Source organism: Luteimonas sp. 100069 (genome assembly GCF_003813845.1).
GTDB classification, from domain to species: domain Bacteria; phylum Pseudomonadota; class Gammaproteobacteria; order Xanthomonadales; family Xanthomonadaceae; genus Luteimonas; species Luteimonas chenhongjianii.
This window is the reverse complement of record NZ_RPFN01000001.1, coordinates 286711-402053: the sequence shown is the minus strand read 5'-3', so window position 1 is coordinate 402053 and position 115343 is coordinate 286711. Positions and strand designations below refer to the sequence as shown.

Sequence of the window (115343 nt, the reverse complement as noted above, 5' to 3'; positions counted from 1 at the left end):
AGCGGCACGCCGGATCCGCCCTCTTCCACGCCCAGTGCGTTGCGCAGCATCGTGATCGGGGCCATCGGAATCTCCGCCGGTTCCATCGTGTACAGGCAGCCGACGATGCCCCAGTCGCCCTCGATCGGCGTGCCTTCCTTGTCCAGCTGCTGGCGGCTGTAGAGGATCGGAATGAGGAAGCGCGCCACCGGCGCTTCGACGCCCTCGAACCAGCGCACGAGCACCGGCAGTTCGGCCGGGTTGCGGGCTTCGTAGCCGGAGCGCAGCAGATGACGGTTGGCCTCGGTGACCGGAACGGTGAGGCAGCGGGTCGAGGTCCAGTTGCGATGCACGTGCAGCTTGCAGAAGGGCGCGTAGCCGTCGAGAACGGCGAACGGCGCCTCGTCGTTGAGACGCTGCTGGAACTGCGCAGGCGTGCAGTCCTGGATGGCGTTGGCGCGTCCACCGCGGGGAAACAGGCGGGCGCGGGCGAAGGGGGTCATGACGATGGACATGGGGCAATCATTGGAGGATGAAGGAAATTCCGGCCTTGCCGCGCGCGGCAAGGCGCGACGGTATCGCAGTGGGGAGCGCCATGTCGGATCGGATCGCCCGCAGCCTGGGAACCGGAGTGCACCGCGACCGCCGCAGTGGCCGCAACCGCGATTGCCGCAAGCGGACATCCGCGGCTCGTCTGCCATCCCTCGCAGCGACCAGACGCGGTGGCTCGGCACGCCTCCAGTCGGCGATCACGGCGTCGGCGATCGCCCGGCCGGGATGGGGACCGCATCCACAGCGCGCGGATACCAGTCGTGCACCCCTTGTGCAGGATCGTCAGTGGCAAATTAAAATGAATCCATCGCGATAAAGAGATATGATCTCTCCAGATCCGCCAGCGGCGCCGCGCATGATCCCGATCAGTTTCGAGTTCTACCCGCCCAAGACCGACGACCAGCGCACGCAGCTGGATCGCACCGTGAGGAAGCTGGCAGCGCACGCGCCCGAATACGTGACGTGCACGTTCGGCGCCGGCGGCTCCACGCTCAGCCACACGCCCGTGACTGTGCGCCGGCTCAATCAAGAGCATCGTCTCGACGCCGCGCCGCACCTGTCGTGCGTGGGCGGCAGTCGCGAGGAGATCCGCGAGCTGCTCGAGCTCTATCGTGCGATGGGCTGCAACCGGATCGTGGCGCTGCGTGGCGACCTGCCTTCCGGCATGGGCCATCCGGGCGACCTGCGTTATGCCTCGGAACTCGTGGCCTTCATCCGCAGCGAGTTCGGCGATCGGTTCCGCATCGAGGTGGGGTGCTACCCGGAGATCCATCCCCAGGCCGATGATGCGCGCGCGGACCTGGGTCATTTCAAGGCCAAGGTCGATGCCGGCGCCGATGCCGCCATCACCCAGTATTTCTATAACGCGGATGCGTATTTCCACTTCGTCGACAGCGCGCGCCGCGCAGGCGTGGAGGTGCCGATCATTCCGGGGGTCATGCCGATTTCGAACTTCAGCCAACTGCGCCGTTTCTCGGAAGGCTGCGGGGCCGAGATCCCACGCTGGATGCTCCGGCAGATGAGCGCTTACGGTGACGATGTCGATGCGATCCGCGAGCTGGCCGTCGACATCGTGACCCGGCTGTGCGAACGCCTGATCGCCGGCGGTGCGCCGGCACTTCACTTCTACACGCTCAACCTCGCCCGCCCGACCCAGGCAGTGCTGGCGCGCCTGTCCTGAGGCGCGCGTGCCACTGTCGCAGCAGCCGCCCAGCCGCTAGTCTGCACCGATGCCCCACCGATTCCTGACCGCCGTCCTGCTGGCCATCGTGGCCTTGCCGGCGTTGCAGGTGCCGCTCGTCGCCGCGCAGGTCCGACGTTGCACCGGACCCGACGGCGGCACGATCTACACCGACCGCAGTTGCCAGGCCGTCGGCGCGAGCGAGAGTACGCCCCGTCCCGGTGCCGCCACGTCGCATACGCCCCGGTTCAGCTGCCAGCGCCACCTGCGCGGCCTGATCCAGGAACTGGGCTTCGCGATCCACCAGCGCGACACCAATCGCCTGATCGGCCTCTACCACTGGCAGGGCCTGAGCCAGAGCGGCGGTTACCGGATCCTCGACCGCCTGGACGGGATCGCCCAGCGACCGCTGATCGACATCACCGCCCAGCGCCCGGCCCAGCCGGTGTTGGCACAACAGCAGCTCGGGTTCTCGGGCTGGGTCAGCGCGCGCGACATTCCCACCGCAGCGCCCGAGCGCGCGCCCACATCCCTGCGCGTGGACCAGAGCGGCAACGACGGCGGCACCGTACACACGGTGTTCGGCCTGCGCCGCCATCTGGGCTGCTGGTGGCTGAGCCTCTAGCGCGCGCTTCGGGCAGAATCTCCGCTCCATCCTTTGCGAGCGTACCGATGCACTATCCCGAATGGATCTGGCAGAACGGCAGCATCAAGCCGTGGGCCGAGGCCACGACCCATGTCATGTCGCACGCGCTGCACTACGGCTCGTCGGTGTTCGAAGGCATCCGCTGCTACGACACGCCGAGCGGCCCGGCGATCTTCCGCCTGACCGAACACAATCGCCGCCTCTACGCCTCGGCGCGAATCCACGAGATCGAGATTCCCTATGATCTGGACACGCTCAACGCGGCATCGCGCGAGGTGATCCTCAGGAACGGCTTCCGCTCGGCATATCTGCGTCCGGTCGCCTATCGCGGCCTCGGCGGGTTCGGACTGTCGGCCGACACGCCGGTCGATGTCGCCGTCGCGACCTGGCAGATGGGTGCTTATCTCGGCGACGACGTGCTTGAGAACGGCATCGACGCCTGCGTGTCGAGCTGGCAGCGCTTCGCGCCGAACACGATTCCGGCCGGCGCCAAGGCCGGCGGCAATTACCTCTCCGGCCAGCTGGTCGCGCGCGAGGCCCGGCGCCTGGGTTTCGGCGAGGGCATCGCGCTTGCGTCGACGGGCCTGCTCAGCGAAGGCGCGGGTGAGAACCTGTTCCTGGTCTTCGAGGGCGTCCTGCACACCACGCCGGTCAGCGCGGCGCTGCTCAACGGCATCACCCGGCACACGATCATCACCCTCGCCCGCGCCAACGGCATCGAGGTGATCGAGCGCGACCTGCCGCGCGAATATCTGTACCTGTGCGACGAGCTCTTCATGTGCGGCACGGCGGCGGAGATCACCCCGATCCGCTCGGTCGACGGGCGCCAGGTCGGCACCGGCCGCGCGGGCGACGTGACCCGGCGCCTGCAGGACCTGTTCTTCGGCCTGTTCAAGGGCACCACGCCCGACGTACACGGCTGGCTGGAACCGCTGGAGCCGTGAAGGCTTGCCTCGATGCCGGCGTCAGTCCGCCGGCATCGATGGCGCCGGGGGCCGGAACGACAGTGTCGCCACCACGCCGCGGGTCGGACCCGGCACCACGCGCACCTGCCACCCGTACAGGGCGCACAGGCGGCGCACGATCGACAGGCCGATGCCGCCGCCCTGCGAATGCTCGGCATGGGTGCCGCGATAGCCACGTTCGAACAGGCGCGCGGCATCCTCGGCGCTGAGGCCGGGCCCGGAATCGGCCACCTCCACGGCGTGATCGCCCAGGCGCACGACCACTTCGCCCTCGAGGGTGTATTTGATCGCGTTGCCCACCAGGTTGCCGACGGCGACGGTGACCGCCGACTCCGGGGCATCGACGATCAGCGGCCGCGGGCCTGCCTCCAGCCGCAGCGTGAGCGGCTTGCCGCCGAGCTGCCCTCGGTGCGCGTCGAACAACTGCTCGACGACGCGGCCGACATCGGTCGCCCCGTGGCCGCGTTCGTTGCGCGACAGCAACAGCAGTGCACTGATCAGGTCGGTGCACTGCTGCTCGGCGCGCTGGATGCGCAGCAGCCGGGTACGGGTCTTGTCGTCGAGGTCGGGCCGCGACAGCAGCAGCTCCACCGCGCCGCGTATCACCGCCAGCGGTGTGCGCAGTTCATGGCTGACATCGGCGTTGAACTCGCGGTCGCGCTGGACAACTTCGGTCAGCCGGAACGCATAGTCGTCGAGTGCGCTGGCCAGCTGGCCGACCTCGTCGTCCGGGAAATGCGGCGCCAGCGCCTCGGGCATGGAGCTGTCGCCGGATCGGCTCAGGCGTGCCGCCAGCGCCGACACCGGGCTCATGACCCGGGCCGCCGACCACCAGCCGATCAGCAGCGACAGCAGCGACACCAGCACCACCGACCCGAAGATCGCCCGCTGGAACTGCGTCGCGCCGCGCATCGTCTCGCTCATGTCATAGGCGAGGAAGAACCACTCATCGGGCGTCTTGCGCACGGCGAGCTTGTACATGAAGGGCGTGCCATCCTCGTCGATGCCACTGAGGTTGTGGATGCCGTCACCGAGTTCGTACCAGTCGGGCTGCTCACGACGCAGCTCCTCGAAGCGCTCGCGCTTGACCACGCGCGCGCGGATCTGCTCGACGGGAACTGCCGGATTGCGCGCCGGATCCACGTAGTAGCGTCGCGCGTACTCGTCGATGTTGCGGTTCATCAGGTCTTCGACCAGCGTGTTCTCGACGCGGTCGCGCGCTTCCTGGGTCAGGAACGCGAAGATCGTCGTGAGCCCGAGACCGAGCAGCACGAACGACAGGATGATGCGGCTGCGCAGCCGCCTGCGGAAACGGCGGCGACCGCGGGTCCGGGCCGGTCGGCCCGGACTCGATTCAGCTGGCCGCATCGGGAACCGCGATGCGGTAGCCGATCCCGTGGCGGGTCTGGATGTAGGGAACGTCGAAGGGCTTGTCGATCACCGCACGCAGCCCATGGATGTGCACGCGCAGGGAATCGGAATCGGGCAATTCCTCACCCCAGACCCGGGTTTCCAGCTCCTGGCGGGTCACCACGGCCGGGGATGCTTCCATCAGTGACTGCAGGATCTTCAGGGCGGTCGGATTGAGCTGCAGCAGCTTGCCGCCGCGGCGCACCTCCAGGGTGTCGAGGTTGTACTCGACATCCCCCACATCGAGCACGCGCGTGTGGGTGCCCTTGCCCCGCCGCGAAAGCGCGTTGAGGCGCACTTCCACTTCCTGCAGCGCGAACGGCTTGACCAGATAGTCGTCGGCGCCGGAGTCGAAGCCGGCCAGCTTGTTGTCGAGGCTGTCGCGCGCGGTGAGCATCAATACCGGCGTCTGCTTGCGCGCGTCGTTGCGCAGCTTGCGGCAGACCTCGAGACCATCCATGCCAGGCAGGTTGAGGTCGAGCACGATCGCGTCGAAGTCGTGGACTACAGCCAGGTGGAGGCCGGTCACGCCGTCGGCAGCAAAATCGACCGTATGCCCGCGGTCTTCGAGGTAATCCCCGAGATTGGCGGCAATGTCCTGGTTGTCTTCGATAACGAGAATGTGCATTGAAACCTCTTAACGTACATTTATTAGTTCTTCGGATTTTTTCTGGTTCCGCATGAGGTCCTGCGCGTTGTCGCGCTCGCGGTTGCGCTCGGCAACCGTCATGCACCGATTGATGGAACGGTTGGAACCGACCGGCTTTTCGCGCCTGCAGACCAGACGGCTGTCCGCGTGGGCACGGGTCAGCAGGGCGTTGACCCGGCCCTGCTCGTTGAATATCTCGACCCTCGTCAGCTCAGGCAAACGTCCCACGTCCTGCACGTCGCCAAGCAGCCCCGACATCCGGGCGAGCGAGTCTCGCACGATCTGCATATCTTCCGGAGAAATCTCCTTGTAGACCTCTCCGTCGGCCAAGGCCTGGAGGATCGCCTGACGCTGCGCCTCGAACGATCGGCCCAGGTCCACGCCCTTGTCCAGCGCGACTGCATCGTTCGCAGTGACGTTCGCACTCACCGGGCCCAGCGGAAGAAACGCGAGAAGAACCGGAAGCATCCACTTGCACATGCGACAACTCCTGTAATCGAACGACGTTCGCACACCGCGGCCGCGTTGCAATCCTCCCGATTCTGCCTGTAGGGCCTGGACGGGACAATGATTGCCGCTGCGTCCACAAAAAGACCCGGGCGAAGGATCGCCCGGGTCGAAGGTGTTGCCCCGATTGCCGTCATCCGCTAAGTCCCCGGCGAACCGGGGTGGAGAGAGCGCTAGCGCATTCCGGACATGCAGGCTACGCGCGCCACCGTCGAAATAAGGTAAGAAATCGTTCAACTTCCGTTGGCCGGAGGCTGCCGGCCGCGGCGGCCGCCTGCGCGGCCCCGGACATGAGCCGCGAGGTGATCGACGATGCCACCGGCGATGTCGTCACAGGTGGCCGCCTCGATGCCCTCGAGACCTGGGGAGGCGTTGACCTCGAGCACCAGCGGGCCACGCTCGGAGCGGATGAGATCCACCCCGGCGATACCCAGACCGATCACCTGGGCCGCGCGCACGGCGACCGCACGCTCCTCGGGCGTGGTGTCGACCGGCGTCGCAGTCCCGCCGCGATGGAGGTTGGAGCGGAAGTCGCCCGGCGGCGCCTGCCGCTGCATCGCTCCGATCACACGGTCACCGACCACGAAACAACGCAGGTCGGCGCCCTGCGCCTCGGCGATGAACTCCTGCACCACGAAGCTCGCATACAGCCCCCGCAGTGCTTCAACGACGCCGCGCGAGGCCGAGGGCTTTTCGGTGAGCATCACGCCCGCACCCTGGCTGCCCTCGTTGAGCTTGATCACGTGCGGCGGCGGGCCCAGCATCGCCAGCAGGTCGTCGGTGTCGTCCGGGTTGTCGCCGAACACCGTGACCGGCAGGCCGAGGCCCTCGGCGGCGAGCAGTTGCTGGCAGCGCAGCTTGTCGCGCGCGCGCGCGAACGCCGCCGAGGGATTCGGCGCGAAGGTGCCCATCAGTTCGAACTGGTGCAGCACCGCGCAGCCGTAGCGCGTCACCGACGCTGCAAAGCGGGGAATCACGGCGTCGTAGTCGACGATCGGCTTGCCCTTGTAGCGCATCGAGACGCCCTCGCTGCCGATGCGCATGTAGCAGCGCAACGGATCGAGCACGCGCACCGAATGCCCGCGCGCGCGCGCCGCCTCGACCAGGCGCCGCGTGGAATAGAGCCTGGTGTTGCGGGAGAGGATCGCGAGCTTCATCGAATCACCGGTAGGGCGCATGCCCGAGGACAGCCGCCAACGAAAAGCGGCGACACCAGTTTCATTGGTGTCGCCGCCGGATGCAGCTGGAACGTGGAGCGGGTGATGGGAATCGAACCCACGCTAGCAGCTTGGGAAGCTGCAGTTCTACCATTGAACTACACCCGCGCGAGATGCCCAGTCTATGCTGCGGCCGCGCGCGTTGGCAACGCCGCCGAAGTGACGGCGGCGTTGCGCGCCCGGATCAGAAGCCCGCGCCGATCGTCGCGAAGAAGGTCGTGTTGCTGCCGGCCTTCTGCCCCACCGTCAGACTCGCGCCGACGTTGGCATCCAGCCCGAACAGACGGGCCTGGGTGCCCAGCGTCGCGGTCGCGTAGCTGTCGTCATAGCCGCGTGCCGGCACGGCATAGGGCAGCGTCGACGGCAGCGACTGGGCCTGCGCGAAGGCCTCGGCCGGGGCGTCCTCGAATTCGCGGTCGACGGTGAGACGCGCGTAGGGGCGGAGCGCATCGCTGGCGGCATACGCGATCTGCCAGCCGGCGCTGCCGACCAGCGAGTCGATGTCCTGTGCCGGATAGGCCAGCGAGCTCGACAGCGTGGGCTCGCTCTCGGCGAACCCGTCGAGCTTGATGCGCTGGCCAACCAGCGACAGCACCGGGCCGTGCTGCAGCGCGCCCTCGCCGAAGTTCCATCCTGCGGCGATCGCTGCCGTCGTGTTGCTGCCGTCGGCCTGGCCACGATGCAGACGGGTGACCGGACCGATCTGCACGGTGCGGTCGGAGTCGACGTCCAGCCAGGTGTAGCTGAGCTGGGCATTGACCCACGCGCCGCCGTCGACGCGCCAGCCGATGAAGGCGCCGGCCGTGGTCTCGGCCTGATCCCAGCTGCCGCGGCGCATGCCCCAGTCGTTACCCTGCTTGCCGTAGCCGATGAAGCCGCCGAACGTCGTGGCGCCCGGCGTCCAGTCGAGCCCCGCGGTCACCGCCGGGCCGACACCGTCATAGGCATCGCCATGATCGTAGCGCTGCATGTCGGCGCGCACGTCCGTCCACCAGCTGCGGCCCTCGCCACGGGCCGGCGCCAGGCTCAGGCGGCTGTTGATCCGGTCCGCCCGGGCGCGGCCGGTCATCGCCGCCGACTGCGGCAGGACCGCGATCTGCTGCGGGCCATCGATCATGGCAATTGCAAGGTCGGCGATCATCTCGTTGGCGCGCGCCGCCGGATGCACGCCATCGGCGAACAGGTACGAATCCGCAGCGGACGGCGTCACATAGGAATTGGGATTACAGAAAAGCGAGGAATCCCCGGCAGGCGCAGGCTGGGTGCGGCATGCCGGCGAGGTCACGTTGGCGAAGCCGTACAGCGCCGGCGCGGCCGAGACTTCCTGCAGGAAGCGGAAGGCGTCCACCGGGATCACCCGCAGCCCCTGGCTTGCGAGCCCGCCGTAGAGGGCAGCGTTATAGGTGCTCGCGAGCTGGGTGCCGGCCGCCATCGCCGCGGCGCCGCCGGCGCGCGACTGCGGGGTGAGGCCCAGATCGGGGATCGCCGGCACGACGACGTAGCGCGCGCCTGCGTTCTGCAACGCAGCGACCAGACCGACCTGCGCGGTCACCGCCGCGCCGATGATCTGCTGGGCCTGGGCGGGGGCCGCGGAGACTGCGAACAGATCGTTTGCGCCGCCCCAGACGCTGTAGAGCGCGTCGGCATCCGCGCGCCCGCCGTTGGCGGCCAGATAGCGGCTCACCTGGGTCCGCAGCGATGGCACGCTGCCCAGCGCAGTCGCGGTATCGACCGCAATGCGCGCACCGCCGACCGCGTAGTTGTCGCCGCTCTGACCGTTGCCGTTGGGGGTTGCCCGCGTGCCGTAGCGGTCGGCGACGTATTCGGCCCAGGTCAGGCCCGGATTGGTGGTGAAACGTCCGAGGATCGCGCCTTGCGGGCCGAGCAGCTGAGGTTGCGTCAGCACCGGCCGGAAGTAGCCCGAATCGGTCAGGCTGTCGCCGAAGAACACGGTGCGGGAGAACGTCTCGGCAGCGAAAGCAGGACCGGCGGCAGCAGCAACGATTGCCACGGCAAGGGCGGCACGGATGGGCCTGAACGACATCGGGGGAGCTCTCCTGGAAATTCCGGCCGGGGACGATCCACCGGGCCGGGCGCGGCGCGGACCACGGCCGCGTCGGGCGCGGATGATCCCACGCGTATTCACCCGCGGCACGCCGCACTGCCGCACGGATGCGCCGAACAAGCGAAGCGGCGACAATTGCCCCATGGACATCCGACTCAACGGCGAGGAACTCGCCATCGAAGCCGGCAGCACGGTCTCCGCGCTGCTCGAGCAGCAGGGCCTGACGGGCCGCCGCGTCGCCGTGGAGGTCAACGGCGAGATCGTGCCGCGCGGGCGCCATGACACCCATGTAATCACCGAAGGGGATGCGGTCGAGATCGTCCACGCCCTGGGTGGCGGCTGAGCGGAACGCGCGACGCGACGCTCAGCAGGTCTTTGCGCCCCTGAGGCAGTTGCCCTGCCGAGGCGCCAGGCGCTGCCTGGCGCACGCCACCCTGCCAACCGCTCTCGCCTGGCCCCAATGGGCTGCCGACCGCAGCCGGCCAGCCTCTTCGTGGGCGAAGCGATCGGCCCGCGGTTGCGCCATCGCACGGCCGCCTGTTCACGTGCTCCGCGCGCAGCCGTGTCCGCATCGGCGATAATCCCCCAATGACCACCGCTCCCAATGCAGATGCCGGCCTCGTCATCGCCGGCAAGACCTATTCCTCCCGCCTGCTCACCGGCACCGGCAAGTTCAAGGATCTCGACGAGACGCGCCTGGCCACCGAGGCTGCGGGCGCACAGATCGTCACCGTCGCGATCCGGCGCACGAACATCGGCCAGAACCCGGGCGAGCCCAATCTGCTCGACGTGCTGCCGCCGGACCGCTACACCATCCTGCCCAACACTGCAGGCTGCTATACCGCCGAAGACGCGGTACGCACCTGCCGCCTGGCACGCGAGCTGCTCGACGGCCACAACCTGACCAAGCTCGAAGTGCTGGGCGACCAGCGCACGCTGTTCCCCGACGTCGTGCAGACGCTCAAGGCCGCCGAGCAGCTGGTCAGGGACGGCTTCGACGTCATGGTCTATACCTCCGACGATCCGATCCTGGCCAAGCGGCTGGAGGAGATCGGCTGCGCCGCGGTGATGCCGCTGGCCGCACCGATCGGCTCGGGCCTCGGCATCCAGAACAAGTACAACCTCATCGAGATCGTCGAAAACGCCAAGGTGCCGATTATTGTCGACGCCGGCGTGGGCACCGCGTCCGACGCCGCGATCGCGATGGAACTGGGCTGCGACGGCGTGCTGATGAATACCGCGATCGCCGGCGCGCGCAATCCCGTGCTGATGGCCAGCGCGATGCGCAAGGCGGTCGAGGCCGGTCGCGAGGCGTTCCTTGCCGGTCGCATTCCGCGCAAGCGCTTCGCCAGCGCGTCCTCGCCGGTCGACGGCCTGGTCGGCTGATCGCGGCGCGATGACCAACCCGTTTTCCAGCGAAGGCGCCAAGGCCCCGCCCAAGCCGTTCACGGCTGTCGAAGGCCGGCGCGAAATCCGCAGCTTCGTGCTGCGCCAGGGGCGGTTCACGCCCGCGCAGCAGCGCGCATTCGATGACGCCTGGCCGAAGTTCGGGCTGGACTACCAGGGAACGCCGCGTGATTTCGATGCCGCCTTCGGCCGCAGCGCGCCGCGTATCGTCGAGATCGGCTTCGGCAACGGCGCGGCGCTGCGGCACTCGGTGCGGATGGATCCCGCGCGTGACCACATCGGTATCGAGGTGCATGCGCCCGGCGTGGGGCGGGTGCTGAATGCACTTGCCGAGGACGGCAACGACAACGTCCGCGTGTACCACCACGACGCGGTCGAAGTGCTGGAGCACGAGATCGGCGACGGCGCGCTCGACGAGATCCGCATCTACTTCCCCGATCCCTGGCACAAGAAGCGGCACAACAAGCGTCGGCTGGTGAAGCCCGAGTTCGCGGCGCTGCTGGTGCGCAAGCTCGCGCCCGAAGGACGCCTGCATCTGGCGACCGACTGGGCCGACTACGCCGAACAGATGTGGGATGTGCTCGACGCGGCGCCGGGACTGCGCAACCGCGCCGGCTCGCGTGGCCATGTGCCGCGTCCTCCGTGGCGGCCACAGACCCATTTCGAGACGCGCGGACAGAAGCTCGGACACGGCGTCTGGGACCTGCTCTACGACCGCGTCGCAGACGGCGCCAGCGGACAGTAGTGTCGTGATACGGGCCCCTGGACGCCGGGTTCGACATCCGCTGCACGCGGCGCCGCGCAGTCTGTTGCCGATGGCCTGCGCCCGGAACGCCTCACGCTCCGCTCTCCGCCCGCACGGTGCGCGACGCTGATGGACACCGCGCTCGCGCTCACCACGGACATGAAGATCGTACTGGCCCTCGTCGGTCTGACGATGGTGCTGTTCGTATTCCAGCGCGTACGCGCCGACCTGGTCGCACTGGTGGTGCTGGTGATGCTGGGGCTGACCGGGCTGGTGGCGCCCGAGGACGTGTTCAACGGCTTCTCCTCGAACGCGACGATCAGCGTGATCGCGACGATGATCCTCGGCATGGGTCTGGACCGGACCGGCGCGCTCAACCGGCTCGCGGGCTGGCTGCTGCGCCGCTCCAAGGGCATGGAGCAGCGCCTGCTCCTGCTGACCGCCGGCATTGCCGGCCTGAACTCGTCCGTGATGCAGAATCCCTCCGTCATGGCCTTGTACATGCCGGTCGCCGCGCGACTCGCCTCGCGCTCGGGCCTGCGGCTGGCGCAGATGCTGCTGCCGATCTGCGTGGCGATCGTCATGGGCGGCACCCTGACGATGGTGGGCAGCTCGCCGCTGATCCTGCTCAACGACCTGCTGACCGCGGCCAATGCCAACCTGCCTTCGGGCGCGGCGACGCTGGAATCGCTGAACATGTTCGCGCCGCTGCCGATCGGTCTGGTGCTGCTGGCCTCGGGCCTGGCGTATTTCCACTTCCGGGGCCACGACCAGCTGCGAGAGCTCGAGGATGGCAGCGAAGGCAACGTGACTCCCGCACGGACGCAGAGCTATTTCGCCAGCGCCTACGGGATCGAGGGCGACGTCTACGAACTGGTGGTCACCGCGGAAAGCCCGATGGTCGGCATGACCTTCGGCGAGGCCGAGGCGATCCATGATGCGCCGGTGCTGCTGGCGCTCAAATCCGAGAACGAGTCGCGGCTGGCGCCGCCGGCGGATGCGCGCATCTGGGTGGGCAGCGTGATCGGCGCGATGGGCCAGCGCCAGCAGGTCGCCGACTTCGCCCAGAACCAGTTCCTGCGCATGAGCACGCGGCTGCGCAATTTCGGAGATCTGTTCAATCCCAGCCGCGCCGGGATCGCCGAGGCCGTGGTGCCGCCGACCTCCAAGTTCATCGGCAAGTCGGCGACGGAGCTGAACCTGCGCAAGGAATACGGCGTGCGCCTGCTGGCGATCAACCGCGACAAGGAAGTGATCCGCGACAACGTGCGGACCATGCCGCTGCGCGCCGGCGACATGCTGGTGCTGCACAGCATCTGGCAGGACCTCGCCAAGACCGCGAAGTCGCTCGACTTCATCATCGTCACCGACTACCCCAAGGGCGAGCAGCGCCCGCACAAGTTCAAGGTCGCGATGGCGATCTTCGCGGTGACCCTGCTGATCGCGCTGTCGTCACGGGTACCGACCTCGGTCGCCCTGATGACCGGCGTGGCCGGCATGCTGGTATTCGGCGTGCTGAAGATGGACGAGGCCTACAGCGCGATCAACTGGAAGACGGTGTTCCTGATGGCCTGCCTGATCCCGCTGGGCTGGGCGATGGATTCCAGCGGCGCGGCGGCGTGGGTCGCCGGCCACACGATCGAGCGCCTGCCCAGCGGCCTGCCGATCTGGGTGCTGGAAATCGCCGTCGCACTGCTGACCGCGGCGTTCTCGATGGTGATCAGCCACGTGGGCGCGACGATCGTCGTGGTGCCGCTGGCGATCAACCTCGCGCTGGCGGTGGGCGGCAACCCGACCGCGTTCGCGCTGATCGTCGCGCTGTCGGCCTCGAACAATTTCGTCACCCAGTCCAATCCGGTGATGTCGATGATCATCGGTCCAGCCGGCTACAAGGCGCGCGAGCTGTGGAAGATCGGTGTGCCGATCTCGCTGATCTACACCGCGATCGTCGTGACGATGGTCAATCTGCTGTTCTGATCCGGTGCGCTCAGGCGAGCACGACCTGCCCGTCGACCACCGCCACTGCGACGCCGCGCAGCGAGGCTCCCTTGCAGGGGCCGGCCACGCACAGTCCATCGTCCACCGAGAAGCTGGCGCCGTGGGCCGCGCAGATCACGTCGCCGGATTTCGATCGCAGGAACTGTCCGGGCGCCCAGTCCAGGCGACGCCCGGCGTGGGGACAGATGTTCAGCCACGCCCGCACCTGCTGTCCCTGCCGGAACAGCATCAGCGATTCCGCGTCGCCGTCGACCAGTGCCTCCACCTCCGTAAATCCGCCATCGGCAATTGCGTCGAGGGCGAGCAGGGGCGCCGCCCTGTCACGTGGCTTTAACGAATGCATTACAACTCCGGGGCGATGTCGACCGATACTGGACACCGGCCAATCGGCCTCATTGTGTCACGACGCTTCTGGAACCCATGTCAAACGCCTTCTTCCGCGACCTGCATGCCCGATTCGACGCCTCCGGCGTGCGCGCGATGTTCGCGCCGCGCAAGCCACGTCACCCGCTGCTGCGAATCGCGCTCGGCCTGGTCGGCGTCGCGATGCTGGCCATGCTGTTGGTGGCCGGCCTGTTCGTCGGCGCAGCGATGATCCTGTTCGGGGTCACCCGTCGTCTGCTTGTACGCCGGCCGGCGGCGCGTCCCGAGACCCGCATCGTGGACGCCGAATACCGCGTCGTCCGCGAGCGCACCCAGGTCGTGCTGCGCTGAATCCCCTGCGCGGCCACGCCGCGCCCGCTGTTGACCCCAACACCCCATTGCGCCGCACGGCGCGAAAGGATTTCGCGATGACAGTCTCCGTGCGTGATGTCGTGCCCGCCATCGAACCCGTCCGCCTGCCGGTGCGCGGCGGCGGTGTTTTCCCGGTGCGTCGCGTGTACTGCGTGGGTCGCAATTTCGCCGACCATGCCAGGGAAATGGGCGCGCAGGCCCCGACATCGAAGGCCGCCCGCGGCACACCGGTGTTCTTCGCCAAGCCCGCGGATGCGGTGGTGACCGCCGCTGCAGTGCCCTACCCGACTGCGACGCAGGATCTGCACCACGAAGTGGAGCTGGTCGTCGCGCTCGGCGCCGACGCGCCGCCCGGTGAGCTTGCGGTCGACGCCGCGCAGGCGCTGGTGTTCGGCTACACCGTCGGGCTCGACCTCACCCGGCGCGATCTGCAGGCCGCGGCCAAGGCCAAGGGTCTGCCATGGGACGTCGCCAAGGGCTTCGATGCATCGGCGCCGGTCGGCGAGCTGGTGCCCGCCGAGGATGTCGGTCCCCTCGCACCGCGCACCCTCTCGCTCGAGGTGAATGGCGAACGCCGGCAGGCATCGACGCTTGACCAGCTGATCTGGGACGTGCCCGAGATCCTGCACGAGCTGTCGAAGCTCTTCGCGCTGCGTGCCGGCGATCTGGTCTTCATGGGAACGCCTGCGGGTGTGGCCGCCTTGCAGCCCGGCGACCGCTGCGTGGCGCGGCTCGACGATGTGATCGAACTGCATCTGGAGATCACTCCGCCGTCGATATAGTCGGCACCGTGTCTCCCCCCAAGTGCAGGAGTGATCCATGGGCATCCTCGCCGAGTTCAAGGAATTCGCGGTCCGCGGCAACGTGATCGATCTTGCGGTGGGCGTGGTCATCGGCGCTTCGTTCGGCAAGATCGTCACCACCCTGGTCGACCAGATCATCATGCCGCCGGTCGGCTGGCTGATCGGCGGCATCGATTTCGCGGACCTTGCCATCACGCTGCGCGGGGCCACGATCGACGCCGCGACCGGCGAGGAGATCCCCGCGATCACGATCGGCTACGGCATCTTCATCAACACCGTCATCCAGTTCATCATCGTCGCCTTCGCGATCTTCATCGCGGTGAAGTTCATCAATCGCCTCAGGCGCAAGCAGGCGGATGCACCGGAAGCCGACAAACCCGCCGAGCCCAGCGAGGAAGTGCAGCTGTTGCGCGAGATCCGCGATTCGCTGCGCAGCCAGCCCTGACTTCTTCGACAGCTTCGCAATTCCACGGGCCGCGCGCACAATGCCGCGGCCCGTTTTCTTTCCGCTGGAGTGTCCGCTTGCGCATCCCGTCCCTCAGGCCGTTGGCCGTTTCCCTGCTGTCGTCCGCGTTGCTCTCCGCAGCGCCCCTGCTTGCGCAGCCGCGCGGGGATGCACCGATGTCCCGGGCATCGATCGAGCTGGCCACGCAGTTGCGCGAGCGCGCGGTGGCCGACGGCACCGCCTATGCGCTGATCGAATCGCTGACCACCGAGGTCGGCCCGCGCCTGCCGGGCAGCGAAGCGGATGCGCGCGCGGTGGCCTGGGCCAAGGCGCGCTTCGAGGCGCTCGGCTACGACAAGGTCTGGACCGAACCGGTGACGTTTCCCAAGTGGGAACGCCGCAGCGAGCGGGCTGCGGTCGTGGGCGCGCATGCGCAGCCGCTGGTGATCACCGCACTGGGCGGCAGCCCGGCCGGCGATGTCACCGCAGAGCTCGTGCGCTTCGACAGCATCGCTGCCCTGGAAGCCGCCGATCCCGCGACGCTGCGCGGCAAGCTCGCCTTCGTCGACGTGCCGATGGCGCGCTCGCGCGACGGCAGCGGCTACGGCGCCGCCGGCCCCGTGCGCAGCCGCGGACCGTCCATCGCCGCCCGCAAGGGCGCGGCTGGCTATCTGATGCGCTCCATCAGCACCAGCCCGCACCGCGTCGCCAATACCGGTATCACCCGCTTCGACGCCGATGTCACGCCGATTCCATCGGCGGCGCTGTCGTCGCCCGATGCCGACCAGCTCACCCGCCTGCTGCAGCGCGGGCCGGTGCAGGTGCACCTGGCGCTGGATGTGGGCTGGAATGGCGAATACACCTCACAGAACGTGATCGCCGAACTCACCGGTCGGGAAGCGCCGGAGGAGATCGTGCTGATCGGCGGGCACCTCGATTCATGGGACCTGGGCACTGGCGCGGTCGACGACGCCTCCGGCGTCGGCATCTCGATGGCCGCCGGCCATCTGATCGCGCAGCTGCCGCAGCGCCCGCGTCGAACCGTGCGCGTGGTGGCGTTCGCCAACGAAGAACAGGGCCTGCTCGGCGCTCGCGCCTACGCCGAAGCGCATGGCGGCGCGGGCGTCATCGCCAGGCACATCATCGGTGCGGAAAGCGACTTCGGTGCGGGCCGCATCTATGGCTTCAACACCAGCGCGCCGGCCGACCAGCGCGCGACCAGCGACGCGATCGCCGAGGTGCTGCGCCCGCTCGGCATCGACTATCTGCAGGACCAGGGCAGTCCCGGCCCCGATATCTCGCCGCTGGCGGCCAAGGGCGGCGCCTGGGGCTGGCTCGGCCAGGACGGTTCGGATTACTTCGATCTGCACCACAACGCCGACGACACACTCGACAAGGTCGATCCAGACGCGGTCGCGCAAAACACCGCCGCGTACGCCGTGTTCGCTTGGCTTGCAGCGGAATCCGAAGGCGGATTCGGCAGCGCGCCCAAAACCGCGCCCTGAGCGGTCAGCGCCGCGCCGCCAGCACCCAGATGCCGCGCGGCAGACCGCACGCGGCATCGCGGACGTAATGCATCCGGGCATGCGCAAAGCCTGCCCGGATCAGCAATGCTGGCAAGTCCCAGCCGAAGTGGTGGAAACACAGCACGCCGCCACCGAGCGGATCGCCATGGAATTCGGCCGGCCCGTGGTGGACCACCTCGCCGCCCTGGCCGAGGCTCGCGATGCGTTTGCTGTGTGCGGCGTCCTGGTAGAACGGCACGGTGGCGATCAGATGACCGCCCGGCCGGAGCACTCGCGCGAACTCGCGGAACGCGGCCTCGGCGTCGGGCACATGCTCGAGCACATCGAGACTCAGGGCCGCGTCGAGGGTGGCGTCCGCAAACAAGAGCCGGGTGACATCGCCCTGGCGTACTTGCTGGTAGACCCCGCGGCGCCACAACCACAGCATGAGCCGCAACCGCCGCAGCGGTGCATGGACGTACTCGGAGCCGATGAGCATCGGGAACCGTGTCCGTAACGCGACATACAGCGGGCTGGCCTGCTCGGTCAGATAGGCGCGCGCCCCCGGATCCAGGCCGGCAGACGCCAGTACCCGCGCCACCGCCCGTTGGCGCGCCATGCACCCACAGGCAGCACAGTGCATGCCCTCGCGGGTATCGGCGGGCTGCATCGGCGGCAGGAACCCGCGTCCCGCGCCACAGGCATCGCAGCGTCCTGCCACGGCCTGGCCTGCGGCCGGTTCGGCGTCTCCCAGGAGCACATCCGGCGCCGCCGCCTGCCAGGCGGCGTAGTCGGACCAGCCTGGATCCACGCTCAGCGCAACCGGGCCGACCATTGCGCCAGCAGCACCGCGGTGGCCGCCGACACGTTGAGGCTTTCGACCTTGCCGCTGCCGGGGATGCACAGGCGCAGGTCACAGGCCTTCGCGAGCTCGGCGTCCATGCCCTCGCCCTCGGCGCCGAGCACGAAGACCAGACGTTCCGGCAGCTCTGCCGCGAACACGTCGTCGCCGCCGCGGACCACCGTGGCCGCGAGCTTGAAGCCGGCGCTGCGCAACTGTGCAAGCGCGTTGTCCTCACGCCCCAGGCGCACGAACGGGACCGCTTCCGCGCCGCCCTCGGCGACGCGCGCGGCCGCGCCCGACAACGCCAGCGGCGAGGTCTTGGGCAGCAGCACCGCGGAGACGCCGAAGTGCGCCGCCGAGCGCAGGATCGCACCGAGGTTGTGTGGATTGCCCACGCCGTCGAGCCACAGCGCGCATGCCGGTCCTGCAGGCAGGGCCTGCAGCCACGTCCCCAGCGACTGCGGCGCCTCACGCAGCACGTCGGCGACGACGCCTTCGTGGTGTGAGCTGGCGGCGAGCTTGCGCAGATCGTCCTCGGCGACCACGCGATAGCCGACCCGGTTCGCCGCGCACCACTTCAGCAGCGGCTGCAACTGCGGAATGCGCGCCTCGAGCAGGTAAAGCTTGCGGATCGCCTCGGGCCGACGCGCGAACACCGCGTCGATCGCATTGCGCCCGTAGAGGCGCATCTCGCGCCTGTCTTCAGCCTCGCCGGCGGCAGCGACGTCGTCGGCACGCGCATCGGGCCGCGGTGCGGCAGCGCGCGGCGGCTCGGGGTTCGGTCGCGCTCGTGCGCCCCACGGGCTGTCGCGTCCCGGCGCGGGCGCTGGAGTTCGGGGTGTGTCCTGGCCGCCACCGGGCCAACGTGATTTCGTCATGTCAGGGAGCCTTGCGCCAGAAATCGGCATTGCGGATCCCGAGCCTGTCGGGATCGAAAACCGGGTCGAGACCCTGCTTCTTCTGCGTCTCGTAATCGCGCAGCGCGAGCATCGCGGGCTTCTGCAGGATCAGGATCGCGACGATGTTGAGCCAGGCCATCAGGCCCACGCCGATGTCGCCCAGCATCCACGCCATCTCCGCGCTGCGCACGGCGCCGAAGATCACCATGCCCAGGATCGCGATGCGGAGCAGCAGCGTACGGCCCGGACGTACGACGTGGTTGTTCAGGTAGGTCAGGTTGGTTTCGGCCATGTAGTAATAGGCCATGATGGTGGTGAACGCAAAGAAGAACAGCGCCGCCGCGACCAGGCCCGCGCCCCAGCCCGGCAGGATCGATTCGATGCCCGCCTGGGCGAAACCCGAGCCTGCTTCGACGCCGGGCAGTGCCTGCTGCAGCACGGTGCCGTCGGGCAGGATCACGTTGTACATGCCGGTCGCCAGGATCAGGAACGCGGTCGCAGTGCACACCAGCATCGTGTCGAAGTAGATCGCCCACGCCTGCACGTAACCCTGTTTGGCCGGATGCGACACCTCGGCCGCGGCGGCGGCGTGAGGCGCGGTGCCCTGGCCGGCTTCGTTGGCGTAGATGCCACGCTTGACGCCCCACTCGATCGCCAGGCCCAGCATCGCGCCGAAGCCGGCGTGCACACCGAACGCGCTCTCGAAGATGATGCGGAACATCGTCGGCACGAAATCGTAGTTGATGATCATCACCGCGACGGCGATGAAGATGTACGCCAACGCCATCACCGGCACGACCAGTTCGGCGAACGCGGCGATGCGCTTCACGCCGCCGAAGATGATCACCGCCAGCATCAGCGCGACGGCGATGCCGATACCGGCCTTGAGCGCGACGCGTGCGTCCATGCCCATCCACTGGCCGCTCAGATCACCGCAGACCGAGGTACCCACGCACGCATTGGCGATGCTGTCGGCGATCGCGTTGGCCTGCACGCCGGGCATCAGCAGACCGGCGGCGATCAGCGTTGCGAAGGCGAAGGCCAACGCGTACCACTTCAGGCCCATGGCCTTTTCGATGTAGTACGCCGGGCCGCCGCGATAGCGGCCTTCGTTGTCCTTTTCCTTGTAGATCTGCGCCAGCGTGCACTCGACGAACGACGTCGAGGCGCCGAGGAAGCCCATCACCCACATCCAGAACACCGCGCCGGGACCACCGAAGGCGATCGCGGTGGCGACGCCGGCGATGTTGCCGATGCCGATACGACCGGCCATCGACATCGCCAGCGCCTGGAACGAAGACACGCCCGCATTCGAGCTCTTGCCGCTGAAGGTCAGCCGGGTCATCTCGACAAAACCGCGAACCTGCATGAAACGGGTCCGGAACGAGAACCAGAGGCCCGCGCCCAGGCACAGCGCGATCAGCGCCTTGCTCCAGATCAGCCCGTTCAATGCACTGAAAAATGTATCCACGATGCGCGATGCTCCCGTCGGGTGGCTGTCGCGATCCCCGCCGCGACTGGCCGACACGATACCCGCATTTCCGCGCTGCGTGCCCCCGCGCCGTGACCTTTTGTCCCGCCCGATCAGCTGCCGGCAGCGCCGCGCAGCAGGCCGAACACGCGCAGATCGTGCAGGCCATCGGCCTTGCGGATCGCGCCACGCAAACGCCCTTCCTCGACGAAGCCGTTGAGCTGCAGGACGCGAGCCGAGGCCGGGTTGCTGTCGAGCACCTGCGCCTGCAGGCGCACGAGCGCCAGGGCCTCCATCACCCATGGCACGTACCGGGCGACAACCTGGCGCATCACCCCGCGGTTCCAGTGCGCGCGGCCGAGCCAGTAGCCGAGTTCCGCCGAATGTGCGCGTTCGCCGGACGGGTCGTGACGCACGCCGATGCTGCCGCAGGCGACACCGTCGATCTCGATCGCCAGTACCGGCTGGATCAGGTCGACGACACGACCGGCGAGAAAGCGCGCGCCGTCGGCGCGCGTGTAGGGGTACGGAAAGCGCTCGCTCAGACCGCGAACAAGCAGTGGATCGTCCGCATGGTGCAGCAGCGCGTCGAGATCATCGGCGCGCCATCGACGGAGCACGAAGCCCGGCCCGACGAGGCGCACCGCATCCCAGCGCGGGGCATCAGGCATGGCCACTGACCACGGGCGTTTCCGCCTCCAGCCGCTCGAGTTCCTGCGCGAGCGCATCGGGCGAGCGCGTGAACGGCGCAAGCAGCGCATAGAAGGCCGGCACCACGAACAACGACAGCAGCGTCGAGAACGCGACACCGAAGATGATCACCACGCCGATCGTCGCCCGGCTGGCCGAGCCCGGCCCGCCCGCGACCACCAGCGGAACCGCACCGACGATCGTCGCCGCGGCAGTCATCAGGATCGGGCGCAGGCGCACCGCCGAGGCCTCGGCGATCGCCTCGCGCACGCTGCGGCCGTCGTCGCGCAACTGGTTGGCGAACTCGACGATCAGGATGCCGTTCTTCGCTGCCAGGCCGATCAGCATCACGATGCCGATCTGGCTGAAGAGGTTGAGCGTGCCGCCGGTTGCCCACAGCCCGAGCAACGCGCCGAGCACCGCGAGCGGCACCGTGAGCATGATCGACAGCGGATGCACGAAGCTCTCGAACTGCGCGGCCAGCACCAGATACACGATCAGCAGCGCCATCGAGAAGGTCAGCAGGACCGCCCCGCCGGCCTCCTGGAATTCCCGGCTCTCGCCCTTCCAGTCGATCTGCGCGTAATCGGGCAGTTCCTCGGCCGCCACCTGCCGGGTCCATTCGATCGCCTCGCCCATCGTGTAACCGGGCGCGAGGCCTGCGGAGATGGTGATCGCACGGAGACGGTTGAAGCGGTTGAAACTGCCCGGCTCGGCGATCTCGCTCAGCGTGACCAGGTTAGACAATGGCACCAGCGCGTTGTCGCGGCCGCGCACGAACGTGTCCGACAGGTCGGACGGTGTCATCCGGCGGTCGCGGTCGGCTTGGAGCAGCACGTCGTATTCCTCGCCGTTGTCGACGAAGGTCGTGACCTGGCGCGAGCCCATCATCGTCTCGAGCGTGCGGCCGATCTCCTGCACCGACACGCCCAGATCGGCGGCGCGGGCGCGGTCGATGTCGACGCGCATCTGCGGACGCGTTTCCTTGTAGTCGGAATCGGGATCCTGGATACCGGGGTTGTCGCGCATGCGCGCCAGGATGCGATCACGCCACTGCGCGATCTCGGCGTAGTCGGGCCCGCCGAGCACCAGCTGGTAGCGCTGTCCACGGCTGCCGATCAGGCCCCCGGGCACGTTGGCGCGCACCTGCACACCCGGCAGCTCGGCAAATTGCGCGCGCAGCGTCTCCACCACGTCGCGCGTGGGCACATCGCGCTCGCGCCAGTCCTGGAGGAACACGATGACCTGGCCGTTGTGCATCTCCTCGCTGCCGCCCCAGCCGCGCGGCACGCGCGAGTTGGCGCGTTCGATCGGCTGGTCCGGGCCGACCAGCGGTTCGAAGATCGCTTCCACCTGCTGCATCTGGGCCACGGTGTAATCGAAGCCCGCACCTTCCGGCCCGTCGACCGTGACGAAGAAGCGGCCCCGGTCCTCGGCCGGCGACAACTCGCTGGGCACCCGCCAGAACAGCAGCAATGCGGCGACCAGGCATGCACCGATCGACAGTGCCAGCAGCAGGATCAGCTTCGGGCCCCGCAGGGAGACCAGCGCATCCACCCGCCGGCCATAGCCGGTGCTGAGACGATTGAGGTGGCGGTTGGTCCAGGCATTGAAGCCGGTCGGCTTGCCGTGCTTGCGCACCAGCTTCGAGCACATCATCGGCGTCAGCGTCAGCGCGATGAAGGCCGACAGCGCGACCGCGCCCGCCAGCGTCACCGACAGCTCGCGGAACAGGCGCCCCGAGTTGCCCTCCATGAAGCCGACCGGCAGGAACACCGCCACCAGCACGGCCGTCGTCGCGATGACCGCGAACGCGACCTGCGCGGTACCGCGCCGCGCCGCGACCAGTGGAGGCTCGCCGAGATCGGCACGGCGCTGCACGTTCTCCAGCACGATGATCGCGTCGTCGACGACCAGACCGATGCACAGCACCAGCGCCAGCAGGGTCAGCAGATTGATCGAGAAGCCGAACATGTACAGCGCGGTGAACGCCGCCACCAGGCAGACCGGCGCGGTGACGGCGGGAATGATCGCCGCGCGCAGGCTGCCCAGGAACAGCCAGATCACCACGAACACCAGCGCCATCGCCTCGAACAACGTCCAGTAGACGCGGGTGATTGCAGAGTCGATGAACACCGTGTTGTCGGCGGCGACGAAGATCTCGGTGCCCTCGGGCAGCGAGGCCTGGATGCGCTCGGCCTCGGCGCGCGCGGCGCGGGCAACGTCGAGCGCATTCGCGGTGGACGTGCGCACGATGCCGAGGCCCACATTGGGCACCGAATTGCTGCGCATGTAGGAACGACGCTCGGCGGTGCCAAGCTCGATGCGGGCGACATCGCCCATGCGCACCACGTAGCCGTCGTCACCGCGGCGGACCGGAATCTGCGCGAACTGGGAGGGCTCGCGGTACCCGCGCTCGACGCGCAGGGTGAAGTCGCGTGTCGCCGATTCGATGCGGCCTGCTGGCAGCTCGACGTTCTCGTTGCGCAGCGCCGCCTCCACGTCCGCTGCCGCCACCTTGCGGGCGGCCATCGCATCGCGGTCGAGCCAGATGCGCATCGCGTAGCGCTGGCTGCCGCTCAGCTGCACGCGCGCGACGCCGTCGAGCGATGACAGGCGGTCGAGCACGTAGCGGTCGGTGTAGTCGGTCAGCTCGAGGGTGTCCATCGTGCTCGAGCGCAGGTTGAGCCACATGATCGCGTCGGCGTCGGCTTCCACCTTGGAGATCTGCGGGGCATCGGCTTCGATCGGCAACCGGTCCACGACCCGGCTGATCGCATCGCGCACATCGTTGGCGGCGGCCTCGATATCACGGGAGAGGTTGAACTCGATGGTGACGTCGGCGCGGCCGTTGCGGCTGCGCGACTCGATCGTGCGGATGCCTTCGATGCCCGCCAGCGCGTCCTCGAGGATCTGGGTGATGCGGGTTTCCACGACCGCGGCCGAGGCGCCCGGGTAGGACACGTCCACCGAGACGATCGGCGGATCGATATTGGGCATCTCGCGCAGCGTCAGGCGGGTGAACGCCATGATGCCGAGGACGACCAGCAGCAGGCTGATAACGACGGCGAAGACCGGCCGCCGGATCGAGATGTCCGAGATGATCATGGCGCGGCCCCGCCGGCCGCCTCGCCTTCATCGACCGGTTGAGATTTCGCTTCCTGCACCGTGCCTTCGACGATCGTCATGCCCGGGCGCAACTTGCCGGTGCCATCGACGACGATACGCGTACCCGGCTCGAGGCCGTTGACGATCTCGGCCAGCCCCTCGCGCCGCACACCGATGGTCACCGGCGTCTGCTCGACGGTTTCATCCTCGAGCACTCGATAGACGAACGTATCCCGGCCCACCTGGATGACCGCGATCTCCGGAATCATCAGGGCCTGGCGCTGTTGCTGCTCGAGCCGGACCTGGATCAGCATGCCCGGGCGCAGGCGCATCTGCGGGTTGTCGAACTTCGCACGCACGGTGACCGCGCGTGTGTCGGGATCGATGCGGGAATCGACGATCTGGACCTCGCCCTCGATGTCGGCGCCCGGATAGGCGGCGCTGCGTCCGAACACCCGTTGCCCGGGCGCGATCGAGGCCAGGCGGACCTCGGGCAGCGGGAAGTCGACATAGACGCTAGCGATGTCGTCGAGCGTCGCGATCGCCGTGCCCGGCGTGACCAGTGCCCCGGGGCTGACCTGGCGCAGGCCCAGCACACCGGCGAACGGTGCGCGGATCGTCCGGTCGCCGATGTTGGCGCGCATCTCGGCCACCTGGGCGCGTGCCGACTCGCGGTTCGCACGCAGGGTATCGATCGAGGCGCGGGCGATCAGCTGCTGGCCCACCAGTTCATTGCCGCGGACGTACTGCTGCTCGGCCTCGCGCGCGGCGGCTTCGGCCGCGCGCAGCGTCGCCTGCTGCTGGTTGCCCGACAGGGTCACCAGCACGTCGCCGGCGGCGACCCGGTCGCCACTTTCGAAATGCACGCGCTGCACCGTCTCGCTGACCTTTGCGGTGATGGTCACCGACTCGCGCGCATTCACCGTGCCCAGCGCCGCGAGCGTGTCGTTCCACTGGCGCGACTCGACGACCGTAGTCGTCACCGGTACCGCGCCCGGCGCCGCCGGACCGCGCGATGGCCCCTGCGCGCTCCCGCCACATGCGGACAGCACGCAGGCGAAGGCAATGCCTAAGAGCCGCAACGACAGGGCGGGATGGGCGAAGTCATGCTTGGACAAGGGAAAACCTGCGGGGGGATACGGAAAAACCGCCCGATCTTAACCGTTGGCCGGTGAGGCCGACCGTGCCATCAGATGGTCGCGAAAAAACAGCGTTCCACGTCAACCGCTGGCTGCGGCGTGCGTTATGGCCCAATCTGCGGTGACCGCGCGCCCGCGCTTCGTCTAAGGCACCCCCATGGCCCTCTACGACAGCATCCTGCAGACCATCGGCAATACGCCGGTCGTCCGCCTGCACCGCCTCGCCCCACCCAACGTCGAACTCTACGCCAAGGTGGAATCCTTCAATCCGGGCGGCTCGGTCAAGGACCGGCTGGCGCTGGCGATCATCCTCGACGCCGAGGCGCGCGGGGTGCTCAAGCCCGGCGGCACCGTGGTCGAGGCGACATCCGGCAATTCCGGCGTGGCGCTCGCAATGGTCTGCGCGGCGCGCGGCTACAAGTTCGTCGCCACGATGGTCGAGACGTTCTCGATCGAACGCCGCAAGCTGATGCGCGCCTATGGCGCCAAAGTCATCCTCACACCGGCTGCCGAACGCGGCAGCGGCATGGTGCGCCGGGCGAAGGAGCTGTCCGAGCAGCACGGCTGGTTCTGGGCCAGCCAGTTCGAGAACCCGGCGAACCCGGCCTACCACCGACAGACGACCGCGGCCGAGATCCTGCGCGACTTCGCCGGCCGCCGGCTGGATCACTTCGTCACGGGCTGGGGCACCGGCGGCACGCTGACCGGTGTGGGCGAGGTGCTGCGGGTCGCGCGGCCGGAAGTAAGGATCACCGCCTGCGAACCTGCCGGCGCCGCCCTGCTGCAGGGCAAGGACTGGGCACCGCACAAGATCCAGGGCTGGACGCCCGATTTCATCCCCGCCGTGCTCAACCGCGACGTCGCCGCCCAGGTACTGTCGATCGACGACGCACTGGCGATCGAGACCGCGCGCAGGCTGGCGACCGAGGAAGGCATCTTCGTCGGCATCTCCGCCGGCGCCACCGCCGCTGCCGCGCTCGAAGTGGCCCGCACCGCGAACGATGGCGACGTGATCCTGACGATGCTGCCCGATACCGGCGAGCGTTACTTCTCGACGCCGCTGTTCGCCGATGTCAGCGAGGGCTCGGACGACGACTGGCTGGCCGGCCTGCCCTGACTCACGTGCCCGATGGCCCGCACGCCGGTGCGGGCCAGGCATTCACCCGCCCGAGGCTAGCCAAGCCACGCCGGTCCGCCACCGACGACCACCACGGCAAGCACCCAGCCCAGCCGGCCGAAGTTGCCGCTGTCGCCGCGCACGACCGTTTCCTGCCGCCTCGCTCAGCAGCGGCGAGCAGTGCCTGACGACCGCTTCGCGCGCCGCGTCCTCGCTCATGCCCGGCTTGACGTCGCGCAGGACGCCTGGCCGCATTTGCCGGTGGCGATCCTGGCGGCCACCTCGCTCGGCAGGGTGCCGGTCGGTTGCGGGGCCGAGCCCCCGGCAGGCTGAATGGGTCGACAGGATCCAGCGCGCCCGAGGGATGCTCGGCCAGCCGCTGCACCGCCGTCCGCGCATCGACGGCCCCGAGCCCGGGATTGGCGTCGTGCAGATGCGGGATGGCTTCGCTGACGCAGCCCCGTCGCAAGGCATCATGGACCGCGAGCGGCACATGCAGACGGCTGGATCTGGAAACAGCATTCATGACGCTTCGAATCGGGCGCCGACAGCCTGGTTGGCGGATCCCGGCGCAGTACTCACCCCGCCTCGACATCCACGCCAGGACGCTGCCGCTCATGCCGATCCTCGAGGCCCGCCTGGCCGACATCACCCGCGTCGAGGCCGACGCGATCGTCAATGCCGCCAACGAAGCCCTGCTGGGCGGGGGCGGCGTGGATGGCGCCATCCACCGCGCAGCGGGCGCTGACCTGCTGGAAGCCTGCCGAGGGATCGCGCAGGTGCGCCCGGGCGTCCGTTGCCCGACCGGCGAGGCCCGCATGACGCCGGGCTTCGCCCTGCCGGCGCGATATGTGATCCACACCGTCGGGCCGGTCTGGCGGGGCGGCGGCGCGGGCGAAGCCGAGGCGCTTGCGGCCTGCTACCGCAACAGTCTCGCGCTGGCGGCCTCGCACGGGCTCCAACGCATCGCATTCCCGGCGATCAGCTGCGGCGTGTACGGCTATCCGCCAGACGCCGCCGTCGCGCTCGCAGTCCAAGCCGTGCGAGCCTTCGAAGGCCCGACTCCGGCGCAGGTACTGTTCTGCTGCCACGACCGCGCGATGCTGGCGCGCTACGAAGCTGCGCTGCGTTCGTGACCGCCTGCGCCGGCTCCACACACAAAGACGCCGGCCCTGGGCCGGCGTCTGCGCAACGCATCGCGGCGGCAATCAGCCGGCGAACTTGCCCTGCGCCGCCAGCCCGTTGTCGCGGGCGCGGGCGTAGACCGTGTCCTGGGCCTTGCGCACGTTGCCGGTGAGGTCCTGCGACCACAGCTTCAGCGCCGCCTGCTGCATCGCGCGCCCATAGGAGAACGAAAGCGGCCAGGGGTTCGGGCCCAGGCGGTTCATGGCGTCGAGATGCGCGGTTGCGCGCTCGTCGGACTGCCCGCCGGACAGGAACACGATGCCCGGCAGGATCGCCGGCACCGAGGACTTCAGGCACATCAGCGTCGCCTCAGCCACTTCCTCGACGTCGGCCTCCTCGTCGCAGTCGCTGCCGGGCAGCACCATCGAGGTCTTGAGGATCGTGCCTTCGAGCATGACGCTCTGGCTGTAGAGCGCATCGAACAGGCCACGCAGCACGATCTCGGTGACTTCGTAGCTGGTCTCGATGTCGTGGTCGCCATCGATCAGCACTTCCGGCTCGACCATCGGTACCAGGCCCTGCTCCTGGCACAGCGCGGCGTAGCGTGCGAGCGCGTGCATGTTGACGTCGATGCAGGTGCCCGACGGCATGTCCTCGCCGATCCGGATCACCGCGCGCCACTTGGCGAAGCGCGCGCCGAGCTTGTAATACTCCTCGAGCCGCGCGCGCAGGCCGTCGAGACCCTCGGTCACCAGCTCGCCGGGGAAACCGGCCAGCGCATGGGTGCCCTTGTCGACCTTGATGCCCGGGATCATCCCCTGCTGGGTCATGTACTTCGCGAACGGCACGCCGTCCCGGGTGGACTGGCGGATCGTCTCGTCGAACAGGATCGCGCCGCTGATGTGCTCCGACAGTTTCGGCGTGGTCAGCAGCAGCTCGCGGTAGGCGCGACGGTTCTCTTCGTTGTTGGCGATCCCCACCTGCTCGAAACGCTTGCCGATGGTGCTCGTCGATTCGTCGATCGCGATGATGCCCTTGCCCTTGGCGACCATGGCCTGGGCGGTTTCGGCAAGCTGTTCGATGCTCATGGGACGGGGAAATCCGGTGCGGGAAGCCGCCGATTATAGCCCGCGGCCACCGGCGCCCCCTGAGCGAAGGCCGGGGTATGGGCTCGCCGGGCTCCGCGTGGAAAACGGACTGGCGGCACGTCCTCTTCGAAGGCCGTGCAGCCCTATTCACCGATCAGCCGCGAACTGCGCAGTGCCGAAGCCCGCTGCGGCCGCGGGCCGACGGAGCAGCCAGCAGATCGCGGCTGGCCTGGACCATCACCCGGCCAGCAGGACTGCCGCCGGGGGTACGCCCCCCGCGCGGCATCGCCACGCCCGCCGGCGACGTCAGAGTTCGCCCAAGCCCTCGGCGCGGCCGTCTGCACCGACCTGCAGCAGACGCAACGTGTTCGTCGCGCCGTGGGTTTCCATGTGCTCACCGCTGGTGAATACGACGCGCTTGCCTTCGCCCAGCAGCCCGGCCTCGACCAGCAGGCGAATGCTGCCGCGCGCGGCTTCGCGCGGGGTCTGACCGCGGCTGTCGTAATTGAACGGGAACACGTCCCGCATCAGCGACATGCGCCGGCGTGCGCCGTCGTGCCGCGAGAACGCATAGATGGATACGCCGCCGCGGAATCGCGACAGATACCGCGCGGTACCGCCGGACTCGGTCATCGCCACGATCGCCGCCACGCCGATGTGCTCGGACAGGAACATCGCGGCCATCGCGATCGCCTGGTCGGCGCGCTCGAGGTTGCGTTGCGCCTTCTCGAAATCGGTGTCCTGCGCGAACTGGCGCTCGGCGCCCACGCAGATGCGCGCCATCGCCTCGACCGCGCGCACCGGGTACGCGCCGGCCGCCGTTTCCGCCGACAGCATCACCGCGTCGGTGCCGTCGATCACCGAGTTCGCGACGTCGAGCACTTCGGCGCGCGTGGGCATCGGGCTTTCGACCATCGACTGCAGCATCTGCGTCGCAGTGATCACCACCTTGTTGCGTGCCAGCGACTCACGAATGATCTTCTTCTGCAGACCCGGCAGTTCGGCATCGCCGATCTCCACGCCCAGGTCGCCGCGCGCGACCATGACCACATCGCTGGCATCGATGATCTCGGCCAGGTTGTCGATCGCTTCGGTACGCTCGATCTTCGAGACCAGGGCCGCGTCGCTGCCATGGCTGCGTGCGATCGAGCGCGCTTCTTCCATGTCTGCGGCATTGCGGCAGAACGACACCGCAATGAAATCGACTCCGATGTCCGCGGCCACCTTGATGAGCTGGCGGTCGTGATCGGTCAAGGCACCGAGCGACAGGCCACCGCCCTGCTTGTTCAGGCCCTTGCGGTTGGACAGCACGCCGTCATTGAGGACGGTCGTGATGATGCGTGCGCCTTCGACGGCGGTGACCTGCAGCTGCATCAGGCCATCGTCGAGCAGCAGGACGTCGCCAGCCTCCACGTCGTCGGGCAGGCCCAGATAGCTGACACCGACCTCGTGGACAGTGCCGAGCGGCGCGTCGGGATCGGCGACGAGATCGAAACGCGCGCCCGCCTGCAGCTGGATCTTGCCCTCGGCGAACTTTTCGATGCGGATCTTCGGGCCCGGCAGGTCGGCGAGGATGCCGATCTCGACGCCGGCCCGATCAGCGGCCGCACGGACGGCCTCGGCGCGCACCCGCTGCGACTCCGGATCGCCATGCGAGAAGTTCAGGCGAACGGCGTTGACGCCGGCATTGATCAGCGCGTCGAGGACGCCGGGGGCATCGGTAGCGGGGCCCAGCGTCGCCAGGATGCGGGTCCGGCGGCGATGCGCCGGAACGGAAGGCAGGTCTTTGGAATTCATAGCGGGATTGTAATGTCCACCGGTGGCCAAGGGCACGTTGCGAGGCAACATGTGCGTCTGACCTGCAAGAGCAGGAGTCCGGAGCTTAACCGGCCCATGGGCAGCTGGGCCAACGCGTTCGCGACGGAAGAACACGTCGCCCGGGCTGCCTTGCCCACACCCGACAGCGCGCGAGCGCGCCGGGCATCGCTGAGCGCAGGCGGGAGTGGCTGACCACGCGCCGCGGGGCGCCGCAACGACTCGGCTTGCAGCGCGCTGCAGTACGCGGGAAGAGGGTGGCCGTGATCGAGACGGAGGTGATCGCGGGCTCTCGGCGCGCGCCCGGCCGGAAAGGGTCGACTGACGGGACGCTCCGGCGCCGGCTCAGCCGAGCGCGGCGACCAGGGCGGCGGGCGAATCGACCAGGGCCTGCGCCCGGCAGCACGCAACTCGTCCGCGTCACCGAATCCCCACAGCACTCCCACCGCGCGCATGCCGTGCTGGGCTGCGCCTTCCATGTCGTAGCGACGGTCGCCGATCATCGTCGCGTCCGCGGCCGCGAGCCCAAGTCGCGACAGTGCCTCGCTGATCAGTTCGCGCTTGTAGCGGCGCGCGCCATGGTCGCTAACCCCGACAACGGTCGAGAACGCGCTGCCGATGAAACGCCTCGGCGAGATGCCGGACGCGGAGGTGTCGACCTGCTGGCGAGCGACTGGTCTGGCGCCCGCCGCCACCATAGCGACCGGGGCCCACAGGCCCCGGCGCCATGTCGAATCAGCTTGAGACGCGACAGCCCTGCACGAAACGGCGATTCTCGGTGGTCTCGCCCCAGCGGCCATCGGCTTCCCCGCAACCGGCGGTCCAGCCACCGACCAGCGCGCCTTCCTCACTGTAGTAATAGAACGTGCCCTGCCAGTTTGCCGATGCGCCCTGGGACAACGCGGACGACGCGACGATCGCCAATACAACCAGTCCTCTGCGAATCATGGTGGAGCTCCTTGGAAGTGGGTGCCGGTCCCCCGCCACTACCATAGACACTCGCCTTGCGCCGGACGTAAAGCCCGCGTCAAGGCCACCATGTCCTGCGTCCCATTTCAGGATGCCTGTGCGCGCGCCTCCAGCGCGGCGACGGCCGGCAGGGTCTTGCCTTCGAGGAATTCCAGGAACGCACCGCCGCCGGTCGAGATGTAGGACACGTCGTCGGCGATGCCGTACTTGTCCACCGCAGCCAGCGTGTCGCCGCCACCGGCGATCGAGAACGCCTTCGACGCCGCGATCGCGCGTGCCAGCGCCTCGGTGCCGGCGCCGAACGCCTCGAACTCGAACACGCCGACCGGGCCGTTCCAGACCACCGTGCCCGCACTTTCGATCAGCGCGCAATAGCGCTTCGCGGTTTCCGGGCCGATGTCGAGGATCATGTCGTCCCCGCCCACCGCGTCGACAGCCTTGACCGTGGCCGGCGCATCGGCCGCGAACGCAGGCGCGACAACGACGTCGGTCGGCACCGGGATCTCGGCGCCGCGGGCCTTGGCGTCGGCCATGATCTGCTTGGCGGTGTCGAGCAGGTCGGGTTCGACCAGGGACTTGCCGACGTCATGGCCGAGCGCCGCGATGAAGGTGTTGGCGATGCCGCCGCCGACGATCAGCTGGTCCACCTTGCCCACCAGCGACGACAGCAACTCCAGCTTGGTCGAGACCTTGCTGCCGGCCACGATCGCCAGCAGCGGCCGCGCCGGCGCGTCGAGCGCCTTGGCCAGCGCGTCGAGCTCGGCCATCAGCAGCGGACCACCCGCGGCGATCTTCGCGAACCGGATCACGCCATGGGTGGAGGCCTGCGCGCGATGCGCGGTACCGAAGGCGTCCATGACGAACACGTCGCACAGCGCTGCGTACTTCTTCGACAGCCCTTCGTCGTCGGCCTTCTCGCCGACGTTCATGCGGCAGTTCTCGAGGAGCACCAGCTGACCGGGCGCCACGTCCACGCCGTCCACCCAGTCGCGTACCAGCGGCACGTCGATACCCAGCAGCTCCGACAGGCGCGCCGCGACCGGCGCCAGCGAATCGGCCTCGCTCCAGCTGCCCTCCTTGGGCCGACCCAGGTGCGAGGTGACCATCACGGCCGCGCCCTGTTCCAGCGCGCGGCGGAGGGTGGGCAACGACGCGGTGATGCGCTGGTCGGACGTGACCCTGCCGGCGTCGACGGGCACGTTGAGATCCTGACGGATCAGCACGCGCTTGCCGGAGAGGTCGAGATCGGTCATGCGGATGATGGTCATGGTTCTGGACTCGCTGGAATGGTTGAAGAGGTCTGCGCCATGCGATGGCGCTGGACGCGCGGCGCAGCCGGCCAGCCTTCAGGCACGGCGCAGGGCTTGCGGCACAGAGTGAAGAGCAGAAGCCAAGGCGGAGTTCGACCGCGTGCCGGCGGCTACCCCGATACAGGAAACCCCGCCTGCGCGGGGCTTCCCGGTCCTGCGGATGACGCGGCGATTACTTCGCCGCGACCACGCGCACCATTTCCAGGCACTTGTTCGAATAGCCCCACTCGTTGTCGTACCAGCCGACCAGCTTGACGAAGGTCGGATCCAGGGCGATGCCGGCGTCGGCATCGAACACGGAGGTGCAGGTCTCGCCGCGGAAATCGGTGGCGACCACCTTGTCCTCGGTGTAGCCCAGCACGCCCTTCAGCGCGCCTTCGCTCTGCGCCTTCATCTCGGCGCAGATCTCCTCGTAGCTCGCCGGCTTCTCGAGCTCCACGGTCAGGTCGATGACCGACACGTCCGAGGTCGGCACGCGGAAGCTCATGCCGGTGAGCTTCTTGTTGAGCTCGGGGATCACCACGCCCACGGCCTTGGCCGCGCCGGTGCTGGAGGGAATGATGTTCTCGAGAATGCCGCGGCCGCCGCGCCAGTCCTTGTTGCTCGGCCCGTCGACGGTCTTCTGGGTTGCGGTTGCCGCGTGCACGGTGGTCATCAGGCCGCGCTTGATGCCCCACTTGTCGTGCATGACCTTGGCGATCGGCGCCAGGCAGTTGGTGGTGCACGAGGCATTGGAGATGATCGCCTCGCCCTTGTAGGTCGAATCGTTGACGCCGAAGACGAACATCGGCGTGTCGTCCTTCGACGGCGCCGAGAGGATCACCTTCTTCGCGCCGGCGTCGATGTGCTTCTGCGCGGTCTCCTTGGTCAGGAACAGGCCGGTGGATTCGATCACCACCTCGGCGCCCACCTCGTCCCACTTCAGGTTGGCGGGGTCGCGCTCCTGGGTCAGGCGGATCCTCTTGCCGTTGACCAGCAGGGTGTCGCCATCCACCGATACCTCGCCCTTGAAGCGGCCGTGCACCGAGTCGTAGGACAGCATGTAGGCCAGGTAGTCGGGCTCGAGCAGGTCGTTGATCGCGACGATCTCGATGTCGTCCTCGAAGTTCTCAACCGCAGAACGCAGCACGTTGCGGCCGATGCGGCCGAAGCCGTTGATGCCAACCTTGATCGCCATGAATCCGAACTCCTGCAACCGCGCGTACGCGGCAAAAGTGGAAGGAAACGCGACCGCGCGGCGCCTCGGCGCCAGCCCGGACTGCGATGCGCAGTCTAACAGCCGGGCCCCCAACCCCGACGCACCCGGGATCGGCGTGCTGCGCAATGATCGTGATCAAGGCGGCCAGGACGCGCGGCCTCGAAACTGGTCGCATTCACCCAGACCGGAACCTCCAATGCGTCCCATGCCGCTCGCCCTGCTGGCCCTCGCCTGCGCCCTGCCGACCCTGCCCGCCGCCGCCCAGTCCGCCGGTGACTGGACCGTCGCACTCGGCGTCCACCAGGTCGCGCCGAAATCCGACAACGGACGGCTCGCCGACGGCGCCCTGCCCCTCTCGGTCGGCAACAGCACACGGCCCACCATCGCCGTCGAATACTTCGTGCGCGACCGTGTCGGCATCGAGCTGCTCGCCGCCACCCCGTTCCGCCACGACCTCGATATCGAAGGCCTCGGCCGCATCGGCAGCACCAAGCACCTGCCCCCGACGCTGAGCCTGCAGTACCACTTCAGCCCGCAGTCGCGTATCGCTCCGTTCCTCGGCGCCGGCATCAACTACACGACGTTCTTCGAAGAGGAAACGCGCGGCGCCCTGGCGGGCTCGAGGCTGGCTCTCGGCGATTCCTGGGGCCTGGCACTGCATGCGGGCCTGGACATGAAGGCCGGACCCGGCAAGCTGCGCGTGGACGTGCGCTGGATGGATATCGACAGCGAGGTGCGGGTCGATGGGACAAAGCTAGGGAGAGCGCAAATCGATCCAATCGCATATGGCGCGGCATATGTGATCGGTCTCTGACAGCTGCTTTCAGCACGTCTGATAAGCAATGGCGCAGTCACTTCCTCCGCCGAACTTACGGCAATTTTGCAACGCAAGTTTATCGGCATTTCGCTGGCGGGATCTCGATGCACTGCCCCAATGCCCACCCCCGCTTGCAAGGGCAAAACAGGCATTGCGAAAAGTCATTCGCGGCTCACAATCCTTACCCCCGAGATTGCGGCACATTTCCAGGGCTTCCTGCCTTGCGGATTGTTCATCAATGCCATCCACAGCAACGGCAAAAACCTGGAACGGGCGACTGATTGCCAATGCGCCCCAACCTCCGCCCCGATCATGCCGCGGAATCGTATCGCCGTAGCCGAGCGCGGGCAGCACGACGGTGTCCCGATAATGCTGGGACGTAGGATCCTGCGCATACGTAAAGCCCGCAATCGCTATCAGCAAAAAAAACAAAGATGGAGAACACTGAAGCCTATTCTTCATAGCTCACTCCCTTGAGCGTAACGCTGCGGTTTAACCACCATCGGTGGTTCTCGTCACAGGTGGCCGATGTGCGATGCGTTGCTCGTAGTCGGTTTGCTGCCCCGAACTGTTCCGACCCAGCGTACCAAAGCTCGAATGTGCCGCGAACTGGCCCAGCGTGCCGTTGAAGAACATGGCCGCCATCGGCGGCGCCATGACCATCAAGACCGACATCAACAGACCGATACCCCCTTGCTGCATTGCCGCCGCATTGAGCCCTCCCGCGTTCAGACCGAGCGCGTCGAGGGCCGGGGAGGCGATGAGGACGTACTGCGCAAGCAGCGCCGCGGACGTGATGCCCACGAGTTTCGTCGCGACCGCAACCATGAAAGACAGGACGCCAAGGCTGAACATGGTGCCCAGTCCATAGAGCAGCCAGCGTTTGAACAGGTCCTTCGTCTGATCGAACATCAGGCTCATGATGAACAACGGTCCGAAGCCTACGAACAGGACCAATGCGATCTTGTAGAGCAACAGCATCGCGCCGCCCACCACTGACGGGCCCGCGATACCGATACCCAGCAGGGTAATGGTGCGCGTCTGGTTCTCCTGGTTCTGGGAATCGTCGGCGCCGACGCCGATGGTGTCGATCAGGGCGAAGATCAGCCCCATCTTCTTGAGGTTCTTGTCGATCGAGTCCTCGGGCTTTTCGTCGCTGCCGCTGACGATGGTGTTGATGGACCGCGGCAATCCGTCGGCGAGGAATTTGGTCAGGTCCGTGCCGGCGAACGACATCGCGGTGGCGGCCGACAGGATGAGGAAGACCCGCAGCGAGCCCACGACCAGGCCCATCATCGATTCCCGGCTGCGGCCGGTGACGATGAGGAAGCCTTGCATCAGCACCCACAGCGTGCACAACGTCAGCGCCAGCCCGCTGACGAACTGGGTACCGCGGGCGATCAGCCCGCTCTGGAATCCTTCGATCTGATTGTTCACGAACTCGAAGATCAGGGCGAAGAACGCCCACTGCGCGAGACTGGCCAGACCGTCCATGTCGGAGCTCCCGATGCCTACATCGATGGCGTGGGAAGGTCCACGCTGCCCCCGCCTTTGAACAGGTTGCGCGTGAGCGCGACCTGCGTATGCCGGATGTGCGCGATCCGGGCCTCGTAGGCACGCATGTACGTCTGGTAGCGATCGCGGTCGTTGTCCATCAGCGCCGTCAGCGCCAGCAGCTCGTTGGAGTTGGACTGCAGATCGGCGTAGTCCTCCGGGCCGAGTGCGCGGCGCCGCTGCTCGATCTCCGTCAGGCGCGCGTGATGCGCCGCAGCCCGCTCGAACATCTGCAAAGAGAACGCATACTGCGCCCGCTCGGTCTGCACGAGCTCACGGCAGAGCTGCTGCTGTTGCTGGCCCAGGATACTGAGCACGCCAGCCGGGCACATCCTGCTGATCGTGGTCTGCGCTGCGCTCAACGCCGCAACATCCAGCCTCGCGCCACCGACGGGTTCGGCGACGAGCGCCGTCGTTGGTTCGCTCGGCGCATGGTCCACGCGCAGCCGTACGGCCACCTTCTGCAGCTCGCCGACAACCGTGTTGTTGGCACTCCCACCAACGCGGTCGCGAAGCTCGCGCACCTGCTGATGGGTGTCGCGATCGTGGACCTGCCACGCCGCGGCTGCGGCGCCGGTCGCGAGCACGGCGAGTCCGGCGAGCGCGTAAACGAGTCCGGGCCGCACACGGGGCCAGGCGGGGCGCAAACCGAACACGTGCCCGAGTCCGGCTGTGAAACCGCGCGGGCCTTGCGTGGTCCTGGAGGTCATCGATCCATCTCCTCTGGTCATGATCGTCACGCATCGGACGTGCGGGACGACGCGGGATCCTGCTGGCGGCCGGCCCGGGTACCGGAAGCCCCCTCGGGGGCACGCCCGGTGCCTTTGCGCTGCGCATAGAAGTCCGGCAACCAGCCGTCGGGGGTGAGCTCGGCCGGGTCGACGCCGAGGGCCCTGGCGCGCTCGGCTACAAGGCGGTGCATCAACTCGATGTTGTCGGTACTGGCGGAGATGACCGCCAGCGCATCGTCCATGCCGCGCAGATTCAGCTGGCAGACCGTAGAGGCATGGCCCTGCTTGACGAGGAAACAGCGTGATCGCTCGTCGAGCGACCGGACGACCTCGAATTCCGCGTCGGTCAACTTCAGGCCGTCCACGTAGTCCGTCCGGGCTGCATTCGGATTGGGCAACAGGATCAGCGTCGCGGTCTGTTCCACGAGCGCCGCGGAGATATCGCTCGACAGGGCGTCCTCTGGGCTCTGGGTCGCGAAGATCCCGAGGCCATTCTGCTTGCGGATCGTCTTCTGCTTGTTCTTGGCGAATTCCTTCAGCGCGCCTCCGCCGTCGAGGATCTTCCAGAACTCGTCCATGACATAGATCAGTGGGCGTCCGTCGATCAGGGCTTCCAGCCGATGCAGCAGGTAAGCCATCACCGGCACCCGCACCTCGGCGTTGTCGATGACATCCGTGTAATCGAATCCGATGATGCTGGCACGGTGCATGTCGATGACATCGACAGGATTGTCGAAGACCCAGCCGAGCGCATTGCCGGCCGTCCACTTGCGCAGCCTGGCATAAAGCCCGTCGTCGCCCATATTGGGCAGGCTCTTGTGGAAATTTCCCATCGACCGCAACGGAAGTGGCATGTCGAGCAGGCTTTCCACCGCACGGTGGATGTCTTCGTCCTCGCGTGCGGTGTAGTGCTGCTTGCCCGCGAGCGTCCTTACCAGCCCTGCGAGGAACTGCGCGTTTGCATCATTGCGTTCGCACTGGAACGGATTGAAGCCTGTGGGCGCGCCGTTTTCCAGCGCGAGGTAGGCGCCACCGCAGGCGCGGACGAAGATCTCGGCGCCCCGGTCCTTGTCGAAGAAGAAGATTGTCGGCACCGGATCGAACTTCTGCGCCTGACTCAGCAGAAAGTTGATCAGCGCGGTCTTCCCGGTGCCGGACTTGCCGATCACCATAGTATTGCCGATGGCTTTCTCCCCGACCGAGTCCTCGGCCGGGTGAGTGGCGTGGAAGTTGAAGTGGTAGGGCTGGCCGTTCGTGGTCTGCAGGGTGGTGACCGCATCGCCCCATGGATTCCGGTCTGGTTTGCCTGTCGCAAAATTATGCAGCGGCGAAAGCCCGAGGAAATTCAGCGAGCTGACATTGGCCAGCCGGGTCCGGAACTTCCAGTTGGCTGGCAACTGCGAATAGAACGAAGCGCTGACGGCCAGATCCTCCTTGACCGAGACGAAGCCGGCATTCGAAAGCTCGGCCCGGGCACTCGCGATCTGCTGGGACAGCGTCGCCTGGTCGGGGGCATACAGCGCCATGATGAAGTGATACTCGCCGAGCACGAAGTTGCCCGATGCAATCTCGTCCATCGCCTGGTCGAGCTCCACGATCTGGCTGACCGCCTTGTCCCCGGACGAGATCATCATGCCCTTGGTCCGGTCGAGCACCTTGAGGGCGTCCTGCCGGCCCATCGGACTGAAGGAATGCGTGATCACGTACTCGAAGTCGAGATATTTCAGGGCATTGAGAATTCCCGGATAGGTCGCATCGGTGTATTCCTTGATATTGAGGATCGCGCCGAACTGGTGCCCGCCACCGGGGACACCGATGACGAAATCGCCGGTCCGGGCTGAGAAGGTGTGCCGGCTGACCGCGAGGTAGTCACACACTGGCGCGCGCAGGACCGGCACAGGCTCGTCGATCCGGTTCAACAGATAGGCGAGCAACTCCAGCGCCTCGGAGAACACCACGCCATTGGCACCCTCGTACATGCCCAGCCGACGCGGTGCGTAATCCTTCAGTACTGCCTCCACGTTGTCCGCAAGTTCGGCAAGCGCGGAGACGCACCGCTCCTGCGTGGCCTGGAGACGCTTGAGATCCGCGGACTTCTCGGCGAACGACTTGCCGGTGACGATTGGCCGGTAGATCAGTGTCAGATACAGCTCGTTCTGCATGATCTTCTGCCCCGACAGCGCGGCGAAGTACCCGTCCGACAGGGTCTGGTTGAAAGCCTGTGCGAAGCGGGCGGTCGTAGCGATGCGACCTCGCCTGCGCACGTCGTGCACCCAGAACGCGACGTTGACGAAGTCGGGCGCACGCAGCGTCTGCAGCATGCGGTTGAAGGTGCCGTGCCTGTGCTCGAGCTCCCAGGCTTCGCGGCCCACGAAGGGCAGACCAGAGAGGCGCCAGATCAGCAGATAGTCCCCGCCGGTGGTCTTCACCGCATGCGGCGACACGTGCGCTGAATAGGGCACGAATTCGGAGATTGCGGTCGCGGGCGCACGCATGGCTCAGGGCTCTCCATCAAGATCCGAAGGCAGGGGACGACAGGCCAGTGGAGTGAAGACCCAGGCGCCGTCATGCGAGCGGCCGGCGCGCGCCTTGAGCCAGAAACGCCAGCGCAACCCCAGCAGGCGGAAGATCATCTCGTCGCGGCGGGCCATCTGGCGCATGACCATGACCACGAATGGCAGCAGCGCCAGAAAGAACATGTCGATATAGAACGTCAGCAGCAGGCACGCGCCGGCACCGATGGCGAACGGCACATAAGGCACGCCCATGAACATCGGTGGGCGCGTGCAGCCGCGAAAGAGCACGTTCCTACGCATGGACGGGCAGAAGATCGAGCATGAGCATCGCAGCCGAAGTAACGTCCGACGGCAACAGCATCTTTGCGATCTGCGCCGCGGCGCCGATCAGGAAACCGCCGATCAGTACGGGTGCGACATCACCGATCCGCTTGTGATTGAACGCGATCTGATATCCGGCAAAGATGATCGCGATTGTCACTACCGCAATCGATGCAACGTTGAGCAGGGCGTTGATGTTGCCGAAGAACGTCTGCACGCGCGAGGTTGCCCCCGCGACATCCTGCGCCCACCCGAGCGACGGCAGGAACGCGACTGCGATTGCCGCGGCGAAGGCACGAACCCTACGGCGCTGCAGATCAGTGGATTGGATCGATTTGATGGATTGCATCGTGTATCCCCTCTGGTTGCGGAGCGAAGAGTGGCGATGCCCGGCCTGCGCTGGGCACCCGACTGGTCAGAACACGAACGCACCGTCCCGCGACGGCGTGGACACCGCGGTGCCGGCGGCCGCGGTGGGTGCCGACGTGGGGGCGCTGGCCTGGACGGTGACGGGACCATCGCCGGCGTCGCCGCGTTGGACAGCGGTTGCCTGCATGGGCGCGGAGGCCGCAGCGGGTTCGCCGACCGGCATCGCTTCCTGGGGCAAACGCATTTCCGGAGCACTCGGCTGACCCTTGGACTGCGCCTCCTGCACGCGGCGCGCCAGTCGCGAAGCCAGCGCCGGCGACTCTTTGGACGCGCTTCGAGTGACCGTTCCCGACACCACGGGAATCGCCGGCGATTGCGTGCCTGCCCGCCACGACGCCAGCACTTTCTGCACGTAGCCATGCTCGAAGCCGGTCACGAAATTCCCCGAGTAATAGCAACTCAGGGCCTTGCCCCAGTCGCCTCCGGCCCGTGCATGGCATTCAGCGAGGATCTTTGCGCCCGCGCGCAGATTCGGGCAGGTTTCGAATGCCTTCTCGTGGCTGTCGAGGCCATGGCGCGCGAGGTTGTGGCGATTGACCTGTGCCAGTCCCACCGAGAAGTTGTAGCCCTCGCGTTCGAGCATCCGGGTGGTGGACACAGCTTCGGCCAGCGTCCTCGGTTGACGTGCCAGGCGGCCACCGACGACACCGATCGCGAACGGGTTGTACGACGACTCCACCCCGACCACGTGGCGCATGACCTCTGCGGGCACCGCCAGGTCCGTGCACCCCATCAGCTCCATGCCAGGCAACATCAGCGCATTCCTCCTGCGCCGAGGGCGCAGCCACCCGCACTGTCGCCGAGCGCCTCGGCACGGAATTGGACAGACGTATGCGCAAGGTGGTTCATGCGGCGAGCGCCCGCTCCGGGTCGAAGTCGATCCCGGTGATGTAGCGACGACCGGCATGCGCCTTGATGTGCACCACGACCTCGATCGTCATCCGCAGCAGGCGCTTGATGACATCGAACTCCAGCCCCGCCCCCTCGGACGAGGCCTTGACCATCAGCGCGAGCTGGTCCCAGGTCTGCGCGGTGCTGCCCGCGTGGCAGCTGGTGATCGAACCCGGATGGCCTGACGCGCAGTTGCGGATGAAGTAGAAGGATTCGTCGCCGCGCAGCTCGGCGAGGATGATCCGGTCGGGCTTCATGCGTAGACAGGCCTCCATGCAGCTCTTGGCAGTGACGTTGCCGGTGCTTTGCCCGCCCTTGGAGTACAGCAGGTGCACCACATTGGGCTGGCGCAGGAACAACTCTCGTGCATCCTCGATGGTGACCAGCCGCTCCTGGTCGGAGATGTGGTCGACGAGGGATTTCATGAAGGTCGTCTTGCCGCTGCCCGTCGCGCCGGCCACGACGATGTTCTTGCGATAACGCACCGCCATACGGAAGAACTGGGCGTAATCGCGCGCGCGGCGCAGTTCGAGCAGCTCGAGATCCTGCTCGCCGATACCGCCGGCCTGTTCCGGAATCTGGGCGAAAAAGCCCTCACGCTCGTACTCGTCCAGACTCCTGCCCACCCGCGACGGCAGCCGGATGGTGATCGACACGCGTCCCGCGTCGCACGCGGGCGGAATCACGAACTGGGCACGTTGCCCTGTCGGGAAGGTCAGCGACACCATTGGATCGGCGTCCGTGATGCGCTGCCCCGTGTTGCTCTCATTGACGATCGAAGTGCAGAACTGGCGCGCGCGCTCGAACGTGAGCGAAGGCACCTCGTCGCGGCGCCAGCCTTCGCGGGTCTCCAGATAGAGTTCGCCAGGCCGGTTGATGCAGATTTCGGTGACATCCAGCGACTGGATGTGATCGCCGATGCCGAGCACCGCGTACTGGTATTCGAGGAACCGGTTGGACAAGGCGGTCGCGGTGGCTGCAGGAATGTCCATGCCAGGCCTCAACGCACGACCGCGGAGAAGTCGACGTCACGCGCGACGTACACGTTGACCACCGTCCCCTGGTTGATCGTCACCGTCGGCGGCCGGGCCATGTTGCGCTCGAGCGCCGTCTGGGCCAGGCGCTCCAGCGTGCGCGCCGTGTTGCTTTCGAACGGGCTCTGCACGACGAAGCCGTTGCCGAAGGTGGTCTGCTCGGGTCCGTACTCGGCCCCTGCGTACTTGAAGGCGTCGCTGAGCATGCTGATCAGCAGCGCCGAGGTGATCCGCTGCCCCCAGTGCGCGGTGTAATGACCGGGATTGCCAGCGGCGCCCAGGTTGTCGACGCCGGGGCTGCGCATGCTGACATCCAGCCCGGTGGGCGTGGTGATGCGGTCCCAGACGATTGCCGCGCGATCGCCGATCACGCTGTCGGAGTTGTAGAAGCCCATGACCCGCGAGCCACGCGGCAGCAACAGACGCCGTCCGTTCACCGAGTAGACCGGCTCCGTCACGACGCAGGAGGTGTAACCCGGGAAATCGCTGATGACACGAGACTGCAGCACGCAGCGGATATAGGTGCCCCGAAGCAGCAGCGTGTCGGGGCTGTAGAGCACACGCGCGCTGGTGGGTCCATCAGCGGGCGCCTGCATCACGGAGGACGAGGTTGCATCGCTCCCGTATCCGGCGCTGCCCATGGGGCCTGCCGCCGCCATGGCCGTCAAGCCGCCCGGGTCCCGACCGGTCGCCACGTCCTGCATGCGGCGCTCCAGCAGTGATGGGACCGGCGCGCTGGAATACGCGCCGATTCCGGACAGCGACTCCGACATGCGGCGATCCGAAGCAGGCGCGGTGTCCTCGATCACCGGTAGCGGAGGAAGCGCAGGCACTGGCATCTCCTCGCGCGCGACGGGAAGCTCCGGCAGGTCGCGGGGCGCTGCGGGGATGACCACCTGCTCGACCGGCCCGGCACCCGGACGATCGGCCTCCTCGCCCGCCCCACCACCCGAGAACGCCCAGAACGCCAGTGCGCCGAGCAGGACCACGATTCCGGCGAGGAACAGCAAGGCACGCCGATTGAGGCGCTGCACCTCGGCCGACTCCAGTACCGGAGCCCCAGCATCGAGATCCACGTCGCCGCGGCCGGCCCGTGCCTCATAGGGATTCGCGGCCCGGTTCGCAGGCTGCGACGGGTGGCCGCCGCCGGAAGCGTGGCCGCTCACGGCCCGGCGCTCCTGCGCAGGCCGACCACGTACGCGCCATGCCGGACGACCAGGTAGGGGTAGGTTCCATGAACCACGATCACGTCACCTTCGACAGTGGAGTTGACCACGAACTCCTCGCCGTCTTCGTTGTCCCTGGCGAACACTGCGGGAAAGTTTCCACTCGGAAAACGGGTGCGATCCCCCATCCGGATATAGGTGAAACGGCGGTCGTCATAGACCGTCGTGGGCACGAGCCAATGGGGTGTGCGCCGGTGCTGGGTGTAGTCGTAACCGAAGTGGTAATCGCGACTGGCGTGCACGCCGGTTTCGAGTTCACTCGACGCTTCGGGCGCGGCGCCACCCTCGGGCACGAACCGCGCGTCACTCGGATAACTGAATCGGATCTTGTACTGCACACCGGCGGCGCGGGCCTGATCCAGCGAGCGCCAGTCGGTGGCGACCACCTTCATTTCGAAGATGTAGGCGTGCGCTGCGGTTCGGACCAGCAGATTGGTATCGACGTCGATATTCCGCGGCTTGACGTAGAAGACGTTGTCGCGGCGGCTGATGTCCCAGCCCCCGCTGAAACCACTGCTGTAGTCGAGGATCTGCTCGTGTGCGCTCAGTTCGATCTGGGTGGTGATGCCCAGACCGGTACGCACCTGATAGACCGCGTCGGGCTGATATCGGTACTCCTCCACCACCTGTGCCGTGGCGGACGAGGCCGCCAGCAGGCTCGATGCGACGAAGCACCAGGCGGGTGAGGATATCGGCAGCCTCATGGAACGTTTTCCATGACGGGTGCGGAAGCCCCGAGCCCGGCGGCAGATTCTCCGGCAGGCCATTCCGGCGTCTCGTCGAGCGGCTGCGATGCGGTCGCGCGGGGGAGCGGGAACTCGCGCTCGGGCAGCGGCGATGCGGCGAAATCGTTGTCGACCCGGTAATTGGTGACCCGGAACCCCAGTGGATTGAGCAGCCGGTCCTCATCGCTGAGACGCAGATCGGCGTTGTAGGTGAACTCCAGCGTGGCGATCCTCGCGTCGAGAGGCTCGACGCGGCCGTTGGATTTGTCGAAGAGACTGCGCTGGAAGCGGACCGTCGCCCCCGAGGGTCGCTGCCCTTCGCCGCTGCCGATCAGCACGATGCTCAGCACGCGGGCACGGAGCGAACGGCCACTGCCGTAAAGGCGGAACGGGCGTTCGGGATTGTGTTCGGCATGCAGCGCGATATATGCCGGCGCGACTGCGGGCCCCGCCATCGACAGGGTGGTGCGCCAGTTGCGCTGGCCGATGAGCCCGGAATCGTAGGATTCGCGCGCAAGCACGAACTGGGCGACGTTGCTCTTGTTGATCGCCTCTTCCATGGTCACGTCCCGATCGTTGAAGTTCCCGGCCAGCCGGGCCACGCTCGCCGTCCCGGTATAGGGATCAGCCATCACCAGGTAAGGAACGCGTTCCTTGAGCGGCAGGAACAACAGATAACCGCATGCCAACAGCACGGACATCGCCACTGCGCTCCACGCCACGCGCCACGCCCGGCGCTCGCTCCTGCGCAACTGCTCGCTCAGCGTCAGCTCGAAGCTGACGCCCTGTGCGACGGCGCGCTCGACTGCAGGCGATGCGGTTTGCTTGCCGGACATGGCGCCCTCTCAGTCCTGCCCACCGGACAACGCCTGCGGGCCAGCGACCTGGCTGACCACGAGCAACCCGCGCTCCGCTGCGATCTGGACGCCCTGCCCTGCATAGGCCTCCGACAGCGCCGCCGCGGCCTGCTCGACACTTGTGGTCCGAAGCCGTGCGACCGGCGCGTGCAGGGTGTAGTCGTTGGGATGCAGATAGGACAGACCGATGCCGGCGTCGGCGGACCAGCGCGTGAGCAGGGTCTTGAGGGTCTGGTCGGACGGAAACGCCTGGAAGACATAGGCGCGCTGCAACGGTATGGCCTCGGGCGCTTCCGCGAACTGATGCACCGGACGCCACTTGCCGCGCAGGTCCGCGGCCTCGGGCGTGGCGCACCCACCCAGGCCGATCGAGCTGGCGCAGGCCATGGCCAGCAGAATCGTCCGTGCGTGTGTCGCACTCCCGTCCATGACGTCCGTCCCCAGGTGTCCATTCCATCGGACCGCGCGTTTCCGCGGGTATATGCGTCGCGACCTGCCCCGCCCCTGCCATGGTCCATACGGGCCGTGGCACTTCGACGGGAGCGACGCTATCGACGCGAAAATTCCGCGTCAACGCGCTGCCATTGAACGCATGCCGTGGGTTCCAGGGGGACCGCAAGGGGCACAGAACCTCGGCAGACACAGGGAATCATGCGTATTTCCGTGCGTTTGACGTCCGGCACATGAGCAATCGCGAGGTGTCTACGCGCCTTCCACCGACCCGCGATGACGCGTACTCCACATGTCGCTTGGTGGTTCCCTGACCCCTTGATCCGGCAAATCCACGCCGGATTCTGCTCGCGCTGCACGCATCCTCATGTCCGGGGAACATCGATGGACGGGACGATGGATCGCTCGCAGATGGAAGACTTCATCGCGAATGCCGCGCTGCTGGCAGCGCATCTGACCCAGCAGTGCGAACGCGCCGCAGCAGAGCAGCGCGACGCTGCGGGCGCGCTGCATGGCGCCGCGATGGACATCGAGCAGCGTCTGGCAGCCGGTCGCGAGGCAATGCTGCACGCGACCGGCGCCGCGGTCCGCGACGCGCTGACACGTCAGCTCGACGCGACCACCACGCGCACGGATGCGGCCGCCACGCGCCTCGAGCGCGCGACCGAGAGTCTCGGCCACCTCCACGCAGGGCTCCATGCGCGTACACGGCTGCTGGGCGGCGGCGCCCTGCTGGCGTTGGCGCTCGCTGCAGTGGGCATCATCGGTGCAACCGCCCATCTGGCGGAACTGAATCTCGAACGTGCGGAGCGCGCCTCGGTCCGCGCAGACGTGCTCGAGGCGCTGCAACGCGTGGCCATCGCCTCATGCGACAGCCGGCCCTGCATCAAGCTCGAGGCCGGGCTTGAGCGCTGGCCATCGAACGAAGACTACGTGTACGTCGATACCCGGGGCAGCGCGCAATGAGCGACCTGCAGGCAGGGCGCCGCCGGGTCGCCAGGGGAGCTGGCGCATGAGCCGTGGGCGCTTGATCGCCGCAGCGCTCGCCACCGCAGCGGCGACGATGGCGGGTCTGTACCTGGCCGGCTACTTCGTCCTGCGGTTGCTCGGGCTCGACACCGCATCCGCCAGCGCGGGGACCTGGCTTGCCTATGCCCGCGTCGCGGAGCATCCCGAGGTGGCGCGGTATGCGTGGCGGATCTGGACGGCCGGCGCGATCGCGTTCGGACTGGTGGGCCTTGCGTGGCTCGCGGTGATGGTCATGCTGTTCAAGCTGCGCAGCCACCGCAATCTCCACGGCCGGGCGCGCTTTGCCGGCCTGCTCGATCTGGTGCGCGCGGGCTTCCTGGGCCGCAGCGACGACGGCATCGTCATCGGACGCCGCCACGGTCGCCTCTTGCGGCTCGCCGGTCAGCAGTTCGTCGTCCTGGCGGCGCCGACGCGATCGGGCAAAGGTGTGGGCGTCGTCATTCCCAACCTGCTCGACTACCGCGAGTCGGCGGTGGTGCTCGACATCAAGCAGGAGAATTTCGACCTGACTTCCGGCTGGCGGGCCTCGATCGGCCACGAGATCCATCTGTTCAACCCCTTCGCCGAGGACCGCCGCACGCATCGCTGGAATCCGCTGACCTACGTCTCCGACGACCCGGCGTTCCGCGTCTCCGATCTCCAGGCGATCGCCGCCATGCTGTACCCGGACGGCGACGAGAAGGATCGCTTCTGGGTCGGCCAGGCGCGCAATGCCTTCCTGGCCTTCACGCTGTACCTGTTCGAGCGTGCCGATGCCGAGGCGAGCGGTGCACGACCTACGCTTGGCGCCGTACTGCGCCTGGTGTCGGGCAACGGCGGCGAGCTCAAGCCCTATCTGCAGGGACTGGCCGCTGCTCCGTTTCTCGGCGCCCAGGCCAGGACCGCCTTCTCCGGCCTGCTCTCCCAGGCCGACGTGACCTTCGCCTCGATCATCGGCGCGTTCCGCGAGCCCCTGAATCCCTGGCTCAACCCGGTACTCGACGCGGCCACCAGCGCCGACGATTTCGATCTGCGCAACGTGCGGCGCAAGCGGATGACCATCTATGTCGGCATCCAGCCGGCCAAGCTCGCCGAAAGCCGGCTGATCGTGAACCTGTTCTTCAGCCAGTTGATCAACGTCAACACCAAGGTGCTGCCGCAGAACGATCCGACGCTCAAGCACCAGTGCCTGCTGCTGATGGACGAGTTCACTTCGATCGGTCGCGTCGACATCATTGCGCGTTCGGTCGCCTACATGGCCGGCTACAACCTGCGCCTGCTGCCGATCGTGCAATCGATGGCGCAACTCGACGCGGTCTACGGCAAGGAGCTCTCGCGCACCATCCTCACCAACCATGCCCTGCAGATCGTCTATGCGCCGCGCGAACAGCAGGACGCCAACGACTATTCCGAGATGCTCGGCTTCACCACCGTGCGACGCCGTGCGCGTACCCGTTCGCATGGCCGCGGTCGCGGCGTATCGGACAACGAGGTGCTGGAGAAGCGCGCCCTCATGCTGCCGCAGGAACTCAAGGCAATGGGTCCGCAGACCCAGATCGTGCTCTACGAGGGACTCGCCTGCCCGGTGCGTTGCCGCAAGATCCGTTACTACCGGGACCGTTACTTCACGCGGCGCCTGCTGCCGCGGGTTCCGATCGCGCACCTCGAGATCGCGGTCGCGCCGTCGCCGGCACCGTGCGGGCCGGAGGCACAGAAGCCGCATGCACACCCGAGCCATCCTGCGCCCGCGCTGAACTGAGCAGGCTCGGCAATGTGGGAACGGGCCGGGCAGGGTTCGTCGCGGGTTAAACTTACGTGATGATGCGTCCAATCCTTCTGTGCGGCGGCCTGCTGGCCGCCCTTGTCATGTCCGCTCCCGTCCACGCCTGGGGCCAGCTGGGCCACCGTGTGGTGGCACAGCTCGCCGAGCGCGATCTCACCCCCGCCGCGCGCGACGAAGTGGCCCGTCTGCTGGCCGAGGAGCCCGATCCGACCCTGGCTGGCGTCGCCACCTGGGCCGATGAGCTGCGCGGGCAGGATCCGGACCTGGGCCGGCGCTCGGCGTCCTGGCATTACGTCAATATCGCCGAGTCCAACTGCCGTTATTCGGCGCCGCGCGACTGTCCCGGCGGGAACTGCGTGGTCGAAGCCATCCGAACGCAAACCGCGATCCTGGCCGATCCGCGCCGGTCGCAGGCCGAACGCGCGCAGGCACTGAAGTTCGTCGTGCATTTCGTCGGCGATGCGCACCAACCGATGCATGCCGGCTATGCCCACGACCGGGGCGGCAACGACAAGCAGCTCAATTTCCGCGGGCGCGGCACCAACCTGCACGCGTTCTGGGACAGCGGCATGTTCAACAGCCAGCAGCTGTCGGGTGATGCGTGGCTGACGCGGATCGCCGCGCGCGCGCCGTCGGCCGACGCGCGGAAGCCGGCGTCGGCGCAACCGGCTGCAGCGCAATGGGTCGAGGCGGCCTGCCGCATCGCCGTGGCGCCGGGCGTGTATCCGACCCGTGCGCGGATCGCACAGAGCTACGTGGACACGCAGCTGCCGCTGATCGAGCAGCAGGTCCGCGACGCCGGCGCGCGCCTGGCCACGGTCCTCAACGCCGCGCTGGCGGCGCCCTGAGCGGACCGGATCCCCACCGCCTGCGCAGCCGCGTGGACTAGCATCAGGCCTCCGCCAAACGGCAGGCGCGATGTCGAATGCGTACCTCATACCGATGGAGCACCTGCGACGGCATCGGGCCGGTGATCACGATGCCGACTCGCGCGCACCGTCGCGCGTCACCAGCGTGGTCGGCAGTCGACCAGGTGCCGCCGGTGATGCCGACGCATCGGCCGCTGCACCGCGCCCGTCCCAGCGCAGGCCCCTGGCCGCAGAACCGCGAGGACCACGCACGCTGCCTGCAACCGCGGGGCGACACGCCTTGAGCGGACGCCGCGCGCATCACGGGGATCCGATCGCGGGACGCCTCGGGCGTTGCGGACGCGGGGCGCTCGGTCACCTGCTGATCGCGCTGTGCCTGCAAGCTATGGCCAGCGCCCACGCCCAGCCTCCGGACCCGGTCACCGCGCACCAGCACGCGAGCGGTCCGGTGTCACCGTCGCCGATCGTTGTCCCGCTGGACGCCGCAGCGCGCGCGTCACTGACCCGCCACCGCGTGGAAGCCTTCGCGGGCGACGCCCATCAGCACTGCGAGGGCGTCTCGCTGACGGCGCTGCTGCGGGCGCATGGCGCCATGTCCGAGGCTGCCCTGCAGGACGACGAGCTCGATCGCTACGTGCGCATCGACAGTCGCGATGGCACGCGCGTGCTGTTCTCGCTGGCCGAACTCGACCCGACGCTCGGCGGCCGCGCGGTCTATCTGGTGGACCGCTGCGATGGCGCGCCGCTCGATTCGGCCGTCGGTCCACTGCGCCTGCTGGTGCCGGCCGATGCGCGGCCGACACGCAGCCTGCGCCAGGTGGACCGCATCATTGTCGTCGCCGCGCCCTGAGCGGCCCACCTTCGAACCGGTTCCACCATGACCTCCAACCCCTTCCGATTCCGCGTCCTGCGCCATGCCGCCGCCCTGCTGCTGGGCGCGCTCGGCCTGCCGGCGGCGGTGGCGGCACAGGAGCGCGCGCCGGTCACCGTGTTCGCCGCAGCCAGCCTCAAGGAATCGATGGACGCCGCGGCGGCGCGTTACCAGCGCGAAACCGGCACTCCGGTGCGCGTCTCGTACGCGGCAAGCTCAGCACTGGCCCGGCAGATCGAACAGCGCGCGCCCGCGGATGTCTTCATCTCCGCCGATCTGGAATGGATGGACTGGCTGCAGCAGCGGCGCCTGGTCGATGCGGCGACGCGCCGCGAAGTGCTCGGCAATTCGCTGGTCCTCATTGCCCCGGCCGGCAGCGCGGCGCAGCCGATGGCCCTGGACGCGGATGCCGAGCTGCTGCCGCTGCTGGGCCCGCGCGGGCGCCTGTCACTGGCGCTCACCACGAGCGTGCCGGCGGGCCGGTATGCCCGCGCCGCGCTGGAATCCATGGGCCAGTGGCAGTCGCTGAAGTCGCGCACGGCCGAGTCCGACAGCGTGCGCGGCGCGCTGACCCTCGTCGCACGCGGTGAAGCGCCGCTGGGCGTGGTCTATGCCAGCGACGCAATGGCCGAACCGCGGGTCCGGGTGCTGGCGACGTTCCCGGCCGGCAGCCATCCCGACATCGTCTATGCCGCAGCGCGCGTGAGCGCGAGCCGCAATCCGCAGGCGGCGGCCTTCGTGCGCTGGCTCGATGGCGAGGCCGCGTCGGCGATCTTCCGCGCGCACGGTTTCGTGGTGCGCTGAGCGATGGACCTGCCGGCGGCGCTCCACTTCGCGCCCGAGGAACTGGAAGCGATCCGCCTGAGCCTCAAGGTGGCCACGGCCGCCGCGCTGTGCAGCCTGCCCTTCGGCATCGCCACGGCATGGCTGCTCGCGCGTCGCCGCTTCTTCGGCAGTTCGCTGCTCGATGCACTGGTGCATCTGCCGCTGGTCCTGCCCCCGGTGGTCGTGGGGTATGCGCTGCTGGTGATGCTTGGCGGAAACGGGGTCATCGGCCGTTGGCTGGAGGACACCCTGGGCATCAGTGTCGCGTTCCGCTGGACCGGCGCCGCGCTGGCCAGCGCGATCATGGGGTTCCCGCTGATGGTGCGTGCGATCCGCCTCTCGATCGAGAACGTCGACCGTCGCCTGGAGCAGGCCGCGGCCACGCTGGGTGCGAGCCCGTGGCGGGTGTTCCGCACCATCACCCTGCCGCTGGCCTGGCCGGGCGTGGTTGCAGGGGCGGTGCTGGCCTTCGCCAAGGCACTGGGCGAGTTCGGCGCGACGATCACCTTCGTGTCCAATATTCCCGGCGAAACCCAGACCATCTCCTCGGCGATCTACAGCCTGATGCAGGTGCCCGGCGGCGAGGCCGGCATCTGGCGCCTGGCGGCGGTGTCGGTGGCGATCTCGCTGGCCGCGTTGCTCGCATCGGAGTGGCTGGTGCGCCGCCAGCGCGGCGAGGCGCACGACTGATGCTGCATCTCGACATCGATCTGCGCCGCGGCAGTTTTGCCCGCCATGTGCGCATCGACGCCACGCAGCGCGTCGTCGCGTTGACCGGTCCGTCCGGCGCCGGCAAGACCAGCGTGCTCAATGCCATCGCCGGCCTCGTGCGTCCGCGCGCCGGACGCATCGAGATCGACGGCCGCGTGCTGTTCGACAGCGCGGTGCGCATCGACGTGCCGGCGCACCGGCGCCGCGTGGGCTATGTATTCCAGGACGCGCGGCTGTTTCCGCACCTCGATGTCGCACGCAACCTCGTCTACGGCGGTCACCACAATGGCGCCCGGACCTTCGCGCTGGACCATGTGGTCGAGCTGCTGGGCATCGCGCCGCTGCTGCAGCGACGGCCGGCGAATCTCTCCGGCGGCGAGGCGCAGCGCGTGGCGATCGGGCGCGCGTTGCTTTCGCAGCCGGCGGTGCTGCTGTTCGACGAGCCTCTTTCGGCACTGGACGAGGCGCGCCGCGAGGAACTGATCCCGTGGCTGCAGCGGGTCCGCGACGAGGTGCGCCTGCCGATGCTCTACGTCAGCCACACCAGCGACGACGTGCGCCGCCTGGCCGACGCGGTGCACACCCTGGACTGAGCGAACGTAGCGTTCACGCCGGCAATGACGCAATGCACGCACCCCCGCTGGGACCGCGCCATGCCTCGCACACATCCGGTTTCCGTCGAAGACACCCGCCGCTACCTGGAGCCAGGCCCGGTCGTGCTGCTGTCGAGCGCGCACAAGGGCGAGCGCGGCATCATGACCCTGGGCTGGCACATGATGCTCGGCTACGACCTGGTCGGCACCTACATCTGGTCGGCCAATCGCAGCCACGCACTGGCGCTGGGCAGCCGCCAATGCGTGATCAATCTGCCCGCCGCCGACATGCTCGACACCGTGGCGCGCATCGGCAACTGCAGCAGCGCGGATGGAGACAAGTTCGAGCGTTTCGGCCTGACCGCCGTCGACGGCAGCGAGGTCGATGCCCCCGGCATCGGCGAATGCCATGCCCGTTTCGAATGCCGCCTGCACGAGACCAGATTGACCGCGGACTATCCGCTGTTCGTCTGGCGCGTGGTTGCGGCGCATGCCGCCAAGCGCCCGCGCTGGCCGGTGACCGTGCACTACCGCGGCGGCGGGGCGTTCATGGTGGCGGGCCGGACCGTATCGCGCCGGCGCCTGTTCCGCCCGGACATGCTCGAGTCGTGAATCGCCGTGCATTGCCTCGCCCACCGTACGCGCGGTCTTCATTGCGGATCCCCGACAAGGCCCTGATGTCGCGCCTTCCCCTCCTGCTGCTGTATCTCTGCCTGGCCGCATGTGCCCCGTATCCGCGGGATGCGCACGACAGCAGCGAGCGCGCGCGCGAGGCGTTCCGGGTCGGGCTGAGCCACGACCCGCCGCATGTCATCGCCTCGGACGCGCGCCCGCGCGGCAACGAGGTCGAACTGATCGAAGCGCTGGCCGCCGATCGGGAGCTGCGCGTGGAATGGGTCGTGGGCAACCACGACGCCCTGATGCAGGCCCTGCTCGACCATCGCCTGCACCTGGTCGCGGGCGGTCACACGGACGCGTCGCCATGGCGCGATGTCAGCTGGTCGCGCACCTATCGGCTGCCCGATGCGCGTGGCCGGCCCGCGAACCGGCGCCTCGCCCTGCCGCCGGGCGAGAACGCCTGGCAGCTCAGCGTCGACCGCTTCCTGCACGAACGGACTGCGCCGCAATGACGCCGCCCGTCGATCTGCAGAGGCGCCGCGTGCCGCGGCCGATCGGCCCGGCGCAGCAGCGCGACCTGCAGCGCGCCGCTCGCCTGTGCTGGTGGTCGATCGGCCTGCTCGGCGCGGTCACGGTGTTGATGTATGCCTCGATGGGCGGCTCGCAGGCCATGCTGACCGCGCTGGTCGAGGACGTGCTGAGCCTGCTGCCGCCGATCGCGTTCCTGATCGCGCTGCGGTTCCGCGCCCGCGGCGTGGACGCCACCTACATCGACGGACGCGAGCGTGCATTCGACATCACCTTCCTCGCTTCGGCGGTCGCGCTGACGGCGGTCGGCGCGCTGCTGGTGTTCGATGGCCTGCACGTGCTGGTCACGCGCACACATCCGGTCGTGGGGTCGGTGGTCATTGGCGACAGGGTGATCTGGCAGGGCTGGGTGATGATCGCGGCGCTGGCGGTATCGTGCGTGCCGCCGGTGATCCTCGGCCGACTGAAACTCAAACTGGCGCGCGCGCTCGATTCCAAGCCGCTGCATGCCGACGCCGACATGAACAAGGCCGACTGGATGACCGCGGTCGCCGGCATCGTCGGCATCGCCGGGATCGGCTACGGCCTGTGGTGGGCGGACGCCGCCTCGGCCGTCGTCATCGCGGGCGCGGTGCTTCACGATGGCGTGCGCAACCTGCGCAATGCGGTGCGCGACATGCACGATGCACGCCCCCAGCGTGTCGACCGCAGTGATCACGACCCGTTGCCCGATGCGGTGGCGGCCGCGGTGGCCGCGCACCCGGATGTCATCGCATGCCGGGTGCGCTTCCATGAAGAAGGCATGCGCCTGTCGGGCGTGGTTTTCGTTACCACCCGCGATGGCATGCTCGACAGTGCGATGACGGATGCGATCCGCGACGCTGCGCGGGCCGTGCACTGGCGCATCGACGAAGTCCTGGTGATGGTCGACGCGGCGCCCGGCGCGCAGCGCGTCACCGGCGGGGACACGCCTGCGCAGCGCGGTTAGGCTGTCGGGATGACTCTGTATCTCGACAATCTCGATGCGGCGGCGGCGCATGTGCGCGAGCACGTCAGCGGCGCACTGCGTGTCTGCGCGCCTCTCGGCATCGGCAAGCCGCACCGCCTGCTCAATGCGCTCTACGACGCCGCGCTCACCGACCCCGCGCGCCCGTTCTCGCTCTATACCGCCCTGTCGCTGGACCCGCCACGCGGCGGAGACGACCTGCAAGGCCGCTTCATCGGCCCGTTCGCCAAGCGGCATTTCGGCGAGGACTTCGTCCGCCTGAAGTATGTCGATGCGCTGCGCCGCAATGCGCTGCCGCCGCACATGGAGATCGAGGAGTTCTACATGCAGTCCGGCGCGATGCTGGGCTCGGTGCAGGCCCAGCGCCGATACGCCAGCCTCAACTACACGCATGTCGCCCGCACCCTCGTTGGGCGCGGTGTCAACGTCGTGGTGCAGAAGGTCGCCGCCAACGACGACGGCTCGCGTTTCTCGCTGTCCTCGAACACCGATCTGACCTTCGACGTGCTCGATGCCTTGCAGGCGGCAGGCCAGGCCAGGCCGCTCGTCGTCGGAGAGATCGATCCCGCGCTGCCGTGGCTTGGTGGCGCCGCTTCCGTGGACGCCGCATTCTTCGATGTCGTCGTCGCCCCGCCGCCGCCGTCGCCGCGGCTGTTCGGCCTGCCGCGCGAGGCGGTGTCCGATGCCGACTATGCGATCGGCTTCTACGCCAGTGCGCTGGTGCGCGATGGCGGCACGCTGCAGATCGGTATCGGCGCGCTGGCCGATGCACTGTGCCACGCGCTGGCACTGCGCCACACCGACAACGCCGCCTACAGGCGCGTACTTCATGCGCTCGACCCGGATCTCGCCACGCATCCTGCGGTGCTTGCGCATGGTGGACTCGAGCCTTTCGCCACCGGCCTCTACGGCTGCAGCGAGATGATCAACGAAGGGTTCAAACGCCTGGTCGAGGCCGGCGTCATCAAGCGCCGCGTGGTCGACAAGGCCGCGCTGATGCGACGTGCGAACGCCGGCACCACCAGCGCGCTGGACGACGAACTCATCGAGCGCAACGGCGAGTTCCTGCATGGCGCCTTCTACCTGGGTTCGCCGGACTTCTACGCCTGGCTGCGCGGCCTCGACGAGGAGACGCGACGCGGCATCGGCATGAAGCGGGTCGGCGAGGTCAACGAGCTCTACGGCCTCGATGAAGGCCTGGAGCGCCTGCAGCGCCGCGACGCGCGCTTCTTCAACAGCTGCATGATGGCCACCGCGCTGGGCGCGGCGGTCTCCGATGCCCTGGACGACGGGCGCGTGGTGTCGGGCGTCGGTGGACAGTACAACTTCGTGGCGATGGGCCACGCCCTGCCCGACGCACGCTCGGTGCTGTTGCTGCGCGCCGCCCGTGACGCCGACGGCGGACGCGTGAGCAACATCCGCTGGAACTACGGGCATACGACGATTCCACGGCACCTGCGCGACATCTACATCACCGAGTACGGAATTGCCGACCTGCGTGGCGCGACCGACGAGGACTGCGTACGTGCGATGGCGCGGATCGCCGAGGCGCCGTGCCAGGACGTCCTCATTGCGCGCGCGCAGGCGGTCGGCAAGCTCGATGCGCGCTTCACGGTGCCGCCGTCGTGGCGGCGCAACACACCGGCCGCCCTGCAGGCCGCACTGGCGCCGCTGCGCGAGGACGGCAGCCTGCCGGACTATCCGCTGGGCAGCGATTTCGACATCGTCGAGCAGCGGCTGGTGCGGGCGCTTGGCTGGCTTCGCGCACGTACCGCAAGCCGACGCGACAAGTTCGCGACACTGCTTGCCGCGCTGCGGGACGGGGTGGGAACGGACGCCGAAGCCCTGGCGCGCATGCGGCTTGATCGGCCCGGCAGCTTGAACGAACACCTGATGGCGCGACTGGTGTCGCTGGGATTGCGCCGCACCGCGCGCGCCGGTGCGCGCGAGGAACCGGCCGCACCGACGGCCGGCGCATAAGACGCGCAGGCGTGGCCGCTTGCGATCGCGCAGTGCGCCTCCATCTCGTTCGACGACCGCCGTGCAGGATCCGACCATGACCACCCGAGCCGACCAGCTCCGCGATGCGCTCACCGCGCTGCAACCCACGTACCTCGATGTCGAGGACGAGAGCCATATGCACAGCCGGGGGCTGGAAACGCATTACAAGGCGGTGGTGGTCAGCGCTGCGTTCGAGGGCAAGCGGGCGTTGCAGCGTCACCAGATGGTGTATCGCGCGCTCGGTCCGCAGATGCAGCAGATCCATGCGCTGGCACTGCACACCTTCACGCCCCAGGAGTGGGCCGCAGAAGTGCAGGTACCCGATTCCCCGCACTGCCGCAGCGGCAGCAGACACGACAAGCCCGCGGGGTAGCTCGCGGGGCAGGTCAACCCGTTGCGGGCGTGCGGATTCGCCGTGGCGGGATCTGGCAGGCGTTAGCCCTTGCTCCATCTCCGCCGGAGAGGGGACCGACGCAGCGGCCATGGGATCGGGGCGTGAGTCTGATCGGTCGCCGAGATGACGCCGCTTCTCCTTCGGGCGGATTCGCGACAGGCCGCCCTCACCCCAACCCCTCTCCCGGGGGGAGAGGGGCCGAAAGATAACGGAACGCGCGCGCGCCATATCGACGAGCGGGACGCTGCCGACCTCGGGCATCCGCACAGGAGCGGGCCGGCCGTACCCCGGCAGGAAAAAGCCCGCTTTCGCGGGCTTCTCCAATCTACGTCGATCCTCGTCTGCGGGCCGGTCAGAGCGCCCGCGCCGCCTCGACGATCTTCTCGACCGTGATGCCGAAATAGGCGTAGAGCTTGTCGGCCGGCGCCGAGGCGCCGAAGCTGTCGATGCCGATCACCGCGCCGTCGAGACCGACGTAGGCGCGCCAGAACGGGGTGACGCCCGCTTCGATCGCGACGCGCTTGCGCACTGCGGTGGGGAGTACGGATTCGCGGTAGGCCGCGTCCTGCCGGTCGAACACGTCGGTCGAGGGCATCGACACCACGCGCACCCCGTCGCCGAGCTGCTCGGCGGCCTCCGTGGCCAGGCCGACTTCCGAACCGGTCGCGATGAGGATGATCTCCGGCGTGCCAACCGAGTCCTTGAGCACGTAGCCACCGCGCGCGATGGCCGCCACCTGGGCCGCGGCGCGCGGCTGGTGGGTCAGGTTCTGGCGCGAGAACACCAGGCAGCTCGGGCCGTCCTGGCGGAGGATCGCCGCCTTCCACGCCACCGCCGATTCCACCGCGTCGCAAGGCCGCCACACATCGTTGTTCGGGATGTAGCGCAGCGACGCGAGGTGCTCGACCGGCTGGTGGGTCGGGCCGTCTTCGCCGAGGCCGATCGAATCATGCGTGTACACGTGGATCGCATGCGCCGGGATCAGCGCACTCATCCGCACCGCGTTGCGCGCGTAGTCGCTGAAGACCAGGAACGTGGCGTCGAACGGAATGAAGCCGCCATGCAGCGCCAGGCCGTTGGCGATGGCGGACATGCCGAACTCGCGCACGCCGTAATAGATGTAGTTCGCATCCGCGTCGGTGCTGGCTGCCGACTTGCTGCCCTTCCACAGGGTGAGGTTGGAATGCGCGAGGTCGGCCGAGCCGCCGATCAGCTCCGGCAACAGCGGCGCGAAGGCTTCGATCGACATCTGCGAGGCCTTGCGCGACGCGATCGTCGGGCCTTCGGCCTGCAGCTTTTCGATGAAGGCATCGGCCTGCGCCTCGAAGCCCTCGGGCAGCGTGCCGTGCGAGCGGCGCAGGAATTCGGCGGCCAGGTCGGGATAGCGGGCCTGGTAGGCCTCGAACATCTGGGTCCACGCAGCCTCGCGCGCCTTGCCCGCTTCGACGGCATTCCAGCCGTCGCGGATCGCCTGTGGCACCTCGAACGGGCCATAGGTCCAGCCGAGCGCGGCGCGGGTCGCGTCGGACTCTTCCTTGCCCAGCGGGGCGCCGTGCGAGGACTCCTTGCCGGCGCGGTTGGGCGAACCGAAGCCGATCGTCGTGCGACAGCACACCAGCACCGGCTTGTCGTCCTGGGCGATGGCGGCCTGGATCGCGCGCGAGATCGCGTCGGCGTCATGGCCGTCGACATCACGGATCACGTGCCAACCATAGGCTTCGAAGCGCGCCGGGGTGTCGTCGGTGAACCAGCCGTCGGTATTGCCGTCGATCGAGATGTGATTGTTGTCCCAGAACGCCACCAGCTTGCCCAGGCCGAGCGTGCCCGCCAGCGATGCGGCCTCGTGCGAAATGCCCTCCATCAGGCAGCCGTCGCCCATGAACACCCAGGTGCGGTGGTCGACGACCGCGAACTCCGGGCGGTTGTAGCGCTGCGCGAGCAGGCGCTCGGCCAGCGCGAAACCGACCGCATTGGCGAAGCCCTGGCCGAGCGGGCCGGTTGTGGTCTCCACGCCGGGCGTTTCGTGACGCTCCGGATGGCCGGCCGTCTTGCTGTGCAGCTGGCGGAAGTGCTTCAGCTCGTCCAGCGGCAGGTCGTAGCCCGACAGATGCAGCAGCGCGTAGTGCAGCATCGAGCCATGGCCGTTCGACAGCACGAAGCGATCGCGGTTGAGCCACTGCGGATTCGCCGGGTTGTGGCTGAGGTGGTCGTTCCACAGCACTTCGGCGATGTCGGCCATGCCCATCGGCATGCCGGGATGACCGGACTTGGCGGCATCGACGGCATCGATGGCGAGGAAACGGATGGCGTTGGCGAGTTCGCGACGGGTCGGCGTGGTCATGGGCGAAGGGCAGGCGGCAGCGGACGGGATCCGCTGATTGTCCCATGCCTGTCCCTCGGCTGCCGGGTCTACGCCCGATCCGGGCTCAGACCGGGTCGGTGTGCGTCTCCGCCAGCGCGGCGTCGAGCGCCGGGTCCGGTGCCTCGGCCGGCTCGGAACGCCCGATCACCACCGAACCCGCCATGTCGCCGCCGATGTTGACCACCGTGCGGCACATGTCGAGCAGGCGGTCCACGCCGAGAATCAGGCCGATGCCCTCGGGCGGAATCCCGAACATCACCAGGATCATCGCGATCACCGGCAACGAGCCGCCCGGCACGCCCGCGGCGCCGATACCACCAAGAATGCACAGCACCAGCACCAGGCCCTGCTGGCCCATGCCCAGCTCGATCCCGAAGAACTGCGCCAGGAACAGCACCGTGATGCCCTCGAACAGCGCCGTTCCGTTCATGTTGGCGGTGGCGCCGAGGGTGCAGACGAAGCGTGCCACCCGCGGCTGCACGCCGAGGTTCTCCACGGTGACCTTGAGTGTGGTCGGCAGCGTGGCGCTCGAGGATGACGTGGAAAACGCCGTCAGCAACGCCGGCTGCGCACCACGGAAGAACGCCAGCGGCGTCATGCGGCCGAAGATCCACAGCAGGATCGGGATGACGATGAAGAAGTGGACGCCCAGCGCCGCGATGACGGTGCCCACGAACCGCGCCAGTTGCACGAGTACGTCCACGCCCAGGCGCGCGGTGATCGAGAACAGCAGCGCGGCCACGGCATACGGCGCCAGCGCGATCACCCAGCCGATCAGCTTCAGGCAGATGTCGTACACGCCCTGCACCGCGGCGACGAAGCTGCGCGTGCCCGGCGTACGCAACGCAGTGGCGGCAATGCCGAACATCAGCGCGAAGAACATGATCGCGATCAGGTCACCGCGGGCGGCGGCATCCACCGGATTGCGCGGCACGATGTCGAGCAGGATCTGGATACCGGACACGCCTTCGCGCGCATTGGCGATCTCGGTTGCCCGATCGGAACTGGCCGCCAACAGCGATTGCGCGACCACCGGATCGATGCCGCGGCCCGGCTGGAACACATTCACTGCCACCAGTCCGATCAGCACCGCGACCGCAGTCACCGCCAGGATCCACACCAGGGTCTTGAGTCCGATGCGCCCGAGCGAGGCGGGATCTCCGATCTCGACCACGCCCAGCACCAGCGCCGAGAACACCAGCGGAATGACCAGCATGAACAGCAGGCGCAGGAACAGCTGGCCGATGGGGTCGGTGACATAGGTGATCAGGCCATTGAGCCAGCCGGCATCGGCGACGAAGAAGTTCGCGGCGAGTCCGGCCAGGGTACCGATGAGAAAGCCGATCAGCATCTTGGTGTGCATCGGCATGCCGCCGGAGCCGGTGGTCGAGTTCATCGGTGGGTCCTGTCGAGAAGGCGGGAAGCTTAGCAAAGCATCGGGGCTCTCCCGACAGGTCGGCGAGGCGCCGGACCGATCCACCAGCCGGTATCCTTGTCCCATGTCTTCGCTTCCCCCTGCCGGCATCGCCGGCGACGCGCTCGCCACCCTGCAGCGCGTGTTCGGCCATGCCGCCTTCCGCGGCGAACAGGCCGCCATCGTCGAACACGTGGCCGCGGGCCACGATGCCCTCGTGCTGATGCCCACCGGCGGCGGCAAGTCGATGTGCTTCCAGGTGCCGGCGCTGCTGCGCGATGGCGTGGCGATCGTCATCTCGCCACTGATTGCACTGATGCAGGACCAGGTGGACGCCCTGCTGCAGTCGGGCGTGCGCGCGGCCTACCTCAATTCCACGCTCGACGGCGAGGCCGCGCAGCGGGTGGAGCGCGACCTGCTGGCCGGCGAACTCGATCTGCTCTACGTGGCGCCCGAGCGGCTGCTCACCCCGCGCTTCCTGTCGCTGCTCGACCGCGCGCCGCTCGCCCTGTTCGCCATCGACGAGGCGCACTGCGTGTCGCAGTGGGGCCATGACTTCCGCCGGGAATACCGCGAGCTGACGATCCTGCACGAGCGCTGGCCGGCCGTGCCGCGCATCGCGCTGACCGCGACCGCCGATCCGCCGACCCAGCGCGAGATCGCCGAGCGCCTGCAGCTGGAAGACGCGCGCCGCTTCGTCAGTTCGTTCGACCGGCCCAACATCCGCTACACCGTTGTCCAGAAGGACAACGCGAAGCGCCAGCTGCTCGATTTCGTGCAGGGCCATCGCGGTTCGGCGGGCATCGTCTATTGCCTGTCGCGGCGCACGGTGGAGGAAACCGCCGAATACCTCGCCGGCCAGGGCATCGACGCGATCCCCTATCACGCGGGCATGGATGCCAACCTGCGCGCGGCCAACCAGCGCCGCTTCCTGCGCAGCGATGGCGTGGTGGTGGTGGCGACGATCGCCTTCGGCATGGGCATCGACAAGCCGGACGTGCGTTTCGTCGCGCACGTGGACCTGCCCAAATCGATCGAGGGCTATTACCAGGAAACCGGTCGCGCCGGACGCGATGGCGAGCCGGCCGACGCCTGGATGTGCTTCGGCCTGGGGGATCTGGTGCTGCTGCGGCAGATGATCGAGCAGTCCGAATCGGGCGACGAGCGCAAGCGCCTCGAGCACCGCAAGCTCGACGCGCTGGTCGGCTATTGCGAGACGATGCGCTGCCGCCGCCAAGTGCTGCTGGCGAACTTCGGCGAAGACTATGCCGCCAGGGGCCCGGGCGAACCCTGCGGCAACTGCGACAACTGCCTCGACCCCCCCGACGCCTGGGATGCGACCGTGCCAGCGCAGAAGGCGCTGAGCTGCGTCTACCGCAGCGGCCAGCGCTTCGGCGCCGCGCACATCATCGACATCCTGCGCGGCAGCGACAGCGAACGCATCCGCCAGTTCGGCCACAACCAGCTGAGCACCTATGGCGTCGGCACCGATGTCGACGCGCGCGTCTGGAAGAGCGTGCTGCGCCAGCTCGTCGCCCACGGCCTGCTCGATGTCGACGCCGAAGGCTACGGCGGACTGCGCCTGACCGAAGCCAGCCGCGCCGTGCTCAAGGGCGAAGCCCAGGTGATGTTGCGCAAGCCCACCGACGCCCGCGAACGCGCACGCACCTCACGCGCCGCCACCGGCGCCGACATCGACCTGGCACCAGCCGACCGTCCCCTGTTCGAAGCGCTGCGCGCCCTGCGCGGACGCCTCGCGCGCGAACAGAACGTGCCCGCCTACGTGATCTTCCACGACGCCACCCTGCGCGAGATCGCTCGGCTCCGCCCGATCAGCCACGGACAACTCGGTGGCATCGGCGGCGTCGGCGCCGGCAAGCTGGAACGCTATGGCGACGCGGTGCTGGAGACGGTGCTGGACGCGGACTGAGCGGACAAAGCACAGCGCAACTTCGTAGAGTCATGGCCGCATGCGCCCCGACCGGACGCGGGCCCTCAATCGTTGATCGCGCGCGAAAGAGCTTGGCACGGGTATCGGCGCCTGACAGATGCTCGCGGCTATCGGCCCTGCAGCTGGTCGCGGAACAAGCGGCGGTCTCCTGGGGCCCGAGGATCGCCGGCTGGTCGTGTTGAGCCGCCGGCGCTGGCCAAGTCCGGGATGGACAGCGCTTGGCAGCGGACTGACGAAGTCGGCAGTCCCACGGGCACGAGCGCAAAGACGTGTGATTCGCCCTGCACGGGCTCAAGCATCGGGGTATCGCGGACAGCGCCAGACATCGAGCGGGCACAGCGGGGAGGTAAAGCGTCAGCCGCATGACCGCCTTGCCACCCGTGGAACCAGTGCGCGCCGCGGGATCTTCCGGAGAATTTTCAGGAGCGGCCAAGTCCGGCGCCGCTACTGACTGATTCGAATGGTGGGTCGTGATGGATTCGAACCATCGACCAGCGGATTAAAAGTCCGATGCTCTACCGACTGAGCTAACGACCCATCGAGACTGTCGCCGCAGCGCGGCGCAGGGGGCGCATTCTAGCGCAATGTGAGCCGCGCGTCGGCCCTCAGGCCTGGGCGATGTAGCGGGTGGGATCGGGCACGCCGGCGGCGGCGAATCCGTCCGCGCGCAGGCGGCAGGCATCGCAGTGCCCGCAGGCGCGACCGTCGGCATCGGCGCGATAGCACGAGACGGTCAACCCGAAGTCCACGCCGAGCCGCACGCCTTCGCGGACGATCGCGTCCTTGCCCATGTGCTGCAAAGGCGCGTGCACGCGGATGCCCGCGCCTTCGACGCCCGCCTTCGTCGCGAGGTTGGCCAGGCGTTCGAACGCCTCGACGAACTCGGGACGGCAATCGGGATAGCCGGAATAGTCGACGGCGTTGACGCCGCAGAAGATGTCGGCTGCGCCCAGCACTTCTGCCCAACCGAGCGCCAGCGACAGCATGATGGTGTTGCGCGCCGGCACGTAGGTGACCGGGATGCCCGCCCCGCCCGCTTCCGGCACGTCGATGTCATCGGTGAGCGCGGAGCCGCCGATGCTGCGCAGGTCGACGTCGACCGTCTTGTGCACGCGCACACCCATCGCCGCGGCGACGCGCGCGGCAGCCTCGAGCTCGGACGTGTGGCGCTGGCCGTAGCGCACGCTGAGCGCATGCACATCGAAGCCCTGTTCCCGGGCGATGGCGATAACCGCGGCGGAGTCCATGCCTCCGGACAACAGGACGACAGCTTTCTTCATTGGGATCTGATGCGGAACGAAAATTCGGTGGGCGCGTGACAGGCTAGCGCAGCCGGGCAGCGGATGCAGGCTCAGCGGCCCGGTTCGTCGTCCCACAGCAGCTTGTGCAACTGCATCTGGAACTTCACCGGCAGCCGATCAGCGACGATCCAGTCGGCCAGTTCGCGGCCGGTGATCTCGCCCTTGCTGGGCGAGAACAACACGTCGCAGCGGTGCTGGAGACCCTTGGTCAACACGATGTCGCGCGACCATTCGTAATCGGCGCGCGAACACACCACGAACTTGATCTGGTCGTGCGCGGTCAGCAATGCCAGGTTTTCCCAGCGATTGCGATGCGCTTCACCCGATGCCGGCGTCTTGATGTCGAGCACGCGGCTCACGCGCGGATCGACTGCGCCGATGTCGAGTGCGCCTGAGGTCTCCAGCGAGACCTGGTAGCCCGCGTCGCACAGCCTCCGCAGCAGGCCGATGCAACGTTTCTGCGCCAGCGGTTCACCGCCGGTCACGCATACATGGCGGACGCGGTGCGAGGCGACCTCGGCGAGGATCGCATCGACCGTCCACCAGTCGCCGCCATGGAAGGCGTAGGCGGTGTCGCAATAGCTGCAGCGCAGCGGGCAGCCGGTCAGGCGAACGAAAACCGTTGGCCAGCCCGCATCGCGGGCCTCTCCCTGCAGGGACAGGAAGATTTCGGTGAGCTTGAGCCGGTCGGCCGCGGATGCGGCGACCGCATCGGAGGCGATGGCGGTCATGGAATCAGCGCAGGCGCGAGAGCTGGATCGCGCGGAGCCTGTCGGCAGCGGTGCGCGCCGCATCGGTGCCGGGATACTGCTTGCCGACATCGGCCAGCGTCGCTTCGGCGCCATCGAGGTCTTTCAGTCCGTACTGGGACAGGCCGACCTTGAGCATCGCGCCCGGCGCCTTGTCGCTCTGCGGATAGCGCTGCAGCAGCGAGAGAAACTGCTCCTGCGAACGCGCGTAATTCTGGGTGACGTAGTAGCTCTCGCCAAGCCAGTAAAGGGCATTGGGCGCGTAGCTCCCCTGCGGATACGTCTGCAGGAAGGCCTGGAAAAGCCTGGCCGAATCGGTGTACTGGCCGTTCTTCAGCGCATTGAACGCCTGTTCGTAGGCGGCGCGCTCGTCGGCCGGTGCCGCTGCCACCGGCGCTGCGGCCGCCGGTGCATCACGACCGCCACGCGCGGCCTGCGCATTCGCGCCTGCCGCGGGTGCCGGGGCACTGCTGAGATCGGGGAGTTCCAGTCCGCCACCGCCGCCCTGCCCGCTCTCGAGCCGGTTGAGCCGGCCGTCGATATCGAGGTACTGGCTGCGGTTGCTGGACTTGAGCTGCTCGTTCTGCTGCTGGAGCTCCTCGACCTGGGACCGCAGCGCCAGGATCTCCTGACGCAGCTGGTTGACCTGGTTGAGCATGTCGACGTTCGCGCTGGTGTCGCCCGCCCGCGCTTCGAGTGCGGCCACGCGGTCGGCGAGGCTCACGCGTTGCGCCCATGCGGGCGCGGCGACCACGAGGGTCGCCGCGAACGCGACTGGGAGCACCAGCCAATGACGCATCGAACGCATCAGCGCGCCGTGTAGATGATCTCGACGCGACGATTGCGGGCCCAGCAATCTTCGTTCGAGTCATTGCAGACCGGACGCTCTTCGCCGTAGCTGACCACTGCGATCTGCGCAGCCGAGCCACCGTTGGCCTGGAGAGCCGAGGACACGCCATTGCCGCGGCGCTCGCCCAGGCCCTGGTTGTATTCGCGGCTGCCGCGCTCGTCGGCGTGGCCTTCCAGCGAAACGCGTGCTGCGTTGCGGTCACGCAGGTACTTGGCGTGGCAAGCCATCACGGCCTGGAACTCCGGACGCAGGGTGTCCTGGTCGAGATCGAAGTAGACGACGCGCTGACGCAGGCAAGCGTCGCTGTCGAGGTCAGCCGGGGTGTAGGCACCCGCGGTCGACGGCGAAGTCGCCACGGTACCGGTCGACGGACCGGTGTCGACCGGCGCCTCTTCCTTCACCTTCTTGGAACACGCAACGGCAGCGGTGCAAAGCATCGCGGCCAGCAACACACGGGTGGTCGTCTTCATCTCGTCAGTCCTTGGTTTATTTCTATGAACAACAGGGCAATTGTTAATTAACAGGACGTGCAGGTAGCGTCAGCGCTGTTCCCGGAACGGACCCCATGCCGGCTCGCGCACATCACCATCGGCGAGGACCAGGCGCTGACGCACCCGGCCATCCGAAGACACCGCGTACAGCACACCCCTGCGCCCCTCGCGCGCCGCGTACAGGACCATGCCGGCGTTCGGGGCGAAGCTCGGCGATTCGTCGAGCGACCCTGGCGACAGCGTGGACCAGCGGGGCGACCCCAGGCTGCGATCCAGCAGTGCAATACGGTACACGTTGCCTGAACCTTGCGCCACGGCGATTTTCTTGCCATCGAACGCAACCGAGGGATCGGCGTTGTAGCTTCCTTCGAAGGTCACGCGCGTGGCGTTGCCGCCGGAGGCCGGCGCCTGGTAGACCTGCGGCCTGCCGCCGCGGTCGGAGATGAAGTAGATGCTGCTGCCGTCGGGGGCCCACGAGGGCGAGGTGTCGATCGCGAAGTGGTTGGTCACCTGGGTCAGCGCCTTGCTGCCGAGATCCATCACATAGATCTCGGGATTGCCGCTGCGCGAGAGCGACAGCGCCAGGCGGCGGCCATCGGGCGAGAACGCCGGAGCGCCGTTGATGCCGCGGAAGCTCGAGACCAGCTCGCGACCACCACTGGTGATGTCCTGGATGTAGATCGCCGAATTGCCGCTTTCGAAGCTGACGTAGGCGACGCGGCGCCCGTCGGGACTCCAGGCCGGCGACATCAGCGGCTCGTTCGAGCGCACCACCGTCTGCGGGTTGTGGCCATCGGAATCGGCCACGATCAGCGCATAGCGCGCGTTCTGACCCACGCCGGTCTGGGTGATATAGGCGATGCGGGTCCAGAACGCGCCACGCACGCCGGTGATCTTCTCGTAGATCGCATCGGCCATCTGGTGGGCGACATCGCGCATGGCGTTCGGACGCGCGGTCATCGCCAGGCCGAGCACGCGCTCCTGCTTGGCGACGTCGAACAGTTCGTATTCGACGCGGTAGCTGCCACCGCCTGCATCGACGACCCGGCCGACGACCAGGAAGTCCTGCCGCAGCGCACGCCAGGTGGGGTACTGGACCTCGCTGCCGCGGGTCGGCCGCTCGACGATGTCGCGCTCGGGCAGCGTACGGAACTGGCCGGAGCGGTCGAGGTCGGCGCGCACTACGGCGGCGACGTCGGTATCGGGGGGGGTACCGCTGCCCTGATAGGGCATCGGGATGACCGCGATCGGCATCGCCTGGGCGCTGCCGCCGGTGATGTCGATTTCGAGACCCTGCTGCTGGGCGCTGGCGAGCATGGGCAGGCCGAGGACGAACAGGGCCAACAGGCATCGGATCAGGATGGGTTTCATCGGTTTACCGGTCGTGGAGAAAGTGAGCCCGCGCAGCTTGGCCGCTTGCGCGGGTGGCAGGATGAATAGCAGCGCAATCATGGCCCCTGGCGGGTGAACGTGATGAAGACGCTGCACACGCCAGCGGTGCATACGCCCTTACGGCACCACGCAGCCCGGATTCGACGGCTGGCGGCGCGCGTGCGGAACTCTGGGTCGCGCTGCCGGCGCGGTCGGGTCACGTCAGTAATTCGGGACCTCGCAAACCATGGACGCACCCCGGCAAACCATGGGCGCACCCCGATGCGCCGCGATTCGACGCCCTGCGAGCATCGACTTGCGAGCTCGCCCACGCGCCGGTAAACCCGGTCGCTGCGCCAGCGGCCGGTAATCGGATCGGAAAGGAAATGCGCCGGCGCTACGGCGACGGGCACACGGCCGGCACCCGCGGCATCAATCCTGCGCGCGGAAGTTGAAATTCAGGCGGCGATTGAACACCGATTCGAAGCCGGCATAGGGCAACGGCTCGGCCGCGCGCACCGCCGCTTCCACCGAGCGCCGACCCTGCGCGTCGTAGGGGCAGGAGGCATCGAACTCGACGCTCATCACTTCGCCGCCGGGCAGCTGCGTGATGTACATCCGGCAGACCTGCCCGAGCGGAATGTTGTCGGGCCTGCGCCAGTTGCGCCGCACCGCCTCCTGGATCGCCGCCGCGTACTTCGCCGCCAACCCACTGTCGCCGTCCGGACGGCCCGGCGGCGGGCTGGCGGCGGACGCGGCGGCGCGCTGCTCGGATGCCTGCTGGGCGTTGCGTTCGGCGATCTGCTTGAGGCGCTGTTCGGCCTGCTGGGCGTCGCGCTGGGCCTTCTCGCGTTCCGCGCGCAGCTTCTCGAGTTCCTGGCGCGCGAGGCGGCGCTTCTCCTCGGCCTCCTGCTGCTTCTGCTGCTCGGCGAGCTCGATCTGCGCCTGGCGGCGCTTCTCTTCCTGTTCCTTCTCGCGCTGCTCGGCGGCGAGCGCATCGCGGCGCACCGCAGCCTGGGAGACGGTGTCGGGCTGCGGCACCACCTCCTGGAGCTGCGGCTGGCGCGGCGCCACGGCGTCTTCCGGCCGCGGTTCGGGCAGGGGCTGCGGCGTCGCAGCGGCGGGTTCTTCGACCGGTTCGGGCAAAGGCTCGGGCACGGGATCAGGCACCGGCTCGGGGGTAGGCTCGGGCACGGGATCGGGCACGGGATCCGGACGGCTGGCCAGCGCGCGCCGGTCCGCCGCGCTCAGCGCGTTGGGATCGATGATGTCGGCCGAGACCGGCGAGCCCATCGCGGATTCCGGACGGGAGGATGCGCTCCACAGCGCGCCCAGGAAAATCAGCCCGAACAGCAGGATGTGGACCAGCAGCGCCAGCCCGATCGAGACCACGTTGTCGGAACGCGACTCGCGCATCTCAGTTCGCGCTGTCCGCCGGCCGGCTGATCAGGCTGACCTTGCTGATGCCGGCCTCGTTGATGAGGTCGATGGCATTCATGATCCGCTGGTAGCTGGCCGCGCCATCGCCGCTGACCAGAATGGTCGCGTCGGGGTTCTGGGTATGGATGCCGCGCAGCCGCGCGACCAGATCCTCGCGGGTGACCGCGGTGTTCTGCTGCTCGACCATCAGCGCGAGCTGACCGTCCGGGTAGACGCTGACCACGACCGGATCCTGCGGCGAGCCCAGCGACATCGCGCGCGAATCGGGGAGATTGATGTCGGTGCCCAGGTTCATCAGCGGCGTCGTGACCATGAAGATGATCAGCAGCACCAGCATCACGTCGATGTAGGGCACGACGTTGATTTCGTTCTTGAGCTTGCGCCGCTTGGAACGGCGAAGGGAGATCGACGACATGGCGGTTTCCGGGTACGAGGACGATCCAGCGGCCGCGGGGGCGGCCGAAGGGGTTCAGTCGGTGCCGCTCTGGCGTTCGAGGATCGAGGAGAACTCGTCGGAGAAGGCCTCGTAGCGCGTAGCGACGCGCTCGACCTTGGTCGCGAAGCGGTTGTAGGCCCAGACGGCGGGAATCGCTGCGAACAGGCCCATCGCGGTCGCGATCAGCGCCTCGGAAATGCCCGGCGCGACGGTGGCGATGGTCGCCTCCTTGACGCTGGCCAGACCGTGGAAGGAGATCATGATGCCCCACACGGTGCCCAGCAGGCCCACGTACGGGGCGATCGAGCCGACGTTGGCAAGGTATTCGAGGTTGGCTTCGAGCCCGTCGAGCTCACGCGCGCCGGCCACCCGCATGCCGCGCTGCGCACCTTCCAGATGCGTGCGTGCATCCACCCCGCGCCGCTGCCGCTGGCGAGAGTACTCGCGGTAGCCGGCTTCGAAGATCGCCTCGAGACCTTCGATCTCGCGGTTACGCTCGGTGGCCGAGGCATACAGCTTGCTGATCTCGGCGCCGGACCAGAACCGCTCCTCGAAGCGGTCCGCTTCCTTCTCGGCGCGGTCGAGCATGCGCTTCTTGCGGAAGATGATGACCCACGACGAGATCGACGCGAACAGCAGCAGCAGCATCACCAGCTGCACCGGGATGGAGGCGTGCAGGATCAGTTCGAGGATGCTCAGGTCGTTGGGCAGCGGCGCCGTCGCCGCAGCGGCGGCGCCAGTGGCCGACAGCTCGGTGGCGCTGGCAGCGGCCTCTTCTGGCAACGCCTGCACCTGGGCGGCGGCGGACTGCAACAACACGGGCATTGGGCTCATCCAGGATTACTCCGCTGACGTTTCGAGTGACTTGAGTTGTGTGTAGAGCGCATCGGGAATCGCCTGCGGCCGGAAATCGGCTGCCGACAATGCCGCTACGCGGACTTCCGCATCCAGCAGCAGCACGCCATCGCGGCGCACCTCCTGCACGAACACCGCGCTGGCGCGTCGACAGTGGCGCAGGGCCACGCTGACGCTCAGCACGTCGTCGAGGCGCGCAGGCAGGCGGAAATCGATCCGCATCGCGCGCACCGCGAACACCGTGCCGTGACTGTCGCGCAGCGACGCCTGCCCATGGCCGTGCGCACGTAACCACTCGCTGCGTGCGCGCTCCATGAAAGCGACGTACTGCGCGTGATAGACGACGCCACCCGCGTCGGTATCTTCCCAATAGACGCGTGTCGGCCAACTGAATAGATCCACAGCCGGCGCGGTATCCAGGGTCTGCGTCACGGCGCGCTCCGCAAGGGATTCAAAACAGGTTGCCCGGTACGGCGGCCGCATCGCGGCGCGGCTCCAGGCCCAGATGGCGCCAGGCCTTGGTGGTGGCCATGCGGCCACGCGCCGTGCGCACCAGATAGCCCTGCTGGATCAGGTACGGCTCGATGACGTCCTCGAGCGTGCCGCGCTCCTCGCTCAGCGCCGCGGCCATGGACTCGACGCCGACCGGACCGCCGTCGAAATTCTCGATGATCAGGTGCAACAGGCGCCGGTCGAGGTCGTCGAAGCCTTCCGGGTCCACCTTGAGCATCTGCATGGCCGCGTTCGCGACCTCGCGGTCGATGCGTCCGTTCGCGCGCACCTGGGCGTAGTCGCGCACCCGGCGCAGCAGGCGGTTGGCAATGCGCGGCGTACCACGCGAGCGCCGGGCGATCTCGGACGCGCCGTCGCCCTCGCAGGACAGCCCGAGAATCTGCGCCGACCGGCGCACGATGCGCGTGAGCTCCTCGGCGCTGTAGAACTCCAGCCGCTGGACGATGCCGAAGCGGTCGCGCAGCGGGGCGGTCAACAGGCCCGCGCGCGTGGTCGCGCCGATCAGGGTGAAGGGCGGCAGGTCGATCTTGATCGAACGGGCGGCAGGCCCCTCGCCGATCATGATGTCGAGCTGGAAATCCTCCATCGCCGGATACAGCACCTCCTCGACCACCGGCGAAAGCCGGTGGATCTCATCGATGAAGAGCACATCGTGCGGCTGCAGGTTCGTCAGCAGCGCGGCGAGATCGCCGGCCTTCTCGATGACGGGACCCGAGGTCACGCGCAGCGCGACCCCGAGCTCGTTGGCGATGACGTGGCTCAGCGTGGTCTTGCCGAGGCCGGGGGGGCCGAAGATCAGCACGTGATCGAGCGCCTCGCGGCGCTGCTTGGCGGCCTCGATGAAGATCGCCATCTGCTCGCGAACCGGCTGCTGGCCGAGATAGTCGTCCAGCCGCTGCGGCCGGATGCTCGCCTCGATGGCGTCGTCCTCGCGGGTGGCGTCGGCGGCGATGATGCGGTCTGCGGTCATCCGCGCATGATCGCATGCCATGGCAGCGACGCCGCAGTGATCCCGCCAAACAGCACACGGCGCCGGCGCATCGATCGGGCGGGCAGCGGCCCACGCAAACCGCCGCCCTCCGGGGGCGCGCCATGCGAACGCATCCGGTCATGCGCTCACCCCGCTGACCCAGGCGCTGGCGCGCATGGGTGGGCAGCGCGGTCAGATCGACAGCCGCCTGGGCGAACTGCCCGCACAGCTCGCGCATGGCGACTCGCCGGTCGAGACGCTCGAGCAACAGCGCCAGGTTGCGCTAGGGGCGCTCGCGCGCACCGACGCGCGCTCGCAGATCAGCCGCGCATTGCCTCGGCCGCCAGCGCGAAGCTGTGCCGCCGCGCGCCGTGGTCGAAGATGTTGGCCGTCAGGATCAACTCGTCCGGGCGATGCCGCGCGGCGAAGTCGGCGATGCCCTCGCGCACATCGCTTGCATCGCCCACCACCGAGCACGCCAGCGACTGGGCGACCATCGCCTTTTCGGCAGGCGTCCAGAATGCTTCGATGTCGTCGATCGGTGGCGGGATCAGCCCTGGCGCACCGCGACGCAGACGCACGAAGCTCTGCTGCTGGGTGGTGAACAGCCGCTGCGCCTCGGCGCGGCTGTCGGCGGCGACGACGTTGATCGCCAGCATCGCGTGCGGCTGGCGCAGATGCTTGGAGGGGCGGAAGTCGCGGTGGTACAGGGCCAGCGCTTCGGACATCGCGGCAGGCGCGAAGTGCGAGGCGAACGCATACGGCAGACCGAGCGTCGCGGCGAGTCCGGCCCCGAACAGGCTCGAGCCGAGAATCCACACCGGCACGTCCAGTCCGGCGCCGGGAACGGCCTGCACCGGTTGTCCGGGCTGCGCAGGCTCGAAATAGCGCAGCAGCTCCATCACGTCCGAGGGGAACGCATCGGCGCCGGCGTAATAGCGACGCAGCGCCTTGGTGGTCGCCTGGTCGGTGCCCGGCGCCCGCCCCACTCCGAGGTCGATCCGCCCCGGATACAGCGCGGCCAGCGTGCCGAACTGTTCGGCCACCTGCAGGGGCGCGTGGTTGGGCAACATCACCCCGCCCGACCCGACCCGGATCGTCGAGGTGCCGCCGGCGATATGGCCGATCAGCACCGCCGTCGCCGCGCTGGCGATGCCGGGCATGTTGTGGTGTTCGGCCAGCCAGTAGCGCGCGTAGCCGAGGGCTTCGGCATGGCGGGCGAGATCCAGCGAACGGGCAAAGGACTCGGCCGGCGTACTGCCCTCGGTCACGGGGGCGAGGTCGAGGACGGAGAGGGGAATCTGCACAGGGGAGTTGGCCATGGCGGGTAGATGGGGTCGCTGGCGGCAAAACCCACACTTGCGCCCAACGCTGCATCCGCCTGTACAGGCCCGGCCGCGGCGCCGGCTCTGCAGCCCACGGGTGTATGTGCGAGCTGCGGGATCCTTCCACCCGGCTCCGATGCCCGGCGCCGGGACGCGTCCGGGCCTCGACCACTCGGGACCGCCAATGCTGCCAAGCCACGATCCGGGGCCCACCGGCGGCCGGGAACGCCAGCGCCGGCAGGCGCGGGCATGCGCCCCGCTCGACCGGGACGCACGCGGTCGGTCCATCGCGCGCCGCCGCAACGCGGCCAGCGCCGCGTACCGGCCCCGGCGGGCCACTCAGCCTGCGGCCACCACCTGGTTGCGTCCGCCGGCCTTGGCCAGATACAGCCGCCTGTCGGCGTCGGCGAGCAGGCAGTGCAGACTGTCATCGGCTGCCGCCATGCGGACACCGATGCTCACCGTCATGCGCACTTCGCCCCCGGGCGTCTGCACGCACATCGCTTCGATCCGGGCGCGCAGGGTTTCGAAATACGCCTGCATCGCGTCTTCGTCGAGGTCGGGCACGAGCAGACAGAACTCCTCGCCCCCGAACCGGGCCACCAGGTCGTCGGAGCGCACATGCCCCGACAGCGCACCGGCCGCCGCGCGCAGCGCATGGTCGCCGGCCTCGTGGCCGCAGCCGTCGTTGATGCGCTTGAAGTGGTCGATGTCGAGGATGGCCATCGCCAGCGGGCGCCGGGCAGCCCGCATCTGCGGGACCAGCCGTTCGGCCTGCTCGAGGAAATGCCGCCGGTTGGGCAGACCGGTGAGGAAATCCCGGGTGGCGAGATCCTGCAGGCTGCCGATCAGTTCCAGCTGGTCGACGTTCTGCGACACGCGGCAGAAGAACTCCTCGCGCGAATAGGGTTTGCGCAGGAAATCGTTGGCACCGCTCTTGAGGAAGCGCGCCACGAGGTCGGGATCGTCGCGTCCGGACACGCCGATCACCGCGACGCGGTCTCGCGCCCGGAGCGCGCGCAGGCGACGGGTGAGTTCCACCCCCTGCATGCCCGGCATCTCCTGGTCCACCAGGGCCAGGCGGATCGTCGGGTCGCGTTCGAGCGCGTGCAGCGCGGCCTCGCCGCCGGCGGCCTGCAGGACGCGATAGCCGAAGGTTTCGAGCAGGCCCGCCGCGTGCAGCCGGGCCGAAGGCGAATCGTCGACGACCAGCGCGGAAATACGCCGGTTGCGTTCCAGCCGCTTCACCAGCCAGACGATGTAGTCGAGGCTGCCGGGGGTGCTCTTGAGCACGAAATCGATGACCCGTCGGCGCATCAGCCGCGCGCGCAGGTCCTCGTCGTAGACGCCCGTCACCACCACGGTCGCCAGGCCCCGCTCCAGGAAGGCGTCGACAACCGTGTTGCGATCGCAGTCGGCCAGCACCAGTCCGGTGATCGCCAGAAACCAGTCGTCGTGGCGCTGGAGCAGCGCCCGCGCTTCGGCAAGGGTCGAGGCGACCTCGACAGGCAGCTCCAGCTGCTGCTCGATCGCCTGCGCGAGCGCCTGCACGTAAGCGCGCGAGTTCTCGACCAGCAACACGCGCTGCGGCAGGGGTGCACTCGGGTCGATCGGCAGCAGCGCGGTCATCCGGGCGGTTTCGGAGGTATTGAAAACGTTAGCGGCAGCGCGGCGGCGAACTTGAGCGGCAGGCCCGGAACGGCCGTGCGGACCAGCAGCGTTGCACCGATGGCTTCATCCCTGTGCGCCTTCCGCCAACGCCGGCACCGTTGCCTTACGGGCGCCCTCGTCGCCCTCGACCCGCGGTCGTCGGCGACTCAGATCTCGACGTGCGTGCCCAGTTCGACCAGCCGGTTGCCGGGAATGCGGAAGAACCCCGAGGCCGGCGCGGCATTGCGGTGCAGCAGCGCGAACAGCCGCTCGCGCCACAGCGCCATGCCCGGGCGGGCGGAGGCGACCACGGTCTCGCGACTGGTGAAGTAGGTCGTGTCCATCGGATCGATGCACACGCCTGCATCGCTGTCGGCGCTTTGCATCAGCGCCAGCGGCACGTCCGGCGTCTCCATGAAACCGAAGCGGATCACGATGCGGTGGAAGCCTTCGCCGATCCGCTCGATCTTCAGCCGCCGCTGCGCATACGGCACGGTCAGCGTTTCCACGGTCAGGAACACGTTGCGCTCATGCAGCACCTTGTTGTGCTTGAGATTGTGCAGCAGCGCCTGCGGCACCACCCCGCGGTCGCTGGTCAGGAACACCGCCGTGCCCGGCACCCGCACCGGTGGTGCGAGCATCAGTCCGGGGATGAAGCTGTCTGTGCGGATGCCGTGCTGCTGCACCTCCTCGTGCAACAGCTGCCGTCCGCGCCGCCAGGTGCGCAGCAGCGTGAACAGCGTGATGCCCAGCACCAGCGGGAACCAGGCACCCTGCAGCACCTTGGCGCCGTTGGCGATCACGAAGGCGATGTCGACGACGAAGAACACCCCGCACAGCGGCAGCACCCAGCTGCGCCAGCGCGGCCACAGGGTGCGCGCAACGACCGCCAGCAGCAGCGTGTCGATCAGCATGGTCAGGGATACGGAAATACCGTAGGCCGCGGCCAGCGCCGAAGAGGTGCGGAAGGTCAGCACCAGCGCGATCACCACCACCGCCATCGACCAGTTGATGGCCGGGATGTAGATCTGGCCGATGGTGCTGCTGGAGGTGTGGCGCACCCGCATGCGCGGGATGTAGCCGAGCTGCATCGCCTGGCGCGCCACCGAGAAGCCACCGGTGATGACCGCCTGCGAGGCGATCACCGTGGCTGCGGTCGCCAGGACGATCATCGGCCAGCGCGCCCACTCGGGCACGCCGATGTAGAACGGGTTCTGGATCGCCGCAGGATCCTCCAGGATCAGTGCGCCCTGCCCCAGGTAGTTGAGCATCAGCGACGGCAGCACGAAGAAATACCAGGCGTAGCGGATCGGCCGGGCGCCGAAATGGCCCATGTCGGTATAGATCGCCTCGCCGCCGGTCACCGCCAGCACGACCGCACCGAGAATGAAGACGCCGCCCCAGCTGTGGTCGATGAAGAAACGGGCCGCCCACCACGGATTGATCGCGTGGAGCACTTCCGGCTCGTGGATGATGTTGAAGACACCCAGCGCCGCGAGCGCCAGGAACCACAGCACCGTGATGGGCCCGAAGATGCGCCCGACCTTGGCCGTGCCGAAGCGCTGGGTCGCGAACAGGGCGCCCAGCACCAGCACGGTGATCGGAATGATCCAGGCATGCAGCCTGGGTGCGACGACCTCCAGGCCCTCGACCGCGGACAGCACCGAGATCGCCGGCGTGATGACGCCGTCGCTGAAGAACAGCGAGGCACCGAACACGCCGAGGATGCCGACCAGATAACCGCTGCGCCCCCCCTTGGCCAGGCAGCGCTGGGCCAGCGCCATCAGCGCCATGATCCCGCCCTCGCCGTCGTTGTCGGCGCGCAGGATGATGGTCACGTACTTGACCGTCACCACCAGCATCAACGACCAGAAGATCATCGACAGCACGCCCAGCACGGTGTCGTGGTCGGCGATCAGACCGTAGTGTTCCGAGAACGCTTCGCGCAGGGTGTACAGCGGGCTGGTCCCGATGTCGCCGAACACGACGCCGATCGCGCCGACGATCAGGCCGGCGAGGCCGATGTGACCGTGGCTGGACGCAGCGGGACGCGCGCCGTTGGCCGGCGAACTGGTGTGGGACATGACGTTTGGAACCCTGCCGACGGAGACGGGCGGTCAGCGAAGCGCGGACTGTAGCGCCTTTCGGATGATGAGCTCGGGGGTGTCGCCATCGCTTGCGGCGGCCTTGGCCATCTTCTGGGCGTCGGCCGGCTTGTAGCCCAGCTGTTGCAGGGCGATGGTGGCCTCCGAGAGCGGGTCGGCCGGCATCGCGCTGCCTGCGACCGCACCACCGGCGCCGGCCAGATCCGCCGCCCGGTCGCGCAGTTCGACGACCATGCGCTCGGCGGTCTTCTTGCCGATACCCGGGATCTTGGTCAGCGCGGTGACATCGCCAGCGTGCACCAGGCGCGCGAAGGTATCGACGCTGACGCCCGACAGGATCGCCAGCGCGATCTTCGCGCCGATGCCGGTGACCTTCTGCACGTCACGGAACAGCCGCCGCTCCGACTCGTGCAGGAAGCCGTACAGCGACACGCTGTCCTCCTTCTGCGCGTAGTGCGTGAACAGGGTGACCTCGCGGCCCACTTCGGGCAGGTCGTAGAACGTGCTCATCGGCGCCTCGAGCTCGTAGCCGACGCCGCCCACGTCGATCACCAGCCAGGGCGGGGCCTTGTGGGCAAGCGTGCCGCGCAGTCGTCCGATCATCGGCGTTGCCCCTCCGGGCGGGTGGAACGGAAGAAGGAAAACCGAATGCGCTGGCCGGGGCTGCGGCCGACGACGGGCGCCGGCCCCTGGACGAGGCTCATCCCTTGCGTCCCCAGGCCTGCTTCACGTCCACGCCCAGACGTCGCGCGGTGGCGCGGACGTGGGCATGGGTGATCGCGACCGCGAGCGCATCGGCGGCGTCGGCCTGCAGCTTGCCGCTCAGGCCGAGCATCAGCCCGACCATGTGCTGGATCTGCGCCTTTTCCGCGCCGCCGCGGCCGACCACGGCCAGCTTCACCTCGGTGGCGGCGTACTCGCTGACCGGCAGGTCGCGCAGCACCACCGCGCCGATCGCCGCGCCGCGCGCCTGGCCGAGCTTGAGCGCCGAGTCGGGATTGCGCGCCATGAAGACCTTCTCGATCGCGACCTCGTCGGGCCGGTATTCGATGATCAACGCGGTCAGGCCGTCGAGCAGGCGACGCAGACGCGCCGGGAACTCGCCGGCCGTCACCAGCACCAGCGGCGCATGGAAGACGTGCGAGACCTTGCCCGCCGCATCGACATCGATGATGCCGACCCCGGTGCGCTGGGAACCGGGATCGATACCGAGGATGCGGGTCATGCGACCGCCTGCGCCCGGCGGCCTGCCGAAGGCGGCGCCAGGACCGATGCCACCCGGCCAACCCGGAGAAGAAGAGTCCGCATCGGCGGCGGGCGCGGCCGTCAGGCCCCGAACTGCGCGTTGGAATAGACCGCCTGCACGTCGTCGAGATCCTCGAGCAGGTCGAGCATCTTGCGCACCTGGTCGGCGGTCTCGCCATCGACGGCGATGTCGTTGTCGGCGCGATAGGTCACCTCGGCATGGCCGGGGACGATGCCGGCGGCCGCCATCGCGTCGCGCACCGCCTCGAATGCCTCGACGCTGGTGACCACGTCGATCGCGCCGTCCTCCGGATACACCACCACGTCGTCGGCGCCGGCCTCGATCGCGGCCTCGGTGACCGTGTCCTCGTCCATGCCCTCGAAGCTCAACACACCCAGGCGCTTGAACATGAAGGCGACCGAGCCCTCGGTGCCCATGTTGCCGCCGCACTTGCCGAAAGCGTGACGCACTTCGGCGACGGTGCGCACGCGGTTGTCGGTGAGCGTGTCGACGATCACCGCGACCCCGCCCGGGGCGTAGCCCTCGTAGCGGATCTCCTCGTACTCGACGCCTTCGAGCTCGCCGGTGGCCTTCTTGATCGCACGCTCGACCACGTCCTTGGACATGTTCTGGGCCATGCCCTTGTCGATCGCCGCGCGCAGTCGCGGGTTGTTCGCGGGGTCACCGCCACCGGCGCGCGCCGCCACACCGATCTCGCGGATGATCTTGGTGAAGATCTTGCCGCGCTTGGCGTCGGTCGCGTTCTTGCGGGCTTCGATCGAAGGTCCTCGTCCCATGGCTGCTTGCGTCTGTGGCGTTGGAGGCCGGCGATATTACTCCAAGCGCCCGCCGCTACCGCGCATGCTCGAAATGCCCCTCGCGCAGGAAGGTCGCCGTCTGTCGGATCGCGTCGGCCGACAGCAACAGGCCGCTGTGGCTGGCGGGGACGACGATGTGGTCGGTGAGTTGCGGCGCTCGGGTCTCCTCGACCGAGACCGTGCCGTCGTGCGCATCCTCGAACCGGGCCAGCAGCGCGCCCAGCCCGCGCGGCTCGCTGCCGGCAACCATGCCGACCTCGACACCCGCCGGCCAGCGCGCGCAGCCGGCATGCAGGATCTCGGCGCTGCGGCCGAAATAGAACCGCGACAGCGGCACCCGGGCCATCGCCTGCGCCGCGCGGCTGCCGCCTACCGGTGAGCCCACGCAGACGATCCGGCCGATCGGCAGCGATGGCGTGGCGCAGACCGCCTGCAGCGCCGACAGGCCGCCGAGGCTGTGGCCGACGACATGCGCAGGCCCGCGCCCGAGCGCGCGGGTCAACCGCTCCACGGCGGCATCCGGCCCGCCGGCGATGCTGGGGTAGCCGAGGATCTCCGGCTGGAATCCCGCCCGCGCCAGGCCACGGGCGTAGCGCTGCATGGTCAGGCCGACCATCCACAGGCCATGCAGCAGCAGCACGCGATCGGGTCCCGCCCTCATGCCACCAACTCCGCTTCGATGTGCGCCTGCCGCCAGGCCCGCGGCGACAGCCCGCTGTGCGCCTTGAACGCGCGCGACAAGGCCGCTTCGCTGCCATAGCCGACCTCGTCGGCAATCCGCCTCAGCGGCCGGCCGCGGCGCAGCGCGCGTTGCGCCAGTCCGATGCGCCAGGCCTGCAGGTACTGCCCCGGCGTCTGTCCCAGGGCGCCGCGGAAGGCTTGCGCAAACGCGCTGCGCGACATGCCGGCGGTCTCGGCCAACACCTCCAGAGACCAGGGCTGCGCCGGCGCCTCGTGCATCGCGACCAGGGCACGCCGCAGGCGCGGATGCGCCAGGCCGGCCAGCAGGCCACCCCGCAGCGCGCCGGCTTCCATCTGCTGGCGCAGCACCTGCACCAGCAGGGCTTCGACCAGTCGCTCGATCAGCGCGGTGCGGCCGCAGCGTCCAGCGAAGGCCTCCTCGAACAGCAGCGCAAGCAGCCCCTGCGAGCCGGGCAGTTCGCCCGGCGCTACCCACAGCGCGTCCGGCAATGCCGCGGCCAATGGACTGTCCGCGCCACCTTCGAACAGCAACCGCACGCACAGGCCGGCCGCACCTGGGCCGGGCAAGGCCGCCGTACGGGTGCCGGCGCCCGCCAGCAGCAGGCCCGGCCCCGACCAGGCGCCGCTTCCCGGCAGCGCGATTTCGCCCTCGCGCAGCACCCAGAGCGCCGCCCCCGGCCAGGCGGCGCCGAATGGATCCACGCGGGCAGCGATCGGAAAGCGATCGAGCAGCGCCGCAAGACGATCAACCATGCAGGACTCCCGGACAGGTTTAATGGACTTTGTATCACCAATCGTCCGGCAATCGCAGGCACGATGCACATCTCGCCGGACGGCCTCCTGCCGTCGGGTCCATCGGAGATATCCCATGTCTATCGAAACCGTGCTCTACACCGCGACCGCGACCGCCACCGGCGGCCGCGAGGGCCGCGCCACCTCGTCCGACAACGTCCTCGACGTCACCCTGTCGACCCCGCGCGAACTGGGCGGCGCCGGCGGCCCGGGCACGAATCCCGAACAGCTGTTCGCAGCCGGCTATTCGGCGTGTTTTCTCAGCGCGCTGAAGTTCGTCGCCGGCCAGCACAAGGTCGCGCTGCCGGCTGCGACCTCGGTCACCGGCAAGGTCGGCATCGGCAAGATCCCGACCGGCTTCGGCATCCAGGCCGATCTCGCCGTGTCGGCGCCGGGAGTGCCGCGCGAGCAGCTGCAGACCCTGATCGACGCCGCGCACATCGTGTGCCCGTATTCCAATGCGACCCGCGGCAACATCGACGTGACGCTGTCGATCGCCGAGTAAGTCGCAAGTGGGTGGGACGCGCCTGGCGCGTCCCGCTCAACCCTGCGCCGGACGCCGCAGAATGAATTCCAGATCCTGGATGGATCCGACCAGGAAGATGTACTCCCCGACCTTTTCGAAGCCGTGCCGCGCGTAGAAGCGTTGCGCGCCGAGGTTCTCCGACCAGGCGCCGACCCACAGCGTGCGCGGGCCATCGCGCAGCAGCCACGCCATGATGGCTTCCATCATCTGCGTACCGGTACCGCCGCCCTGATGGCCGCGCAGCAGATAGAGACGCTTGATCTCGCCGTCGCCCGGCGCGACCTGCGGATGCGGCAGGCCGCACGGACCCGCGGCGGCGTGGCCGACCGCCTCGCCGGCGTGCTCCCGCAGCCAGACCGCGTAGTCCGGATGCGCGAGGATCGTGCGCTGCTTCTCGACCGCATACGCATCGGCGAGAAACGCCGCGAGATCCTCCGGCGGATACAGATGGCCGAAGGTCTCGGTGAACGTACGCGCGGCCAGCGCCGACAGCGTGGCCGCATCGTCGACGGTGGCGCGCCGCAGCCTGGGCACAGGGTTGGATGCAGCGTCAGCAGATTCTCCGGTCATGCGGAAACGCTCCGGCGTGAAGCCCCCCTTGAATCAAGGGGGGCGCGGCGAAAGCCGCGGGGGATCTGGAACACTGCGCCGGGGCCCGCGATCCCGCTCAGCGGAATCGTGGGGGACTTACTGCGCAGCAGAGGAGGCCCGCGGCCGGACCTGGACGTGGATCTCGGCCAGCTGCGCATCCGCGATCGGCGACGGCGCATCGGTCATCAGGCATTGCGCGCCGGTGGTCTTGGGAAACGCGATGACGTCGCGGATCGACTCCGTGCCGGCCATCAGCGCGGCGATGCGGTCGATGCCGAAGGCGATGCCGCCATGCGGCGGCGCGCCGTACTTGAGCGCATCGAGCAGGAAGCCGAACTTGGCCTGCGCTTCTTCGGCGCCGATGCCGAGCAGATCGAACACCGCCGACTGCATCGAGGCGCGGTGGATGCGGATCGAACCACCGCCGATCTCGTTGCCGTTGAGCACCATGTCGTAGCCGCGCGACACGGCCGTGGCGGCGTTGGCGCGCAGGTCGGCCTCGTCGTCGACCGAGGGCGCGGTAAAGGGGTGATGCAGGGCGACGTAACGCTGCGCCTCGTCGTCCCATTCGAACATCGGGAAGTCGGTAACCCACAGCGGCGCCCAGCCATCGGCAACCAGATTGAAGTCCTTGCCGGCCTTCAGGCGCACCGCGCCCATGAAATCGCTGACCGTCGAATACTTGCCGGCGCCGAAGAACACGATGTCGCCATTGCCGGCACCGACGTGCGAGACCAGCGCGGCGAACGCGGCCTCGTCGAAGAACTTCTGGATCGGCGAGCTGATCTCTCCCGTTTCCGAAATCTTGATGTAGGCCAGGCCCTTCGCGCCGTATTTGCCGGCATGCGCGGCGTATTCGTCGATCTGCTTGCGCGACAGCGACGCACCGCCCGGGATGCGCAGCGCGCAAACGCGGCCGCCGGCTTCATTGGCCGGACCGGTGAACACCGCGAACTGGCTGTCCTTGACGAGATCGGCGACGTCGACCAGTTCGAGCGCGATGCGCAGGTCCGGCTTGTCGGACCCAAAGCGACGCATCGCCTCGGCCCAGGTCATGCGCGGGAACTGCGGGGCGAGTTCGACGCCGGCCACATCGCGGAACACGTCGCGGATCATCGCCTCGACGAGATCCTGCACGTCGCGCTCCGACACCCACGCGAACTCCATGTCGAGCTGGGTGAATTCCAGCTGGCGATCGGCGCGCAGCGCCTCGTCGCGGAAGCAGCGCGCGACCTGGTAGTAGCGGTCGAAGCCCGCCATCATCAGGATCTGCTTGAACAGCTGCGGCGACTGCGGCAGCGCGTAGAACTCGCCCGGATGCATCCGCGCCGGCACCAGGAAGTCGCGCGCGCCCTCGGGCGTGGCCTTGGTCAGGATCGGGGTTTCGATGTCCTGGAAGCCGCGCGCATCGAGCCAGTGGCGCAGCGCGCTGACCAGCTTCGTGCGCGTGCGCATTTTGCGCTGCATGTCGGGGCTGCGCAGGTCGAGATAGCGGTACTTCAGGCGCGTCTCTTCGCCCGGATTTTCGTGGTGGTGGAACGGCAGCGGCTCGGCCTTGTTGAGTACCTCGATCGAGGTCGCGACGATCTCCACCTGGCCGGTGCGGATCTTGGCGTTGACCGAATGCCGCGCGCGCACCGTGCCGGTGATGCGCAGGCAATCCTCGTAGCCCACCTTCTCCGCGGTCGCGACGACTTCAGCATTGCCGTCGGCCTCCGACGCTTCCGCGACCACCTGCACGATGCCTTCGTGATCGCGCAGGTCGATGAAACAGACACCGCCGAGATCGCGGGCGACATCGGCCCAGCCGCACAGGGTGACGGTCTGGCCGATCAGCGTCTCGTCGATCAGGCCGCAGAAATGGGTACGCATGGAGACTCCGGACACGGGGGACACCCGCCCGCGGGGACGCGGACCGGCGGCGCGGTACATCGCGCTGGTTTGACAGTCCGCTAGTTTAAGGCGTGATCGGACGGCGCGCCGGCCGGGCGGCGCGACTCAGTCGCCAGCAGCAGGCTTGGCTGCCGGCTTCGCAGCCGGTTTGGCCTCGGCGGCGGGCTTGCTCTCCGCCTTGGGCGCGGGCGCGTCCGTCGTGGCCGGCTTGTCGCCGCCGGACCTGGCGCCGTCACCGCCCTCGACCAGGTTGCGCTTCTTGTCCCCATCCTTCTTGAAGTCGGTCTCGTACCAGCCGCTGCCCGCCAGACGGAACGAAGGCGCAGTCACCTGGCGCCGGATCGCCGCGGCGCCACAGGACGGACACGTCTCCGGGTCGGGATCGGACAGTTTCTGCAGGCGGTCGAAGCTGTGGGCGCAATTGGTGCACTGGAACGCGTAGATCGGCATGGGGAAGGCGGTTACGACAACAGGGAGCTCTGCATTCTGGGGCCCGCGGCGGCAACTTCAAGCCTGCGATGCGGCGGCCGGCAGCGCAGGCTGCCGCGCGCTGCGCCTCGGCCTAGACTGGCGGCCTCCCCCGAAGGTTATCTCCATGTCCAATCCCCCCAATTTCCGTACCGTGGCCGCTGCCGGCCTCATCGCGCTGGGCCTGATCGGCGCCGGCTGGTTCGCCGCCCAGGGCATGGCCAAGCTGCGCACCGCCGACCGCTACGTGACCGTCAAGGGCTCGGCCGAGCGCGTGGTCGAGGCCGACCTCGTGGTCTGGCCGCTTTCGCAGACCGTGGGCGGCGACGACCTGGCGCTCGTGCAGGGCGGGCTCGATGCCAATACGGCGACCATCCGCGCGTTCCTGTCCGGCGCGGGCTTCGGCGATGACGAGGTGGTGGTCTCCCCGCCGCGCCTGGAGGACCGCTGGGCGTACTCCTACGGTGACAGCCGTCCCCCGGAGCGCTACCGCTACTCCAACACCGTGACCCTGCGCACCGGTCGCGTGGCCGAGGCGATTGCCGCCCTGCGCCGCAGCGGCGAGATCGTCGCCCAGGGCGTGATGCTCAATACCGGCGAGGACGGCGGCCCGCAATTCGAATTCACCCGCCTCAACGACATCAAGCCCGAGCTGATCGCCGAGGCGACCGCCAATGCGCGGGTCTCGGCCGAACAGTTCGCGAGCGATTCGGGCGCACGCATCGGCGGCATCCGCACTGCCAACCAGGGCGTCATCTCGATTGGCGACCGCGACCGCGGCAGCCCGCAGGTGAAGACGGTGCGGGTCGTGACGACGGTGGAGTACTTCCTGCGCGACTAGTGAGCTGCGGCCATCACCAGATCAGCCCATCGGCGGTCCGCGCGATGGGCGGCCGAGGAGAGTCCGGTGCGGCCACAACGGACAGGCGACCGTCCAGCGGTCGCCTGTCGGGCCGACGCACGCGCGCCGGCGATCCACCAAGGCTCAGTAGCCCCAGGGCGTCGGCGGCGCCGCGACGGTCTTGGTCAGGTCGAACTCGACCTGGAACTTGCGGCCACCGGGGCGGCTGAGCTCATAGACGAAGCGCTCGCCCGGCTCGATCTCCATTGCCCAGGTGTTGGTCACCGAGGCGTTGAGACCTTCCCGCTCGAACATCTCGATCGATTCGGCGTCGACCGGGAATTCCTGGCGCTGCGCGGTGCCGGCGTTCTGCGATTCACCGCCATACATGGTCACCGGGTCGTCGCTGCCGTCGGGCATGCGGTGGTCGTGCTTGAGGCGCAGGCCGTGCTCGGTGCGGGTCAGGACCCAGGTGCGCGAGTGGTCGTCGCCGACGTGGAACGGAATGCGCAGCTCTTCCTTGCGGTTGCTGCAGTCGCGCACATGCATCACCAGCTCCTTGCCCTCGAACGCATCGGGCTCGGCCCCCGGCGCGGGGGCCGGCTCGTTGGCGACGATACGGCCGGAAAAAGCCTCGCCACAGTGGCGGGCGATGGCCGCGAGGAACTCGTCGGCGGGGACGCGTTCACGGGCAGCATCGGCGGCGGCGGCGGCCGCCGCCGCGTCGGCCGTGGGATCGGCAAGTGCCGGTCGCGCAGCCTCGGGCTGCTCGTTGGAGCCGCAGGCGGCAAGGGCCAAAGCCGCGGCAAGGGTGACGCTGGATCGTGTGATTTTCATGCCCGCACCGTACCCGCCACCGCCAAACAGCGCAAACCCCAGCACGCATTCGAACCCATCGCGATGCGGAAATCCGCACGCATGCGTCCAGATTGCCGGACGCTCGATCGTGTGCGTGACAGCCAGGCTGCAGGAGAAACCGCCCGTCTGCAGGTCACTGGTGGCACGCCGCTCTCAATAGCCGTCGATAGCCGCCGATGCGCTGGTGCGAACGGGTGGCCAGGCAAGCGCGGAACTCGCACGGGCGCAGCTGGGGCCAGCTCCGCGTGGCGAACCAGCCGCGCGTTGCCCGTACCGCGAAAGCACTGCGCAGCTCACGCTTTTTGGTCGGCCCAACCTGGAGGTTGCACGCCCTCTCCTTCCAGGACCGGCAACGCACGCTCGCGCTCGGCAGCGGCACTGGAGGCTTCGCCCGCAGCCTCCAGCGCCACAGCAAGAGCGAGACGGTGACGGGCGGTGACCGCGCTGTCGGCGCCGAAGAGTTCGCTCGCCGCAGCCACGGCGTCCCGCCACGCGCCGACCGCGCCGGCTTCGCCGTCACTGGCTTGCCGCACCGCAGCTTCGAGCACGCGATGACGCACGCCGTGTTCGGGCCCCACCCGCGACGCGTGGGGCGCGATCCGCGCCAGCGCCTCGCCCGCGCCGTCGGCCGAGCCGGTATGCAGCAGCATTTCCGCTTCGCCATGCGCCAGCCGCACCGCGTTGGCGCTGTCCGCCGGCACTCGCGGACGCCAGTCGGCCAGCGCGCGCTGCACCAGCGCCTCGCCCTCCTGGGGGCGGCCACTGCGCAACAGCCACAGGCCCAGTTCCAGCGCCGCCTCGCTGCTGTCGGGATGCGTGGCACCCAGCAACGCCTCGCGGATCGCCAATGCGCGCCGGTAGTCCGTCTCCGCCGCAGCCCCGTCGCCGAGGGCTTCGGCGAGATTTCCGCGCAACAGCAGCGCCATTGAAACGGTGAAGCTCTCCGCACCCATCACGTCCGCCGCCACTGCGACCGCGCGCTCAAGCACCGGGGCCGCCTCGCGATAGGCGCCCATCCGCAGCAGCACGCTGCCCAGCCGCGTGTTCTCGCTGGCGTAGTAGATGCTGTGCTCGCCGAAGATCTGCGGTGCGCGTGCCAGGTTCTCGGTAAACGACGCGCGCGCTTCCTCGAGACGCCCGGCATCGGCGACCAGCAAACTGCGTTCGGTATGGCTGGTCCAGTAGTCGAAGGAGAACTTGCCGAACAGCCGCTCGGTGATCGGCAGTGAACGATCGAAGGCGGCGGCAGCGGCGTCCAGGCGGCCGCGCCGCCGCAGGCTCATGCCCATGTTGTCGAGCGAGACCGAGATGAACTGGTCGCGTCCGGCGGCCTCGTGCCGGGCCAAGGCTTCGGCGAATGCCGCTTCCGCCTCGTCGTAGCGCTGCTGCGCCAGCAGCGACAGACCCAGCGAGTTGTACGACTGGGCGACGCGGAAGCTGTCGGGCCAGTCCGGCCCGAGCAGCGCCAGCGCGCGACGGGCCATGGCCTCGCCCTCCTCGCCGTGGCGGTTGGCCGCATTCGAGGAGGCGAGCATGTTGAGGAAGCGCGTGGCCTCGTCGATCTGCCCGCCCGCGGCGATCAGCCCTTCGGCCGCGTCCTCGAGCAGCGGCAGCGCGCGCTGCACATCGCCCATGTTGCGGTAGGCCATGCCGATGACGCCCTTGAGCCGGGCCTGCACCACCGGGGCGTCGCCGAGCTCCTCATCGACGCGCGCGGCCGCGCGGTCGAGGACTTCGGCCACGGTGATCCGGTCGGCACCACGCGCGCCTCGCTCACGCGGGTCGGCAGCCTGGAACATCGACACGAGGAACCCGCTGACCTGACTGGCGATCTGCGCTTCGCGCTCGGCCTGGGCCCGGGCTGCGTCGAGGTGCCAGACGAAGCCCGCCGCCAGCGCCAGCATCGTCGTGGCCGCCAGCAGCTCGCGCCAGCGCCGGCGTCCGAAGCGCCGCAGCCGATAGCCCCGCTCACCGGTCCGCGCGTGCACCGGCAGCATCCGCTGGTGGCGCTGGATGTCCTCGGCCAGCGCCTGAGCGCTGGCGTAGCGGTCTTCCGGCGCCAGCGCGCAGGCGCGCGCGGCGATCGCATCCAGATCCCCCGGCAACCGCCGGCGCCAGGCACAGTCGGCGGAGGCCAGTGCGCTGGGGAGGGGCACGGCTGTCGCCGCAGCGCGCTTGCCGACCCGCGCCCCGGCAAGCAGCTCGACCAGCAGCATGCCCAGCCCGAAAACGTCGCTGGCCACCGTGGCGGGCGCCCCGCTGGTCAGCTCGGGTGCGGCGTAGGCGGGTGTATAGAAGCCGGGCGCCGACCCGTCGGTGTCGCCGAGCAGGCGGGCAATGCCGAAGTCGAGCAGGACCGGGCTGTGATCCTCGCGCACCAGCACGTTGCCCGGCTTGAGATCGCAATGCACCACCAGGCGCGCATGGGCTGCCTGCACCGCATGGCAGATCGATACGATCAGTGCCAGACGCGCATCCAGTCCGAGCCGGTGGCTGCGGCAATGCGCGTCGAGCGCTTGCCCGTCGACATGCTCCATCACCAGATAGGGCTGACCCGCCGGCGTGGTGCCCCCGTCGTAGAGGCGGGCGATGCCCGGGTGCTGCAGGGTGGCCAGGATCCTGCGCTCCTCGGCCAACCGGCCAACCGCATTCCCCTCCGGCACCCCGTGCAGCAGCTTGATCGCCACCTGCTGGGCATAGAGCGCATCCGCACGCTCGGCCAGGAACACCGCGCCCATCCCACCGGCGCCGATCTGGCGAACCAGCCGCCACGGACCCAGCGTGTCGCCGATCCGCAGTTCCGGTTGCATCACGCTGCACATTTCCGGCGCCGTGCCGTCGCGCCCTCCCACCAGCGTGGGCGATTCAGCGTCCAGCAACGCCAGTACCGCCGCCCGCAGCAGCGGGTCCGAGGTCATTGAATACACCTGCGTCCGTCGGGTGTCGGGCGGCAGATCACACACCGCCTCGAACACGCGGCGCAGTTCGCTCACATTCGGATCGTCCATCCCTCCCCCTGCCTCGAGCCAGTCCGCGGTTGAGTCAGGCCCGCGCGAGGCGCAGGAAATGCGGGCCGTCGGCGACCGCGTACTGCCGGTCCATCAGGCGCAGCAACGCGTCGTGCACCAGCACGGTGGGACGCAGCGTGACGTCACCGCCACCGCCCAGGCGCGCCGACGCCATGGAATGCAGAACGCCGTAGACCTGCTCGAACAGACGGTCGCGCGCATCCGTATCCCCCTGCCGCCAGGACCGCAGAAGTTCCGTTACGCCCGATTCCGCCCCCATCACCGCTTCTGTCACGACCGCGCCCCTTGTCAGCGCGGATTATGCCCCGTGCCCCGTGCCCCGTGTGCCTTCACGCCGTTTCGTAAAGCGCCAGCAGATCGCCCTCGGCCTGCTCGAGCTCCGCGCGCAGCGCGGCCTGGCGCTGGCCCAGCGCCGTCACTTCGCCAGCGTTGGCATAGGTTTCGGGACGGGCGAGCGTGCCCTCCACGTCCGCCAGCGCGCGTTCGAGCTCCGCCACCCGTGCTTCGGCTTTCTGCAGCCGGTGCGGATTGGCCTTGGGACGCGGCGCGGCGGGCGGAGCGATCGCGGGGGAAGTTTCGACCCTGGTGGGGGCAGGCGTGCGCAGTTCGCCCGAATTGCCGCGCGCGCGCAGCCAGGCGGCGTATTCGTCGAGATCGCCATCGAACGGAATGACCACGCCGTCGGAGACACGCCAGAAGGTGTCGCTGACCAGGCCGATCAGATGGCGGTCATGCGAGACCAGCACGATCGCGCCGGCAAAGTCGCTGAGCGCCTCGGCCAGGGCCTCACGCATCTCGAGATCGAGATGGTTGGTCGGTTCGTCGAGCAGCAATACGTTCGGCTGCAGCCAGGCGATCAGCGCCAGCGCCAGGCGTGCACGTTCGCCGCCCGAGAAGCCGTCGATGCTTTCGAACGCACGATCGCCCGGGAAACTCCACTTGCCGAGGAAATCGCGGAAGGACTGGATCGAGGCGGTGGGCGAGATCTCGCGCAGGTGATCGATCGGCGAGGTGCCGGCGACCAGCGATTCCACCGTGTGCTGGGCGAAGTAGCCGATGCGCAGGTCCGGGTGCGCATAGCGCTCGCCGGCCAGCAGCGGCAGCTCGCCGACCAGCGTCTTGACCAGCGTCGACTTGCCGGCGCCGTTGGGGCCGAGCAGGCCGATGCGGTCGCCGGCCTCGAGGCCGAAGCCGACGTTGTCGAGAATGACCGCCTCGCCCGCGGGCGTGGGATAGCCGCAGCGGCCGTCATTGATGCGCAGCAGCGCGTGCGGCAGCTTCGTCGGCGCCGGGAAATCGATGCGGACCTCGCGCTCGGCGCGCACCGCTTCGGTGTCGGCCATCTTGGCCAGGCGCTTGACCCGCGACTGCGCCTGCTTGGCCTTGGCCGCGCTGGCCTTGAAGCGGTCGATGAACTTCTGCAGGTGCGCGCGTTCGGCCTGGGTCTTCTCGTGGGTGATCTGCTGCAGCCGCAGCTGCTCGGAGCGCTGCCGCTCGAACGAGGTGTAGTCACCGGTGTAGAGCTTGGCCTTGCCGCCGTGCAGGTGCAGGGTGTGGGTGCAGACGTTGTCGAGGAACTCGCGATCGTGCGAGATCAGCAACAGTGTGCCCGGATACTTCAGCAGCCATTGTTCGAGCCACAGCACCGCGTCGAGATCGAGGTGGTTGGTGGGTTCGTCGAGCAGCAGCATGTCGCTCGGCGTCATCAGCGCGCGCGCGAGATTCAGGCGCACGCGCCAGCCGCCGGAGAACGTCGCGACCGCGCGGTGGTGGGTATCGGCCGGAAAGCCGAGGCCGTGCAGCAGCTTGCCCGCGCGCGCGCCAGCATCGTAGGCGCCGACCTCGGCCATGCGCAGGTGCACGTCGGCCACCGCCTCCCAGTCCTCAGCGGCCAGCGCCTCGGCCTCGGCCTTGAGCACTGCGGCCACGGCGGCGTCGCCGCCGAGCACGAAGTCGATCGCCGGGTCCGGCAGCGAGGGCATTTCCTGGGCAATGCTGGCCAGACGCAGGCGGTTGGGCAGGTCGAGATCGCCGCGGTCGGCCTCGACCTCGCCGCGCACGGCCGCGAACAGGGAGGACTTGCCGGTGCCGTTGCGGCCGACCACGCCGACGCGCCAGCCGGCGTGCATCGTCAGGTCCATTTCGGACAGCAGCAAACGTTCGCCGCGCCGCAGGGCGAAATTCTTGAAAGAGATCATGCCGGCGATTCTACCGGACGCCGCCTGTCGGGCGGCTTTCCGCGCGCGCGGAAGCGGCGGCGCGGCGCGGAGGCGACGCGGGGAATGGGTGCTTCGATACCGATGAAACCTTTGACCGGTTTGTTGCGTGCGTGTTAGAGCCGGAATGCATCGCTTCGTGTTCACCCGCAAGGATCGCCGGATGACCCATAGCCGCTGGACCCCTCGCACCGCTCGCCGCTCCCCTCTGCCGACGGCGTGCTGCGCGCAGCGTCCGCCCTGCCCTCGGTGGTGGGGCGCTCCCGCACATCGTGGCGCAGCCTCGCTCGGCGCCCGCCCGCCCCCCCTTCATGGACGTATGCGGTGCCGAACGTACGCGCTGGCTGGCAACACGCGACTGCGCTGCAGGCGCAGCGGGCACGCCTCATGAGCGTTCCATAAAGAGAACGATTGTTTTGCATTTTTAAGAACATTGACGATTTCAGGACAAACCGCTCCAATCCTTCCCCGCTCCCAACGACAGGCCACTCTCGATGCTGCAGCCCCATCGTCTGACCCTCGCCGTCGCCACCGCCTTGCTGTTGCCGAGCATTGCGCTCGCCCAGCAGGCACCGGCCGCCACCGCGGCGCGTACCTCCACGCTGGATACCCTCATCGTCACCGGCACCCGCGTGGCCGACCGCACCGTGGCCGAATCGCAATCGCCGATCGACATCATCACCTCCGAGGCATTGACCGCCACCGGCACCCCCGAACTGGCGACGGCGCTGGCGCGCGCCCTGCCTTCGCTGAACTTCCCGCGTCCGGCGCTGACCGACGGCACCTCGGCGATCCGGCCGGCACAGTTGCGTGGCCTGTCGCCCGACCAGGTGCTGGTACTCGTCAACGGCAAGCGCCGGCATACCTCGTCGCTGCTCAACCTCAACGGCACGATCGGCCGCGGTTCGGCGCCGGTCGATCTCAACACCATCCCGATCTCGGCGATCGAACGCGTCGAAGTGCTGCGAGACGGCGCCTCGGCGCAGTACGGCTCCGATGCGATCGCCGGCGTGGTCAATGTGGTGCTCAAGGGGTCATCCGAAGGCGGGAGCCTCGCGGTGACCGCGGGACAGTACTCGGCCGGCGACGGCAAGCAGACCCAGATCGCCGGCGACACCGGCCTGGCGCTCGGCGAACGCGGCTTCCTGCACCTGTCGGCGCAGCTCGGCCAACAGGAAGAGACCAATCGCGCACGGCCGTTCGCCGGCACGCCCGGTCCCACGCAGCCCGCGCTCGGCCAGAAGGCGTTCGTGATCGGCGAGCCGGAGGTCGACTTCGGCGCCGTCGCTTTCAACACCGACATCACGCTGACCGACGCCATCAGCGCCTACGGCTTCGGCACCGCGAGCAATCGCGACATCACCTCGTTCGCGTTCTTCCGCGCCCCGGGGAGCACCGCGCAGAACATCCTCGGCATCTATCCCGACGGCTTCCTGCCGGAGATCCACAACATCTCCAAGGACCGCTCGCTGGTGGCCGGCGTCAAGGGGCATGCCGGCGACTGGAACTGGGATCTGAGCTACAACTACGGCTACAACCGGCTCGATTTCCATACCCGCAATACGCTCAATGCGAGCCTCGGCCCGACCTCGCCGACGTCGTTCTACGACGGTGCGCTGGAGACCACGCAGAACATCGTCAACCTCGACATCAGCCGCCCGCTCGAACTGGGCCTGGCGTATCCGGCGACACTGTCGTTCGGCATCGAGGCCCGCAACGAGAAGTGGAACCAGTCGCCCGGCGAGTACGGCTCCTACGCCAATGCGGGCCTCGGCGTGGCCGGTGCCGGCGCAGGGGCGCAGGGCTTCGGCGGTTTCGCCCCCGAGGTTTCCGGCGCCTACGACCGCGACAGCCGCGCGGTCTATGCGAGCCTGGAAGCCGACCTGAGCGAGCAGTTCTCCGCAGGTATCGCGGCGCGCTACGAGGACTACGACGATTTCGGCAGCCAGGTCTCGGGCAAGCTGTCGGCGCGCTATGCCTTCAATGACGGCGTTGCGCTGCGCGCCACGGTGGCGAGCGGCTTCCGTGCACCGTCGCTGGCCCAGCAGTATTTCCAGACCGTCAGCACGACCTTCCTGCCGGGCATCAATACGCCGTTCGAGATCCGCACCTTCCCGGCCAGCAGCGCGGTCGCCCAGGCATTCGGCGCCGAGCCGCTGACGGCCGAGGAATCGCTGTCCTACAGCCTGGGCCTGGTGCTGCAGCCGGTCGACAACCTGTATGTCACCGTCGATGCCTACCAGATCGACGTCGACGACCGCATCGCCCTGTCGTCGAACCTGACCGGCGACGCCGTGCGCCGGCTGCTCGAATCGCGCGGCATCTTCGGCATCACCGGCGGCCGCTACTTCACCAATGCCATCGACACCCGCACCCGCGGCGTCGATGTCATCGGCACCTATCGCTGGGATCTCGCGGCAAGCAATGTGGATCTGACCGCGGGCTACAACCACACCAAGACCGAGATCACCCGCATCGCCGCGAACCCGGCTGCGCTGGACGCGATCGGCCTGAACCTCGAGCGCATCGACCGGGTCGAGATCGGCCGGATCGAGGAGGGCTTCCCGCGCAGCAAGCTGCTGCTCTCGGGAACCTGGAATACCGGCGACTGGGCGTTCCTGCTCGCGACCACGCGCTACGGCAGCGTGCGCACCACACCCAACAACGCGGCGCTGGACCAGGAATACGGCGCGAAGTGGCTGGTCGACGTGTCGGCGACGTTCAAACCGGGCGAGAACTGGGCGCTGACGCTGGGAGCCGACAACGTGCTCAACGAATATCCGGACGAGAACATCTTCGGCAACTCGACCAACGGCCAGTTCCCCTACAGCAACCTCTCGCCGTTCGGCTTCAGCGGCGCGTTCGCCTACGGCAAGGTCGTCTACCGCTGGTAGCCATCGGCCCCGCCTCGGCTTCGAGGCCCCGCTCGCCGGGGCCTCGCCGTCGCGGACGTGCCGGCCCGGGGACATGGCCCGCGAGATGCGAGGCGTTCCTGCAGATGCGGACCCAGGTGCCATGGCGCCGCACCACCCTGGCTGCACGCGCTCTCGCACGGCCGCAGCGGAGTCCACACCGCTGCATATGCTCCCCTGCGATCGCGAACCCCCACTCGCCTTGAGCCGGCACGACGCTGCCGGCTGGACGCGGATGTTCCAGCGTCAGCTCCTGCCCTTCGGAGCGCGGAACTGCAATTGCAGGAGAATCCCGCCTTGCTCCTGTCGGGATGCGTCGGCGACACTGCAAGACCCACCTGCGACAGCCCCCCGATGCCGCACAACACCGACCTGATCAACATCGTCGCCGTCGGACTGGGCGTCGCCTTCATCTTCGGCGCACTCGCCAACCGCCTGCGGCTCTCGCCGCTGGTCGGCTATCTGGTCGCGGGCATCATCGTCGGACCGTTCACGCCCGGCTTCGTCGCCGACCAGGACCTCGCCAACCAGCTCGCCGAGATCGGCGTGATGCTGCTGATGTTCGGCGTCGGCCTGCACTTCTCGCTCAAGGACCTGATGGACGTGAAGTCCATCGCGATTCCGGGCGCGGTCGCGCAGATCACGGTCGCCACCGTGCTGGGCTGGTTGCTCGCCTGGCTGATGGGCTGGTCGATGGTCAGCGGTTTCGTGTTCGGCCTGGCGCTGTCGGTCGCCAGTACCGTGGTGCTGCTGCGTGCAATGGAAGAGCGCCGGCTGCTCGATACGCGACGCGGCAAGATCGCGGTGGGCTGGCTGATCGTCGAGGACCTGGTGATGGTGCTGGCGCTGGTACTGCTGCCGGTACTGGCGGAAATCACCATGAGCCGGGGTGGCGGTACCCCGCCCGGCTTCGGCACGATCGTGCTGACGATCCTGTGGACCCTGGTCAAGGTCAGCGCCTTCGTCGCGGTGATGTTGCTGGTCGGGCGGCGGGTGATCCCATGGATCCTCGAGCGCATCGCCGGCACCGGCCAGCGCGAGCTGTTCACCCTGTCGGTGCTGGCGATCGCGCTGGGCGTGGCGTTCGGCGCGTCGGCGCTGTTCGGCGTGTCGTTCGCGCTGGGCGCGTTCTTCGCCGGCATGGTGCTCAACGAATCGGAATTCAGCCATGAGGCGGCCAACGATTCCCTGCCCCTGCGTGATGCGTTCGCGGTGCTGTTCTTCGTCTCGGTCGGCATGCTGTTCAACCCGTCGATCCTGGTCGAGCACCCCTGGCAGGTCCTCGCGACGTTCCTGATCATCGTGGTCGGCAAGTCGATCGCCGCCTACTGGATCGTGCGGCTGTTCCGGCATCCGCGCTCGACCGCGCTGACCATCTCCACCAGCCTGGCGCAGATCGGCGAGTTCTCCTTCATCCTGGTCGGCCTCGGCGTCGTCCTCGGCCTGCTGCCCGAAACCGGCCGCGATCTGGTGCTGGCGGGCGCGCTGCTGTCGATCGTGGTCAACCCGCTGCTGTTCGCCGGGCTCGACCGCTGGCAGGCAAAGCAGGAACTGGCCGCGCGTGCGGCTGCCGCCGAGCATGCGGAACCCCTGCCGCCCGAGCATGCGATTCCGCCCGAGCTGAGCGGTCACGCGATCCTGGTCGGCTATGGCCGCGTCGGCCGCCAGCTGGCCGAGCTGCTGCGGCAGCGCGACGTGCCGCTGGTCATCGTGGAGGACGACAACGAACTGGTGCGGCGCGCGCGCGAGCGCGGCTTTCTGGTCGTGCGCGGAAATGTCGCATCCGAGCCGGTCATGCTCGACGCCGCGCCCGACCGCGCGGCGCTGGCGATCTTCGCGATTCCGCAGGCACTCGAGGCCGGCGAGGCGATCGAACGCATGAAGGCGGTCAATCCCGCGCTCACCGTGCTCGCCCGCGCGCACAGCGATGGCGAAGTCAGGCATCTGCTCCAGCATGGCGCCGACGGCGCGGTGCTGGCCGAGCGCGAACTGGCCTACTCGCTGGCGGAGATGGTGATGTCGACGCCTCCGTTCCGGCCTGTGCGCCCGGGCTCGATCCCGATCGCCGAGTCGCCCGCGCCACTGTGAAGATGCGCATCGTCGTGCTCAGCGGCGCCGGCATCTCGGCCGCAAGCGGCGTCCCGACCTTCCGCGACGCACTGACCGGCCTGTGGGCCCGCTTCGACCCCGAGCGCCTCGCAACCGAGGATGCCTTTCGCGCCGATCCCGCCCTGGTCTGGGGCTGGTACCGCTGGCGCGCAGCGATGGTGGCCGCCGCGGCGCCCAACGCCGCGCACGCCGATGTCGCGGCGCTTGCCGACGACGGCCATGCGCTCACCGTGGTCACGCAGAACGTCGACGACCTGCACGAACGCGGCGGCGCGCGCGACGTACTGCATCTGCACGGCCGCCTGCTGGCATCGCGTTGCATCGATTGCGGCGCTCGGGCGACACCCGATCCGATCCTCCTGGCGCCTGCCTCGCCCGCCGGCGGCCAGCGTGAAACGCCGCCTCCCTGCGATCGCTGCGGCGCGGCGTTCCGGCCCGACGTGGTGTGGTTCGGCGAAGCCCTGCCCGTCGACGCCTGGGAGGCGGCGAGCCGGGCGATCGAGACCTGCGACCTGCTGGTCGTCGTGGGCACCTCGTCGCTGGTGTGGCCGGCCGCCGGCCTGCCCGACCGCGCCCTGCGCCTCGGCACGCCGGTGCTGGAAATCAATCCACAGCCGACGCCGCTGTCGCCACGCGCCACCGCGCACTGGGCGCTCACCGCGACGGCCGGGATGGCGCAGCTTCGGGCGCGCCTGGCGGCAGGTGCGTGGGACGTGGCAGGCGCCTTGCGCTTCGACTGAGCCGGCGTCGGATGCCGAACCTCAGCGCAGGACCGAAGCCAGATAGGGCGCGAGCTCGGGCGAGGCGAAGACGTGACCGCGCTGCTGCAGTCGAGCGGGCAGCACGCGCTGGCCATCGATGAGCAATGTGGACATCTCGCCCAGCCCGGCCCGGAGCGCCGGCGCGGGTATCGCGAGCACTGCGCGTCGGCGGAGCGCATCGGCCATGGCGCGGGTGAAGCCCGCGTTGTCCACGGGCTCGGGCGCGGTGAGGTTGAAGGGCCCGACCGGGGCCTGCGCATCCCCATCGACGTGGGCGCGCAGCAGCGCGATGACGGCGCACACCCAGTCCTCCCGCGAGATCCAACTCAGGAACTGGCGGCCGTCGCCCAGACCGGCGCCAAGACCGAGCCCGAACGGCAGACGCAGGCGCTGCAGCATGCCGCCGGCGGGATGCAGTACCACGCCGGTGCGCAGGTATACGACCGGCACGCGCGCCTCCACCACGCGCGCGGCGGCCTCCCACTCCTCGCACAGCCGATGCTGGAACCCGTCGCAGGCGGGGCTCTGCTCGTCCAGCGTCGCGTCGCCCTGGGCGCCATACCAGCCGATTGCCGATCCGCTGAGCAGCACCCGTGGCGGAGAATGCGCAGCGCGGATCCACTCGGTGACCACGTGCGTGGGCATCAGCCGGCTGTCGCGCAGTACCTGCTTGCGCGCAGGGCTCCAGCGCCGATCGGCGATGCCGGCGCCGGCAAGGTTGACGACCGCGTCGAAGCGGTCGTCCGCCCACAGGCCGCTGTAGTCGCGCACGTCCACGCCCTCCGGACCCGGGGTGGACGCGCGCCGCGACAACCACGTGACGTGGGCGCCGTCGCGCTGGAGCTGCCTGGTCAGCGCACTGCCGAGGAAACCGCTGCCGCCGGTGATGAGGATGCGCATGAAGCCTCCGAAGCCAGCGCGCATCGTTGCAGATGACCGGGCACGTGCCCGTCACGCAGGCCGGACCGATCGGGGATTCCGTCGGTCGGCCTCGGAGGAGCGGCGATCCGGAGATCGCCGCTCTGCCGGCTTCAGGCCTTGGCGAAACCGAGTTCGTTGCCCGCCGCGTCCACGCGGATGGTGTCGCCACTGACGAACGCGCCGGAGAGGATGCGCTCGGCCAGGGGGTTCTCCACCTGCTGCTGGATCGCACGCTTGAGCGGGCGCGCGCCGTAGACCGGATCGAAGCCCGCGCTGCCGAGCAGATCGAAGGCACGGTCGGACACCTCGATGCGCAGACCGCGCTCGGCCAGGCGCTTCTCCAGCCCGCGCATCTGGATCTTCGCGATCTCGCGGATCTGCGACTTCTCCAGCGGATGGAACACGACGATGTCGTCGAGGCGATTGATGAACTCCGGACGGAAATGCGCCTGCACCACCGCCATCACCGCGGCCTTCATCTGGGTGTAGCCCTCGGCGCTGTCGGCGGCGGTACCGCGTTCGCTCATCTCCTGGATCTGGTGCGAGCCGAGGTTGGACGTCATGACGATGACCACGTTGCGGAAGTCCACCGTGCGGCCCTGGCCATCGGTCAGACGGCCATCGTCGAGCACCTGCAGCAGGATGTTGAACACGTCCGGATGCGCCTTCTCGACCTCGTCGAGCAGGATCACGCTGTAGGGCCGGCGTCGCACCGCCTCGGTCAGATAGCCGCCTTCTTCGTAGCCGACGTAACCGGGAGGCGCACCGATCAGGCGCGCAACCGAGTGCTTCTCCATGAACTCGCTCATGTCGATGCGCACCATCGCGTCCTGGCTGTCGAACAGGAATTCGGCCAGCGCCTTGCACAGCTCGGTCTTGCCGACGCCGGTCGGCCCGAGAAACAGGAACGAACCGGTCGGCCGGTTGGGGTCACTGAGCCCGGCGCGGGAGCGTCGCACCGAATCGGACACGACCTTGATCGCCTCGTCCTGGCCGATCACGCGCGTATGCAGCTGCGCCTCCATCGCCAGCAGCTTCTCGCGCTCGCCCTCGAGCATCTTGCTGACCGGAATGCCGGTCCAGCGCGCCACCACCTGGGCGATCTCCTCGGCGGTCACCTTGTCCTGCAGCAGGGTGAACCCCTGGGTCTCGACTTCCTGCGCGGCCTGCAGCTGCTTTTCGAGTTCCGGCAGCCGGCCGTACTGGATCTCGCTCATGCGTGCGTAATCCTGGGTGCGCTGCGCGGCCTCGAGTTCGAGCTTGGCCGCCTCGATCTGCTCCTTGATCTTGGTCGCGCCCTGCACGCTGGCCTTCTCGGCCTTCCAGACTTCCTCGAGATCGTTGTATTCCCGCTCGAGCGTCGCGATTTCCTCTTCGAGATCGGCGAGCCGCTGCTTCGATTCGGCGTCCTTCTCCTTCTTCAGCGCTTCGCGCTGGATCTTGAGCTGGATCAGGCGGCGCTCCTTGCGATCGAGTTCCTCGGGCTTGGAGTCGATCTCCATGCGGATACGGCTGGCCGCCTCGTCCATCAGGTCGATGGCCTTGTCGGGCAGCTGGCGGTCGGCGATGTAACGGTTCGACAGCGTCGCGGCGGCCACGATCGCGGGGTCGGTGATCTCCACGCCGTGGTGCACGGCGTAGCGCTCCTTCAGTCCACGCAGGATCGCGATGGTGTCCTCGACGCTGGGCTCGCCGACGAATACCTTCTGGAACCGACGCTCCAGCGCCGCGTCCTTCTCCACGTACTTGCGATATTCGTCGAGCGTGGTCGCGCCGACGCAGTGCAGCTCGCCGCGCGCCAGGGCGGGCTTGAGCATGTTGCCCGCGTCCATGGAGCCTTCGGCCTTGCCGGCGCCGACCATCGTGTGCAGCTCGTCGATGAACAGGATGACCTGCCCTTCCTGCTTGGCCAGGTCGCTGAGCACGCCCTTGAGCCGCTCCTCGAACTCGCCGCGGTACTTGGCGCCGGCGATCAGCGCGCCCATGTCGAGCGAGAGCACGCGCTTGCCGCGCAGGCCCTCAGGGACCTCGTTGTTGACGATGCGCTGGGCCAGGCCTTCGACGATCGCGGTCTTGCCGACGCCGGGTTCACCGATCAGCACCGGGTTGTTCTTGGTCCTGCGCTGGAGCACCTGGATCGTGCGGCGGATCTCCTCGTCACGCCCGATCACCGGGTCGAGCTTGCCGCTCTCGGCGCGCGCGGTCAGGTCGATCGTGTACTTCTCCAGCGCCTGGCGCGATTCCTCGGCGTTCTCGTCCTGCACGCTCTCGCCGCCACGGACCTTGGCGATCGCCGCCTCGAGCCTGGCCTTGTCTGCGCCGGCGGCCTTGAGCGCGCGGCCCGCGTCGCCGCTGTCGTCGAGCGCGGCCAGCACGAACAGTTCGGACGCGATGAATGCGTCGCCCCGCTCCTGCGCCAGCTTGTCGCTGACGTTGAGCAGGCGCGCCAGATCATTGCCGACCGAAAGCTGGCCGGCCTGGCCGGTGACCTTGGGCATGCGGTCGAGCGCCTCGGTGAGGCGTTCGCGCAGCACCGGCACGTTGACGCCGGCCTGGCTCAGCAAGGGGCGGGTACCGCCGCCCTGCTGGTCGAGAAGTGCGAGCAGCAGGTGTGGCGGCTCGATGAAGTTGTGGTCGCGCCCCACCGCCAGCGACTGGGCGTCGCTCAGGGCCTGCTGGAAACGCGAGGTCAGCTTGTCCATCCGCATCGGAAAATCCTCGAAGAATGAAGGGGTCGTCGCGCGCTGCTAATACGTGCCATATGCGGCCGAAGCGGCCTGTTGCAAGCATCCCGCAGACGGATCGCCTATCCCCTTGCCGCCCCGCTCACCCTCCGTCGGCGGTGTCGGACCTAGGGTGGTCCGACCCCCCGATGGAGCGCGGCGATGCAATATCTCCTCTATTACTGGACCGGCCTGCAGGGGCGCGGCGAGTTCGTGCGGCTGGCGCTGGAGGACGCCGGCGCGGATTACGTCGATGTCGCCCGCCGGGACGGCGACGCGGTGATGCAGCCCTTTCTCGAAGGGCGGGCCGACGGCGCCCGCCCCTTCGCGCCTCCCTTCCTGAAGGCCGGGGACCAGGTGGTCGCCCAGGTCGCCAACATCCTGCATTTTCTTGGCCCCCGGCTGGGCCTGGTCGCGGACACCGAGCCGGCGCGCCTGGAGGCGCTGCAACTGCAGCTGACCATCGCCGACCTCGTGACCGAGGTGCACGACAGCCATCACCCGATCGCGAGCGCCGAGTATTACGAGGACCAGCAGGACGCCGCGGCGCGACGCGCGGCGGACCTGCGCCGGCACCGCCTTCCGAAGTTCCTCGGCTATTTCGAGCAGGTGCTGGCGCGGGCCGGGGGCCGCCATGTGCTCGGCCGTCATTCCTACGTGGACCTGTCGCTGTTCCAGCTCATGCGCGGACTCCGGTACGCCTATCCCGAAGCGATGGCCACGCTGTCGCCGGGACTGCCGCTGCTCGAAGAGCTCGCCACGCGCGTCGCAGACAGGCCGAACATCGCGGCCTACCTCGCCTCGGACAGGCGCGTGCCGTTCAACAACAGCGGCATCTTCCGTCACTACCCCGAGCTCGATGGCGGCACGGGCGCGTAGCCGCCCGCGCCCGGACCTGCCGGACCCGGCGGTCGTGGCAGCGGCCTTCAGTCGGCGAACACCGCCCCGATCCGCGTCGCCAGTTCGCGCATGGTGAAGGGCTTGCCGATCAGCTGGACATCGGGACCCAGTACGCCATCGTCGACCAGGGTATTGCGGCTGTTGCCGGTCGCGAACACGACCTTCAGCGCCGGGCGCCGCCGGAGGGCCTCGTCCGCGAGCTGACGGCCATTGACCTCCGGCATCACCACATCGGTGAAGAGCAGCGCGATGTCGGGATGCGCGTCGAGCACCTGCAGCGCCTGCGACGCGCCGTCCGCCGACAGCACGCGATAACCCAGTTCAGTGAGCGCGTCGGCGGAAAACTGCCGCACGCCCGCCTCGTCGTCGACGACAAGGATCAACTGCTGCTGACCCCGCGCCGGCAGCGGGGCAGCCTGGCCGGGCAAGGGCGCCGCTTCCTCCGGGCGCTCGACCAGGCGCGGCAGGTAGATCCGCACGACCGTGCCCGCTCCCGGCGCCGAGGCCAGCCTTACATGCCCGCTGGACTGCTGGACGAAGCCGTAGACCTGCGACAGCCCCAGGCCCGTGCCCTTGCCCACCGTCTTGGTCGTGTAGAACGGATCGAAGGCCCTGGCCATTACCTCCGGCGGCATGCCGCAGCCGGTGTCCGACACCGTGATCAGCACGTACTGTCCGTCCGGTACGCCCGGATGGTCGCCGGCCGCGGTCGCCATGTCGCAATTGGCCGTCCCGATCGTCAGCTGGCCGCCAGCGGGCATCGCGTCACGTGCATTGACGGCCAGATTGAGGATGACGTTCTCGAGCTGGTTGCCATCGACGTGGGCGCACCACACACCGTCAACCAGCGCGGTTTTCAGGCGCACGTTGCCGCCCAGCGAATGTGCGAGCAGCGCCCGCATGCCCTCGACCAGCTTGTTCGCGTCGACGGGTACCGGTTGCAGCGGCTGCTGACGCGAGAATGCGAGCAGGCGCTGGGTGAGCTGCGCCGCCCGGCTCGCGCCGTCGATCGCCATGTCGAGGTAGCGCTTCGCGCGTGGATCCATGTCGCCCAAGCGCGAGGCCAGCAGGTCCAGCGGACCGATCACGGTGGCGAGCATGTTGTTGAAGTCGTGCGCGATCCCGCCGGTCAGCTGGCCCACCGCCTCCATCTTCTGGCTCTGCCGAAGGGCCTCTTCCACGCGCGTGCGCTCGGCCACTTCGGCGATCACCCGGCTTTCGAGTTCTTCGTTGAGTTCCTGCAGACGTGCATCGGCCTGCTTGCGCGCAGTGATGTCGACCACGACGCCGAGCACGCGCACGCAGCGCTGGTCCTCGAACACCGCACGCCCCTTGGCGGCCACCCAGCGCAGCGCCCCGTCCTCCTTGAGGACCACGCGGTATTCCACATCGTAGAGCGCGCGCCTGTCGGGGTCGCCCGCCGCTTCGAACGCGGCGCGGGTCGGCGCGCGATCGTCGGGATGCAGGCTGTCGTAGAAATCGCGCATCGAGACCTCGACGTCCGGGGCGATGCCGAACATCGCCTTGGTGCGCGGCGGCCATATCAGCGCGCCAGTCACCATGTCGACGTCCCAGAAGCTGATGTCGCCGGCCTCGGTGGCCAGTCGCAGGCGTTCCTCGCTCTGGGCCAGCGCCGCCTCGGCCGCCTTGCGCGCAGACAGGTCCAGCATCGCCCCGATCATGCGCACGGGGCTGCCGGCCTCGTCGCGCAGCACCGTCCCGCGGTCGAGGACGGCGGCGAAGCTGCCATCGGCCCTGCGGAAACGGTATTCGCCCGACCACACCGACTCGGTGCCCGCGATCACCGCATGGATGCGTGCATCGACGCGGGGGCGGTCATCGGGGTGGATGTGATCGAGCCACCAGCGCGCATCGGTCCGGGCCATGGCATGACCGAACAGCGAGGCCAGCGCCTCGTTCCAGACCACTTCCCCGTCGGCGATGCGCCAGTCCCAGATCGCATCGTTGGTCGCGCGGGCGGCGAGCCGGTAGCGCTCCTCGATCTCGCGATGGCGCCGTTCGGCGGCCCGGCGGCGGGTAATGTCGAGCGAGGTGCCGACCAGACCGACGACTCTGCCCGCCGCGTCACGCAGCGGCGCCTTGGTCGAGAGCCACCAGGCGCGCCGGCCATCGGGGTAACTCACGTGCTCCTCGAGCTGCTCGGGCTGACCGCTCGCCATGATCCGCTCGTCGGTGGCCATGATCGCGGCCGCCTGCTCGGGGTCGCGGAGCAGCTCCGCGTCGGTGCGCCCCACGTAGGCCTCGAGCGGGCAGCCGAGCAGCTCGCCGGTACTGCGGTTGCCGATCAGGAAACGACCCTGGCGATCCTTGGCGAACACCACGCCGGGCGCGGCATCGACGAAGGATCGCAACAGGGACTGGGCCTGATCGCGCTCGGCTTCGATCCGGCGACGCGTTTCGATTTCGATGACCACACCGGAGAACTCGCGCGGGCGGCGGCCCGCATCGAAGTCGACGCGTCCGATCGCCTCGATCCACCGGTACTGCGCGTCGGAGCCTCGCGCACGGTACTGGTGCGCGAAGCGACCGCCGCGGACGAGAACCTCGGCAATGGCGTCGGATACCCCGGGCAAATCCTCCGGATGCACCGTCGTGAGAATCCGCTCCAGCGGCACCTGCGTATCGGCAATCTCCGGATCGAGGCCGAGTGCCCGCGCCAGGGCGTCATCCACCGTGACCCGGTCCCGGGCGACATCCCAGAACCAGGTGCCGACGATCGCGCCTGCAGCCAGCGCCATCTCGATGCGACGGGCATCGCGCCCACCAGCTCCGTGCGCGGGGTCCGAAGGATTCAAGGCGTACTCGCAAGTGGGCCGACCCGGGACGGGCATTCTCCCAAACCGCCCGTGACAGGGCGTCATCGGCTCCGCCGAGCGGCGACGACGCTGGTCGACCGGATCGATGCCGGGGGCCCAGCGGCGCGCGTGTTGCGGTACTTGCGTCGAGCCCAGACGGAGCCGGGGGTTCCGGCTGCGGCCCGCAGCAAGCGCATCCAGTGCCTCCCGGCCTCGCGGATGCCCCGCCCGGCCCCGGCGCAACCAACACGGGCGGCGGCTCCGGTGAATAGGGATTCACATGGGTTTTCCGCGTGCGTCGCCATGATGCTGCGATGCGCCAATCCCAGGAATCCCGCCCGCCGTCGTCGTCCACTGGCGCGACGGTCCTGTCGCCACCACCTCCGCTTCCCGCCGATGCCGCGCTTTTCCTCGACGTCGACGGCTGCCTGTTGCCGTTCGCGCCACGCCCGGACGCGGTCGAAGTTCCGCCAGCTCTGGTCGACCGACTCGTCGCACTGCAGACCGCCTTGGGCGGCGCGCTGGCCCTGGTCAGCGGACGCAACCTGGCAACGCTCGACCGGCTGTTCGCCCCTGCGGCCTTCGCTGCGGCCGGCCTGCACGGTGTCGAGCGGCGACGCGCCGGCGAGATCGTCCAGGCCAGCCAGATCCCGGCCGCGCTGCGGCAGGTGCGCGACGCCGGACTCGCAGTGATCGGCGCCTTCCCCGGTGCGCTGCTCGAGGACAAGGGCGCGGCAATCGGACTGCACTGGCGGATGGTCGCGCCGCCCCGCGCCGCGGAAGCCGCAACCGCCTTGCGCGCCTTCGCCGAGCACGCACTGGCCCGCCTGCCCGGCTATCAGTTGCAGCCGGGCGATCGGGTCATCGAACTGCGTCCGCGACATGCCGACAAGGGCAGCGCGATCCTCGAATTCCTCGCCGAGGCACCGTTCGCCGGCCGCGTGCCGGTCTTTGCCGGCGATGACCTCACCGACGATCCCGGTTTCCAGGCCGTCAATTCGCATGGCGGCATCAGCATCCTCGTCGGCGACCGGCCCGGCAGTGCCGCCCGCTTCCGCCTTTCAGATCCCGCCGCCGTGCATGCATGGCTTGGCGTGACGCCCCGACCCCCGGAGACCCCGCGATGACACAACCGCTCGCCCCCAGCCTGGATCTGGGCCTCGTCGGCAATGGCAGCTTCGGCGCCCTGTTCGATGCGCAGGCGCGTCTGGTCTGGTCCTGCCTGCCGGCGTTCGACGGCGATCCGGCGTTCTGCGCGCTGCTGTCGCCCAAGCAGGGCCATGGCGACTGGGCAATCGAACTCGACGGCTTCGAGCGCAGCGAACAGCATTACATCGAGAACACCGCGATCCTGCGCACCGTGCTCCACGACCGGCACGGAGCTTCCATCGAGATCACGGATTTCGCCCCGCGCTGGCGCCAGCTCGACCGGTTCTACCGGCCGGTGATGCTGATGCGCCGCATCCGCCTGCTGTCGGGGAGTCCGCGTATCCGCATCCGCCTTCGCCCCCTCGCCGACTGGGGTGCACGCGTGCCCGACAGCACCTGGGGCAGCAACCACATCCGCTTCGTACTGCCCGACTTCGCCCTGCGCGCGACGACCGACGTGCCCATCCGCCTGCTGCGCGAGGGCCTGCCCTTCGTCGTCGACCGCGACCTGCATTTCGTGCTCGGTCCCGACGAGACCCTGACCCAGCCACTGGCCGAGTTCGTGCAGGGCTCCCTGAAACGCACCACTTCCTACTGGCGCGAGTGGGTGCGCTACCTGTCCATCCCGCTCGATTTCCAGGAAGCGGTGATCCGCAGCGCGATCACCCTCAAGCTGTGCCAGTACGAGGACAGCGGCGGCATCATCGCGGCGATGACGACCTCGATTCCCGAGGCCGCCAATACCGAGCGCAACTGGGACTACCGCTACTGCTGGCTGCGCGATGCGGCCTTCGTCGTGCGCGCGCTCAACCGCCTGGGCGCGACGCGCACGATGGAGGAGTACATCCGCTACATCTTCAACCTCACGGTGAGTGACGACGGCGACATGCAGCCGCTCTACGGCATCGCGTTCGAGCACGAACTGACCGAGGAGACGATGCCCGCGCTGGCCGGATACCGCGGCATGGGGCCGGTGCGCCGCGGCAACCTGGCCTACGTGCAGCGCCAGCACGATACCTACGGAAGTGTGGTCCTTGCCTCGGCGCAGTTGTTCTTCGACCGCCGCCTGGAGCACCCGGGCGACGCTGCGACGTTCGCCAAGCTCGAGCCGCTGGGCGAGCTCGCCTGGAGACTCTACGACCAGCCCGATGCCGGCCTGTGGGAGTTCCGCGGCAAGGCGTACGTGCACACCTATTCGGCGGTGATGTGCTGGGCCGCGTGTGACCGGCTTGCCCGCATCGCCAGCCAGCTCGGCCTCGACGCACGCGCAGACCACTGGCAGGAGCGCGCCACGACAATGCGCGAGCGGATCATGGCCGAATCCTGGAACGCAGAGCTCGGTACCTTCGCCGACGCCTTCGGCGGCGACCGGCTCGATGCCTCGCTGCTGCTGCTGGCCGATCTCGGTTTCATCAAGACGGAAGATCCGCGCTTCGTCGGGACGGTCGAGGCGATCGGGCGCACGCTGCGCCATGGCGATGGCCTGTTCCGCTATGTCACGCCCGACGATTTCGGCGCGCCCGAGACGAGCTTCACCATCTGCACATTCTGGTACATCGACGCGCTGGCCTCGATCGGCCGCACGGACGAAGCACGCGCGCTGTTCGAGACGCTGCTGTCGCGCCGCAACCATCTGGGACTGCTGTCGGAAGATCTGGCATTCGATACCGGCGAGGCCTGGGGCAACTTCCCGCAGACCTATTCGCACGTGGGCCTCATCATGGCCGCGATGCGCCTCTCCCGGCCCTGGCAGGACGCCGCGTGAGCCGCCTCGTCGTCGTTTCCAACCGGGTCGCGTTGCCGGGCTCGAACCAGAACGGCGGCCTGGCCGTGGCGCTCGACGCCGCGTTGCGCGACAGCGGCGGCCTGTGGTTCGGCTGGAGCGGCAAGGTGGCGCGCGCGCACTCGGGCGAGGTGCACGAGGAGCACCACGAAGGCATCGACTACGTCACCGTGGACCTGTCGCGCGAGGATTACGAGGGCTACTACAACGGCTTCTCCAACCGCACGCTGTGGCCCCTGCTGCACTTCCGTCTCGACCTGGTGGACTACAACGCCGGCACGCAGGCGGCCTATCGCGGCGTCAACGCGCTGTTCGCCGAGAAGCTCGCCAAGCGGCTGCGCGACGACGACATCGTCTGGGTCCACGATTACCACCTGCTGCCGCTCGCGCAGGAGCTGCGCAAGCGCGGCGTGCGCGCGCGCATCGGCTTCTTCCTGCACGTGCCGTTCCCGTCGGCGGACATCGTCGCCGGCCTGCCCAACCACGAGCAGACCTTCGGCGCGCTGGTGGCCTACGACCTCGTCGGCTTCCAGACCGAGCGCGATCTCGAGCGCTTCCAGGACTACATGCGCCTCTTCGGCGGTGGCGAGGTGCAAGGCCGTGGCGAGGTGCGCGGGCAGGACGGACGCCAGGTCCGCGCCGACGCGTTCCCGATCGGCATCGACACCGCGGCGCTGGAATCGCTGGCGAGCCGCTCGGGGCGCATCGCTGCGATCAGGCGTGTGCATTCCAGCCTCAACGGACGCATGCTCGCCCTGGGCGTGGACCGGCTCGACTACTCCAAGGGGCTGCCCGAGCGCTTCCGCGCCTTCGAGCGCTTCCTCGAGAAGTACACCAAGCTGCATGGCAGCCTGACCTATCTGCAGATCGCCCCGGTCTCGCGCGGCGGTGTCGCGAGTTACCGCGCCCTGCGGCGCGAACTCGAGCAGTTCGCCGGCCACATCAACGGCGGGCATGCCCATCCCGACTGGACGCCGGTGCGCTACGTCAACCGCACCTATCCGCACGCCACCTTGACCGGGCTCTACCGGCTGGCACGCATCGGCCTGATCACGCCCCTGCGCGACGGCATGAACCTGGTGGCCAAGGAGTACGTGGCTGCACAGGACCCAGCCGACCCCGGCGCCCTGGTGCTGTCGATCTTCGCCGGCGCGGCGCGCGAACTCGACGGCGCCCTGCTGGTGAACCCCTTCGACAGCGACGGCGTCGCCGACGCGATCGCCGCCGCGGCGAAGATGCCCCTGGAAGAACGACGCGAGCGCTGGCAGTCGATGATCACCCGCCTGCGCGACTACGACATCCATGCCTGGCGCAAGGACTTCCTCCGGGCGCTGGGAGAAACGCAGCGCTGAGCCGGGACTTCGCCCCCGCATCTCCTTCGAGAGATTCGGCAGGCGGTGTGCTTCAGCAGGGCAGCCCGCCCGGGAGCTTCAGCCGGGACCAGATGCACAGTGCCGCTTGTGCGCGAGGGTTCGAGACATTCCTCGGCTCGTGTCGACGCCCGTTAAATCGAACCAGACATCGTGGCCTCGCACTGCGGCAGGCCTTCGGCCGACTCCGCACTGCGCACTGCATGGGGATGCCCAGCTGCGCTCAGCGCGCATGCGCCATGAGCGCACTGCACCTGCCGCGGGGCAGTCCCGGCCGATCACCCGGTCCCACGGGCTCCCGCGCCCTGGCCGCCGCTCCGTTTCCTGAACCTTTCCGCCTTCTGCCGGTTCCCGCATACGCTCATGCTGCACCAGCGCCGCTTGTGCGACTTGGTGCGGTCGTAGAACCACAGGATGCAGTCCGAGTGCTCACACTGTCGGACCAGCGCGAAGTCCCCTTCCACCAGCAACTGCGCAGCCGCTTCCGCAACGGGTCCAAGCAGACCGGGGCCGCTGTCGACACGCGAAATCCGGGCGAGTGCGAACGACCCATCCGGCATTCGCCTGATCGTGGGTGACGTGACGTAGGCGTGGAGGAAGTCGTTGAGCCCGTCGAGCTCGGGACTTTCGCCTGCTTTTCGTGCCACCACCAGCCTCCTCACGAGCGCCCTGAGATTCCGGCCCTGCGTCAGCAGGCCCGGCGGCGCATCGGAGTCGACGCCGTCCGTCGGCGCAATCCCGTGCTGGGCCAGCCACCGGTAGACGTCCTGGTCCGAGTCCCAGTGGTCGACCACCCGGCCCTCGTCACGCGACTCGGTGTTGAGCAGATCCAGCGCCAAGTGGCCGCCAACCGTAGGCGTTTCAGTCATTTCGTCCTCCCAGTTCTGCTGAGCAGATCAAGTAACCATCAAAATATATGTTGACAGGTTATCACCCGATGGATAGCGTGCACTACACGAACCCCATAAAAGCGCTTTTACCGGTTAGTCGGTGCTTACCAAAGGAGTTGTCATGCACGCCAAGGATCTTCTTCTGGCCGGCGTAATCGCCGCCGGCAGCGCACTTCCCGCTTCCGCGGCCGATCGGTCACCGCCCGTCCACTACCGGTCGACGGACATCCAGGGCGTCAACGTCTTCTATCGCGAAGCCGGCCCACAGGACGCGCCTGCCGTGCTCCTGCTCCATGGATTCGGCGCTTCCTCGCACATGTTCCGGGAGCTGATCCCGGTCCTGGCAACGCGGTATCGCGTGATCGCCCCCGACCTCCCCGGGTTCGGGCAGACCACCGTCGCCCCCGGCGTCACGTTCGAATACACCTTCGACAACCTCGCCTCCGTCGTCGATGCCTTTGTTGCCGAGAAGGGTCTGGATCGCTACGCCCTCTACGTTTTCGACTACGGCGCACCGGTCGCCTGGCGTCTGGCAGTCGCGCACCCGGAGAAGATCACGGCGATCGTGAGCCAGAACGGCAACGCGTATGAGGAAGGACTCAGCGAGGGCTGGGCCGACATGCGCAAGGCCTGGGCGTCGCCGACCGCCGGGAATCGGGAAGCGCTGCGCCGCTTCAACACACCTGAAATGATCAAGTGGCAGTACACCGAGGGTGTCGAAGACACATCGCGGATCGCGCCTGAAAGCTACCAGCTGGCGTCGGCTGCGATCGAGCGTATCGGCGATGAGCCGCAGATGGATCTACTGCTCGATTACGGCAGCAACGTGCAGCAGTACCCGCAGCTGCACGCCTTCTTCCGCGAGTACCAGCCACCGACCCTGGCGATCTGGGGGCGACACGACCCCTTCTTCATTCCGGCGGGCGCGGAGGCCTTCAGGCGCGACAACCCGAACACCGAAGTCCGTCTGCTCGATACCGGTCATTTCGCGATCGAGACGCACGGTGGCGAGATCGCGGAAGCCATGCTCGAGTTTCTCGATCGAAATATCGAGCGCTAGACACTCGAGTCGACATGCGCGACGCGATGTCTCCTGCTGCATGCACCGGGAGCCAGACGCCGATCGAATCGCAAGATCAGCACAGCGCAGCAAGACGCGCGCCGCGGGGCCCGGCAACTTCCGCGAGGCTTCTCCTTGCGGAACCACATTCGGTTCCAGTCGTCGATTGGAACGCCATCACTGCAGCACCGCTGTGCAACGACAAGCGCAATACGGGAGACCTCTCTTGAAGATCTACATGCATCCGATCTCTACCACCAGCCGCCCGGTGCGGCTCTTCGCCGCGGAAATCCAGCTGACGATGGAAGAGGAAGTGGTCGACATCCTGGCGGGCGCGCAGCACCAGGAGCCTTTCGTGTCGATCAACCCCAATCGTCTGATCCCGATGCTGGAGGACGGTGATCTGCGGCTGACCGAGAGCGTCAGCATCCTCCGATATCTTGCCGAGAAGTCGGGGTCCCCGGCCTATCCCAGCGATCCGGAAGAACGGGCCCGCGTCAACGAGATGCTGGACTGGCTCAACAGCAATTTCTACCGGGATTTCGGCTACGGCCTCGTCTATCCGCAAGTCGTGCCGTACCACCGACGGCAGACAGAGCAGGCCCAGGCTGCGACTCTCGCCTGGGCCAAAGACAAGAGCGAAGTCTGGCTGCGCCGACTTGAAGACCACTGGCTGGCCCACGGCAAACCCCATCTCTGTGCATCGGGCCTGACGATCGCCGACTATTTCGGCGCCTGCGTGGTGACTCTGGGCGAGGTCATCGGCTGCGAGTACACCAGCTATCCGCGTGTGCAGCGTTGGCTGGAACACATGAAGGCGCTGCCCAACTGGGAGTCGGTCAACGAAGCCTTCGACAGCCTGAAGAACGAATACAGCACGCATGAGTTCGTCAGCATCCGGAACGCCTGAAAGCCGCCCGCTGGGCGGCTGATCGACTGAAGCCGGAAGCTGGAAGCTGGAAGCCGGGATTTCGCGGTTCGGCTGTGCGAAACGTCGCGTCCGCCAATGAAGCCATCCTCATTTGCGGGCCGATGACGCCTTCAGTTCGCGCGGGTTCCCTTGGTTACATCCGCCCCGGAAACACCAGGTGAAAAGCGCGTACTACGCCAGCGGCATGACGGCTACAACGTGCCAATGAGCTCGATCTCGAACTGGCGTTCCTAGTTTCGCGACACAGTTCCGGGATTGCGAGGGCTAGCGCGACGACGGTCCGCTTGCCAGGCTTTGTCCATGGCGCTGGTACCCGATCGACACCGGCTCTAATCGGATCTCCGCAGACAAGTGCACCTCTCGTCGGCACTTCACCGCTCGTGATTGGACGGCGGTCAGGTGCGTGCGGAGATGGGATCCGACCTTGCGATCACCGAATGATCTGACGCCACCGGACGTCGGTCGACATCGACCCACCACGACGCATCACCGCACGCATCGCGACGCGGTGATCGTGCACGGGCCCGGGCAGCGCCGACGCGCCTTGGCCAGGCAAATCTTCTTTTTCCGCCACCACCCGGAACACTTCAGGACAGCGCCGGCGATGGCCGCGCGGATTCCTCGGGCAGTGGAATGAATTCCGCGTCGTCGGCAACCGGGAGCGACATCCGGCCTGCCTTCCAGTCCGCCGCCGCCTCGGCAAGACGATCCTTGGACGAGGACACGAAGTTCCAGTAGACGAAGCGCTCACCGACCGGCTCGCCGCCGAGGAGCATCACCGTGGATTGGTCGATGGCCCGAACGCGCGACGCCGCCCGGCCCAGCACCAGCATCCTGCCGGCCTCGTAGCGCACGCCGTCCATTTCCACCGCGCCGCTTGCCACGTAGACCGCTCGCTCCCTGTGGCCGTTCGGGATCTCGGCAGCAGCTCCCGGCGCCATGTCCAGATGGGCGTAGAAAAGCGGCGAGAGTGTGTCGACCTTGGCCCTGAGCCCGTAGGCACTGCCGGCGATCAGACGGCCGGTCACGCCCGCGTCCGCCCATTGCGGCAGATCGTCGGCCGTGTGGTGCGAGAACGACGGCGCGATCTCTTCCTGTCCATCCGGCAGGGCGACCCAGGCCTGGATGCCGTGCAGGCGATCCCCATGCGCTCGCGCGCACTCGAGCCGTTCGCTGTGCGTGATCCCGCTGCCTGCGGTCATCCAGTTGACCTCCCTTGGGCGAACCGCCTGCGCGTACCCGAGGCTGTCGCGATGCATCAGCTCACCCGAGAACAGATAGCTGATGGTGGACAGGCCGATGTGCGGATGAGGCCGCACGTCCAGGCTGCGATCGATGCCCGCCGGCAGGTCGAGCGGCCCCATGTGGTCGAAGAACACGAAGGGCCCGATCATCCGACGCTTCGCGAATGGAAGCAGCCGGCCGATTTCGAATCCGCCCCCGAGATCGTGCCGGTCCTGATCGATCACCAGTTCAATCACGGGTTTTCCTCCGTACGGGAACCTGGAGCGGACACAACGACGTCTGCGTATTCGGGATGGCGTGCGTAGAACGCGGTCATGAACGGGCAGATGAGGATGGCCTTGCGATTGCTGGCGCGCAGTTCGTCAAACACGCCACGCGCAAGGCGCGCGCCGATCCCCTTTCCCGACAAGGCCTCGGGGACGATCGTGTGGGTGAGGACAACCCGATCCCCTTCCAGGTGGTAGTAGGCCGCAGCCACGTCCTGACTTCCATCCACGCCAAGTTCGAAACGTGCTTCGGCAAGATTCTCCTCAACCCCGCGCATCGAACGACACCTCGGGGCTGGCTGGAATACCGGGTCCGGCGGGAGGCGCGACGGGTGCTAACGGGCCATGCGAGAGCACTGGCCGCGTCGCGTGTGCATCGATGATGGCGCTGGGCATTGGGCAGTCTTCCTGGTGTCGGATCGATCGCGTGCACGAAGCGACCCACTCGCGCGAGGCACAGTGGGCCTGCAAGCCCGCGTCAGCTTGCCGTGGTTGCAACCGGCGTGTTGAGCAGCTGCTGTTCCCACAGATACGCGATGCCGCTGCCGGCGGCGTGCTGGATGAGCACATCGGTCAGTGCGCCAGCCGTCTCGCCGCGGGCCCAGTCGCGCTGCCATTCGGCAGCCAACGCCAACCAGGTGATCATGTTGGCGCCGGCGCCGATCATCCGCTGGATGGCGAGCTGGTGGGCCTCCACCGAGACGCCGCCGCATGCATCGGTCACGACCGTGACGTCCCAGCCCTCGCCGAGTGCCTGGATGGTCGGCATGGCCACGCACACTTCCGTCCAGAGCCCGGCAATGATCAGCTGCTTGCGACCGGTGGCCTTGACCACATCGACCACATTCGGGTCTTCCCACGTATTGATGAGGGTGCGATCGATCACTTCCTGACCCGGGAAGACGTCGGTGATCTGGGGGAAGATCACGCCACCCCGGGCCGCGACGACGCTGGTCAGGATGACCGGGACGTTGAAAGCCTTGGCAGCCTTTGCAAGGCCGGTGGCGTTGTTGAGTGCGATCTGCGGATCGTGGCTGTTCAAGTTCGCCATCTGGTAAGGCTGATGGTCGATCAGTACGACGACGGAATCCTCGGGGCGAAGCAGCGACGAAAGCCCGTTTCGAAGGGACATTGGATATTCCTGGAGAGTAAGGGAGGTTTTGTCTGCAAAGCCGGCCGGCAATAGAAACGGCCTGCCTGGAACCACACTGACATTCCCCTATGCGCTACGGTAGATCCAATATCCGCGGTGCCGTGTCTCAATTCGAGGAACGCATGTGAACGTCGAAGATCTGCGCACATTCGTCGAGGTGGCCGATGCGGGCGGTATCACTTCCGCCGCGCGTCGACTTGGCATTGCCAAGTCCATCGTGAGCCGACGGCTGGCCCGCCTTGAAGACGACCTGGGCGCGCAGTTGCTTGCGCGCACGACACGCGGCGCGGCACTCACCGAAGCAGGCTCGACATTCCGCGATCACGCGGCGCGGGTGGTGGCAGAGATCGATGCCGCCAAAGAAGCGATCCTGCCCAACGGCGAACTGCGGGGTCGGCTTCGGGTGGCAGCGCCGCTTTCCTTCGGCCCGACGCATATCGCTCCGGCACTGGCCGAACTGGCGCGCACCCACCCCGAGCTGCATGTGCACGTGTGCTACACCGATCGCTTCGTGGATATCGTCGCCGAGGGCTACGACTGCGCGGTCAGGCTGGGGCACCTCCAGGACTCGAACCTCATTGCGAGGCGCGTCGGCCCGATCTACGGCAGGCTCGTCGCGAGCCCGGCCTACATCGCGGCCCATGGGGCTCCCGAAAGCCCTGACGAAATACTCGCTCACCAGGCGCTCATGCAGGGCACCGAAGCCTGGCAGTTCATGGACGGCGACACGATCGTCACCATACGGCCGCAAGGAAGATTCAAAGCGGACAACGGCAGCGCCCTGGCGATGGCTGCCGTTGCAGGTATCGGCATCGGCTACCTGCCCGACGGCCTGGTCTCCAGACACATCGCGGCTGGCGAACTCGTGCCGCTCATGCCGCGCTACCCGGTCCGCTCTGCCGGCATGTTCGTGCTCAGGCCGCCAGGCCAGCATCCCCCTAGAAAGATCCGCGTCCTGACCGACACCCTGATCGCGTGCTTTGGTCAGGCGGCCGACATGATGGGTGCGCCGCCAGGCGATGGCCGCGCCCCGACTTCCCAGCAATCGGCTGCCTAGTGGCCACCGATGTTCCGCCCTTGGCATGCCACCTCGACCGAGTGCGCTCCGTCCGGGTGACCGGCCTTCGTCTGCACTGCCGTGCGGCCGTGCCTGCCTGAGCGCAGTCGCATGCGGGCACCATCGAGGTCAGGCCATCAAGGCCCGGAGCGACGGCAGCTGCGAAAGCGCCAGGCTTGCCCGCATAGGCGAGCGCTTCGGCAATTCCGGCAAACCTCCGCAGGCGCCGGCCGGGACAGCGCCGCCCCGGGCCTGCCCGCAAGCAGGACGACCTTATGCGATGGGGGTGGGCTGGATGATCTCGATCCAGTAGCCGTCCGGATCCTTGATGAAGGCGATCGACTTCATCGTGCCGTCGCTCAGGCGCTTCTGGAACGGCACGCCGAGATCCTCGAAACGCGCGCAGGCCGCGCGCACGTCGGGCACGCTGATGCAGATGTGGCCGAACCCGCGCGGATCGCTGTTGCCATCGTGATAGACCGGCCCGTCCTGCGTTTCGGTGCCGTGGTTGTGGGTGAGCTCGAGCACGCCGGGCTGGACGGCCAGCCACTGGCGGCGCTCATCCGGGTCTGCAGGCACCACCGCGAGGTCGTCGATCAGCGCCAGGAAGAACAGCGAGAACTTCGCCTGCTCGAAATCGGCCTTGCGCAGCAGGGTGAAGCCGAGCACGCGGGTATAGAAGTCCAGCGACGCCACCGGATCCTTGATCCGCAGCATGGTGTGGTTGAACACGAAATCGTGCGTCGCGGCGTCGCGCGCCGCGACACCGGGCGTACCGGCAAGCTCGGCGAGGGTCTGGCTGGTCATGGCAGGCTCCTGGAGGGGGACCGCCATTATCGGCCATCGCCCGGGTCCGCGGGCCCGGGCAGCAGCCAGCCGTGGTAACGCACCAGAGGGCCGATCAGCGGCAGGGCTGCCTCGACCTCGAATGCGTACCGGCCGTCGACCTCACGTTCGTTGCAGCGCACCTCACGGAACAGCGCCGCCGGCAGCGGCAACACGCCGAGCAGCCGTGCGCCGGCGACGTTCCAGAAGATCCTGCCCTCCCAGGCATGCAGCACGAAGTGGAGCTGCAGCGGTCCGCGCCATTCGCGCAGCTGTCCGTCGTGATGCCACAGCCGCGAGCGCATGCGTGAGGCCGCCGGCGGCGCGCCGAACACGCGTGCCCAGATCTCGCCCTTGGGACCGCTGGCGA

At 68.2% G+C, this 115343-nt stretch carries 105 protein-coding genes, 2 tRNA genes and 1 pseudogene (2 of these 108 only partly in view); 39 read left to right on the top strand and 69 right to left on the bottom strand.

Features of this window, described 5'->3' with window-relative positions; translation table 11 throughout:
* Positions 1-494, bottom strand: partial view of a DUF3228 family protein gene (locus EGK76_RS01780; RefSeq protein WP_096299667.1) — the 5' portion only. Its footprint begins 64 nt before the window's first position; 494 of the gene's 558 nt are visible here — the first part of the coding sequence; its start codon is at positions 492-494; the stop codon falls past the left edge of the window.
* Positions 495-886: 392 nt separating this feature from the next.
* Between EGK76_RS01780 and metF the strand changes: the two genes are divergently transcribed.
* From metF to EGK76_RS01765, 3 genes are read left to right on the top strand one after another with little or no spacing between them, the layout of a single operon-like run.
* On the top strand, positions 887-1711 hold the full coding sequence (metF, locus tag EGK76_RS01775) for a methylenetetrahydrofolate reductase [NAD(P)H] (protein WP_096299669.1): 825 nt from the start codon (positions 887-889) through the stop codon (positions 1709-1711).
* Between the two features lie 49 nt (positions 1712-1760).
* The gene (locus EGK76_RS01770) at positions 1761-2336 is read left to right on the top strand and encodes a hypothetical protein (protein WP_096299671.1); all 576 of its coding nucleotides are present in this window, start codon (positions 1761-1763) and stop codon (positions 2334-2336) included.
* A gap of 47 nt (positions 2337-2383) precedes the next feature.
* Positions 2384-3301: a branched-chain amino acid transaminase gene (locus tag EGK76_RS01765; RefSeq protein WP_096299673.1), complete on the top strand. Its 918-nt coding sequence runs from the start codon at positions 2384-2386 to the stop codon at positions 3299-3301.
* Between the two features lie 21 nt (positions 3302-3322).
* On the opposite strand, the gene EGK76_RS01760 is transcribed toward EGK76_RS01765, so the two are convergent.
* The 6 genes from EGK76_RS01760 to EGK76_RS01735 form a co-directional block, all read right to left on the bottom strand.
* A complete protein-coding gene (locus EGK76_RS01760) occupies positions 3323-4690 on the bottom strand; it encodes a HAMP domain-containing sensor histidine kinase (protein ID WP_096299675.1) in 1368 nt (455 codons plus the stop codon).
* On the bottom strand, positions 4677-5360 hold the full coding sequence (locus EGK76_RS01755; RefSeq protein ID WP_096299677.1) for a response regulator transcription factor: 684 nt from the start codon (positions 5358-5360) through the stop codon (positions 4677-4679). The genes EGK76_RS01760 and EGK76_RS01755 overlap by 14 nt, the downstream gene beginning before the upstream one ends.
* Before the next feature lie 9 nt (positions 5361-5369).
* Positions 5370-5861: a hypothetical protein gene (locus tag EGK76_RS01750; protein WP_096299678.1), complete on the bottom strand. Its 492-nt coding sequence runs from the start codon at positions 5859-5861 to the stop codon at positions 5370-5372.
* Between the two features lie 260 nt (positions 5862-6121).
* Positions 6122-7045 carry a 30S ribosomal protein S6--L-glutamate ligase gene (gene rimK / locus EGK76_RS01745; RefSeq protein ID WP_123831415.1) on the bottom strand — a complete coding sequence of 308 codons (924 nt, stop codon included), beginning with the start codon at positions 7043-7045 and terminating at the stop codon, positions 6122-6124.
* 94 nt (positions 7046-7139) lie between these two features.
* Positions 7140-7213 (bottom strand) — tRNA-Gly (locus tag EGK76_RS01740).
* 76 nt (positions 7214-7289) lie between these two features.
* Complete coding sequence (locus tag EGK76_RS01735) at positions 7290-9149, bottom strand: autotransporter domain-containing protein (protein ID WP_123831413.1); 1860 nt, start codon at positions 9147-9149, stop codon at positions 7290-7292.
* Between the two features lie 163 nt (positions 9150-9312).
* Here EGK76_RS01735 and thiS point away from each other — a divergent pair, with 163 nt between their 5' ends.
* From thiS to EGK76_RS01715, 4 genes are all read left to right on the top strand, one after another.
* Positions 9313-9513, top strand: coding sequence for a sulfur carrier protein ThiS (gene thiS, locus EGK76_RS01730; protein WP_096299684.1), 201 nt, complete (start codon positions 9313-9315; stop codon positions 9511-9513).
* A 245-nt stretch (positions 9514-9758) separates the two neighbouring features.
* Positions 9759-10556, top strand: coding sequence for a thiazole synthase (locus EGK76_RS01725; protein WP_123831411.1), 798 nt, complete (start codon positions 9759-9761; stop codon positions 10554-10556).
* Between the two features lie 10 nt (positions 10557-10566).
* Complete coding sequence (gene trmB, locus EGK76_RS01720; RefSeq protein WP_123831409.1) at positions 10567-11322, top strand: tRNA (guanosine(46)-N7)-methyltransferase TrmB; 756 nt, start codon at positions 10567-10569, stop codon at positions 11320-11322.
* 129 nt (positions 11323-11451) lie between these two features.
* A complete protein-coding gene (locus EGK76_RS01715) occupies positions 11452-13299 on the top strand; it encodes an SLC13 family permease (protein WP_096299690.1) in 1848 nt (615 codons plus the stop codon).
* Positions 13300-13309: 10 nt separating this feature from the next.
* Here EGK76_RS01715 and EGK76_RS01710 read toward each other — a convergent pair whose 3' ends face one another.
* Positions 13310-13663 (bottom strand): Rieske (2Fe-2S) protein, encoded by a 354-nt coding sequence (locus EGK76_RS01710; protein ID WP_096299692.1) that lies wholly within the window; start codon positions 13661-13663, stop codon positions 13310-13312.
* A gap of 77 nt (positions 13664-13740) precedes the next feature.
* Here EGK76_RS01710 and EGK76_RS01705 point away from each other — a divergent pair, with 77 nt between their 5' ends.
* From EGK76_RS01705 to EGK76_RS01690, 4 genes are all read left to right on the top strand, one after another.
* Positions 13741-14034 (top strand): hypothetical protein, encoded by a 294-nt coding sequence (locus tag EGK76_RS01705; RefSeq protein WP_096299693.1) that lies wholly within the window; start codon positions 13741-13743, stop codon positions 14032-14034.
* A gap of 77 nt (positions 14035-14111) precedes the next feature.
* Positions 14112-14837, top strand: coding sequence for a fumarylacetoacetate hydrolase family protein (locus EGK76_RS01700; RefSeq protein ID WP_199730832.1), 726 nt, complete (start codon positions 14112-14114; stop codon positions 14835-14837).
* 37 nt (positions 14838-14874) lie between these two features.
* Positions 14875-15303 (top strand): large-conductance mechanosensitive channel protein MscL, encoded by a 429-nt coding sequence (mscL, locus tag EGK76_RS01695; protein WP_123831408.1) that lies wholly within the window; start codon positions 14875-14877, stop codon positions 15301-15303.
* A 128-nt stretch (positions 15304-15431) separates the two neighbouring features.
* Positions 15432-16808 (top strand): M28 family peptidase, encoded by a 1377-nt coding sequence (locus EGK76_RS01690; RefSeq protein WP_233580186.1) that lies wholly within the window; start codon positions 15432-15434, stop codon positions 16806-16808.
* Positions 16809-16812: 4 nt separating this feature from the next.
* On the opposite strand, the gene EGK76_RS01685 is transcribed toward EGK76_RS01690, so the two are convergent.
* The 6 genes from EGK76_RS01685 to EGK76_RS01660 form a co-directional block, all read right to left on the bottom strand.
* Entirely contained in the window at positions 16813-17643 is an 831-nt protein-coding gene (locus EGK76_RS01685) for a class I SAM-dependent methyltransferase (RefSeq protein WP_123831406.1), read from the bottom strand.
* The gene (locus EGK76_RS01680) at positions 17622-18530 is read right to left on the bottom strand and encodes a TrmH family RNA methyltransferase (protein ID WP_123831404.1); all 909 of its coding nucleotides are present in this window, start codon (positions 18528-18530) and stop codon (positions 17622-17624) included. The genes EGK76_RS01685 and EGK76_RS01680 overlap by 22 nt, the downstream gene beginning before the upstream one ends.
* A gap of 1 nt (position 18531) precedes the next feature.
* A complete protein-coding gene (locus tag EGK76_RS01675) occupies positions 18532-20025 on the bottom strand; it encodes an alanine/glycine:cation symporter family protein (protein ID WP_343205618.1) in 1494 nt (497 codons plus the stop codon).
* 110 nt (positions 20026-20135) lie between these two features.
* The gene (locus EGK76_RS01670) at positions 20136-20693 is read right to left on the bottom strand and encodes a GNAT family protein (protein WP_096300694.1); all 558 of its coding nucleotides are present in this window, start codon (positions 20691-20693) and stop codon (positions 20136-20138) included.
* The gene (locus EGK76_RS01665; protein WP_123831400.1) at positions 20686-23820 is read right to left on the bottom strand and encodes an efflux RND transporter permease subunit; all 3135 of its coding nucleotides are present in this window, start codon (positions 23818-23820) and stop codon (positions 20686-20688) included. Before EGK76_RS01665 ends, EGK76_RS01670 begins: the two co-directional genes overlap by 8 nt.
* On the bottom strand, positions 23817-24938 hold the full coding sequence (locus tag EGK76_RS01660) for an efflux RND transporter periplasmic adaptor subunit (RefSeq protein ID WP_233580130.1): 1122 nt from the start codon (positions 24936-24938) through the stop codon (positions 23817-23819). Before EGK76_RS01660 ends, EGK76_RS01665 begins: the two co-directional genes overlap by 4 nt.
* A 178-nt stretch (positions 24939-25116) precedes the next feature.
* Here EGK76_RS01660 and cysK point away from each other — a divergent pair, with 178 nt between their 5' ends.
* Both cysK and EGK76_RS01650 read left to right on the top strand, forming a co-directional pair.
* Entirely contained in the window at positions 25117-26076 is a 960-nt protein-coding gene (cysK, locus tag EGK76_RS01655) for a cysteine synthase A (RefSeq protein WP_123831398.1), read from the top strand.
* A 617-nt stretch (positions 26077-26693) separates the two neighbouring features.
* On the top strand, positions 26694-27212 hold the full coding sequence (locus tag EGK76_RS01650; RefSeq protein WP_123831396.1) for an O-acetyl-ADP-ribose deacetylase: 519 nt from the start codon (positions 26694-26696) through the stop codon (positions 27210-27212).
* Between the two features lie 72 nt (positions 27213-27284).
* Here EGK76_RS01650 and EGK76_RS01645 read toward each other — a convergent pair whose 3' ends face one another.
* The 6 genes from EGK76_RS01645 to gap all read right to left on the bottom strand — a co-directional run bounded on the left by EGK76_RS01645 (position 27285) and on the right by gap (position 33560).
* The gene (locus EGK76_RS01645) at positions 27285-28289 is read right to left on the bottom strand and encodes a class I fructose-bisphosphate aldolase (RefSeq protein ID WP_123831395.1); all 1005 of its coding nucleotides are present in this window, start codon (positions 28287-28289) and stop codon (positions 27285-27287) included.
* A 306-nt stretch (positions 28290-28595) separates the two neighbouring features.
* Positions 28596-30086: a pyruvate kinase gene (pyk, locus tag EGK76_RS01640; protein ID WP_123831393.1), complete on the bottom strand. Its 1491-nt coding sequence runs from the start codon at positions 30084-30086 to the stop codon at positions 28596-28598.
* Positions 30083-30802: an HAD hydrolase-like protein gene (locus EGK76_RS15595; RefSeq protein WP_233580129.1), complete on the bottom strand. Its 720-nt coding sequence runs from the start codon at positions 30800-30802 to the stop codon at positions 30083-30085. Before EGK76_RS15595 ends, pyk begins: the two co-directional genes overlap by 4 nt.
* 37 nt (positions 30803-30839) lie before the next feature.
* Complete coding sequence (locus EGK76_RS01630) at positions 30840-31052, bottom strand: DUF6289 family protein (protein ID WP_123831390.1); 213 nt, start codon at positions 31050-31052, stop codon at positions 30840-30842.
* Positions 31053-31159: 107 nt separating this feature from the next.
* Positions 31160-32341 (bottom strand): phosphoglycerate kinase, encoded by a 1182-nt coding sequence (locus tag EGK76_RS01625; protein WP_123831389.1) that lies wholly within the window; start codon positions 32339-32341, stop codon positions 31160-31162.
* 214 nt (positions 32342-32555) lie between these two features.
* Positions 32556-33560, bottom strand: a complete 1005-nt coding sequence (gene gap / locus EGK76_RS01620) for a type I glyceraldehyde-3-phosphate dehydrogenase (protein ID WP_096300696.1) — start codon at positions 33558-33560, stop codon at positions 32556-32558.
* Positions 33561-33777: 217 nt separating this feature from the next.
* Here gap and EGK76_RS01615 point away from each other — a divergent pair, with 217 nt between their 5' ends.
* Entirely contained in the window at positions 33778-34395 is a 618-nt protein-coding gene (locus tag EGK76_RS01615) for an OmpW family outer membrane protein (RefSeq protein WP_096299716.1), read from the top strand.
* A 9-nt stretch (positions 34396-34404) separates the two neighbouring features.
* Here the strand turns inward: EGK76_RS01615 and EGK76_RS01610 are convergent, their stop codons facing one another.
* From EGK76_RS01610 to EGK76_RS01555, 12 genes are all read right to left on the bottom strand, one after another.
* A complete protein-coding gene (locus tag EGK76_RS01610) occupies positions 34405-34860 on the bottom strand; it encodes a DUF4189 domain-containing protein (protein WP_096299718.1) in 456 nt (151 codons plus the stop codon).
* Between the two features lie 30 nt (positions 34861-34890).
* Complete coding sequence (locus EGK76_RS01605) at positions 34891-35892, bottom strand: type IV secretion system protein (protein WP_096299720.1); 1002 nt, start codon at positions 35890-35892, stop codon at positions 34891-34893.
* 17 nt (positions 35893-35909) lie between these two features.
* Complete coding sequence (locus EGK76_RS01600; RefSeq protein WP_123831387.1) at positions 35910-36692, bottom strand: hypothetical protein; 783 nt, start codon at positions 36690-36692, stop codon at positions 35910-35912.
* Positions 36689-39178 carry a VirB4 family type IV secretion/conjugal transfer ATPase gene (locus tag EGK76_RS01595; protein WP_123831386.1) on the bottom strand — a complete coding sequence of 830 codons (2490 nt, stop codon included), beginning with the start codon at positions 39176-39178 and terminating at the stop codon, positions 36689-36691. The genes EGK76_RS01600 and EGK76_RS01595 overlap by 4 nt, the downstream gene beginning before the upstream one ends.
* A 3-nt stretch (positions 39179-39181) precedes the next feature.
* Positions 39182-39499: a VirB3 family type IV secretion system protein gene (locus tag EGK76_RS01590; protein WP_096299726.1), complete on the bottom strand. Its 318-nt coding sequence runs from the start codon at positions 39497-39499 to the stop codon at positions 39182-39184.
* Positions 39492-39869, bottom strand: coding sequence for a TrbC/VirB2 family protein (locus tag EGK76_RS01585; RefSeq protein WP_096299728.1), 378 nt, complete (start codon positions 39867-39869; stop codon positions 39492-39494). Before EGK76_RS01585 ends, EGK76_RS01590 begins: the two co-directional genes overlap by 8 nt.
* Positions 39870-39935: 66 nt before the next feature.
* The gene (locus EGK76_RS15770) at positions 39936-40691 is read right to left on the bottom strand and encodes a lytic transglycosylase domain-containing protein (RefSeq protein WP_199730863.1); all 756 of its coding nucleotides are present in this window, start codon (positions 40689-40691) and stop codon (positions 39936-39938) included.
* Positions 40692-40794: 103 nt separating this feature from the next.
* Positions 40795-41832, bottom strand: coding sequence for a P-type DNA transfer ATPase VirB11 (virB11, locus tag EGK76_RS01575; protein ID WP_096299731.1), 1038 nt, complete (start codon positions 41830-41832; stop codon positions 40795-40797).
* Positions 41833-41840: 8 nt separating this feature from the next.
* A complete protein-coding gene (locus tag EGK76_RS01570; RefSeq protein ID WP_123831382.1) occupies positions 41841-43040 on the bottom strand; it encodes a TrbI/VirB10 family protein in 1200 nt (399 codons plus the stop codon).
* Positions 43037-43804 carry a TrbG/VirB9 family P-type conjugative transfer protein gene (locus EGK76_RS01565; RefSeq protein ID WP_123831380.1) on the bottom strand — a complete coding sequence of 256 codons (768 nt, stop codon included), beginning with the start codon at positions 43802-43804 and terminating at the stop codon, positions 43037-43039. Before EGK76_RS01565 ends, EGK76_RS01570 begins: the two co-directional genes overlap by 4 nt.
* Positions 43801-44661 (bottom strand): type IV secretion system protein, encoded by an 861-nt coding sequence (locus EGK76_RS01560; protein WP_096299737.1) that lies wholly within the window; start codon positions 44659-44661, stop codon positions 43801-43803. The genes EGK76_RS01565 and EGK76_RS01560 overlap by 4 nt, the downstream gene beginning before the upstream one ends.
* A 9-nt stretch (positions 44662-44670) precedes the next feature.
* Positions 44671-45069 (bottom strand): hypothetical protein, encoded by a 399-nt coding sequence (locus EGK76_RS01555; protein ID WP_233580128.1) that lies wholly within the window; start codon positions 45067-45069, stop codon positions 44671-44673.
* A 459-nt stretch (positions 45070-45528) separates the two neighbouring features.
* Between EGK76_RS01555 and EGK76_RS01550 the strand changes: the two genes are divergently transcribed.
* The 12 genes and pseudogenes from EGK76_RS01550 (at position 45529) to EGK76_RS01495 (ending at position 56318) form a co-directional block, all read left to right on the top strand.
* A complete protein-coding gene (locus tag EGK76_RS01550) occupies positions 45529-46098 on the top strand; it encodes a hypothetical protein (protein ID WP_123831379.1) in 570 nt (189 codons plus the stop codon).
* Between the two features lie 46 nt (positions 46099-46144).
* Positions 46145-47788: pseudogene (locus EGK76_RS01545) on the top strand (type IV secretory system conjugative DNA transfer family protein); the annotation flags it as partial.
* Positions 47789-48006: 218 nt separating this feature from the next.
* The gene (locus EGK76_RS01540; protein ID WP_233580127.1) at positions 48007-48771 is read left to right on the top strand and encodes a S1/P1 nuclease; all 765 of its coding nucleotides are present in this window, start codon (positions 48007-48009) and stop codon (positions 48769-48771) included.
* A gap of 301 nt (positions 48772-49072) precedes the next feature.
* Positions 49073-49642, top strand: a complete 570-nt coding sequence (locus EGK76_RS01535) for a hypothetical protein (protein WP_123831374.1) — start codon at positions 49073-49075, stop codon at positions 49640-49642.
* Positions 49643-49669: 27 nt separating this feature from the next.
* Positions 49670-50467, top strand: a complete 798-nt coding sequence (modA, locus tag EGK76_RS01530) for a molybdate ABC transporter substrate-binding protein (RefSeq protein ID WP_123831372.1) — start codon at positions 49670-49672, stop codon at positions 50465-50467.
* Positions 50468-50470: 3 nt separating this feature from the next.
* The gene (gene modB / locus EGK76_RS01525) at positions 50471-51178 is read left to right on the top strand and encodes a molybdate ABC transporter permease subunit (protein ID WP_123831370.1); all 708 of its coding nucleotides are present in this window, start codon (positions 50471-50473) and stop codon (positions 51176-51178) included.
* Positions 51178-51792 (top strand): ATP-binding cassette domain-containing protein, encoded by a 615-nt coding sequence (locus tag EGK76_RS01520; protein WP_123831369.1) that lies wholly within the window; start codon positions 51178-51180, stop codon positions 51790-51792. Before modB ends, EGK76_RS01520 begins: the two co-directional genes overlap by 1 nt.
* A gap of 60 nt (positions 51793-51852) precedes the next feature.
* Positions 51853-52404, top strand: a complete 552-nt coding sequence (locus tag EGK76_RS01515) for a flavin reductase family protein (RefSeq protein ID WP_123831367.1) — start codon at positions 51853-51855, stop codon at positions 52402-52404.
* A gap of 65 nt (positions 52405-52469) precedes the next feature.
* Positions 52470-52922, top strand: a complete 453-nt coding sequence (locus EGK76_RS01510; protein WP_123831365.1) for an ABC transporter substrate-binding protein — start codon at positions 52470-52472, stop codon at positions 52920-52922.
* The gene (locus EGK76_RS01505) at positions 52919-53926 is read left to right on the top strand and encodes a cation transporter (protein ID WP_123831363.1); all 1008 of its coding nucleotides are present in this window, start codon (positions 52919-52921) and stop codon (positions 53924-53926) included. Before EGK76_RS01510 ends, EGK76_RS01505 begins: the two co-directional genes overlap by 4 nt.
* 9 nt (positions 53927-53935) lie before the next feature.
* Positions 53936-55924, top strand: a complete 1989-nt coding sequence (locus tag EGK76_RS01500; protein ID WP_123831362.1) for an acetyl-CoA hydrolase/transferase C-terminal domain-containing protein — start codon at positions 53936-53938, stop codon at positions 55922-55924.
* A gap of 76 nt (positions 55925-56000) precedes the next feature.
* A complete protein-coding gene (locus EGK76_RS01495; protein ID WP_123831360.1) occupies positions 56001-56318 on the top strand; it encodes a BolA family protein in 318 nt (105 codons plus the stop codon).
* Between the two features lie 373 nt (positions 56319-56691).
* On the opposite strand, the gene tkt is transcribed toward EGK76_RS01495, so the two are convergent.
* Both tkt and EGK76_RS01485 read right to left on the bottom strand, forming a co-directional pair.
* The gene (tkt, locus tag EGK76_RS01490; RefSeq protein ID WP_123831358.1) at positions 56692-58680 is read right to left on the bottom strand and encodes a transketolase; all 1989 of its coding nucleotides are present in this window, start codon (positions 58678-58680) and stop codon (positions 56692-56694) included.
* Positions 58681-58765: 85 nt separating this feature from the next.
* Positions 58766-60097 (bottom strand): dicarboxylate/amino acid:cation symporter, encoded by a 1332-nt coding sequence (locus EGK76_RS01485; protein ID WP_199730831.1) that lies wholly within the window; start codon positions 60095-60097, stop codon positions 58766-58768.
* A 103-nt stretch (positions 60098-60200) separates the two neighbouring features.
* Between EGK76_RS01485 and recQ the strand changes: the two genes are divergently transcribed.
* Positions 60201-62045, top strand: coding sequence for a DNA helicase RecQ (gene recQ, locus EGK76_RS01480; protein ID WP_123831356.1), 1845 nt, complete (start codon positions 60201-60203; stop codon positions 62043-62045).
* Between the two features lie 482 nt (positions 62046-62527).
* Here recQ and EGK76_RS01475 read toward each other — a convergent pair.
* The 19 genes from EGK76_RS01475 to EGK76_RS01385 all read right to left on the bottom strand — a co-directional run bounded on the left by EGK76_RS01475 (position 62528) and on the right by EGK76_RS01385 (position 79641).
* A tRNA-Lys gene (locus EGK76_RS01475) sits at positions 62528-62603 on the bottom strand.
* Positions 62604-62671: 68 nt separating this feature from the next.
* Positions 62672-63346, bottom strand: a complete 675-nt coding sequence (gene queC / locus EGK76_RS01470; protein WP_123831355.1) for a 7-cyano-7-deazaguanine synthase QueC — start codon at positions 63344-63346, stop codon at positions 62672-62674.
* Between the two features lie 71 nt (positions 63347-63417).
* Complete coding sequence (gene queE / locus EGK76_RS01465; RefSeq protein ID WP_233580126.1) at positions 63418-64098, bottom strand: 7-carboxy-7-deazaguanine synthase QueE; 681 nt, start codon at positions 64096-64098, stop codon at positions 63418-63420.
* 4 nt (positions 64099-64102) lie between these two features.
* Entirely contained in the window at positions 64103-64915 is an 813-nt protein-coding gene (ybgF, locus tag EGK76_RS01460; RefSeq protein WP_123832028.1) for a tol-pal system protein YbgF, read from the bottom strand.
* 8 nt (positions 64916-64923) lie between these two features.
* The gene (gene pal, locus EGK76_RS01455; RefSeq protein ID WP_096299769.1) at positions 64924-65436 is read right to left on the bottom strand and encodes a peptidoglycan-associated lipoprotein Pal; all 513 of its coding nucleotides are present in this window, start codon (positions 65434-65436) and stop codon (positions 64924-64926) included.
* Positions 65437-65505: 69 nt separating this feature from the next.
* On the bottom strand, positions 65506-66828 hold the full coding sequence (tolB, locus tag EGK76_RS01450) for a Tol-Pal system beta propeller repeat protein TolB (protein ID WP_123831351.1): 1323 nt from the start codon (positions 66826-66828) through the stop codon (positions 65506-65508).
* Between the two features lie 432 nt (positions 66829-67260).
* Positions 67261-68244: a cell envelope integrity protein TolA gene (locus EGK76_RS01445; protein ID WP_123831349.1), complete on the bottom strand. Its 984-nt coding sequence runs from the start codon at positions 68242-68244 to the stop codon at positions 67261-67263.
* Position 68245: 1 nt separating this feature from the next.
* Positions 68246-68683 carry a biopolymer transporter ExbD gene (locus EGK76_RS01440; protein WP_096299775.1) on the bottom strand — a complete coding sequence of 146 codons (438 nt, stop codon included), beginning with the start codon at positions 68681-68683 and terminating at the stop codon, positions 68246-68248.
* Between the two features lie 54 nt (positions 68684-68737).
* Positions 68738-69538, bottom strand: a complete 801-nt coding sequence (tolQ, locus tag EGK76_RS01435) for a protein TolQ (protein ID WP_233580125.1) — start codon at positions 69536-69538, stop codon at positions 68738-68740.
* Positions 69539-69544: 6 nt separating this feature from the next.
* Entirely contained in the window at positions 69545-69991 is a 447-nt protein-coding gene (gene ybgC, locus EGK76_RS01430; RefSeq protein WP_233580124.1) for a tol-pal system-associated acyl-CoA thioesterase, read from the bottom strand.
* 19 nt (positions 69992-70010) lie between these two features.
* Positions 70011-71042, bottom strand: coding sequence for a Holliday junction branch migration DNA helicase RuvB (gene ruvB, locus EGK76_RS01425; RefSeq protein WP_096299781.1), 1032 nt, complete (start codon positions 71040-71042; stop codon positions 70011-70013).
* A 320-nt stretch (positions 71043-71362) separates the two neighbouring features.
* A complete protein-coding gene (locus EGK76_RS01420; RefSeq protein ID WP_123831345.1) occupies positions 71363-72364 on the bottom strand; it encodes an LLM class flavin-dependent oxidoreductase in 1002 nt (333 codons plus the stop codon).
* A gap of 342 nt (positions 72365-72706) precedes the next feature.
* Positions 72707-73996: a diguanylate cyclase gene (locus EGK76_RS01415; protein ID WP_123831343.1), complete on the bottom strand. Its 1290-nt coding sequence runs from the start codon at positions 73994-73996 to the stop codon at positions 72707-72709.
* Positions 73997-74184: 188 nt separating this feature from the next.
* A complete protein-coding gene (locus tag EGK76_RS01410; protein ID WP_096299787.1) occupies positions 74185-76101 on the bottom strand; it encodes a potassium transporter Kup in 1917 nt (638 codons plus the stop codon).
* A 33-nt stretch (positions 76102-76134) separates the two neighbouring features.
* Positions 76135-76725: a Holliday junction branch migration protein RuvA gene (gene ruvA / locus EGK76_RS01405; protein WP_096299789.1), complete on the bottom strand. Its 591-nt coding sequence runs from the start codon at positions 76723-76725 to the stop codon at positions 76135-76137.
* A 97-nt stretch (positions 76726-76822) separates the two neighbouring features.
* The gene (gene ruvC, locus EGK76_RS01400; protein ID WP_096299790.1) at positions 76823-77347 is read right to left on the bottom strand and encodes a crossover junction endodeoxyribonuclease RuvC; all 525 of its coding nucleotides are present in this window, start codon (positions 77345-77347) and stop codon (positions 76823-76825) included.
* 101 nt (positions 77348-77448) lie between these two features.
* Positions 77449-78165, bottom strand: a complete 717-nt coding sequence (locus tag EGK76_RS01395; protein WP_096299792.1) for a YebC/PmpR family DNA-binding transcriptional regulator — start codon at positions 78163-78165, stop codon at positions 77449-77451.
* A gap of 55 nt (positions 78166-78220) precedes the next feature.
* Positions 78221-78847 carry an alpha/beta fold hydrolase gene (locus EGK76_RS01390; protein WP_123831341.1) on the bottom strand — a complete coding sequence of 209 codons (627 nt, stop codon included), beginning with the start codon at positions 78845-78847 and terminating at the stop codon, positions 78221-78223.
* Positions 78844-79641: an AraC family transcriptional regulator gene (locus tag EGK76_RS01385; RefSeq protein ID WP_123831340.1), complete on the bottom strand. Its 798-nt coding sequence runs from the start codon at positions 79639-79641 to the stop codon at positions 78844-78846. The genes EGK76_RS01390 and EGK76_RS01385 overlap by 4 nt, the downstream gene beginning before the upstream one ends.
* A 115-nt stretch (positions 79642-79756) precedes the next feature.
* Between EGK76_RS01385 and EGK76_RS01380 the strand changes: the two genes are divergently transcribed.
* Positions 79757-80185 (top strand): organic hydroperoxide resistance protein, encoded by a 429-nt coding sequence (locus EGK76_RS01380; protein WP_123831338.1) that lies wholly within the window; start codon positions 79757-79759, stop codon positions 80183-80185.
* 36 nt (positions 80186-80221) lie between these two features.
* On the opposite strand, the gene EGK76_RS01375 is transcribed toward EGK76_RS01380, so the two are convergent.
* The 3 genes from EGK76_RS01375 to EGK76_RS01365 all read right to left on the bottom strand — a co-directional run bounded on the left by EGK76_RS01375 (position 80222) and on the right by EGK76_RS01365 (position 83140).
* Positions 80222-80740, bottom strand: a complete 519-nt coding sequence (locus tag EGK76_RS01375; RefSeq protein WP_123832027.1) for a GNAT family N-acetyltransferase — start codon at positions 80738-80740, stop codon at positions 80222-80224.
* Positions 80741-80893: 153 nt separating this feature from the next.
* A complete protein-coding gene (gene aspS / locus EGK76_RS01370) occupies positions 80894-82669 on the bottom strand; it encodes an aspartate--tRNA ligase (protein ID WP_123831336.1) in 1776 nt (591 codons plus the stop codon).
* Between the two features lie 126 nt (positions 82670-82795).
* Entirely contained in the window at positions 82796-83140 is a 345-nt protein-coding gene (locus tag EGK76_RS01365; RefSeq protein ID WP_123831334.1) for a zinc ribbon domain-containing protein, read from the bottom strand.
* 145 nt (positions 83141-83285) lie between these two features.
* Here EGK76_RS01365 and EGK76_RS01360 point away from each other — a divergent pair, with 145 nt between their 5' ends.
* Positions 83286-83999 carry an SIMPL domain-containing protein gene (locus tag EGK76_RS01360; RefSeq protein ID WP_158613428.1) on the top strand — a complete coding sequence of 238 codons (714 nt, stop codon included), beginning with the start codon at positions 83286-83288 and terminating at the stop codon, positions 83997-83999.
* Positions 84000-84143: 144 nt separating this feature from the next.
* On the opposite strand, the gene EGK76_RS01355 is transcribed toward EGK76_RS01360, so the two are convergent.
* From EGK76_RS01355 to EGK76_RS01340, 4 genes are all read right to left on the bottom strand, one after another.
* Complete coding sequence (locus EGK76_RS01355; RefSeq protein ID WP_096300704.1) at positions 84144-84836, bottom strand: hypothetical protein; 693 nt, start codon at positions 84834-84836, stop codon at positions 84144-84146.
* A 314-nt stretch (positions 84837-85150) separates the two neighbouring features.
* A complete protein-coding gene (locus EGK76_RS01350) occupies positions 85151-87865 on the bottom strand; it encodes a serine/threonine-protein kinase (protein ID WP_123831330.1) in 2715 nt (904 codons plus the stop codon).
* 34 nt (positions 87866-87899) lie between these two features.
* A complete protein-coding gene (locus EGK76_RS01345; RefSeq protein WP_123831328.1) occupies positions 87900-88160 on the bottom strand; it encodes an ECF-type sigma factor in 261 nt (86 codons plus the stop codon).
* Positions 88161-88215: 55 nt separating this feature from the next.
* Positions 88216-90084, bottom strand: coding sequence for an ABC-F family ATP-binding cassette domain-containing protein (locus EGK76_RS01340; RefSeq protein ID WP_123831326.1), 1869 nt, complete (start codon positions 90082-90084; stop codon positions 88216-88218).
* Positions 90085-90596: 512 nt separating this feature from the next.
* Between EGK76_RS01340 and EGK76_RS01335 the strand changes: the two genes are divergently transcribed.
* The 3 genes from EGK76_RS01335 to EGK76_RS01325 all read left to right on the top strand — a co-directional run bounded on the left by EGK76_RS01335 (position 90597) and on the right by EGK76_RS01325 (position 95863).
* On the top strand, positions 90597-92996 hold the full coding sequence (locus tag EGK76_RS01335) for a TonB-dependent receptor (RefSeq protein ID WP_123831324.1): 2400 nt from the start codon (positions 90597-90599) through the stop codon (positions 92994-92996).
* Positions 92997-93368: 372 nt separating this feature from the next.
* On the top strand, positions 93369-95102 hold the full coding sequence (ybaL, locus tag EGK76_RS01330) for a YbaL family putative K(+) efflux transporter (RefSeq protein ID WP_096299816.1): 1734 nt from the start codon (positions 93369-93371) through the stop codon (positions 95100-95102).
* A gap of 2 nt (positions 95103-95104) precedes the next feature.
* Positions 95105-95863, top strand: coding sequence for an NAD-dependent protein deacylase (locus EGK76_RS01325; protein ID WP_123831322.1), 759 nt, complete (start codon positions 95105-95107; stop codon positions 95861-95863).
* A 21-nt stretch (positions 95864-95884) separates the two neighbouring features.
* On the opposite strand, the gene EGK76_RS01320 is transcribed toward EGK76_RS01325, so the two are convergent.
* On the bottom strand, positions 95885-96784 hold the full coding sequence (locus EGK76_RS01320) for a TIGR01777 family oxidoreductase (RefSeq protein ID WP_123831321.1): 900 nt from the start codon (positions 96782-96784) through the stop codon (positions 95885-95887).
* Positions 96785-96915: 131 nt separating this feature from the next.
* Complete coding sequence (gene clpB, locus EGK76_RS01315; protein WP_123831319.1) at positions 96916-99513, bottom strand: ATP-dependent chaperone ClpB; 2598 nt, start codon at positions 99511-99513, stop codon at positions 96916-96918.
* 177 nt (positions 99514-99690) lie between these two features.
* Between clpB and EGK76_RS01310 the strand changes: the two genes are divergently transcribed.
* Complete coding sequence (locus EGK76_RS01310) at positions 99691-100407, top strand: glutathione S-transferase (RefSeq protein ID WP_096299824.1); 717 nt, start codon at positions 99691-99693, stop codon at positions 100405-100407.
* 47 nt (positions 100408-100454) lie between these two features.
* Here the strand turns inward: EGK76_RS01310 and EGK76_RS01305 are convergent, their stop codons facing one another.
* Positions 100455-103244 (bottom strand): PAS domain-containing protein, encoded by a 2790-nt coding sequence (locus EGK76_RS01305; protein WP_233580123.1) that lies wholly within the window; start codon positions 103242-103244, stop codon positions 100455-100457.
* 314 nt (positions 103245-103558) lie between these two features.
* On the opposite strand from EGK76_RS01305, the gene otsB reads away from it, so the two are divergent.
* The 3 genes from otsB to otsA are packed head-to-tail and all read left to right on the top strand — an operon-like array spanning position 103559 to position 107528.
* Positions 103559-104371: a trehalose-phosphatase gene (gene otsB / locus EGK76_RS01300; RefSeq protein WP_096299828.1), complete on the top strand. Its 813-nt coding sequence runs from the start codon at positions 103559-103561 to the stop codon at positions 104369-104371.
* A complete protein-coding gene (locus EGK76_RS01295; protein WP_123831318.1) occupies positions 104368-106158 on the top strand; it encodes a glycoside hydrolase family 15 protein in 1791 nt (596 codons plus the stop codon). The genes otsB and EGK76_RS01295 overlap by 4 nt, the downstream gene beginning before the upstream one ends.
* Positions 106155-107528, top strand: coding sequence for an alpha,alpha-trehalose-phosphate synthase (UDP-forming) (gene otsA, locus EGK76_RS01290; RefSeq protein ID WP_123831316.1), 1374 nt, complete (start codon positions 106155-106157; stop codon positions 107526-107528). Before EGK76_RS01295 ends, otsA begins: the two co-directional genes overlap by 4 nt.
* A 296-nt stretch (positions 107529-107824) precedes the next feature.
* Here otsA and EGK76_RS01285 read toward each other — a convergent pair whose 3' ends face one another.
* Positions 107825-108415 carry an ABATE domain-containing protein gene (locus EGK76_RS01285; RefSeq protein ID WP_123831314.1) on the bottom strand — a complete coding sequence of 197 codons (591 nt, stop codon included), beginning with the start codon at positions 108413-108415 and terminating at the stop codon, positions 107825-107827.
* Positions 108416-108557: 142 nt separating this feature from the next.
* On the opposite strand from EGK76_RS01285, the gene EGK76_RS01280 reads away from it, so the two are divergent.
* Both EGK76_RS01280 and EGK76_RS01275 read left to right on the top strand, forming a co-directional pair.
* Positions 108558-109496, top strand: coding sequence for an alpha/beta hydrolase (locus EGK76_RS01280; protein WP_123831312.1), 939 nt, complete (start codon positions 108558-108560; stop codon positions 109494-109496).
* Positions 109497-109722: 226 nt separating this feature from the next.
* Complete coding sequence (locus EGK76_RS01275; protein WP_199730830.1) at positions 109723-110406, top strand: glutathione S-transferase family protein; 684 nt, start codon at positions 109723-109725, stop codon at positions 110404-110406.
* Between the two features lie 608 nt (positions 110407-111014).
* Here the strand turns inward: EGK76_RS01275 and EGK76_RS01270 are convergent.
* From EGK76_RS01270 to EGK76_RS01260, 3 genes are all read right to left on the bottom strand, one after another.
* The gene (locus EGK76_RS01270; RefSeq protein WP_123831310.1) at positions 111015-111908 is read right to left on the bottom strand and encodes a pirin family protein; all 894 of its coding nucleotides are present in this window, start codon (positions 111906-111908) and stop codon (positions 111015-111017) included.
* A complete protein-coding gene (locus EGK76_RS01265) occupies positions 111905-112216 on the bottom strand; it encodes a GNAT family N-acetyltransferase (RefSeq protein WP_123831309.1) in 312 nt (103 codons plus the stop codon). Before EGK76_RS01265 ends, EGK76_RS01270 begins: the two co-directional genes overlap by 4 nt.
* A 200-nt stretch (positions 112217-112416) precedes the next feature.
* Positions 112417-113145 carry a hydrolase gene (locus EGK76_RS01260; protein WP_199730829.1) on the bottom strand — a complete coding sequence of 243 codons (729 nt, stop codon included), beginning with the start codon at positions 113143-113145 and terminating at the stop codon, positions 112417-112419.
* A gap of 70 nt (positions 113146-113215) precedes the next feature.
* On the opposite strand from EGK76_RS01260, the gene EGK76_RS01255 reads away from it, so the two are divergent.
* Positions 113216-114148, top strand: a complete 933-nt coding sequence (locus EGK76_RS01255; protein ID WP_123831307.1) for a LysR family transcriptional regulator — start codon at positions 113216-113218, stop codon at positions 114146-114148.
* Between the two features lie 273 nt (positions 114149-114421).
* On the opposite strand, the gene gloA is transcribed toward EGK76_RS01255, so the two are convergent.
* A complete protein-coding gene (gene gloA, locus EGK76_RS01250; RefSeq protein WP_123831305.1) occupies positions 114422-114955 on the bottom strand; it encodes a lactoylglutathione lyase in 534 nt (177 codons plus the stop codon).
* 26 nt (positions 114956-114981) lie between these two features.
* Positions 114982-115343 carry the 3' portion of a DUF4166 domain-containing protein gene (locus EGK76_RS01245; RefSeq protein ID WP_123831303.1) on the bottom strand. Its footprint extends 205 nt past the window's final position, so only the last 362 of its 567 coding nucleotides appear in the window; its start codon lies beyond the right edge, outside the window; its stop codon occupies positions 114982-114984.

Coding starts and splice junctions, on each gene's coding strand:
- metF (WP_096299669.1), top strand. CDS start 887: ATGATCCCGATCAGTTTCGAGTTCTACCCGCCCAAGACCGACGACCAG.
- EGK76_RS01770 (WP_096299671.1), top strand. CDS start 1,761: ATGCCCCACCGATTCCTGACCGCCGTCCTGCTGGCCATCGTGGCCTTG.
- EGK76_RS01765 (WP_096299673.1), top strand. CDS start 2,384: ATGCACTATCCCGAATGGATCTGGCAGAACGGCAGCATCAAGCCGTGG.
- EGK76_RS01760 (WP_096299675.1), bottom strand. CDS start 4,690: ATGCGGCCAGCTGAATCGAGTCCGGGCCGACCGGCCCGGACCCGCGGT.
- EGK76_RS01755 (WP_096299677.1), bottom strand. CDS start 5,360: ATGCACATTCTCGTTATCGAAGACAACCAGGACATTGCCGCCAATCTC.
- EGK76_RS01750 (WP_096299678.1), bottom strand. CDS start 5,861: ATGTGCAAGTGGATGCTTCCGGTTCTTCTCGCGTTTCTTCCGCTGGGC.
- rimK (WP_123831415.1), bottom strand. CDS start 7,045: ATGAAGCTCGCGATCCTCTCCCGCAACACCAGGCTCTATTCCACGCGG.
- EGK76_RS01735 (WP_123831413.1), bottom strand. CDS start 9,149: ATGTCGTTCAGGCCCATCCGTGCCGCCCTTGCCGTGGCAATCGTTGCT.
- thiS (WP_096299684.1), top strand. CDS start 9,313: ATGGACATCCGACTCAACGGCGAGGAACTCGCCATCGAAGCCGGCAGC.
- EGK76_RS01725 (WP_123831411.1), top strand. CDS start 9,759: ATGACCACCGCTCCCAATGCAGATGCCGGCCTCGTCATCGCCGGCAAG.
- trmB (WP_123831409.1), top strand. CDS start 10,567: ATGACCAACCCGTTTTCCAGCGAAGGCGCCAAGGCCCCGCCCAAGCCG.
- EGK76_RS01715 (WP_096299690.1), top strand. CDS start 11,452: ATGGACACCGCGCTCGCGCTCACCACGGACATGAAGATCGTACTGGCC.
- EGK76_RS01710 (WP_096299692.1), bottom strand. CDS start 13,663: ATGCATTCGTTAAAGCCACGTGACAGGGCGGCGCCCCTGCTCGCCCTC.
- EGK76_RS01705 (WP_096299693.1), top strand. CDS start 13,741: ATGTCAAACGCCTTCTTCCGCGACCTGCATGCCCGATTCGACGCCTCC.
- EGK76_RS01700 (WP_199730832.1), top strand. CDS start 14,112: ATGACAGTCTCCGTGCGTGATGTCGTGCCCGCCATCGAACCCGTCCGC.
- mscL (WP_123831408.1), top strand. CDS start 14,875: ATGGGCATCCTCGCCGAGTTCAAGGAATTCGCGGTCCGCGGCAACGTG.
- EGK76_RS01685 (WP_123831406.1), bottom strand. CDS start 17,643: ATGGTCGGCCCGGTTGCGCTGAGCGTGGATCCAGGCTGGTCCGACTAC.
- EGK76_RS01680 (WP_123831404.1), bottom strand. CDS start 18,530: ATGACGAAATCACGTTGGCCCGGTGGCGGCCAGGACACACCCCGAACT.
- EGK76_RS01670 (WP_096300694.1), bottom strand. CDS start 20,693: ATGCCTGATGCCCCGCGCTGGGATGCGGTGCGCCTCGTCGGGCCGGGC.
- EGK76_RS01665 (WP_123831400.1), bottom strand. CDS start 23,820: ATGATCATCTCGGACATCTCGATCCGGCGGCCGGTCTTCGCCGTCGTT.
- cysK (WP_123831398.1), top strand. CDS start 25,117: ATGGCCCTCTACGACAGCATCCTGCAGACCATCGGCAATACGCCGGTC.
- EGK76_RS01650 (WP_123831396.1), top strand. CDS start 26,694: ATGCCGATCCTCGAGGCCCGCCTGGCCGACATCACCCGCGTCGAGGCC.
- EGK76_RS01645 (WP_123831395.1), bottom strand. CDS start 28,289: ATGAGCATCGAACAGCTTGCCGAAACCGCCCAGGCCATGGTCGCCAAG.
- pyk (WP_123831393.1), bottom strand. CDS start 30,086: ATGAATTCCAAAGACCTGCCTTCCGTTCCGGCGCATCGCCGCCGGACC.
- EGK76_RS15595 (WP_233580129.1), bottom strand. CDS start 30,802: ATGGTGGCGGCGGGCGCCAGACCAGTCGCTCGCCAGCAGGTCGACACC.
- EGK76_RS01630 (WP_123831390.1), bottom strand. CDS start 31,052: ATGATTCGCAGAGGACTGGTTGTATTGGCGATCGTCGCGTCGTCCGCG.
- EGK76_RS01625 (WP_123831389.1), bottom strand. CDS start 32,341: ATGACCATCATCCGCATGACCGATCTCGACCTCTCCGGCAAGCGCGTG.
- gap (WP_096300696.1), bottom strand. CDS start 33,560: ATGGCGATCAAGGTTGGCATCAACGGCTTCGGCCGCATCGGCCGCAAC.
- EGK76_RS01615 (WP_096299716.1), top strand. CDS start 33,778: ATGCGTCCCATGCCGCTCGCCCTGCTGGCCCTCGCCTGCGCCCTGCCG.
- EGK76_RS01610 (WP_096299718.1), bottom strand. CDS start 34,860: ATGAAGAATAGGCTTCAGTGTTCTCCATCTTTGTTTTTTTTGCTGATA.
- EGK76_RS01605 (WP_096299720.1), bottom strand. CDS start 35,892: ATGGACGGTCTGGCCAGTCTCGCGCAGTGGGCGTTCTTCGCCCTGATC.
- EGK76_RS01595 (WP_123831386.1), bottom strand. CDS start 39,178: ATGCGTGCGCCCGCGACCGCAATCTCCGAATTCGTGCCCTATTCAGCG.
- EGK76_RS01590 (WP_096299726.1), bottom strand. CDS start 39,499: ATGCGTAGGAACGTGCTCTTTCGCGGCTGCACGCGCCCACCGATGTTC.
- EGK76_RS01585 (WP_096299728.1), bottom strand. CDS start 39,869: ATGCAATCCATCAAATCGATCCAATCCACTGATCTGCAGCGCCGTAGG.
- EGK76_RS15770 (WP_199730863.1), bottom strand. CDS start 40,691: ATGGAGCTGATGGGGTGCACGGACCTGGCGGTGCCCGCAGAGGTCATG.
- virB11 (WP_096299731.1), bottom strand. CDS start 41,832: ATGGACATTCCTGCAGCCACCGCGACCGCCTTGTCCAACCGGTTCCTC.
- EGK76_RS01565 (WP_123831380.1), bottom strand. CDS start 43,804: ATGAGGCTGCCGATATCCTCACCCGCCTGGTGCTTCGTCGCATCGAGC.
- EGK76_RS01560 (WP_096299737.1), bottom strand. CDS start 44,661: ATGTCCGGCAAGCAAACCGCATCGCCTGCAGTCGAGCGCGCCGTCGCA.
- EGK76_RS01555 (WP_233580128.1), bottom strand. CDS start 45,069: ATGGCCTGCGCCAGCTCGATCGGCCTGGGTGGGTGCGCCACGCCCGAG.
- EGK76_RS01550 (WP_123831379.1), top strand. CDS start 45,529: ATGGATCGCTCGCAGATGGAAGACTTCATCGCGAATGCCGCGCTGCTG.
- EGK76_RS01540 (WP_233580127.1), top strand. CDS start 48,007: ATGTCCGCTCCCGTCCACGCCTGGGGCCAGCTGGGCCACCGTGTGGTG.
- modA (WP_123831372.1), top strand. CDS start 49,670: ATGACCTCCAACCCCTTCCGATTCCGCGTCCTGCGCCATGCCGCCGCC.
- modB (WP_123831370.1), top strand. CDS start 50,471: ATGGACCTGCCGGCGGCGCTCCACTTCGCGCCCGAGGAACTGGAAGCG.
- EGK76_RS01520 (WP_123831369.1), top strand. CDS start 51,178: ATGCTGCATCTCGACATCGATCTGCGCCGCGGCAGTTTTGCCCGCCAT.
- EGK76_RS01515 (WP_123831367.1), top strand. CDS start 51,853: ATGCCTCGCACACATCCGGTTTCCGTCGAAGACACCCGCCGCTACCTG.
- EGK76_RS01510 (WP_123831365.1), top strand. CDS start 52,470: ATGTCGCGCCTTCCCCTCCTGCTGCTGTATCTCTGCCTGGCCGCATGT.
- EGK76_RS01505 (WP_123831363.1), top strand. CDS start 52,919: ATGACGCCGCCCGTCGATCTGCAGAGGCGCCGCGTGCCGCGGCCGATC.
- EGK76_RS01500 (WP_123831362.1), top strand. CDS start 53,936: ATGACTCTGTATCTCGACAATCTCGATGCGGCGGCGGCGCATGTGCGC.
- EGK76_RS01495 (WP_123831360.1), top strand. CDS start 56,001: ATGACCACCCGAGCCGACCAGCTCCGCGATGCGCTCACCGCGCTGCAA.
- tkt (WP_123831358.1), bottom strand. CDS start 58,680: ATGACCACGCCGACCCGTCGCGAACTCGCCAACGCCATCCGTTTCCTC.
- EGK76_RS01485 (WP_199730831.1), bottom strand. CDS start 60,097: ATGAACTCGACCACCGGCTCCGGCGGCATGCCGATGCACACCAAGATG.
- recQ (WP_123831356.1), top strand. CDS start 60,201: ATGTCTTCGCTTCCCCCTGCCGGCATCGCCGGCGACGCGCTCGCCACC.
- queC (WP_123831355.1), bottom strand. CDS start 63,346: ATGAAGAAAGCTGTCGTCCTGTTGTCCGGAGGCATGGACTCCGCCGCG.
- queE (WP_233580126.1), bottom strand. CDS start 64,098: ATGACCGCCATCGCCTCCGATGCGGTCGCCGCATCCGCGGCCGACCGG.
- ybgF (WP_123832028.1), bottom strand. CDS start 64,915: ATGCGTCATTGGCTGGTGCTCCCAGTCGCGTTCGCGGCGACCCTCGTG.
- pal (WP_096299769.1), bottom strand. CDS start 65,436: ATGAAGACGACCACCCGTGTGTTGCTGGCCGCGATGCTTTGCACCGCT.
- tolB (WP_123831351.1), bottom strand. CDS start 66,828: ATGAAACCCATCCTGATCCGATGCCTGTTGGCCCTGTTCGTCCTCGGC.
- EGK76_RS01445 (WP_123831349.1), bottom strand. CDS start 68,244: ATGCGCGAGTCGCGTTCCGACAACGTGGTCTCGATCGGGCTGGCGCTG.
- EGK76_RS01440 (WP_096299775.1), bottom strand. CDS start 68,683: ATGTCGTCGATCTCCCTTCGCCGTTCCAAGCGGCGCAAGCTCAAGAAC.
- tolQ (WP_233580125.1), bottom strand. CDS start 69,538: ATGAGCCCAATGCCCGTGTTGTTGCAGTCCGCCGCCGCCCAGGTGCAG.
- ruvB (WP_096299781.1), bottom strand. CDS start 71,042: ATGACCGCAGACCGCATCATCGCCGCCGACGCCACCCGCGAGGACGAC.
- EGK76_RS01420 (WP_123831345.1), bottom strand. CDS start 72,364: ATGGCCAACTCCCCTGTGCAGATTCCCCTCTCCGTCCTCGACCTCGCC.
- EGK76_RS01415 (WP_123831343.1), bottom strand. CDS start 73,996: ATGACCGCGCTGCTGCCGATCGACCCGAGTGCACCCCTGCCGCAGCGC.
- EGK76_RS01410 (WP_096299787.1), bottom strand. CDS start 76,101: ATGTCCCACACCAGTTCGCCGGCCAACGGCGCGCGTCCCGCTGCGTCC.
- ruvA (WP_096299789.1), bottom strand. CDS start 76,725: ATGATCGGACGACTGCGCGGCACGCTTGCCCACAAGGCCCCGCCCTGG.
- ruvC (WP_096299790.1), bottom strand. CDS start 77,347: ATGACCCGCATCCTCGGTATCGATCCCGGTTCCCAGCGCACCGGGGTC.
- EGK76_RS01395 (WP_096299792.1), bottom strand. CDS start 78,165: ATGGGACGAGGACCTTCGATCGAAGCCCGCAAGAACGCGACCGACGCC.
- EGK76_RS01390 (WP_123831341.1), bottom strand. CDS start 78,847: ATGAGGGCGGGACCCGATCGCGTGCTGCTGCTGCATGGCCTGTGGATG.
- EGK76_RS01385 (WP_123831340.1), bottom strand. CDS start 79,641: ATGGTTGATCGTCTTGCGGCGCTGCTCGATCGCTTTCCGATCGCTGCC.
- EGK76_RS01380 (WP_123831338.1), top strand. CDS start 79,757: ATGTCTATCGAAACCGTGCTCTACACCGCGACCGCGACCGCCACCGGC.
- aspS (WP_123831336.1), bottom strand. CDS start 82,669: ATGCGTACCCATTTCTGCGGCCTGATCGACGAGACGCTGATCGGCCAG.
- EGK76_RS01365 (WP_123831334.1), bottom strand. CDS start 83,140: ATGCCGATCTACGCGTTCCAGTGCACCAATTGCGCCCACAGCTTCGAC.
- EGK76_RS01360 (WP_158613428.1), top strand. CDS start 83,286: ATGTCCAATCCCCCCAATTTCCGTACCGTGGCCGCTGCCGGCCTCATC.
- EGK76_RS01355 (WP_096300704.1), bottom strand. CDS start 84,836: ATGAAAATCACACGATCCAGCGTCACCCTTGCCGCGGCTTTGGCCCTT.
- EGK76_RS01350 (WP_123831330.1), bottom strand. CDS start 87,865: ATGGACGATCCGAATGTGAGCGAACTGCGCCGCGTGTTCGAGGCGGTG.
- EGK76_RS01340 (WP_123831326.1), bottom strand. CDS start 90,084: ATGATCTCTTTCAAGAATTTCGCCCTGCGGCGCGGCGAACGTTTGCTG.
- EGK76_RS01335 (WP_123831324.1), top strand. CDS start 90,597: ATGCTGCAGCCCCATCGTCTGACCCTCGCCGTCGCCACCGCCTTGCTG.
- ybaL (WP_096299816.1), top strand. CDS start 93,369: ATGCCGCACAACACCGACCTGATCAACATCGTCGCCGTCGGACTGGGC.
- EGK76_RS01325 (WP_123831322.1), top strand. CDS start 95,105: ATGCGCATCGTCGTGCTCAGCGGCGCCGGCATCTCGGCCGCAAGCGGC.
- EGK76_RS01320 (WP_123831321.1), bottom strand. CDS start 96,784: ATGCGCATCCTCATCACCGGCGGCAGCGGTTTCCTCGGCAGTGCGCTG.
- clpB (WP_123831319.1), bottom strand. CDS start 99,513: ATGCGGATGGACAAGCTGACCTCGCGTTTCCAGCAGGCCCTGAGCGAC.
- EGK76_RS01310 (WP_096299824.1), top strand. CDS start 99,691: ATGCAATATCTCCTCTATTACTGGACCGGCCTGCAGGGGCGCGGCGAG.
- otsB (WP_096299828.1), top strand. CDS start 103,559: ATGCGCCAATCCCAGGAATCCCGCCCGCCGTCGTCGTCCACTGGCGCG.
- EGK76_RS01295 (WP_123831318.1), top strand. CDS start 104,368: ATGACACAACCGCTCGCCCCCAGCCTGGATCTGGGCCTCGTCGGCAAT.
- EGK76_RS01285 (WP_123831314.1), bottom strand. CDS start 108,415: ATGACTGAAACGCCTACGGTTGGCGGCCACTTGGCGCTGGATCTGCTC.
- EGK76_RS01280 (WP_123831312.1), top strand. CDS start 108,558: ATGCACGCCAAGGATCTTCTTCTGGCCGGCGTAATCGCCGCCGGCAGC.
- EGK76_RS01265 (WP_123831309.1), bottom strand. CDS start 112,216: ATGCGCGGGGTTGAGGAGAATCTTGCCGAAGCACGTTTCGAACTTGGC.
- gloA (WP_123831305.1), bottom strand. CDS start 114,955: ATGACCAGCCAGACCCTCGCCGAGCTTGCCGGTACGCCCGGTGTCGCG.